General features: G+C 40.2%; 99 protein-coding genes, 1 tRNA gene, 1 other RNA gene and 1 pseudogene (1 of these 102 running past the window's edge). 79 read left to right on the forward strand and 23 right to left on the reverse strand.

The features are described 5' to 3' along the window. Positions 1-138 precede the first annotated feature (138 nt). Positions 139-1,479 carry a hemolysin family protein gene (locus tag G8782_RS15590; RefSeq protein ID WP_246231712.1) on the reverse strand — a complete coding sequence of 447 codons (1,341 nt, stop codon included), beginning with the start codon at positions 1,477-1,479 and terminating at the stop codon, positions 139-141. Between the two features lie 518 nt (positions 1,480-1,997). Here G8782_RS15590 and G8782_RS15595 point away from each other — a divergent pair. The 7 genes and pseudogenes from G8782_RS15595 (at position 1,998) to G8782_RS15625 (ending at position 11,726) form a co-directional block, all read left to right on the forward strand. Beyond that, positions 1,998-3,737 (forward strand): ABC transporter ATP-binding protein, encoded by a 1,740-nt coding sequence (locus tag G8782_RS15595; RefSeq protein ID WP_172372903.1) that lies wholly within the window; start codon positions 1,998-2,000, stop codon positions 3,735-3,737. A gap of 1 nt (position 3,738) precedes the next feature. After that, the gene (locus tag G8782_RS15600; protein WP_172372905.1) at positions 3,739-5,496 is read left to right on the forward strand and encodes an ABC transporter ATP-binding protein; all 1,758 of its coding nucleotides are present in this window, start codon (positions 3,739-3,741) and stop codon (positions 5,494-5,496) included. Between the two features lie 287 nt (positions 5,497-5,783). After that, the gene (locus tag G8782_RS15605) at positions 5,784-7,139 is read left to right on the forward strand and encodes a sigma-54 interaction domain-containing protein (RefSeq protein WP_172372907.1); all 1,356 of its coding nucleotides are present in this window, start codon (positions 5,784-5,786) and stop codon (positions 7,137-7,139) included. A gap of 255 nt (positions 7,140-7,394) precedes the next feature. After that, a pseudogene (locus tag G8782_RS15610) lies at positions 7,395-7,794 on the forward strand (CoA transferase subunit A); the annotation flags it as partial. A 225-nt stretch (positions 7,795-8,019) separates the two neighbouring features. Then, positions 8,020-9,342, forward strand: a complete 1,323-nt coding sequence (locus G8782_RS15615) for a GntP family permease (RefSeq protein WP_246231713.1) — start codon at positions 8,020-8,022, stop codon at positions 9,340-9,342. Between the two features lie 58 nt (positions 9,343-9,400). Beyond that, a complete protein-coding gene (locus G8782_RS15620) occupies positions 9,401-10,168 on the forward strand; it encodes a 3-hydroxybutyrate dehydrogenase (RefSeq protein WP_172372909.1) in 768 nt (255 codons plus the stop codon). A 298-nt stretch (positions 10,169-10,466) separates the two neighbouring features. Continuing rightward, positions 10,467-11,726 carry an MFS transporter gene (locus G8782_RS15625; protein WP_172372911.1) on the forward strand — a complete coding sequence of 420 codons (1,260 nt, stop codon included), beginning with the start codon at positions 10,467-10,469 and terminating at the stop codon, positions 11,724-11,726. Positions 11,727-11,877: 151 nt separating this feature from the next. Here the strand turns inward: G8782_RS15625 and G8782_RS15630 are convergent, their stop codons facing one another. Then, entirely contained in the window at positions 11,878-12,081 is a 204-nt protein-coding gene (locus G8782_RS15630; RefSeq protein ID WP_172372913.1) for a YheE family protein, read from the reverse strand. Between the two features lie 70 nt (positions 12,082-12,151). Between G8782_RS15630 and G8782_RS15635 the strand changes: the two genes are divergently transcribed. The 5 genes from G8782_RS15635 (at position 12,152) to G8782_RS15655 (ending at position 16,630) form a co-directional block, all read left to right on the forward strand. Continuing rightward, positions 12,152-12,541 carry a ferritin-like domain-containing protein gene (locus G8782_RS15635; RefSeq protein ID WP_172372915.1) on the forward strand — a complete coding sequence of 130 codons (390 nt, stop codon included), beginning with the start codon at positions 12,152-12,154 and terminating at the stop codon, positions 12,539-12,541. A 66-nt stretch (positions 12,542-12,607) separates the two neighbouring features. Then, positions 12,608-13,765: a DUF445 domain-containing protein gene (locus G8782_RS15640; RefSeq protein ID WP_343035080.1), complete on the forward strand. Its 1,158-nt coding sequence runs from the start codon at positions 12,608-12,610 to the stop codon at positions 13,763-13,765. A 12-nt stretch (positions 13,766-13,777) separates the two neighbouring features. Beyond that, the gene (locus tag G8782_RS15645; protein ID WP_172372919.1) at positions 13,778-14,125 is read left to right on the forward strand and encodes a YlbF/YmcA family competence regulator; all 348 of its coding nucleotides are present in this window, start codon (positions 13,778-13,780) and stop codon (positions 14,123-14,125) included. A 142-nt stretch (positions 14,126-14,267) separates the two neighbouring features. Further along, on the forward strand, positions 14,268-15,776 hold the full coding sequence (locus tag G8782_RS15650) for a coproporphyrinogen III oxidase (protein WP_172372921.1): 1,509 nt from the start codon (positions 14,268-14,270) through the stop codon (positions 15,774-15,776). A 71-nt stretch (positions 15,777-15,847) separates the two neighbouring features. Then, positions 15,848-16,630, forward strand: a complete 783-nt coding sequence (locus G8782_RS15655) for an enoyl-CoA hydratase (protein ID WP_172373167.1) — start codon at positions 15,848-15,850, stop codon at positions 16,628-16,630. An 86-nt stretch (positions 16,631-16,716) separates the two neighbouring features. Here the strand turns inward: G8782_RS15655 and mgsA are convergent, their stop codons facing one another. Both mgsA and G8782_RS15665 read right to left on the reverse strand, forming a co-directional pair. After that, positions 16,717-17,121 carry a methylglyoxal synthase gene (gene mgsA / locus G8782_RS15660; RefSeq protein WP_172372923.1) on the reverse strand — a complete coding sequence of 135 codons (405 nt, stop codon included), beginning with the start codon at positions 17,119-17,121 and terminating at the stop codon, positions 16,717-16,719. 15 nt (positions 17,122-17,136) lie between these two features. Further along, a complete protein-coding gene (locus tag G8782_RS15665; protein WP_172372925.1) occupies positions 17,137-17,322 on the reverse strand; it encodes a YhzD family protein in 186 nt (61 codons plus the stop codon). 152 nt (positions 17,323-17,474) lie between these two features. On the opposite strand from G8782_RS15665, the gene G8782_RS15670 reads away from it, so the two are divergent. From G8782_RS15670 to yhaM, 6 genes are all read left to right on the forward strand, one after another. Next, positions 17,475-17,672 carry a helix-turn-helix transcriptional regulator gene (locus tag G8782_RS15670; RefSeq protein ID WP_172373168.1) on the forward strand — a complete coding sequence of 66 codons (198 nt, stop codon included), beginning with the start codon at positions 17,475-17,477 and terminating at the stop codon, positions 17,670-17,672. 87 nt (positions 17,673-17,759) lie between these two features. Further along, positions 17,760-18,659, forward strand: a complete 900-nt coding sequence (locus tag G8782_RS15675) for an ABC transporter ATP-binding protein (RefSeq protein WP_172372927.1) — start codon at positions 17,760-17,762, stop codon at positions 18,657-18,659. Continuing rightward, entirely contained in the window at positions 18,652-19,908 is a 1,257-nt protein-coding gene (locus G8782_RS15680) for an ABC transporter permease (protein ID WP_172372929.1), read from the forward strand. Before G8782_RS15675 ends, G8782_RS15680 begins: the two co-directional genes overlap by 8 nt. A 96-nt stretch (positions 19,909-20,004) precedes the next feature. Further along, positions 20,005-21,210, forward strand: coding sequence for a metallophosphoesterase family protein (locus G8782_RS15685; RefSeq protein ID WP_343035085.1), 1,206 nt, complete (start codon positions 20,005-20,007; stop codon positions 21,208-21,210). Next, positions 21,207-24,092 (forward strand): ATP-binding protein, encoded by a 2,886-nt coding sequence (locus G8782_RS15690; protein ID WP_172372933.1) that lies wholly within the window; start codon positions 21,207-21,209, stop codon positions 24,090-24,092. The genes G8782_RS15685 and G8782_RS15690 overlap by 4 nt, the downstream gene beginning before the upstream one ends. Next, on the forward strand, positions 24,092-25,030 hold the full coding sequence (yhaM, locus tag G8782_RS15695; protein ID WP_172372935.1) for a 3'-5' exoribonuclease YhaM: 939 nt from the start codon (positions 24,092-24,094) through the stop codon (positions 25,028-25,030). The genes G8782_RS15690 and yhaM overlap by 1 nt, the downstream gene beginning before the upstream one ends. Positions 25,031-25,092: 62 nt before the next feature. Here yhaM and G8782_RS15700 read toward each other — a convergent pair whose 3' ends face one another. Next, a complete protein-coding gene (locus G8782_RS15700) occupies positions 25,093-25,956 on the reverse strand; it encodes a peptidylprolyl isomerase (RefSeq protein WP_172372937.1) in 864 nt (287 codons plus the stop codon). A gap of 140 nt (positions 25,957-26,096) precedes the next feature. Here G8782_RS15700 and G8782_RS15705 point away from each other — a divergent pair, with 140 nt between their 5' ends. Continuing rightward, positions 26,097-26,189: a YjcZ family sporulation protein gene (locus G8782_RS15705; protein ID WP_172372939.1), complete on the forward strand. Its 93-nt coding sequence runs from the start codon at positions 26,097-26,099 to the stop codon at positions 26,187-26,189. Positions 26,190-26,279: 90 nt separating this feature from the next. Here G8782_RS15705 and G8782_RS18560 read toward each other — a convergent pair whose 3' ends face one another. The 5 genes from G8782_RS18560 to G8782_RS15725 form a co-directional block, all read right to left on the reverse strand. After that, positions 26,280-26,489, reverse strand: a complete 210-nt coding sequence (locus tag G8782_RS18560) for a hypothetical protein (RefSeq protein ID WP_425505499.1) — start codon at positions 26,487-26,489, stop codon at positions 26,280-26,282. Between the two features lie 61 nt (positions 26,490-26,550). Further along, complete coding sequence (locus G8782_RS15710) at positions 26,551-27,111, reverse strand: HTH-type transcriptional regulator Hpr (protein WP_281357945.1); 561 nt, start codon at positions 27,109-27,111, stop codon at positions 26,551-26,553. A gap of 140 nt (positions 27,112-27,251) precedes the next feature. Beyond that, entirely contained in the window at positions 27,252-27,614 is a 363-nt protein-coding gene (locus G8782_RS15715) for a YtxH domain-containing protein (RefSeq protein ID WP_172372941.1), read from the reverse strand. A 130-nt stretch (positions 27,615-27,744) separates the two neighbouring features. Continuing rightward, entirely contained in the window at positions 27,745-28,269 is a 525-nt protein-coding gene (locus G8782_RS15720) for a tryptophan transporter (protein ID WP_172372943.1), read from the reverse strand. A 98-nt stretch (positions 28,270-28,367) separates the two neighbouring features. Then, positions 28,368-28,793 carry an HIT family protein gene (locus G8782_RS15725; protein WP_172372945.1) on the reverse strand — a complete coding sequence of 142 codons (426 nt, stop codon included), beginning with the start codon at positions 28,791-28,793 and terminating at the stop codon, positions 28,368-28,370. Between the two features lie 125 nt (positions 28,794-28,918). Between G8782_RS15725 and G8782_RS15730 the strand changes: the two genes are divergently transcribed. From G8782_RS15730 to G8782_RS15810, 17 genes are all read left to right on the forward strand, one after another. Continuing rightward, entirely contained in the window at positions 28,919-29,668 is a 750-nt protein-coding gene (locus tag G8782_RS15730; RefSeq protein WP_172372947.1) for an ABC transporter ATP-binding protein, read from the forward strand. Then, positions 29,652-30,845, forward strand: coding sequence for an ABC transporter permease (locus G8782_RS15735; protein ID WP_172372949.1), 1,194 nt, complete (start codon positions 29,652-29,654; stop codon positions 30,843-30,845). The genes G8782_RS15730 and G8782_RS15735 overlap by 17 nt, the downstream gene beginning before the upstream one ends. A gap of 152 nt (positions 30,846-30,997) precedes the next feature. After that, entirely contained in the window at positions 30,998-31,234 is a 237-nt protein-coding gene (locus G8782_RS15740) for an IDEAL domain-containing protein (protein WP_172372951.1), read from the forward strand. A 135-nt stretch (positions 31,235-31,369) separates the two neighbouring features. After that, a complete protein-coding gene (gene uvrB, locus G8782_RS15745; RefSeq protein ID WP_172372953.1) occupies positions 31,370-33,352 on the forward strand; it encodes an excinuclease ABC subunit UvrB in 1,983 nt (660 codons plus the stop codon). A gap of 5 nt (positions 33,353-33,357) precedes the next feature. After that, a complete protein-coding gene (gene uvrA / locus G8782_RS15750) occupies positions 33,358-36,231 on the forward strand; it encodes an excinuclease ABC subunit UvrA (RefSeq protein ID WP_172372954.1) in 2,874 nt (957 codons plus the stop codon). 67 nt (positions 36,232-36,298) lie between these two features. Next, complete coding sequence (locus G8782_RS15755) at positions 36,299-37,540, forward strand: DUF4097 family beta strand repeat-containing protein (RefSeq protein ID WP_172372955.1); 1,242 nt, start codon at positions 36,299-36,301, stop codon at positions 37,538-37,540. 127 nt (positions 37,541-37,667) lie between these two features. Beyond that, positions 37,668-38,618, forward strand: coding sequence for an HPr(Ser) kinase/phosphatase (gene hprK / locus G8782_RS15760; RefSeq protein WP_172372956.1), 951 nt, complete (start codon positions 37,668-37,670; stop codon positions 38,616-38,618). A 3-nt stretch (positions 38,619-38,621) separates the two neighbouring features. Continuing rightward, positions 38,622-39,431 carry a prolipoprotein diacylglyceryl transferase gene (gene lgt, locus G8782_RS15765; RefSeq protein WP_172372957.1) on the forward strand — a complete coding sequence of 270 codons (810 nt, stop codon included), beginning with the start codon at positions 38,622-38,624 and terminating at the stop codon, positions 39,429-39,431. 19 nt (positions 39,432-39,450) lie between these two features. After that, positions 39,451-40,116, forward strand: coding sequence for a pyrophosphatase PpaX (gene ppaX / locus G8782_RS15770; protein ID WP_172372958.1), 666 nt, complete (start codon positions 39,451-39,453; stop codon positions 40,114-40,116). After that, positions 40,103-40,645 (forward strand): acyltransferase, encoded by a 543-nt coding sequence (locus G8782_RS15775; protein ID WP_172372959.1) that lies wholly within the window; start codon positions 40,103-40,105, stop codon positions 40,643-40,645. The genes ppaX and G8782_RS15775 overlap by 14 nt, the downstream gene beginning before the upstream one ends. 87 nt (positions 40,646-40,732) lie before the next feature. Continuing rightward, positions 40,733-42,256: a tetratricopeptide repeat protein gene (locus G8782_RS15780; RefSeq protein ID WP_172372960.1), complete on the forward strand. Its 1,524-nt coding sequence runs from the start codon at positions 40,733-40,735 to the stop codon at positions 42,254-42,256. 73 nt (positions 42,257-42,329) lie between these two features. Beyond that, positions 42,330-43,280: a thioredoxin-disulfide reductase gene (trxB, locus tag G8782_RS15785; RefSeq protein ID WP_172372962.1), complete on the forward strand. Its 951-nt coding sequence runs from the start codon at positions 42,330-42,332 to the stop codon at positions 43,278-43,280. A gap of 264 nt (positions 43,281-43,544) precedes the next feature. Then, positions 43,545-44,039: an 8-oxo-dGTP diphosphatase gene (locus tag G8782_RS15790; RefSeq protein ID WP_172373170.1), complete on the forward strand. Its 495-nt coding sequence runs from the start codon at positions 43,545-43,547 to the stop codon at positions 44,037-44,039. After that, positions 44,026-44,922 (forward strand): RNase adapter RapZ, encoded by an 897-nt coding sequence (gene rapZ, locus G8782_RS15795; RefSeq protein ID WP_172372964.1) that lies wholly within the window; start codon positions 44,026-44,028, stop codon positions 44,920-44,922. Before G8782_RS15790 ends, rapZ begins: the two co-directional genes overlap by 14 nt. Before the next feature lie 4 nt (positions 44,923-44,926). Beyond that, positions 44,927-45,919 (forward strand): gluconeogenesis factor YvcK family protein, encoded by a 993-nt coding sequence (locus G8782_RS15800; RefSeq protein ID WP_172372966.1) that lies wholly within the window; start codon positions 44,927-44,929, stop codon positions 45,917-45,919. Between the two features lie 16 nt (positions 45,920-45,935). Beyond that, positions 45,936-46,883 carry a DNA-binding protein WhiA gene (whiA, locus tag G8782_RS15805; RefSeq protein WP_172372968.1) on the forward strand — a complete coding sequence of 316 codons (948 nt, stop codon included), beginning with the start codon at positions 45,936-45,938 and terminating at the stop codon, positions 46,881-46,883. Between the two features lie 29 nt (positions 46,884-46,912). Beyond that, entirely contained in the window at positions 46,913-47,170 is a 258-nt protein-coding gene (locus tag G8782_RS15810; RefSeq protein ID WP_172372970.1) for an HPr family phosphocarrier protein, read from the forward strand. 355 nt (positions 47,171-47,525) lie between these two features. Here G8782_RS15810 and clpP read toward each other — a convergent pair whose 3' ends face one another. Then, on the reverse strand, positions 47,526-48,125 hold the full coding sequence (clpP, locus tag G8782_RS15815) for an ATP-dependent Clp endopeptidase proteolytic subunit ClpP (protein ID WP_343035086.1): 600 nt from the start codon (positions 48,123-48,125) through the stop codon (positions 47,526-47,528). A gap of 147 nt (positions 48,126-48,272) precedes the next feature. Between clpP and G8782_RS15820 the strand changes: the two genes are divergently transcribed. Continuing rightward, a tRNA-Arg gene (locus G8782_RS15820) sits at positions 48,273-48,344 on the forward strand. Positions 48,345-48,614: 270 nt separating this feature from the next. Here the strand turns inward: G8782_RS15820 and G8782_RS15825 are convergent. Beyond that, positions 48,615-48,758: a hypothetical protein gene (locus G8782_RS15825; RefSeq protein ID WP_172372974.1), complete on the reverse strand. Its 144-nt coding sequence runs from the start codon at positions 48,756-48,758 to the stop codon at positions 48,615-48,617. A 227-nt stretch (positions 48,759-48,985) separates the two neighbouring features. Here G8782_RS15825 and G8782_RS15830 point away from each other — a divergent pair, with 227 nt between their 5' ends. The 30 genes from G8782_RS15830 to G8782_RS15975 all read left to right on the forward strand — a co-directional run bounded on the left by G8782_RS15830 (position 48,986) and on the right by G8782_RS15975 (position 80,821). Then, the gene (locus G8782_RS15830) at positions 48,986-50,020 is read left to right on the forward strand and encodes an ABC transporter substrate-binding protein (protein ID WP_172372976.1); all 1,035 of its coding nucleotides are present in this window, start codon (positions 48,986-48,988) and stop codon (positions 50,018-50,020) included. A gap of 105 nt (positions 50,021-50,125) precedes the next feature. Further along, entirely contained in the window at positions 50,126-51,139 is a 1,014-nt protein-coding gene (locus G8782_RS15835; RefSeq protein ID WP_172372978.1) for a FecCD family ABC transporter permease, read from the forward strand. Further along, positions 51,136-52,176: a FecCD family ABC transporter permease gene (locus G8782_RS15840; RefSeq protein WP_172372980.1), complete on the forward strand. Its 1,041-nt coding sequence runs from the start codon at positions 51,136-51,138 to the stop codon at positions 52,174-52,176. The genes G8782_RS15835 and G8782_RS15840 overlap by 4 nt, the downstream gene beginning before the upstream one ends. Before the next feature lie 156 nt (positions 52,177-52,332). After that, positions 52,333-53,073 (forward strand): (2Fe-2S)-binding protein, encoded by a 741-nt coding sequence (locus G8782_RS15845; RefSeq protein ID WP_172373171.1) that lies wholly within the window; start codon positions 52,333-52,335, stop codon positions 53,071-53,073. A gap of 464 nt (positions 53,074-53,537) precedes the next feature. Continuing rightward, positions 53,538-54,362, forward strand: coding sequence for a M55 family metallopeptidase (locus G8782_RS15850; protein ID WP_172372982.1), 825 nt, complete (start codon positions 53,538-53,540; stop codon positions 54,360-54,362). 14 nt (positions 54,363-54,376) lie between these two features. Beyond that, positions 54,377-55,312: an ABC transporter permease gene (locus tag G8782_RS15855; RefSeq protein WP_172372984.1), complete on the forward strand. Its 936-nt coding sequence runs from the start codon at positions 54,377-54,379 to the stop codon at positions 55,310-55,312. Then, positions 55,312-56,250, forward strand: coding sequence for an ABC transporter permease (locus G8782_RS15860; RefSeq protein ID WP_172373172.1), 939 nt, complete (start codon positions 55,312-55,314; stop codon positions 56,248-56,250). The genes G8782_RS15855 and G8782_RS15860 overlap by 1 nt, the downstream gene beginning before the upstream one ends. Then, the gene (locus G8782_RS15865; protein WP_172372986.1) at positions 56,251-57,285 is read left to right on the forward strand and encodes an ABC transporter ATP-binding protein; all 1,035 of its coding nucleotides are present in this window, start codon (positions 56,251-56,253) and stop codon (positions 57,283-57,285) included. A 59-nt stretch (positions 57,286-57,344) separates the two neighbouring features. Then, a complete protein-coding gene (locus G8782_RS15870; RefSeq protein WP_172372988.1) occupies positions 57,345-59,012 on the forward strand; it encodes a peptide ABC transporter substrate-binding protein in 1,668 nt (555 codons plus the stop codon). Between the two features lie 79 nt (positions 59,013-59,091). Next, complete coding sequence (locus G8782_RS15875) at positions 59,092-60,195, forward strand: mandelate racemase/muconate lactonizing enzyme family protein (protein ID WP_172372990.1); 1,104 nt, start codon at positions 59,092-59,094, stop codon at positions 60,193-60,195. Further along, positions 60,196-61,119 (forward strand): C40 family peptidase, encoded by a 924-nt coding sequence (locus G8782_RS15880; protein ID WP_172372992.1) that lies wholly within the window; start codon positions 60,196-60,198, stop codon positions 61,117-61,119. Then, positions 61,116-62,129, forward strand: a complete 1,014-nt coding sequence (locus G8782_RS15885) for an oligopeptide/dipeptide ABC transporter ATP-binding protein (RefSeq protein ID WP_172372994.1) — start codon at positions 61,116-61,118, stop codon at positions 62,127-62,129. The genes G8782_RS15880 and G8782_RS15885 overlap by 4 nt, the downstream gene beginning before the upstream one ends. A gap of 132 nt (positions 62,130-62,261) precedes the next feature. Further along, positions 62,262-62,840, forward strand: a complete 579-nt coding sequence (locus tag G8782_RS15890) for a LemA family protein (RefSeq protein ID WP_172372996.1) — start codon at positions 62,262-62,264, stop codon at positions 62,838-62,840. Beyond that, positions 62,837-63,616 carry a TPM domain-containing protein gene (locus G8782_RS15895; protein WP_343035081.1) on the forward strand — a complete coding sequence of 260 codons (780 nt, stop codon included), beginning with the start codon at positions 62,837-62,839 and terminating at the stop codon, positions 63,614-63,616. The genes G8782_RS15890 and G8782_RS15895 overlap by 4 nt, the downstream gene beginning before the upstream one ends. A gap of 85 nt (positions 63,617-63,701) precedes the next feature. Beyond that, complete coding sequence (locus G8782_RS15900) at positions 63,702-63,929, forward strand: glutaredoxin family protein (RefSeq protein ID WP_172372998.1); 228 nt, start codon at positions 63,702-63,704, stop codon at positions 63,927-63,929. Between the two features lie 153 nt (positions 63,930-64,082). Then, positions 64,083-65,114, forward strand: coding sequence for a sugar-binding transcriptional regulator (locus tag G8782_RS15905; protein ID WP_172373000.1), 1,032 nt, complete (start codon positions 64,083-64,085; stop codon positions 65,112-65,114). A 42-nt stretch (positions 65,115-65,156) separates the two neighbouring features. Continuing rightward, positions 65,157-66,164: a type I glyceraldehyde-3-phosphate dehydrogenase gene (gene gap, locus G8782_RS15910; protein ID WP_172373002.1), complete on the forward strand. Its 1,008-nt coding sequence runs from the start codon at positions 65,157-65,159 to the stop codon at positions 66,162-66,164. A gap of 101 nt (positions 66,165-66,265) precedes the next feature. Further along, on the forward strand, positions 66,266-67,450 hold the full coding sequence (locus G8782_RS15915) for a phosphoglycerate kinase (RefSeq protein WP_172373004.1): 1,185 nt from the start codon (positions 66,266-66,268) through the stop codon (positions 67,448-67,450). A gap of 14 nt (positions 67,451-67,464) precedes the next feature. Beyond that, a complete protein-coding gene (tpiA, locus tag G8782_RS15920; RefSeq protein ID WP_172373006.1) occupies positions 67,465-68,226 on the forward strand; it encodes a triose-phosphate isomerase in 762 nt (253 codons plus the stop codon). After that, the gene (gene gpmI / locus G8782_RS15925; protein WP_172373008.1) at positions 68,219-69,742 is read left to right on the forward strand and encodes a 2,3-bisphosphoglycerate-independent phosphoglycerate mutase; all 1,524 of its coding nucleotides are present in this window, start codon (positions 68,219-68,221) and stop codon (positions 69,740-69,742) included. The genes tpiA and gpmI overlap by 8 nt, the downstream gene beginning before the upstream one ends. 13 nt (positions 69,743-69,755) lie before the next feature. Further along, a complete protein-coding gene (eno, locus tag G8782_RS15930) occupies positions 69,756-71,051 on the forward strand; it encodes a phosphopyruvate hydratase (RefSeq protein ID WP_172373010.1) in 1,296 nt (431 codons plus the stop codon). Between the two features lie 131 nt (positions 71,052-71,182). Continuing rightward, on the forward strand, positions 71,183-71,410 hold the full coding sequence (secG, locus tag G8782_RS15935; RefSeq protein ID WP_172373012.1) for a preprotein translocase subunit SecG: 228 nt from the start codon (positions 71,183-71,185) through the stop codon (positions 71,408-71,410). A gap of 84 nt (positions 71,411-71,494) precedes the next feature. Beyond that, positions 71,495-72,241 (forward strand): alpha/beta hydrolase, encoded by a 747-nt coding sequence (locus G8782_RS15940; RefSeq protein WP_172373014.1) that lies wholly within the window; start codon positions 71,495-71,497, stop codon positions 72,239-72,241. 45 nt (positions 72,242-72,286) lie between these two features. Further along, on the forward strand, positions 72,287-74,608 hold the full coding sequence (gene rnr, locus G8782_RS15945; protein ID WP_172373016.1) for a ribonuclease R: 2,322 nt from the start codon (positions 72,287-72,289) through the stop codon (positions 74,606-74,608). 49 nt (positions 74,609-74,657) lie between these two features. Then, entirely contained in the window at positions 74,658-75,125 is a 468-nt protein-coding gene (gene smpB, locus G8782_RS15950; RefSeq protein ID WP_172373018.1) for an SsrA-binding protein SmpB, read from the forward strand. Between the two features lie 78 nt (positions 75,126-75,203). Continuing rightward, positions 75,204-75,562: a transfer-messenger RNA gene (gene ssrA, locus G8782_RS15955) on the forward strand. 509 nt (positions 75,563-76,071) lie between these two features. Beyond that, positions 76,072-76,812: an SDR family NAD(P)-dependent oxidoreductase gene (locus G8782_RS15960; protein WP_172373020.1), complete on the forward strand. Its 741-nt coding sequence runs from the start codon at positions 76,072-76,074 to the stop codon at positions 76,810-76,812. A 268-nt stretch (positions 76,813-77,080) separates the two neighbouring features. Continuing rightward, positions 77,081-77,941, forward strand: coding sequence for a DMT family transporter (locus G8782_RS15965; RefSeq protein WP_216667908.1), 861 nt, complete (start codon positions 77,081-77,083; stop codon positions 77,939-77,941). Between the two features lie 263 nt (positions 77,942-78,204). After that, positions 78,205-79,386 (forward strand): AAA family ATPase, encoded by a 1,182-nt coding sequence (locus tag G8782_RS15970; RefSeq protein WP_172373024.1) that lies wholly within the window; start codon positions 78,205-78,207, stop codon positions 79,384-79,386. Positions 79,387-79,399: 13 nt separating this feature from the next. Beyond that, the gene (locus G8782_RS15975; RefSeq protein ID WP_343035082.1) at positions 79,400-80,821 is read left to right on the forward strand and encodes a VWA domain-containing protein; all 1,422 of its coding nucleotides are present in this window, start codon (positions 79,400-79,402) and stop codon (positions 80,819-80,821) included. 30 nt (positions 80,822-80,851) lie between these two features. Here G8782_RS15975 and G8782_RS15980 read toward each other — a convergent pair whose 3' ends face one another. The 3 genes from G8782_RS15980 to G8782_RS15990 form a co-directional block, all read right to left on the reverse strand. After that, a complete protein-coding gene (locus tag G8782_RS15980; protein ID WP_246231717.1) occupies positions 80,852-81,799 on the reverse strand; it encodes an AEC family transporter in 948 nt (315 codons plus the stop codon). A 118-nt stretch (positions 81,800-81,917) separates the two neighbouring features. Further along, the gene (locus G8782_RS15985) at positions 81,918-83,105 is read right to left on the reverse strand and encodes a DHH family phosphoesterase (RefSeq protein WP_172373028.1); all 1,188 of its coding nucleotides are present in this window, start codon (positions 83,103-83,105) and stop codon (positions 81,918-81,920) included. A 279-nt stretch (positions 83,106-83,384) separates the two neighbouring features. Next, on the reverse strand, positions 83,385-83,708 hold the full coding sequence (locus tag G8782_RS15990) for a winged helix-turn-helix domain-containing protein (protein ID WP_172373030.1): 324 nt from the start codon (positions 83,706-83,708) through the stop codon (positions 83,385-83,387). A 187-nt stretch (positions 83,709-83,895) separates the two neighbouring features. On the opposite strand from G8782_RS15990, the gene G8782_RS15995 reads away from it, so the two are divergent. After that, the gene (locus G8782_RS15995; protein ID WP_172373032.1) at positions 83,896-85,248 is read left to right on the forward strand and encodes an amino acid permease; all 1,353 of its coding nucleotides are present in this window, start codon (positions 83,896-83,898) and stop codon (positions 85,246-85,248) included. Here G8782_RS15995 and G8782_RS16000 read toward each other — a convergent pair. After that, the gene (locus tag G8782_RS16000) at positions 85,233-85,859 is read right to left on the reverse strand and encodes a LysE family transporter (protein ID WP_172373034.1); all 627 of its coding nucleotides are present in this window, start codon (positions 85,857-85,859) and stop codon (positions 85,233-85,235) included. The genes G8782_RS15995 and G8782_RS16000 overlap by 16 nt on opposite strands. A gap of 607 nt (positions 85,860-86,466) precedes the next feature. On the opposite strand from G8782_RS16000, the gene asnB reads away from it, so the two are divergent. After that, the gene (gene asnB / locus G8782_RS16005) at positions 86,467-88,335 is read left to right on the forward strand and encodes an asparagine synthase (glutamine-hydrolyzing) (RefSeq protein ID WP_172373036.1); all 1,869 of its coding nucleotides are present in this window, start codon (positions 86,467-86,469) and stop codon (positions 88,333-88,335) included. Positions 88,336-88,459: 124 nt separating this feature from the next. Here the strand turns inward: asnB and G8782_RS16010 are convergent, their stop codons facing one another. Then, a complete protein-coding gene (locus G8782_RS16010) occupies positions 88,460-89,464 on the reverse strand; it encodes a nucleoid-associated protein (protein ID WP_172373037.1) in 1,005 nt (334 codons plus the stop codon). Positions 89,465-89,725: 261 nt separating this feature from the next. On the opposite strand from G8782_RS16010, the gene G8782_RS16015 reads away from it, so the two are divergent. Further along, positions 89,726-91,759, forward strand: coding sequence for a bifunctional metallophosphatase/5'-nucleotidase (locus G8782_RS16015; RefSeq protein WP_246231719.1), 2,034 nt, complete (start codon positions 89,726-89,728; stop codon positions 91,757-91,759). Positions 91,760-91,836: 77 nt separating this feature from the next. Further along, positions 91,837-96,327: an endonuclease gene (locus G8782_RS16020; RefSeq protein WP_172373038.1), complete on the forward strand. Its 4,491-nt coding sequence runs from the start codon at positions 91,837-91,839 to the stop codon at positions 96,325-96,327. A gap of 144 nt (positions 96,328-96,471) precedes the next feature. On the opposite strand, the gene G8782_RS16025 is transcribed toward G8782_RS16020, so the two are convergent. From G8782_RS16025 to G8782_RS16050, 6 genes are all read right to left on the reverse strand, one after another. Further along, positions 96,472-97,674, reverse strand: a complete 1,203-nt coding sequence (locus G8782_RS16025) for an MFS transporter (RefSeq protein ID WP_172373039.1) — start codon at positions 97,672-97,674, stop codon at positions 96,472-96,474. Positions 97,675-97,914: 240 nt separating this feature from the next. After that, entirely contained in the window at positions 97,915-98,676 is a 762-nt protein-coding gene (locus G8782_RS16030) for an SDR family NAD(P)-dependent oxidoreductase (RefSeq protein ID WP_172373040.1), read from the reverse strand. Positions 98,677-98,697: 21 nt separating this feature from the next. Next, the gene (locus G8782_RS16035) at positions 98,698-99,321 is read right to left on the reverse strand and encodes a YesL family protein (protein ID WP_172373041.1); all 624 of its coding nucleotides are present in this window, start codon (positions 99,319-99,321) and stop codon (positions 98,698-98,700) included. Positions 99,322-99,333: 12 nt separating this feature from the next. After that, the gene (locus G8782_RS16040; RefSeq protein ID WP_172373042.1) at positions 99,334-99,645 is read right to left on the reverse strand and encodes a cupin domain-containing protein; all 312 of its coding nucleotides are present in this window, start codon (positions 99,643-99,645) and stop codon (positions 99,334-99,336) included. A 172-nt stretch (positions 99,646-99,817) separates the two neighbouring features. Beyond that, on the reverse strand, positions 99,818-101,623 hold the full coding sequence (locus G8782_RS16045; RefSeq protein WP_172373043.1) for a cache domain-containing sensor histidine kinase: 1,806 nt from the start codon (positions 101,621-101,623) through the stop codon (positions 99,818-99,820). A gap of 4 nt (positions 101,624-101,627) precedes the next feature. Then, positions 101,628-102,668 (reverse strand): response regulator transcription factor, encoded by a 1,041-nt coding sequence (locus G8782_RS16050; protein WP_172373045.1) that lies wholly within the window; start codon positions 102,666-102,668, stop codon positions 101,628-101,630. 221 nt (positions 102,669-102,889) lie between these two features. Here G8782_RS16050 and G8782_RS16055 point away from each other — a divergent pair, with 221 nt between their 5' ends. The 8 genes from G8782_RS16055 to G8782_RS16090 all read left to right on the forward strand — a co-directional run. Beyond that, positions 102,890-103,795, forward strand: a complete 906-nt coding sequence (locus tag G8782_RS16055) for an ABC transporter permease (RefSeq protein WP_343035083.1) — start codon at positions 102,890-102,892, stop codon at positions 103,793-103,795. 14 nt (positions 103,796-103,809) lie between these two features. Then, positions 103,810-104,691 (forward strand): carbohydrate ABC transporter permease, encoded by an 882-nt coding sequence (locus G8782_RS16060; RefSeq protein WP_172373047.1) that lies wholly within the window; start codon positions 103,810-103,812, stop codon positions 104,689-104,691. A 147-nt stretch (positions 104,692-104,838) separates the two neighbouring features. Beyond that, positions 104,839-106,410 carry an extracellular solute-binding protein gene (locus G8782_RS16065; RefSeq protein ID WP_172373049.1) on the forward strand — a complete coding sequence of 524 codons (1,572 nt, stop codon included), beginning with the start codon at positions 104,839-104,841 and terminating at the stop codon, positions 106,408-106,410. A 127-nt stretch (positions 106,411-106,537) separates the two neighbouring features. Then, complete coding sequence (locus G8782_RS16070) at positions 106,538-108,850, forward strand: DUF4962 domain-containing protein (protein WP_172373051.1); 2,313 nt, start codon at positions 106,538-106,540, stop codon at positions 108,848-108,850. A gap of 106 nt (positions 108,851-108,956) precedes the next feature. Further along, entirely contained in the window at positions 108,957-111,437 is a 2,481-nt protein-coding gene (locus G8782_RS16075; RefSeq protein WP_172373053.1) for a DNRLRE domain-containing protein, read from the forward strand. A 632-nt stretch (positions 111,438-112,069) separates the two neighbouring features. Continuing rightward, positions 112,070-112,297, forward strand: a complete 228-nt coding sequence (locus G8782_RS16080) for a hypothetical protein (RefSeq protein ID WP_172372901.1) — start codon at positions 112,070-112,072, stop codon at positions 112,295-112,297. A gap of 905 nt (positions 112,298-113,202) precedes the next feature. Then, positions 113,203-114,105, forward strand: a complete 903-nt coding sequence (locus G8782_RS16085) for a cation diffusion facilitator family transporter (RefSeq protein ID WP_172373055.1) — start codon at positions 113,203-113,205, stop codon at positions 114,103-114,105. Positions 114,106-114,345: 240 nt separating this feature from the next. Next, positions 114,346-115,343: the start of a winged helix-turn-helix domain-containing protein gene (locus G8782_RS16090; RefSeq protein ID WP_172373057.1), read on the forward strand. It continues 1,600 nt past the right edge of the window; 998 of the gene's 2,598 nt are visible here — the first part of the coding sequence; its start codon is at positions 114,346-114,348; the stop codon falls past the right edge of the window.

The raw sequence follows: 115,343 nt of genomic DNA on the forward strand, positions 1-115,343 counted from the left end.
ATCAAGAAGACAATGGAATCTTAAAAAGATGACTCCGATTGAATATCGAAGTCATCTCATAGCTGCCTAATTAGCAGCGGGTATTTTATTAAACTGTCCGAAATTTAGGGCGCAGTTCAACGGAGAGCCGCTCTTTTATTAGGATTCCGCCGAAATTTCAATGCTATCTTGGGCTTCTTCCTCTTCATGTTTCAAAACTTCTAAATACAGTATGTGATGTCCATCCATATCTTTAATCATAAATTCGAAGCCTTGTTCAATAATCTTTTCACCTTTCATTGCTTCGAACCGTTCAGTCATAAACCAACCGCCAATAGTATCGATATCTTCTTCGTCAATTGAAATTCCAAGAATTCCATTAACCTCTTCAATGAGTAATTTGGCATCGAATATATAATGATTTTCTCCGACTTTTTGAACTTCAGGAACTTCATCTGTATCGAACTCATCGCGAATATCCCCAACAATTTCTTCTAAGATATCTTCAATCGTGACCAGCCCGGATGTTCCGCCGTATTCATCCATAAGCACTGCCATATGGATTCTTTCACGTTGAATCTTCAGCAGCAAATCGCCGATAGGAATCGTTTCAATGACGCTAATTATTGGTTGCATATGATGGACTACAGATTGATTGCCTGCTGTAGGATCTTTAATAAACTCGGTTAATAAATTTTTCATATTTATAAGGCCGATAATATGGTCTTTATCGCCATCTGTCACAGGATAGCGCGTGAATTGTTCGACACCGGACATGTCAAATACTTGACTCAATGTCATATCTTTTTCGATGGTCATCATTTCTGTTCGAGGAACCATGATTTCTTTGGCTACACGATCATCGAATTCAAATATTTTATTTACATATTTATATTCGGCTTGGTTAATTTCGCCGCCTTTTAAACTATCGGATAAAATCAATCGCAATTCGTCTTCGGTATGCGCTACGTCTGAATCTGAAATCGATTTGAATCCTAATAACTTTAGAATAAAACGGGCAGAGCCGTTCATTCCTTTAATAACTGGATACATTATATGAAAAAACAATATGAGCGGTTTAGCGAATGATAGCGCTATTTCCTCCGCTTTTTGAATCGCTATCGTTTTGGGGGCCAATTCGCCAATAACAACATGCAAGAATGTGACGAATGTAAAGGCGATGATGAAAGAAAGGATGCTTGCTGCACTTGGCGACGTATCAAAATAAATGAAGATTGGCTTTAACATCAGCTTTACGGTCGGTTCCCCGAGCATACCTAGACCGAGAGCGGTAATTGTTATCCCTAATTGACATGCTGATAAATATTCATCTAAATTGCTTATTACTCTTTTAGCATTCATTGCTTTTGGGTGACCTTCAGCAACGAGCTGGTTGATTCGCGTAGTCCTTATCTTCACAATTGCAAATTCACTCGCCACGAAAAATGCGGTGAGGGCGATCAAGACAGCAAACGCTGTCAATCGTATGGCAATTTCCAAATAGTTACTTCGTTCCTAACCCGAATGAGGGGTAGAACAAAGTGTACACCTCCTGTAGTGGTAAAATAGTTAGTTAAGTCTATGGTAAATTATTTATAGGAAAAACACAATTAGATATGCTTATTTGGCTGTGAAAATAGGAAGATATTATTTTCTCATTTAATTCTTATATGCAGCATAGATTAAAATTAAAGAAAAAGTTGACTTTAATTTCAAAAAGTATTGACATATTAGAATTGACAGTGTTAATCTGAAATTAATCGAAAACTTTCGAAAACCGAAATAGAAAGGGAGGTGCGGACAATGATTAACATAAAAAATGTGAAAAGAATAAATTTAATAGTAATACCGTGCCTAGCCGATTTCTGTTAATTTCCACCTGATTAATCGAGCGGAATGGCATATCTGCCGTTCCTTTATGATGAGCACACGCTTACTCTAGGAGGCGTGCGCTCTTTTTTATTTATCAGAAATCGGAAAAATCAATTAGAGAACTCAGGAAGTGGGTCGATTCATTTATGTTTTCAGTTCTATTTAAATTAAAATGGTTTTTTAAAGAAAATCGGAAGCGGTACACGATTGCACTCATATTGTTGATGATTACGAATGTACTTGTCATTCTTCCGCCTTGGCTAATCGGGGAAGCAATCGATTCAATTTATCAGCAAACATTGACAGCGAAACTGTTGGCCGGATTTATCGGAGCCATGCTTTTGATCATGACAGTAAATTATGTATGCAACTTCGTATGGCAATTTCAGTTATTCGGCGGGGCATATGTGATTGAAAGACAACTCCGAGGGAATTTGATGGGTCATTTCTTAAAAATGACGCCGACGTTTTATGAGAAGAACAAGACAGGCGATTTAATGGCGAGATCGACGAATGATCTCCGAGCAATTTCTCAAACGGCAGGCTTCGGGATTATGACGCTTGTCGATTCAACCGCGTATCTATTCACATTGGTCTTAACGATGGGCTTTCTTGTCTCGTGGAAGTTGACGCTTGCCGCTATTCTTCCGCTTCCGATATTGGCATTTATCATGCAGTATTTGGGAAAGAAAATTCATGAAAGATATATGGTCGCGCAAAAGTCATTTGGTGATTTAAACGATAATGTGCTTGAGGCGGTAGCGGGCGTGCGTGTCGTTCGAGCTTTTGTCCAAGAGCGTTCAAGCGAAAAGAAATTCGCAGACATGACGGAAGATGTATATAAAAAGAACATGCATGTAGAAAAAATAGATGCGATGTTCATGCCGATTTCCAAAATATTAACAGGCCTTACCTATATGATCGGGCTCGGTTACGGTGCATACCTTGTTTCGGAAGGGGTTATGACACTCGGGAAGCTTGTTACGTTTAACGTTTATCTTTCAATGATTGTCTGGCCGATGTTCGCGATCGGGGAATTAATAAACGTCATGCAACGCGGGAATGCGTCGCTTGACCGAGTGACTGAGACGCTTAATTATGAGGAAGATGTCAAAGATCCCGTTGCACCGGCCGCTATTTCGAATCCGGAAAGCATCGGATTCCGTGATGTTGTCTTTACTTATCCAACGTCGCAAACTGTTAACTTGGACAATATTCAGCTTCAATTAGACAGGGGAAATACACTCGGGATTGTAGGAAAGACCGGCAGCGGGAAGACGACGTTTGTTAAACAGCTGCTGAGAGAATATCCCGCTGGATCCGGTGAAATTGCTTTTTCTGGAGTAGGCTTACAAGCACTGACTAAAAATCAAGTAAGAGATTGGATTGGGTATGTCCCGCAAGATCACGTACTATTTTCTCGGTCAGTTCGAGATAACATCTTGTTTGGACGACCGGATGCTACGGAAGGGGATATTGCTGAGACAATTCGGCTTTCCTACTTTGAAAAAGATTTGGAAATGCTTCCTGACGGATTGGATACGCTTGTCGGGGAAAAAGGAATCGCTTTATCTGGAGGACAGAAACAACGGATTTCAATCGCGCGTGCACTTGTGAAGAATCCAGAAATACTAATATTGGATGATTCGCTTTCAGCGGTGGATGCAAAAACAGAAGCGAAAATCATTGAAAATATTCAAGCGGAACGAAAAGGGAAGACGACAATCATTACAACGCATCGTTTGTCCGCAATCCAACATGCAAACTGGATTATTGTGCTTGATGATGGGCGTATTGTCGAAGAAGGAACGCATGAAGAGTTACTAGAACTAGACGGCTGGTACAAAGAACAATTCGACCGCCAACAAATCAGGGAGGTTGATTAATATGGGTACCGGGAAAAGATTACTCCATTACGCACTGGAATATAAAAAGTTGCTAATCGCAGGAATTGTCCTCCTTGGATTTGCAGTAACTGCGGATCTGATGGGGCCGATGATTGCGAAGAAAATTATTGATGAACATATCGCAGGTGCTGTAGACGGAGGCATTGATTTTGCCCCGATTGCAAAATTATTGGCAGTCTTTTTTGGTCTTGCAGTCCTGACGGCGATATTAAGGTATTTCCAATATTTATTATTACAAAAAGCTGCGAATCGAGTCATTCAAAAAATGCGAAATGACTTATATGAGCATATTCAAACTTTGCCCATTCGATATTTTGATAACTTGCCTGCCGGAAAAGTTGTCGCGCGAATCACGAATGATACAGAAGCCATTCGAAATTTGTATGTAACGGTGCTCTCGCAATTTGCAATTAGCGGTATGTATATTACAGGAATCTTTGTGGCTTTATTTTATTTAGACCCGAAGATGGGCGCGATTACATTGTTCGTGTTGCCGATTCTATATATATGGATGAAGACTTACCGGAAGTTTGCATCGAAAGTGAACCATATCATTCGAAGCAAAGTGAGTGATATGAACGCGATGATTAATGAATCAATTAACGGGATGACTATTATTCAAGCATTTCGTCGCGAGAAACAAATGGAAGAGGAATTTAAAGAACTCAATGATGAACATTTCCGATACCAAAATAAATTATTGAAAGTGGAAGCCGCGACATCATACAACTTAGTTGACGTTATCCGCTCCCTGACATTTGTTATTTTCATTTGGTATTTCGGTGGCGCATCATTATCGGCGGAAAGTGTCATTACAGTCGGGATGCTTTATGCATTTGTAGACTATATTACACGACTGTTCAATCCGGTTACGGGTATCGTCAACCAATTTGCGCAGCTTGAACATTCGCTCGTTGCCGCTGAACGTGTATTTCGATTACTTGACCGGGAAGGAGAGCCGGTTAGTGATAAGAAGGTTGCTAGATATCGTGGAAATGTCCGTTTTGAAAAAGTTTGGTTTGCTTATAATGAAGAAGAATATGTGTTAAAAGATATTTCTTTTGAAGCAAAGCAAGGGGAGACCGTCGCGTTAGTAGGTCATACTGGATCGGGAAAAAGCTCCATTATGAACTTGCTGTTTCGGTTTTACGATATTTCAAAAGGAACCATTACAATTGATGGGATGAACATCAACGACATGCCACGGCAAACAGTTCGTGATTATATGGGGATTGTTTTACAAGACCCTTATTTATTCAGCGGTACCGTGGAATCGAATATATCACTTGGAGATTCTCGAATCACGCGTGAAAAAGTACAGCAATCTCTGGACGCGGTGGGCGGGGATCGAATCTTAAAGCATCTGCCAAATGGGATTGACGAAGAAGTAGTTGAGAAAGGAAGCACGCTTTCTTCAGGACAACGTCAATTGATTTCATTTGCACGAGCACTTGCATTCGATCCAGCGATTTTAATTCTAGATGAAGCAACATCCAACATCGATACAGAAACAGAAGAAATTATCCAACATGCGATGGACGTATTGAAAAAAGGGCGAACAACATTTATCATCGCCCATCGACTCTCAACAATTAAAAACGCAGATCGGATATTAGTATTAGACCGCGGCGAGATTGTTGAAAAAGGCACACACGATGAATTGGTCACTATGGGTGGACAATACGCTCAAATGTATAAGCTGCAAGCCGGAAACTCCTCTCAAGCAGAATTTAGCTGAGAGGAGTTGTTCCTCTTTATTTTTCTGTTGTAAAAAAGGTATCTAAATAGAAAAACAGACTCCTCATTCAATAGAAACCTCAGATTCTTTCTGAAACGGCTTTATTTCCATGGTCCAATCACAAGTCTAAAGTGGGTACCGCTATAGAATGCTGATGGTTTCGCTTCAGGTATTCGAAGCATACTTTATGTAAGATTGTACATTGCTCGTTCAAAATACTAGAGAAGGGAAGTGTATGTCTGCTTTTCTTATGACTGCAGTCACGAGTTTCAGCAGGCCAAAACGTAATGAAATCATTGACATCTTATTTGCCAGAATCTGTTTTAGTACAAATATTGGAAACTGCATTTCAGTGGTTCGTTGTCGTTGACAAAGAATCTAGAATAATCTACATAAATGAAGGGTATTGCAAGTTTTTAGAAGTGAGTCGGCAGGAAGCGATTGGCAAACCTGTAAATGATGTAATTGAAAATACCCGAATGCACGAAGTAATTGAAACTGGCATTGAGCATATTGCTTCTCCGCACTTTATTAAAGGAACCTATATGTTAGCAAACAGAGTTCCGTTGGTTGTGGGAAATGAAATTGTTGGAGCTTTTGGAAGTGTTGTTTTTCGGGACCTCAATGATTGGCATAATCTTAGTACACATGTTAAAAAAACAATGGAAAAAATACACTTTGGTTCTGTCGCATCCGATAATCTATCTTATCGGTTAGAAGATATAAGAGGTTCTTCTAAAGCCATTAGATCTATAAAAGAAACGATTCGAATGATTGCACCGAGTGATCTTCCTGTACTTATTGAAGGCGAAAGTGGCACGGGGAAGGAGTTGTTCGCGCAAAGTATTCACTATTTATCAAATCGGTCGGATAAGCCTTTTATAAAGGTGAACTGTGCGGCTATTCCACCCGAATTACTAGAAGCCGAATTATTTGGTTCGACTAGTGTAAGCGAAAGGTACACTGATCAAGAAGAACAAAAAGGAAGGATTTATTTAGCGGATGGTGGAACTTTGTTTTTGGATGACATTGGTGATATGCCGTTGCCTGTGCAAATCAAATTATTGCGTTTTTTAAACGAGGGAGAAAATGAATCGACTGATAAAGGGCAATCAAAAGCAATTAATGTACGACTCATTGTAGCTTCGAATCAACCGTTAACGAAACTTGTCGAGTTGGGAAAGTTACGAGAGGATCTTTACTACAGAATTCAAACGATTACGCTGCAAGTGCCTCCTCTTCGTGAAAGAATGGAAGACCTTCCAGACATTACGAATTATATTTTCCATGACGCTTTAATGAGAGTAGGTAAAAGAAATCTTGAATTCGCTCCGCAAACAATGAACTACTTGCAAACTTACCATTGGCCGGGGAATGTTCGTGAATTGCAAAATGTTATTCAAGCAGCGGTTTATTTATCGACTGGTGAAACAATTGAACCGAATGCATTGCCGCAACAACTAAAAGAAAAACAAGAAATCGACACAACGAATCCTAGGCCATTAGCGGAAATAATGGAGGAAGTTGAGAGAAGAATACTGTATGAAACATTGCTTCATCATCCAAAAAAACTAGAAGCGGCGACAATTCTAGGACTAAGTAGAAGTACTCTTTATGAAAAAATTAAAAAATATGACTTATGACCTGGATTCCGAAATATCGGACGAGCTGTCCGTATTTTCGGACAAATAATGAGCGATGCATACAGTTTAAATTAAATATTCAGAAAACCAGTCCGATATTTCGGACTGATTTTTTATTAATCCAATAAAGTCCGTCAAATAGCGATTTGCAACATCTTTTAAAGTCTGTTTTAATACATTAAAGAGCTATTATTTTAAAGATTCTAATTTATCCATTAGGGGGGATTGCATATTTTTCCGCAGTAGAGGCAGCGTACGTTAATGGTAGGCGGTTTTGGTCTCGTAGGTATTCCAGAGCAGTTGATTCTTGCACTAGTTTCAAAAGGTGTTAAAGATTTGACCGTCATTTAAATAATTGCGGGGTTCCAGCGTTTTTCACACTTGCAGGAGTAGGGACAACAGTTGCGGACGGTAAGAAAATTCGCCAGTTCGGTGGGAAAGAATATGTTTTGAGGAAGCTTTACCTGCTGAGTGGCAGTAATTCGTACTGCGAAAGCCTGATTCACTTGGAAACCTAATCTATAATAAGACGGCCTAAAACTTCAATCCGATGATGGCGACAGCTGGAAAAATTACGATTGCAGGAGTGGAGGAAATTGTTAATAACAGAGAATTAAATCCTGAAACCATTCATACAACTAGTATATATGTGTAAGGGTTGTTTAAAGCACCTCAAGAAAAACGGATTGAACGGCTATCGATTCATTCTTAATAAATGAAAGGGGACTGATTAGAATCATGTAGCGAATTATTAGGGAGAGAGCTTAATAGAAGTAACGCCAAACGGATAGACGTCATTAATTCGACGGATGCAAATCTCATTGTAAAAGATTTAAACGAATACTTATAAAAAAATAATTAATATGGGGGGAAGGATTTTATGGGAGTATTAGGTATGGTTGGTCTCATTGGAGGTTTGGTATTGCTCATCTATTTGACAATGAGAGGGGTTAATATCTTAATAGTTGGACCTGTTTCAGCATTATTTGTTGCGATATTTAGTGGAATGCCGTTATTCGGACAACTTGCAGCAGAAGGAGAGGCTAACTTTATTACGAGTTATATGACTGGATTTACCGGGTTTATTATGTCGTGGTATATGATGTTCTTACTTGGCGCTGTATTCGGTAAAGTAATGGAAGATAGCGGGGCAGCAGATGCAGTAGCCAAATGGACTGTAGATAAATTAGGCATGAAATTTGCTGTTTTAGCAATCGTTGCCGCATGTGCAATCTTAACATATGGCGGTGTAAGCTTGTTCGTCGTCGCCTTTTCAGTCTATCCTATGGCAATTTCATTGTTCAAACAAGCTAATTTACCGAGAAGATTTATCCCGGCTACACTCGCACTTGGGTCTGTTACATTCACGATGACATCAGCGGGATCTCCGGAAATACAAAACTGGATTCCAATCGAGTTTTTGGGGACGAGCCCTTGGGCTGGCTGGCAAGTTAGTTTAATAGTCGCTGTATTCATGGCTGTGTTTGGATATTGGTGGCTAAAACGAATGATTACGAAAGCGACAAATAAAGGGGAACGTTTTATTGATAGAGAAACGGATCCGGCATTCGATACGTCTCGCGAATTACCGAATCCATTCTTATCTATGATTCCACTCGTAGTTGTATTAGGTATTTCATTTACGTTACACAAATCTCTTGCACAATCTGCATTGATTGTTGCACTCCTTGGCGGAATTATAGCGGCATATGTTGTAGGACGCAAATACTCAGATGATTTCGGAAAGGCTGTATCGGCTGGTACGTTAGGTGCAATTATCGCCATTGGAAATACTGCTGCTGTTGTAGGATTTGGAGGAGTGGCAAAGAATGTTAATGCATTCCAAATGGCCGTAGACGCGATGACAAGCATTCCCGGCTCTCCATTAATTGGTGCTGCAATCGCGGTCTCAGTCATCGCTGGGATGACAGGATCAGCTTCAGGCGGACAAGCGATTGCATTGCCGTTACTAGCCCCACACTATGTAGACATGGGTGTAGATCCAGAAGCATTGCACCGTGTTGCGGCCATTTCATCCGGGGCACTCGATTCGCTCCCGCATAACGGTTATGTTGTCACTACAATCCAATCGATTGCGGGTGAAACTCATAAAGCAGCGTATGGGGCAGTCGGTGCTGTTACCGTAATAGTGCCTGCAATCGGCGTTGTTATCGCTATTGTTCTGTTCACACTTGGTATGTAACTTTGATAGATTAAAATCTGCCTTTTGGTGGCTTTGTTAGTAAATAGGAGGAGACGTCATGGTCAAGGAAAGAGTACTTTTTATTACCGGCGCTGCGCAAGGAATCGGGTTTGAAATCGCCAAAGACTTTTCAAAGGCCGGTGCGAAAGTTGTTCTCACAGATATGAATGAAGAAAAAGTGAAAGCGGCAGCTGAAACCCTTGGGAAGGATGCAGTCGGACTAAAATGTGATGTAACGTCAGAACTTGAATTGCAACAAGCAATAGATGACGCCATCGATAGGTTTGGCCAGATTGATATTTTGATTAACAATGCAGGGATGCAATATGTCGCCTTACTTGAAAATTTCCCGACTGAAACATTTGAACGATTGATAAAAGTCATGCTGACTGCTCCTTTTATTGCAACGAAGCTCGTCCTTCCGCATATGAGGAAAAATAACTTTGGCCGTATTATCAATATGGCGTCGATCAATGGATTAGTTGGATTTGCAGGGAAAGCTGCATACAATTCAGCGAAACATGGCGTGATCGGTTTAACGAAAGTAGCCGCATTAGAAACAGCAGAAGCTGGAATTACAGTTAATGCCATTTGTCCGGGATATGCAGATACGCCACTTGTGCGCAATCAATTGCAAGATTTAGCAAAAACGAGAAAGGTTCCGATCGAGTCTGTACTTGAAGACGTAATCTATCCATTAGTTCCACAAAAACGTCTACTCGATGTGAAAGAAATTTCAAATCTTGCATTGTATTTAGCAAGCGAAAAGGCGAAAGGGATGACGGGTCAAGCCGTTGTACTAGATGGTGGGTATACAGTACAGTAAGTAGGTATGAGAAGATAGTTTAGCCGAAAATTAATAATCGAAGAGGAAATAATAACCCCTTGTCTTTTTTTGGAAGACAAGGGATTTATTATTTTCACAACTTTTAATTTTCAGCTGGAAATATTGTTGGTTGCTTCTTTATTCGAACTTCCCGAGTTGCAAGAAAACAGTTGGTTAGTACAGCCAAATATTTATTACTTAGTTTATTGAAAAAACATCCTATCGACCCCATTGTAAAACAATTAGGTAAGACGTATATTTAGAGTAACGAAGTACTTTGGGGGAAAGTGGGTGTATTATGGGGAAATGGTTTGCGGATTGGAAGAAGAAAGTTTCTGCGTTTAATAGAAACGTTAAATTGTTCATGCTTGCAAACGTGCTCATTTCAATTGGAATGGGTGTTTTTATGGTTATGTATAATCTGTATATAAAAGAGCTCGGCATGCCGGAAACAATAAACGGTAAAGTTATCTCGATGACGGCGCTGGCTTCTGCGATCATGCTTATTCCTGCTGGATTCTTGAGTGATAGATTCGGCCGGAAATGGATGATTATCGGCGGGGCGGTATGTGGCGCGATGACGTTGTTCTATCGAAGTATAACGGTTTTAGAAACGCCGATTATTTATGCAGCCTTTTTAACCGGTATTTTTATGGCGTTCGTCCAAGTTTCTGGTGTTCCGTTTCTTGCGGAAAACACAAAACCTAAAGAACGTGTTCATATGTTTAGTTTGCATTTCGCTTTAATGACGGTTGCGAATGTCATTGGAAGTTTATTTGGCGGTGTTTTATCAGATGTTCTTCAAGTCGCCTTATCGCTCGGCGCAGTAGAATCAATCCGTTGGGCTTTACTAATCGGTGCGATCACTTTCACGATTGGGCTTATCCCGCTGTTCAAACTGCAGAATAAGAATCCAGTGCCTATTGTCGTAAAAGAAGTCGTTGACAAACAAAAACCTAAGATTGACGATAGTTTAAAAAGAAACCTCATTCTAATTTTTCATTTCTCGTTTGCAAGTCTGCTCATCGGACTCGGATCGGGATTAGTTATTCCGTACTTGAATTTGTATTTCGCAAATCGTTTCGATACATCAAATTCATTCATCGGTCTGATTTTGTCGTTAGGCTCAGGAATGACGGCAGTTGCCATGCTCATCGGACCTTTGTTAGTGAAGAAAGTCGGGAAAGTGAAAGCTTTAATATTATTCCAAATCGTATCCATACCATTTTTGATATTAACAGCTTACACGACATCTCTACTACTTGCTTCTATCGGGTTTTTGGTGCGACAAGCATTGATGAATGCAGGGAATCCGATTCAAAGCGCAGTCGCAATGGAAATCGTATCAGACAAATATAAAGGCCTTGCAAATTCTATCAATCAAACAGTCTTTCAGCTTGGATGGGCTACCATGGGACCGATTGCAGCGGGACTTGTCATTTCATTTGGTTCTTATTGGGGTTATGCATATGCATTCAGCATAACTGGTGTCTTATATGTGATTTCATCAACGTATTATTATTTTATTTTTGGAAGAAGAAAATTATCAGAGGAATAAACCAATTCTGGTAGACATTTAAACCTGGTATCTAGGTATTGATCACCTTTAGTAAGCAGCAACTTTGTATTTTACAGAAAAATAAAAAAGACCCGAAAGGATCTTTTTTATTCAACATATATTTTGATAACCAACCATGATAGTACATGAATTATTCATATACATGAAAAGTCATTAATTCATGAATCATCTTCTTAATATTTTCCTCATCAGGCGGTGTTTCACCGAGCCATTTAATATTGCCATCCGGTAAATATTCGCCAGTATACCTGACGCTCTTAAAGAAAAAGGCGAATGTCCAGCCAGGCAGTTGCGTGTTTTCGAACATTGGTTTATAGCTAAAATGTTGTAGCATATTAGCACCCCTCTCATAAGGCGCAACCGTATCGCATAAAATTGGGAAAGACATGCGAAAGGATGCTGACTTGTTTATTGATAAATTGAAGCAGTCCATTGAGGACGAATTCAAAGATTACCACTTTTATAGATCGATGTATCAATTGACAGATGATCCACTGTGGCGGGATTTCATCAAACATGCGTATGAAGATGAAAAAAGTCATTATGAAATGTTTCAACAACTCTATTATATGCTTACGGGCAGGTTTGTACAAAACCCGAAGAAAAGATTGCCTTGTTATAATTTAAAAGATTGTGCCAAACAAGCACTTCTAGGCGAATTAGAAGGAGTGGAAACCTATAAGTTGATGTTATTGTCGATTCCGATCCAACAAGCGTATAATCCGTTATTCATCGCCATGCATGATGAAATGGAGCATGCGATTCGATTTTCAACGATGTATAATGCTTTATAAAGATGCGACAAATTTTTCCGTTTGCTTTACATCTGTTATAATCAGGGCGTAACGAAACGGAAAAAGGTGAAGCGATTGGATTTTATATGGACACTATTATTTATGGCATTTATCGGAGCGCTTATAGGTGGCTTTACAAACCATTTAGCCATTAAAATGCTTTTTAGGCCGCACGCGGCTAAGTATATCGGCTCTTGGCGAGTACCGTTTACGCCTGGGCTTATTCCGAAGCGACGAGACGAACTGGCGAGGCAATTTGGAAAAACGGTAACGGACTATCTCTTGACACCAGAAACGTTTAAAAAGAAATTATTAACGCCGGACATGGAAGAGAAGGCAGAGAAATTTCTTCAACAAAAAATAGAGGAACATGTTTTACATTCTGACAAAACTTTGAATGAATGGTTGGAAGTTGCAGGCGCGACTGCTGTTTCGGAAAAAATCGAACGAAAAGTTATCGAGTTGGTCGATGATCGTCTTCTGTTAGTTCGTACCAAACTCACAACAGGTACAGTTGGAGATTTACTTCCGGAAAAATGGCGGTTGGAAGCAGAAGAGCGAATTCCGCAAATAACGACCTATATTTTGAAACAATCGGAGCAGTATTTCGAGTCTGATGAAGGAAAAGCAATGTTTCGCAAGTTGATCGATGATTTTCTTGCGTCAAAAGGAACACTAGGAAGCATGGTGAATATGTTTTTCGGGGAATCAGAATCACTTGTGGGGAAAGTACAACGTGAGGCCTTAAAATTCATTGCTGCTCCTGGCACTTATAATCTTGTCAATACGATTATTTTAAATGAATGGGAAAAACTGCAAAAACGTCCGGTTAACGAACTGCTTGCGGGTTTTGATTGGGACGGACTGTTTGGGTCGATTAAGGGGTATGTGAAAAAAGAATTGGCGATTGAATCCCGTCTTGATAAGACATTACATGATTATTGGCCTGAAGGTTCAAATTGGACAGCTAGTCATATCACACCGACTATAATTCAATTCGCTTTCGGGCAAGTTGATAAACAATTAGAAAAATCGCTACGCAAATTAAAAATAGATGATATGGTTAGAGAGCAGGTCGATTCATTTCCAGTGGAAGTGTTGGAAGATCTTGTACTAGGCATTTCGAGACGTGAATTCAAAATGATCACAGTTTTAGGTGCGGTGTTAGGCGGCGCGATTGGAATTGTACAAGGTTTAATCGTATTTGCGACGAATCTTACTTAGGAGGAATTACACATGACTGTAAACATTTACGATGATTTAAACAGATTGGAAGCGACTTTCAGAAAAACGACTGAGTTTTCAGAGGTTCAACAAGCGGTTCAGGTAGTTAAGGCGGACGAAGAGGCATTAGCGTTGTTCAAAAACTTCCGTAAAATCCAAATGGATCTGCAAGAAAAACAAATGTCCGGAGAAGAAGTAGAAGCCGATGAGCTCGAGTACGCGCAGAAAACAGCACAACTCGCTCAGTCAAACGAAAAAATCATGGCAATGCTTGAAGCTGAAATGAAGTTAAGCGGGTTAATCGAAGAAGTTAACCGTGTGCTGATGAAACCAGTTCAAGAAATATACGAATCGATCTAAAGTAAAACCGGCAGGTCGGTTTTTCTTTTTAAAACCGGCTTAGGTCGGTTTTTATTTTTGTCTTTTTTCATGAAGAAAACGTGCATTCCTCCATTTAGGGCGATACAATTAGGGACTAGAAAATAGAAAGTTGGGAAATGCCATGCAAAAAATTAAAGTTGAAAATACATTTGCGCAGGATTGGATTCGTATGTTTGCGCATCTTGCGAATCTCTTCTTTGAACAATGCGAAATTATTACCGAAGATGCAGAAAATGCAAGCAAGGTGGAATTCGTATTTAAGGAACTTGAAGGAAATAAACTTCATGCTAAAGCAGTTTTGACTTTTGAAGGGAAAGACTACGAGGCAACGTTTTCGGAAGTTGAAGCAGATGGTGATGCAAAAGTAAAATCTCGTCAATTAAAGAGAATTTATTCGCATGTGTTTTTGGAAGTTCTTGAACAGGCAACTGGAATGAAACAGTCTTGGGGAATTTTAACGGGAATCAGACCGATGAAGTTATACCATAAGTATCGTCGGGAAGGACTGAGTTCCGAAGAGGCAATTGAAGAGATCATGGAAAATTATCGGGTCTCTCGTGAAAAAGGAGAACTGTTAGCAAAAATTGCAGCGATCCAACTTCGCTCAGTTCCAGATCTATATGATCTGGGAGATGAAGTGAGCATTTATATCGGGATTCCTTTCTGTCCAACAAAATGTGCTTATTGCACGTTTCCGGCTTATGCGATTCGCCGAAAAAGCGGCCGCGTAGAGTCGTTTTTGGATGGCTTGCACGAAGAGATTCGTGAAATGGGAAAATGGCTTACAGAAAAAGATATGAAAATAACGACGATTTATTTCGGCGGCGGAACGCCAACTTCTATCGAAGCTGAAGAGATGGATGAACTGTACAAAACGATGTACGAGTCTTTTCCGAATATGGACACTGTTAGAGAGATTACCGTAGAAGCGGGGCGTCCCGATACCATTACACCGGAGAAAATAGATGTGTTGAAAAAATGGGGCATTGATCGAATAAGCGTTAATCCGCAGTCCTATACGGATGAAACGCTGAAGGCGATTGGTCGCCACCACACAGTCCAAGAAACGGTGGATAAGTTTTGGTTGTCGCGAAATATGGGCATGAAAAATATCAATATGGACCTGATTATTGGCTTGCCAAATGAGGGTATGGAGGAATTTGAACATTCGCTTGCGGAAACGGAAAAAATGCAACCTGAATCTTTAACCATCCATACATTATCTTTCAAACGAGCATCTGAAATGTCGCAAAATCGGAATAAGTATAAAGTGGCGGACCGGAAAACGGTGGAACAAATGATGAAGCTCGGGGAAGAATGGAACGAGAAAAATGGTTATGACCCGTATTATTTATATCGCCAAAAAAACATTTTAGGTAACCTAGAAAACGTAGGCTATGCGAAACCTGGTGAGGAAAGCATTTATAATATCGTCATTATGGAAGAGGTACAAACAATTATAGGTGTTGGATGCGGAGCCTCTAGCAAGTTTATCGACCGCGACACGGGACGCATTAAACAGTTTTATAACCCGAAAGATCCGGCGGCTTATATATTGACGTATGAAGAGTCGATCAATAAGAAATTGGCGTTTCTTGACGGAGTTTTTCCTGAAGCTGTCAAAAAATAAAGGACTTTCAATGAAAGAGTCGAATATGAATAAGTGAATAGTTATTCATTTCTTTGAAAGAGGTGGCAGTTATTTTGTATAAAACAGTGGAATTAAAAACGGAGGGGCGTCTTGCCCGTCTGACATTGAACAGACCGGCATCCATGAACGCAATGGATGGAATCATGATGAAAGAACTGGCAGATGTGTTTGAGTCGTTGAAAAAGAACGATACTGTGCAAGTTTTGTTAATTAACGGTGCTGGCCGTGCATTTTCTGCAGGCGGAGACATCAAAGCGATGCTCGATCCGGACAATCCTATGGAAATCGGCGATATCATGGGGGATGTTTCACGACTAGCTTACGCTCTTTACACATTGCCTCAAATCACGGTTGCAGTCGTCCACGGCGCGGCGGCGGGGCTAGGGTTAAGTGTCGTCCTTGGCTGTGATTACATAATCGCAGAAGAAGACGCTAAAATTGCGATGAATTTTATCGGCATCGGATTAGTGCCAGATGGAGCGGGTCATTTCTTCTTGAAAGAGCGTGTTGGCGTACCAAGAGCGAAGAATCTTATTTGGTCGGGGCAAGTGTTGAATGGAGAAATAGCACATAGTCAAGGACTAGTTGATGAGGTAGTTGCTGAAGGGAAGGCAGCCGAGCACGGGGAAGCATGGGCCAATAAGTTGCTTGCTTCACCAATTGCCGCAATGATTGCGACTAAGAAAATCTTGCATGAACAGAAAACAAAAGAACTTGAACGCGTTTTGGAAATGGAAAGCGAAGCCCAACAAGCGATGCGGAGTACGGAAGATCACTTGGAAGGTATTCAGGCATTCGTGGAAAAACGGAAGCCGGTGTTTAAGGGGAAGTAATGAATCAACGGATTTCTATTATAATAGAGCGAAAAAAAATGCCAAGCACTTACTTAATATCTCATTAAGTAGGTGCTTGGCATTTTCTATTTATACTTTTCAGCTGTTTCACGCCATGAAAAATAACCTTTTTCTATGGCACGGATTAATAATTCAGCAGTAGCAATATTTGTTGCTAGCGGGATGCCGTATACATCGCAAAGTCTGAGCAAGGCGCTTACATCTGGCTCGTGGGGCTGTGCAGTTAGCGGGTCCCGAAAGAAAATGATTAAATCTAACTCTCCCGTCGCAATCATCGCGCCGATTTGTTGGTCGCCTCCCAAAGGCCCGGACATTAATCTATTGATTGAAAGATTCGTTTCAGCCATTATTCTTTTTCCAGTTGTACCTGTTGCGTATAATTCAAATTCGGAAAAAATCGGTTCATAAGCAATTGTAAAGTTTACCATTTCATCTTTCTTTTCATCATGTGCGATTAACGCGATTTTCATTTGAGCACCTCTTTTTTATGAATGGAATAAAAGTAATTTTCCTGATGGTGAAGCTAAACGGTGTGTTGTTTCAAGTAGTTTTTTCCCTTCAAGGATTATCTGACCTTTTTCTATCGCATCTTCATCGGTTGCCGCTTCTAACGACTCGTCTATAATGATTTTTCCTTTTGGTTCATATGCTGTCAATTTATATGTTTTCATCTAAATCCCCTCCATATGTATATTGTTTAGTATACTACGAAAGTTCGAAAAAAGAAATTTGTAAAGCGTGCTTGACATATAATGTTAAAGTAAAGTAACCTTTACGTAAAGGTTACTTTACTGAAGGTTGATTAGAAAGGGGGAGTATCGAACTGAAAAACTTGATTAAGGAAAAGCGGACAGCACGTGGATTGACTCAAGATGAGCTTGCTGAAAAATTGGAAGTTTCACGGCAAACGATTATCTCCCTTGAAAGAGGAAGATATAATCCATCTCTTCTCCTCGCGTTTAAAATTGCGAAGTTATTCGATTGTCTAATTGAAGATGTATTCACACCTGAGGAGGAATAAGTATGTACGAAAGGTTTGATAATAAATGAAACTTCAGGGGGATAGATTCGTATAGTTAAAAAGGGGACAGAGGAAAGGGGTAATAAAATGGCTTTACATCTTGAACATGTAACGAAAAAATTCGGTGATTTCACCGCTGTCGATGATTTATCATTATCGGTCGGAGATGGAACGATGTACGGATTTCTCGGCGCGAACGGTGCAGGCAAAACGACAACATTCCGGATGATTCTAGGGTTGTTGAACGCTACTGACGGTCGGATCACTTGGAATACTGACCCAATTAACTACAAAACAAGTCCTGAAATTGGCTATTTGCCCGAAGAACGCGGGTTATATCCCAAAATGAAAGTGGATGAGCAACTCATTTTTCTAGGGCAATTGCGCGGAATGAATAAATCAGATGCAAAAGCGGCCTTGCAAAAATGGCTCGATCGCATGGAAATTCCTCATTATGCAAATAAAAAGGTTGAGGAACTCTCCAAAGGAAATCAACAAAAAATCCAGGTTATCGCATCCCTTCTTCATAATCCGAAATTATTAATCTTAGACGAACCGTTCTCGGGACTAGATCCAGTGAACGTTGAATTATTGAAAGAAGCGATTCTCGAGTTTCGAAACAACGGTGCGACGATTGTTTTCTCGAGTCACCGGATGGATCATGTCGAGGAACTATGTGAGGAGTTAAGTATTATTCATCATGGCAGGCAAATTGTCAGCGGGACGCTTCGTGAGGTAAAGCAATCATTCGGAAAGCAGAATGTCCGCATCAATTCGGATAATGATCTATCGAAGCTAGATTCGATTTCAGGCGTGACTTCGGTGAGCAGATCGATTGAAGGTGCCGTTTATCAAGTCGAATCAGAGCATATCGCCAACACCCTTCTAATTGCAGCACTAGAATCGGGTCCGATTCGCCACTTCGCAATTGAAGAACCATCGCTTCAAGACATCTTTATCGAAAAGGTGGGAAAAGCTCATGCGTGAATTTATGATTATTTTTAAGCAAGCCTTTGTGACGAAAGGAAAGACTAAATCATTTATTCTAACGACAGCAATAATGATCGCAGCTGTATTTTTATTTGCAAATATGATTTCGATCATTGATTCCGTTAAGGAAATGACTGGTGGAATCGAAGATGAACTCTATGTTGTTGATGAAAGCGGTGAACTGAGTGATTCGTTGAAAGAGAAGTTGGATGCTACGAATAGCGGCATCGTTGTTAAAACAACGAATGAATCAGAAAAAGCCTTAACAGAAAAAGTTTCGAGTGAAGAAATAAACTCATTCCTCATAATTGGATTGGATACAGAGAACACGATCCAAGCAAACTACACCTCGTTGAGTGCACTTGATTTCGGCCGTTCCGCGATGATTATGGAAGCTTTGCAGTCAATCCAATCGGAACTGAAAGCAGAGCAGCTATCGCTTTCGGCAGAACAACTGCAAACATTATTTTCTCCTATTCATTTTGAGCAACATTCAGTTTCGACCACGACGAAGTCTGAGGAAGAGTTGAGTGAGGCGCGAGGACTCGTTTATATACTTGTATTCCTGATTTACTTTACCGTTATTTTTTATTCAAACATGATTGCTACTGAAGTCGCAACGGAGAAATCATCTCGTGTAATGGAAATTCTTATATCAAGCATTTCTCCGGTTAAGCATATGTTTGCCAAGGTTTTAGGAATCGGATCGCTCGGTCTCGTCCAAATGATGCTTTTAGGGATTGCTGGATTCATAGCAGTGAAAACATCTGCTTCGAATATGGTAGAAGGGGTTACCTCTTTTTTCGGATTTTCAAATTTAAGCATTTCTACCATCGTTTTCGCGGTCATCTTCTTTTTGCTGGGCTATTTCTTATATGCAACGGTCGCCGCGCTTTTGGGATCACTCGTTAGCCGAACAGAAGACGTGCAACAGGCGATAATGCCGATCATGATTCTAGTGATTTTGGCGTTCATGATTGCGATGCCTGGACTTACAAATCCGGAACTTGTTTTTCTTAAATATGCATCCTATGTACCGTTTTTTGCGCCGCTCGTCATGTTTTTGCGCGTCGGCATGTTGGATTTACCACTATGGGAACCGTTACTGTCCATTGCGATTATGCTCGTGACAATTTCCATTTTAGGCGTTTTCGGTGCTCGTGTTTACAGGGGCGGCGTACTCATGTATGGTCCTTCGCGTTCATTGAAAGATATCAAAAAAGCGATTCAGCTAGGAAAAGAATAAAATGTAAAATAAGACTTCCAAAACTTCGCGAAGTCTTATTTTTTGTGGTAAAATAGGAACAAGTATTCGTTTTTAGAAGGAGGGGTTAATTTGTCGATGATTCGTTTTCTTCATGCTGCTGATTTACATTTAGATAGTCCGTTTAAAGGGATGACGGGGATGCAGGCAGATCAGTTGGCAAGTTTGCGCAATAGTACTTTTAAAGCGTTTGAACGACTGATTGAGCACGCACTTTATTCAAAACCGGATTTCGTTCTTATTGTCGGGGATATCTATGACGGAGAAGATCGAAGTTTGCGAGCGCAGTTGAAATTCCAAGAGGGCATGGAAAAACTTAACGAGGCGCATATTCCTGTAGTAATGTCATATGGGAATCATGATCATTTAGGCGGAAGATGGACAAGATTCGAATTGCCGCAGAATGTCCACGTACTTTCGGGAAACGTTGAACAAATCGAGCTCAATATTCGCGGTGAACAAGTGAGTGTTTACGGTTTTAGTTATAATGAGCGCCATGTCAGGGAATCGATGATTAGGAATTACCCTGTTGCGGAAAACGGAACGGGATTTCATATCGGCATGCTGCATGGGAGTTTGGCTGGGGATGAAACGCATGCGGTTTATGCCCCGTTTACAAAAGAGGAATTACTGCAAAAGCATTATGACTATTGGGCGCTCGGTCATATTCATTTACGCCAGCAACTGCACTCGGAGCCACCAATCGTATATCCAGGAAATATTCAAGGGCGACATCGGAATGAGCGCGGTGTAAAAGGGTTCTATGAAGTGAGCCTTTCGAAAACCGAATCGGCACTTAACTTCATCCAGACGTCTGAAATAGTCTTCGAGCGGATCGATATATCGTGTACAGGAATTCGCCATGCAAATGAATGGATAGAAATCTGCAAGGAATCGATAGACTCTTTTGAAGAAGAACATGGCTCAGGAATAATTGAACTAACGATGACTGATGTAGACCAGGAAACAGCTGCTATGTTCAATCAAACACCCGTTGAAGAGTGGCTCGATGTACTTCGTGAAGTGACCCGAGAACGAGAATCATTTGTCTGGGTACAATCCCTATCATTCGAAAAAAAATACGCGGTGACAGCCGCAGGGGCATTAGAACAGTCTGTATTTAGTATGATAGACGGTTGGAATGATGAGGAATGGAAAGAGATTTTAAATGATGTCTACCAACACACGCGCGGCGTGAAGTATTTACCTATTTTAAGTGAAAATGACATAGAGGAAGTAAAAGAGAAAGCTAAGGCGATCATGGCAAATGAGGTGGCTTTATGAAGATTGAAAAGTTGCTTATTTATGGGTTCGGCAAACATGAAAATGTCTCGATCAATTTTAGTTCCGACTTGAATATTGTGTATGGCTTGAATGAAGCCGGAAAAACGACCATCCAACAGTTCATTCTTCATGTTTTATTTGGTTTTCCGCAAAGAAATAGCGGTTCATTACGCTATGAGCCTAAATCAGGCGGGAAGTACGGTGGCCAAATTCAGTTAGTAGATCAGCTTTATGGACGCTGCACGATTGAACGCATCCGAGGGAAATCTTCAGGGGATGTCAAGGTTCATTTTGAAGATGGGACAACAGGCGGGGAAGAGGAATTAAAAGTTCTTTTAAGACATTATAATCGCGCTTCATTTGAATCGATTTTTTCATTTTCCTTGCTTCAATTGCAAAGTTTCGAAAAAATGGATGAAGATGAGCTAAGCCGAACCTTATTGGCCTCGGGGACGACAGGTGTTGATAGCCTGATTCAACTTGAAAAACGAATGGAAACGGAAATGGGCGAGTTGTTTAAAAAGTCGGGAAGGGTTCCAAAAATGAACCTTAAAATGAAAGAGCTCCGCGAACTTGAAGTTTCCCTAAAAGAAGAACAAGAAAAAGTGGAAGAATATGCGCCGTCCATTTCCAGAATCCACGAAATTGAAGAACAACTAGCTTCACTGCGAAATCAGGACAGCAATCATCGCAAACAACTGGAACAGCTTGCACTTCACCGACAACGATTGCCATTACAACTGAAAATGGAAGCCCTCCAACAACAATTAGAGCGGCTTGGAAGAACAAGTTTCCCTGCAGACGGTATACGCCGTCTGGAGTCGACAACTGGTAAATTAATTGAAGCGAAAGCGGCTAAACATAGAATTGAACAAGAGATTGCAGAGTTGAGTACGCGCTTGCCGAAAAACAATCACGATGACCAACTATCTAAGATCGACGGCTTATTAGCGAAAGAGTCAGAGTGGCACGGATGGCGTTCTACCAAAACTTCCTTAAGCGATGAGATACGCCGTTTAGAAAGTTTGAAACAACGATTGCTTGATCGGCTCGGGATTAAAAGTGATGATGGTTATCAAATCATAATCGAAGCAGATGTTTCTCTTCGTAAAGAAGAAGAAATGCACGAACTTCTAAATGAATTAACGAGGTTGAACAACCAAATCGACTTTGCTGAAAAACAGTATGCGATGGTAGAAAACGAGGCGGAACAAGTGCATGCGCAACTTGAGTCATTGCCGACACCATCCGTTGAAGAACTCAAACAAGCCGAAGAATGGCCAAAAATTCAGCAACAATTAGCTGAGGCCAAGGCATATATATCGTTTAATAAACACGCTGAAAAAGAGAGTAAATCAAAGTTACTTCCGGTAGGATTGTTATTGATTGCTATCGCGTTTGTCGGCTACGGGATAATCCAGCAGCAATGGTATTCTGTTATTTTAGGTGCGATTATTGGTGGAATCGGTACATTCATGTATTCTAAAAAGGGCGATTCCGATGATTCAAAGCTCGCCGAAATGGAAAGCTTTGTTTCTGCTCACGCCCATAAAGAACTGGAAATGAAACAACTATCGGACCGAATTGAATTTCATGCACGTGAAAAGAATCGAATTGAAGAAGCTATTCATGCACTTAGGTTAAAAGCTGAAACAATTAAATCAGAGCTCGATCGTTTGTCTAGCCAAAGGCGTCAAACTGAGGTGCGTTTTGATGAATTCATTGGCGCATATGGTTTTGACGGACTTCCATCTCCAGGAATTATTCCGGAGTTATTTCGCATGATCCGAGAAGTGCAAGAAATTGGTCGAGAAATGAAAGACGCCATTCAACTGCAGAGTTCTATTAAAGCAAAGCTAGATCACCGACATGAAGACATTCAACATGTTTTGCAATCAGCCGTTTCGGCGGATAGTTTATATGAGGTGTTGCGCAATACTTTTATTCAGTTGAAAGAAAAAGTCGAAACAAAAAAATCGCTAAAGATAAGAATTGAACGAATTAAGCCTTCTTTAGTCGAAACAAATGAACTGATTGATTCACTCGAAGCAAACTTGCAAGCGCTGTTGAAAGAAGCTGGTGCCGAAACGGAAGAGGACTTTTACAGGGCTTATGATCTTCACCAAGAAGCAATCCGGTTAAAAGAACAGGTAGCGGCGTTAGAATCGCAAATTACAGCAAGCGGTCCGGGATATTTTGAAGAACGGATAACAGAAAATGAAATTGTAACTAAAATGACCTATCATGAGACTGAGTTGTCGATAATCGCGGATGAAGTCCATTCGTTAATTAATGAAAAAGCGGCACTTGTGAATAAAACAGAAAAACTGCTAACAGACGAAACATATGGTCAGTTACTTCAACTCTTTGAAATTAAGAAAGCAGAACTTGCGGAGCTTGCAAAAGAATGGTCTGCGAGAAAAGCAATTAGCGAAGCCATCAATCGAACGATGATGGAATTAAAAGAAAAGAAATTACCAGAAGTTCTTCAGCATGCAGAGCAGCTGTTTAAAGAGCTGACGGATGGTAAGTATACTGCGCTTATTATAACGGAAAAAGGGACATTCGAAGTTCTATCAGGAAATGGCATGCGGTATCCAATTATTGAACTTAGCCAGGCGACGAAAGAACAAGCATATATATCATTGCGACTAGCACTGGCGGCATCGATTTTAGAAACAGCTCCATTCCCGATTATCATGGATGATCCATTTGTTCACTTTGACGAAGAGCGACTATCGCGTATGATGAAATTAGTAGAATCTGCACGGGCTCATCAATTTATTTATTTTACATGTCATAAAAAAATGAAAGATCATTGGGTGGATGCTACAATAATTAACGTTTCAGAAATTGGAAGCGAACAGGGGGCGGTTGTTTAATGAAGAAGTTACTCGACTACAAAGTAGGCGAAACAATAGATCTTTATCTATTGATCAAGCAGTCTACTAAAGGTGTTACAACCCAAGGAAGTCCATTTATGACCCTTATTTTGCAAGATAAAAGCGGGGACTTGGAAGCGAAGTTATGGGATACGACGGATGAGCATATGAAACTATACCCTGCGTCAACAATCGTTAAAGTAGGCGCAGATATTCATGAATATCGCGGGAAAAATCAATTGCGTATTAAAAGTATACGCCCAATTAAAGAAACAGAAAATGTGACGATTTCTGATCTTGTACCTTCAGCCGCAAAAAGTAAAGAAGTATTGCATGAAGAGCTGATGGCGTTTTTCTTTGAAATGGAAAACCCGAAAATACAACGGATTACGCGTCATTTATTGAAAAAACATGAAGCGGCGTTTTTGACATACCCGGCTGCAACTAGAAATCACCACGACTACGTTTCTGGATTAATCGACCATGTTGTTTCAATGTTGAAATTGGGAAAATCGTTGGCCGAATTATACCCGTCCTTGAATAAGGATTTATTGTATGCTGGAATTATTCTGCATGATATTGGTAAAGTGATTGAACTATCCGGACCTGTCGGGACGCAATATACGCTTGAAGGAAATCTGATCGGACATATTTCAATTATGGTCAATGAAATTTCAAAAGCGGCAGATGAACTTGAAGTTACGGGAGAAGAAGTCATGCTCTTGCAACATATGGTCTTATCCCATCACGGAAAAGAAGAATGGGGCAGCCCGAAACGTCCGATGTTAAAAGAAGCGGAAATCCTTCACTACATCGATAATATCGATGCGAAAATGAATATGTTGGACCGCGCACTTGGCAAGACGAAACCCGGGGAGTTTTCTGAACGAATTTTCCCGCTTGATAATCGTTCGTTTTATAAGCCGACATTTGAGTGAAAAAATGCATAATAAGATAATAAAAAGGCTATCCACATTGGATAGCCTTTTTGAATGAAGTCTTATTTTTCGGTTCCTTGCCAGTTTTCAAGTACTGATTTAAACGTTTCGTCTTTCAAGTCAACATCGACTTTTTTTACAAGGTTAGAAAGTTTCTCTTCAAACAATTGTTTCTGAAGCCCGTTTTCAATACCTGGTTTCAACTCTTCATATGTTTCCTTAAGTTCCACTTCACGTGTTTCAGTAACTTCGATAACATGGTAGCCGAAGCTTGTTTTAACAGGTTCACTCAGTTCATTTTCTGGAAGGTCAAATGCCGCATCTTCAAACTCTGGAACCATTTTTCCAGGACCGAACCATCCCAAGTCTCCACCGGTTTCTTTCGCGACAGGTTCAGTCGAATATTCTTTGGCAAGTTCAGTGAAATCTCCGCCATCTTTTAATTTTGCAATGACTTCATTAGCAGTTTTCTCGTCATCTACTAGAATATGACGAGCATGTATTTCTTTTTTCATTTTCTCGTATTCTTCTTTAATTTGTTCCTCTGGCACTTCATCTAAAGATTCAATTAATTTTTCATTAAGTACTTTCATTTCGACCTGTTGTTCAAAAAACTCTTCTGTCCAGTTTTGTTGTTTAAGAAATGCTTCGAAGTTCTCGCCATAGTTTTCTTTTTGCTCATCAATTGCATCTTTTAATTCTTTATCGGAAACATTGTATTCGTTAGAAATTGCTTTTTTAAGTAATAAATTTTCAAAGGCTTGAGCACCTACAGACCCCTTCATCTCATTGTATAAATCAGCTTTAGTTACATTTCCAGCTTTTGTTGAAGCAATGATTTCATTGTCTGTAGCATTTTTATCGCTACATGCGGAAAGTGCAACAATAGAAGCGGTTAATGTTAGTGCAAGCATTGTTTTTCTCATATGTAATCTCCCCTAAATTTAATGTGCAACAGTTGATACTATACCATAAATTCAGACTTAAAACAAAAAGTGCTGTCGGTTATTTGCCTACGAACCCTTACAGGGTGTGCATACGATAAAGAGAGAGAGGGGGTGCTCCCGTGAGCGGATATAACCATGGTACTTCAGGTTTTGCGTTAATTGTAGTGTTGTTTATTCTATTGATTATTGTCGGTGCAGCTTTCGTGTATTAAGTAAAAATGAAAAAGTCCAGCTTCCCGAATGGGGTGCTGGACTTTTTCAATATCTGTTTCAGAAAGGACAATAAATCCATTCCATATTTTTTATACTGCCAAAAGGACTTCAACAAAAAATGAGAGCATTAATATTGTAATAAGAATATTAACAGTCGTAAAAATTTTCGTTTGTTTTTCTTCGGGGATTTCCCTTGTTGTGCAAAGTATAAATGTCATTCTATTTATTTGATATAAGTAAAATAATGAGAATAGAACTGTTACTACAAGGATCAAATGTATTTCCTCCCCTTCAATCATCTACTCGTAATAATAGCATAAAGTGCTTAAGATTGAAACAGAAGCAATCCGGTTTGCCTTATTATCCCAACTTCCGTGTAGATGCTAGCGCGCCACTTTCTGTATCAAATGTATTGTCGATATTGGTAATGCCGCGTTCAAAAATCTCCATAAAATCATCGCCATAAATATTTCGCACAATCGCCATGACTTCTAAAAACTCGGGAAACTTCCCGTATAATTGCTTCATTGGCAAAGAGCCGTCTAGTATTCTGTGTTCAGTATCGTGATACCGTTGATTCATTTCAAGAATCAGTTTTTCGCCTTCGCTCGTTACAGAAACGTAAGTGTTACGACGATCATCTTCTTGTTTATAAAAACTTAAGTACCCGCGTTCTTCTAACTTTTTGGAAAAATTGAAAGCGGTTGACACGTGCATGACGCCGAATTTCGATATATCCGATATCGTTGCTTCCTTTAGGTGGTAAGATAACCATAAAATGTGGTGTTCATTAATATTCAGGTCATAAGGTTTAATCCACTCTTGCCAATCTTTTTCTACTGCTTTCCATAAAGCTTTAGACAGTTGAGCAATGCGCTGGCTAAAGATCATAGCTTCTTTGGGTGAAAATTTTTCCTCCAATAGTAAGACCCCCCAATTTCATAAATCCTCATCTTTTATTATAGCAGGAAAGCAAACGATAAAGAAGTGAGAATTGCGAAAACTTCTGAATGTAATGAAAAAGGTTATCCAAACTGTTATGGATAACCAATTTCTATTACTTATTTTTGATGCGCTGCTATCGTTTGTTCTAAGTTCTCTAGTGCATCTTGGATTGCAGTTAGTTCTTGTTCAAGGCGCAACCTATTTGGTTCCGTTGATTGCTGCCAATTCTCAAATGATTGTTTGATTCCTTCAACAGCACCTGGGACAGTTTCTTTAGCTTCTTTTGTCAGGCTGGAAATCGACTGTTTTAAATTATTTACTTTTTGTTTAATATCGCCAAATGTTTCTTTAAAGTCAGTTGAGGCGCTTTTTACAGAGGTGCGCATTTCGCTACCTGATTTTGGAGTTGAATAGAGTACTGTAATCGCCGCTGCAACCGTGCCTGTTGCTAGGCCAAGGAAAAAAGTAGATGCTTTCATGAGTAATGAACTCCTTTCTGTAGGAATAGTAATAGTATTCCTTTCACTAGTTTAATTAAACCACGCAATCAATAGATGAGCAAACAAAAAAAGCTTTTCGCTAGGTAGCGAAAAGCTTTATGAATAAATTTTAGTTCGCAACAGTTTTATGGAAAGAGGATCTCTCCAGTATTTTTGTTACGATTGGTTTGATCAAGAAAAATGAGATTCCATTTAAAACAACAGTAGGTAGTACAACTGTTGTGAATAAAAAGAGGAATGGAAGATCCACGCCTAAAATGAAAATCGCGACTGATAAAAAGATGAATCCTGATAGCAATGTACCAAGACCGACAAGCACAGTCGATGCAATCATATTAGATGAAATACTTTTGAAGGATTTGATGACCGCATAGAAAGCGAATCCAGTAATCAGTTTATCAATAATATTCGGGAAGAATGCTAACGGGAATGTCGAAAGCAAACCAGAAAGAACACCAGTCGCGAGCGTTAGAATAAAAACGCTCTTCACATCGCGAAATAGCAAAACCCCGATAAACATCATCGTCAACATGAAATCGATTTTCATGCCGCCAGTAATTCCCGGAATGATTAAATACAGTGCGGCACCGACAGCAACCAACATGGCCATTAAAACTAGATTTTTCGTATTCAATTCTCATCTCTCCTCAGCTAAGCTCATTTTGTTTTCCTATCGTATCCTCATGATCGACAGCGAAAAACTTATAATTTACTATATACTAAAATTAGCGATCAAGCAAGCACACTTCTAATCTTATCTGCTAGTTCTTGAATTTTCTCAGGTGTATAGGTCGTATGTTTCGTTTCCCATGTCGACAACTGGAAACCGTCCGTTTCGTCGTATCGCGGGATGAAGTGCATATGATAATGGAATACGCTTTGGCCAGCAGGTGCACCATTATTTTGTAATAAATTCAACCCTGCCGGACGAAACTCAGCTTTTAGCGCATTTGCGATTTTAGGTGCGGCCTTGAAGAAATTGGCTGCATCCTCTTCAGAAAAATCATAAATGTTTTCAATATGTTTTTTTGGAATGAGCAGAACATGTCCTTCTGTAGTTGGCATAATATCCATGAATGCGTAAACATGTTCGTCTTCATAGATCTTCGCGCTCGGGACTGCTCTTTCAATGATTTGACAAAAAATACAACTTGTCATTTTCAACACTCCTTTCATTATTTAGACAATTGTAGCATATTTTCTACTGATGGATATTAATATGCAAAGGACAAGGTATTTTACTTTCAAATTTGTTAAACTAAAGAAAAGAATGGGGGATGACCATGTCCATAGTTGAACTAAAAGATGTAACAGGCGGATATTCTAGAAAACCTGTATTGCATGATTTATCATTTGAAATTGGAAAAGGCGAACTTGTTGGCTTGATTGGCTTGAATGGAGCTGGAAAAAGTACAACAATCAAACATATTATTGGACTGATGAATGCCCATAGCGGTGAAATTCGATTGAACGGTGTCACGTTCAATGAAGACCCTGAAACCTATCGAAAATCATTTACGTATATACCAGAAACCCCGGTGCTCTATGAAGAGTTGACATTGCGCGAGCATTTGGAATTGACGGCAATGGCGTACGGACTTGATAAAGATGTATTCGAAGCGCGGTCGGCAGCGTTATTGAGAGAGTTTATGATGGAAAAAAGGCTGCGTTGGTTTCCAGCGCACTTTTCAAAAGGAATGCGGCAAAAGGTGATGATTATGTGTGCTTTTCTCGTAAATCCGTCGCTTTATATTATTGACGAGCCGTTCGTCGGTCTCGACCCAATCGGGATAAAATCATTGCTCGAACAAATGACAGAGCGGAAAAATGATGGCGCATCCGTCCTGATGTCTACGCATATCTTGTCGACAGCTGAAAAATACTGCGATAGAATCATCCTGCTGCACGAAGGCAGGTTGCGGGCGCAAGGAACGATGGATGACCTCAGAAAAGCTTTCGGACGACCTGGGGCGTCGCTTGATGACTTATACATCGCAATGACAGAGGACAATGATCATGAAAAATTTGCGTGAGTTATGGGGAGCCAGGTTCATTCATTATATGACTGAGTTTCAAAAATACATGAAGTATGTTTTTACCGGGCATCTAGCGCTAGTACTTGTTTTTGCAATTGGCGCGGGGGGATATACGTATAGTGAATGGTTAAAAGAAGTGTCTCCTGATTTTCCATCAGCGCTTCTTGCTGCGATTATTATCGGAGCCGCATTGACATATTCTTCTCCGGTTACATTATTAAAGCCTGCTGATTCTGTCTATTTTTTGCCATTAGAAACGAAACTTCATTTGTACTTTAAACAGTCTTTGCGTTGGTCGATATTTTCGCAACTTCCATTACCATTTATTTTGTATATTGTTGCTTTGCCGCTTTTATCAGCAACAGAAACCGGCACGAAAGCTGAATTTATTTGGTTAGCTTTATTCATCGTTGCACTGAAATGGATCTATGTTGAAACAGAATTTTACTTCAGGCACGCTAAACGCGGAGATTGGATATGGGGAGATCGGGTAATCAGATTCATTTTCGCAATGTCCTTTATTTATATTTGGCTAGGCCCGTATCCATATTTAATCATTTTGTTCGCTGTTCTTATTGGCCTGTATTCAACCTATTGGCGAAAACAGAAACAAAATAGTCCTTTTCCTTATGAACATTTCATCACGATTGAGCAAAACAGAATGATGCGATTCTATCGGTTCGCAAACTATTTTACTGATGTCCCGCATTTAAAAGGTTCTGTCAGTCGTCGACAGTGGCTAGGATTTTTCCTGGCGCCCTCCCAACTTGAAGGCGCCGATCCGCAAAAATATCTCGTTAAGCGGACTTTTATACGAACGGATGATATTTTTTGGTTATGGGTGAGGTTAACCGTAATTACCTTGCTTGGTGCTGTATTTATCCCATTCCCGCTAGTCGTCTATATTTTTACGGGTGCACTTTCATTTGCGTCAGCGATTCAAATTATATATGCATTGCGTGCGGGTGAAGAGTTTCGAATGGATATGTTATTCCCGTTAAACAAACGTCCAGAGGCAATTCGAAGCACGGTTCGGCAAGTTCAATGGCTTCAAGCTTTATTTGTAATGATTACTGCGTTGTTTGCTTTCGGGTTCGGCGGAACTCCTTTTTTACTTGGGCTGATCATCATTGCCGTATCCGAGATAACGCTTCAAACAACTAAAGAAAAGTAGATAAATCGTTCCTCCGGGTATGTATCGCGGAGGTGCGATTTTTTGATGATTCAATAATAAAAACAAAAAAGATAAATAGAAAATTCCGAAAAACCTTGCAACTTCACCCTGAAATTATATATAATAATAAAAAGGCAACAGGGGTGAGCGTTTTGGAAAAAAAGTACTCATACACTGAATTTATGAAATCTATTGGCAGAGATACCTCTTCGGCTCAAGCGGAAAAACTGTTAAATGAAATTTACATGGATTTATTTCTCAAACGACTTCATCGTGAACAAATTAGGGAACGACTCAATGACCTTGTCGATCAATCATTAGATAAGCGAGATAAAAGCAAATTTTTAAAGTACTCGAAAGAACTATTGAAATTTGAAGAATGTAATTGAATTAAGAAAACGCTACGAGTGGATGTAGCGTTTTTTTACGTGGAAAACAGTTAAAACATACGTTCTCTTTTTACTCGTATAAATTAAGGGTATATGGTAAAATAACAATATTCTAGTACGGGAGGGATTTCCCAATTGGTTCAAACATTTAACTTACAAGCACCGTACACCCCAGAAGGCGATCAACCGAATGCGATTAAACAACTTGTCGCAGGGTTAGAAGAAGGTAAACGACACCAAACACTTTTAGGGGCGACCGGCACAGGAAAAACATTCACAGTTTCAAATGTACTGACAGAAGTAAATAAACCTACCCTGGTCATGGCGCATAATAAAACATTAGCAGGACAACTGTACAGCGAATTCAAAGAGTTTTTTCCCGATAACGCTGTTGAATATTTTGTTAGTTATTACGACTATTTCCAACCTGAGGCTTATGTTGCCCATACAGATACTTATATTGAAAAAGATGCAAGCATAAACGATGAAATCGATAAACTGCGTCACTCAGCAACATCTTCTTTATTTGAGCGAAATGACGTAATTATTGTTTCATCCGTTTCGTGCATATATGGGCTCGGTTCGCCTAAAGAATATCGCGATATGGTCGTTTCTGTTCGCGTCGGGATGGAAATTGGCCGCGATGAATTGCTGAGAAAGTTTGTGGCCATTCAATATATCCGGAATGATATTAGTTTCACGCGCGGAACGTTCCGAGTCCGAGGTGATGTTGTGGAATTGTTTCCCGCATCGCGGGATGAGCGTTGCATTCGAATTGAATTTTTTGGCGATGAAATCGATCGCATTCGAGAAGTTGATGCACTGACGGGCGAAATTATTGGAAACCGTGATCATGTAGCCGTTTTTCCAGCCTCTCACTTCGTAACGAGCGAAGAGAAAATGGCGAAAGCAATTGAAAACATAGAGGTTGAATTAGAAGAACGTTTACAGGTTTTAAAAAGTGAAGATAAATTGCTGGAAGCACAGCGGCTTGAACAAAGAACTCGCTATGATTTAGAAATGATGCGTGAGATGGGGTTCTGCTCGGGTATCGAAAACTATTCTCGACACCTGACATTAAGGCCTCCTGGCGCGTCTCCTTATACACTAATTGATTACTTCCCGGATGACTTTCTATTAATTGTCGATGAAAGCCACGTAACATTGCCGCAAGTTCGAGGAATGTTCAATGGTGACCAGGCAAGGAAGCAAGTTTTAGTAGATCACGGTTTTCGTCTTCCATCGGCACTTGACAACCGCCCGCTTACTTTTGAAGAATTTGAAGGCCGGATTCGAAACGCAATCTACGTTTCTGCAACACCGGGTCCATATGAAATCGAACATACGCCTGAAATGGTAGAACAAATTATCCGTCCGACAGGGTTGTTGGATCCGACGATTGATGTTCGACCGATTGAAGGGCAAATAGATGATTTGATTTATGAAATTAATGAACGAGTTAAAAAGAACGAACGCGTTCTAATTACGACGTTAACAAAGAAAATGTCCGAAGACTTAACTGACTATTTAAAAGAAATCGGGATAAAAGTGCAATATCTCCATTCGGAAATAAAAACGCTTGAGAGAATTGAAATTATTCGCGAATTAAGGATGGGCACCTATGATGTGCTCGTGGGGATTAACTTGCTAAGAGAAGGTATAGACTTACCTGAAGTATCTCTTGTGACAATTCTCGATGCGGATAAAGAAGGTTTTCTCCGTTCCGAACGTGCATTGATTCAAACGATTGGTCGGGCAGCGCGAAATTCAAACGGGCATGTCATTATGTATGCAGACCGAATGACTGACTCTATGACAAAAGCGATTGGCGAAACAGAACGGCGCCGTGAAATTCAAAAAGCTTATAATGAAAAGCATGGAATTACGCCGACTACTATCAAAAAAGATATTCACGCCATCATTCGGGCAACCGATGTGGCAGAAGAAACTGAAACGTATATTGAAAAGATTACTAAAGGTAAGAAACTGACAAAAGCAGAGAAAGAATCCATTCTGACAACGCTTGAAAAAGAGATGAAGGATGCCGCGAAAGATCTCCAATTCGAGCTTGCAGCAGAGTTAAGGGATGCAATTTTAGAGCTAAAAGCAGAGAGGTAGATATTATGAGAAACAAAGAAATCGTCATACAAGGCGCGAGAGCTCATAATCTTAAAGATATCAGTGTGAATATTCCACGCGACCAGCTTGTCGTAATTACAGGTTTGTCTGGATCCGGGAAATCGTCGCTTGCTTTCGATACGATTTATGCAGAAGGGCAACGGCGCTATGTAGAATCGCTTTCGGCATACGCTCGGCAATTTTTAGGACAAATGGATAAGCCCGATGTTGATGTTATTGAAGGGTTATCCCCAGCGATTTCGATAGACCAAAAAACGACAAGCCGAAATCCTCGTTCAACAGTCGGAACTGTAACGGAAATTTATGATTATCTACGCCTGCTATATGCGCGTGTAGGGAAGCCGATATGTCCGATTCATGGAACGGAAATCTCATCTCAAACCATACAACAAATGGTGGACCGGATCATGCAACTTCCGGAAAGAACTCGGATACAAGTTTTGGCGCCAATTGTCTCGGGAAGAAGAGGAACACATGCGAAACTGATTGAAGAAATCAGGCAAGAAGGCTATGTCCGAATCCGTGTAAATGGAGAAATTATCGATTTAGACGATAATATCGAGTTGAATAAAAATCAACGTCATTCCATTGAGGTTGTAATCGATCGTATTGTGATGAAAGAAGATATTGTTTCAAGATTAGGCGATTCCTTGGAATCTGCGCTCCGACTTGCGAAAGGGACAGTCCTGATCGATATTATAGACGGCGAAGAGTTGTTGTTCAGCGAACACCATGCATGCCCGCTATGCGGATTTTCTATTGGCGAGCTTGAACCGCGAATGTTTTCATTCAATAGTCCTTTTGGGGCTTGCGGAGAATGCGATGGGCTCGGAACAAAACTTGAGGTGGATTCAAAACTTGTCATACCCGATTATTCATTGTCATTAAAAGAACATGCAATCGCGCCATGGGAGCCGACAAGCTCACAGTATTATCCAGAACTATTGAAAACCGTTGCCAAACATTATGGGATTTCAATGACTGTGCCGGTAAGCGAGTTGCCGGAAGATCAATTGGAGAAAATTTTATACGGTTCGAAAGATGAAAAAATCCGTTTCTGCTATACAAATGAATTTGGCGGGACGCGTGATAGCGATATTTATTTTGAAGGGGTATTATCGAACGTCGCTCGCAGATACAGGGATACTTCCTCGGATTACGTGCGCGACCAAATGGAAAAATATATGGCGCAACGCCCGTGTCCGACGTGTAATGGGTATCGTTTGAAAGAAGAAACGCTCGCGGTAAAAGTGAATGGCGTCCATATCGGGAAAGTGACAAACTTATCGATAGAAGAGGCGGATCGTTTCTTTAAGGAATTAGAGTTGTCTGAAAAAGACCAGCAAATCGCGGAATTGATATTACGTGAAATTGAAGAGCGATTAGGTTTTCTTATAAACGTAGGATTAGATTATTTAACATTATCAAGAGCAGCCGGAACGCTTTCCGGCGGGGAGGCCCAGCGTATCCGTCTTGCTACACAGATTGGCTCTCGACTAACCGGCGTGCTCTATATTTTAGATGAGCCATCGATCGGACTGCATCAACGTGACAATGATCGTCTCATCGAAACGTTGAAAAATATGCGAGATATCGGGAATACATTGATTGTAGTAGAGCATGATGAAGACACAATGTTGGCTGCTGATCATTTGATCGACATGGGGCCTGGTGCCGGAGCTGCAGGGGGTGAGGTTGTCTCCGCTGGTACACCGATTGAAGTGATGAATGATCCTAAATCACTTACTGGAGATTATTTGAGCGGGAAGAAGTTCATACCATTGCCGCTGGAGCGTCGTCAATCGGACGGCCGTAAAATATCCATCAAAGGTGCCGCTGAAAACAATTTAAAAAATGTAAATGTAGATATTCCTTTGGGCCAATTCATTGCCGTTACTGGTGTATCAGGTTCGGGGAAAAGCACACTTGTCAATGAAGTATTGTATAAAGTGTTAGCGCAAAAACTAAACCGTTCAAAACAACAACCCGGCCAATATGAATCGTTAGAAGGTATAGAAGAGCTAGAAAAGGTAATTGAAATAGACCAGTCTCCAATCGGTCGAACGCCTAGATCGAACCCGGCTACTTATACAAGCATGTTTGACGATGTCAGGGATGTCTATGCATCTACGAATGAAGCAAAAGTTCGAGGATACAAAAAAGGCAGATTTAGTTTTAACGTAAAAGGCGGCCGTTGCGAAGCATGCCGGGGCGATGGGATTATCAAAATTGAAATGCACTTTTTGCCGGATGTTTACGTTCCATGCGAAGTATGTCATGGAAAACGCTACAATCGCGAAACGTTAGAAGTGCGCTACAAAGGTAAAAATATTGCAGATGTTCTTGAAATGACTGTTGAAGACGCACTTGTCTTCTTTGAAAATATACCGAAAATTAATCGTAAACTCCAAACGATTGTTGATGTCGGTCTTGGCTATATAAAACTTGGGCAACCGGCGACTACGTTATCTGGCGGAGAGGCGCAACGTGTTAAACTTGCTTCTGAGTTGCACAAACGTTCGAACGGAAAATCATTTTATATTCTTGACGAACCGACAACAGGGCTTCATGCGCATGACATTGAAAAATTGCTTGTTGTTCTGCAGCGACTCGTCGAAACCGGGAATACAGTACTTGTCATTGAACACAATTTAGATGTCATTAAAACAGTCGATCATATTATTGACCTAGGACCTGAAGGCGGCGACAGGGGCGGAGAAATCATCGCGACTGGCACGCCAGAAGAGGTGTCTAAAGTGAAAAAGTCATATACAGGTCACTATTTAAAACCGATTTTAGAGCGAGATAAAAACCGGATGAAAAATATAATTAAAGAAGCGGAATCAGTCGTCAAATGAAACTTTTCAACAAAGCAACCGTATATATACTAATTACAAATAGAAATGCAAATTAGGAGGCGGAAGTATGCAAAGTGAAAGAAAACGGATTTTGACAATGTTGGAAAATGGCACGATTAGCACTGACGAAGCGTTAACGCTTTTGGAAAACTTGAACGGAGAACAAACATCGGGGCAAGGAACGACGGAAACGAGTCAAACTGGCTCAGAAGGAACAACACAAGGCCAAACCTCTTCTGAAACGTCAAAGAAAGAGGATAAAAGTTCTGAACAAGGCAATGAAAAATCTAGTTCGACTCAGAAAAACGAGCAATCCGGTCAGTCTGGTCACTCCAGTCAATCTAATCAATCAATAGACGACTTCCTAGAAGATTTGCGCAAAGATTTTACGAATGTCAGTGATCGTTTCATGCAATTTATGCAAACTGCCGTACAAAAAGTGAAGCAATTCGATATTGAGGCTCCGTTTGGCGAATCTGTATTATTTTCACACACCGTCACCAAACCGATGGATAAAATTGATGAGTTGCTTTTGGATATTGATAATGGAAAAATTACAATCCATTATACTGACGAAAAAGAAGCGCGAGCCGAGTTCTCCGTGAAAGCTTTCAATAGCGAATCGGAAACAAAAGCCAAAGAAGACTTTCTTGAAAAAGTGCTCTTCGTAACAGATGAAAACAAATTAAGAGTTTCGAGCAAGATGAAAATGACTAAAGTTAATCTAGATTTATATATACCTCAAAAAGAGTATGCAGAACTTAATGTACGGCTGATGAATGGTTCATTTCAAATGACAGATGCAAAGGTTAAAAAAGCATATGTGAAAACAGCAAATGGTAAAATTGAAATTTCTGGTTTGACTTTTAAAACGTCAGATTTCGAAACCGCGAATGGTGAAATTAGGCTTACTGGACTAAGTGGTGATAAGTTGTCTGCGGAAACATTAAATGGCCGTGTTTATATTGACGGGGATTTAAAAGAAGTTGAAGCACAATCACTTAGTGGACACGTCGTGGTCACGACAACAAATGAGGAAGCTGCAAAAATCGAAGCTAAAACAATGAGCGGTTCAGTTGAATTGTATATACCGAATCATCTTGCATTATCAGGTGAAATCGCGTCGAATATGGGACGACTGGATTTGCAACTAGATGATGTGAACCGCACGGCTGAGCAGGATTTACTATTGCAAAGATCAATTCGCTTTAAAAAGGACGTAGAAAATCAGGAAAATCCTCTTTACATTTTTGGAGAAGCAAAAACAGGTTCAGTACTTGTTTGTTATAATGCACAGTTAGGCAGATGAAAAGAACATTACCGCAACTAGAGATATTTTGTTGCGGTAATGTTCTTTTTTCTATTTCACATAAAGCGACATCTCGCTAAATTATGTTAAAGTAAGAAATATAGATAATGTGGAAGGTGTGGTATTTATGGCTTATGTTACTGTTCGTGATGTTCAAGAACGATTAGATTTGGATATTTGTGCTGGAGATGAAGGTCTTCATCGGAAAATTTATAAAAGTGATATCTCAAGACCGGGTCTTGAAATGGCCGGATTTTTTAATTTTTATCCCGCGGACCGTGTTCAACTTCTTGGGAAAACTGAATTAGCATTTTTTTCGAAGTTGAATCCAGAGGAAAGAGTAGATCGAATGGAAAAACTTTGTACCTCGATAACTCCGGCAATTGTCGTCGCACATGGAGTAGAAGTGCCTGAAGAATTACTTGTAGCAGCTAATAATGCGCAAATTCCTGTTTTTAATACGTCTACCGCGACGACTCGTTTTTCAGGTATGCTTACAAACTATCTCGAAGGAAAACTTGCACCGATGACTACAATGCATGGCGTGCTGGTTGATGTCTATGGAATCGGGGTATTGATAACCGGGAAAAGCGGTGTAGGCAAAAGTGAAACGGCGTTAGAACTCGTTAAACGAGGACATCGCCTCGTCGCAGATGATTTAGTTGAAATTAGAGAAGTTTCACAAAATGTGTTAATCGGGAATTCCCCGCCACTGATCGAGCATATGCTTGAAATTCGCGGAGTGGGCATTATCGATATTATGACCTTATTTGGTGCAAGCGCTGTGAAAAGTGACAAACGAATATTAATCGTTATTAATCTGGAATTATGGGAAACAGGCAAAATGTACGAACGACTCGGCCTCGATGAAGAAAAAATGAAAATCATGAATACTGAATTGACTAAACTAACGGTTCCGGTACGACCTGGGCGGAATTTATCTGTAATTATTGAAGTCGCTGCAATGGATTACCGCATGAAATTACTTGGTGTTAACGCAGCGCAAAACTTTTCGGATAAATTAACAAATGCAATTAGCCAAAATCCGGGATTAAACGATGAAGAGGGGAAAGAATGATAAATGGGCCACTTACTCACTATTAACCCAGTCGCGTTTCATATTGGCTCTATACCAGTTCGTTGGTATGGTATTTTAATTGCGCTCGGCATCGTACTCGCTTTTATCGTTGTACAACGTGAAATGGTGAAAAGGGGAATGCATCCCGACTTTTTGACGGATTTACTCGTTTGGGCGGTTCCGATATCAATTATTAGTGCACGCATTTATTACGTCATTTTTTCTTGGGATTATTATAAGGACAATCCCGGGCAAATCATTCAAATTTGGGAAGGCGGCATCGCCATCCATGGCGCGTTAATCGGGGCGTTTATAACGACCTATTTTTTCACGAAACGTCGCGGTATTTCATTTTGGAAAACTGTTGATATAGCTGCGCCAGGACTTTTGATTGGACAAATTATCGGTAGATGGGGAAACTTTATGAACCAGGAAGCCCACGGTGGACCTGTTTCTGAACATTTCCTGAATACGACAATCATCCCGGACTGGATTATGGATCAAATGACGATAAACGGGGTTACTTACCACCCGACATTTTTGTATGAATCCATGTGGAATCTAGTTGGACTTATCATCTTATTGCTTCTTCGCAGGGTTTCATTAAAACGTGGCGAAATGTTTCTATTTTACTTAACATGGTACTCATTTGGCCGTTATTTTATAGAAGGCATGCGTACTGATAGTTTGATGGGAGGCACTTTGCGTACAGCGCAAGTCGTCTCGGTCGTGACAATCATCATTGCAGTAACATTTTTCATTATCAGGCGATATGTGAGGAAAGTTGACGAAACATACCAAGACACTAATTGAGTGAGGGATATAAACATATATGACAAAACAACTAACAACACTATTATTTGATTTTGATGGGACATTGCTCGATACGAACGAGTTAATCTTCCAAACATTTGAGCATGTGCTTGGCAAGCATTATCCCGGAAAGTATGGAAGGGAAGAAATACTTCATTTTAACGGGCCGAAATTAGCTGAGACATTCGGTTTAATCGATCCTGAAAAGGTGGATTTACTCATTCAAGAGTACAGGGAATGGAATATTGCCAATCATGATCGGCTTGCGGTTGAGTTTGATGGTGTCTCTGAAACGATGCGGAAATTGAAAGATGCCGGCTATAAAATGGGCATCGTATCAACGAAAAGAAACGATATGATTCACAAAGGGTTGAAGCTCCTAGACGTTGATGGTGTTTTCGATGTCGTAATCGGTCTGGATGATGTCGAAAAGACGAAGCCGGATCCAGAACCTATTCTGCTTGCGCTTGAACGATTAGATGCTGACCGGGAGAAAGCCTTAATGGTCGGCGATAACTATCATGATATTGTTGGCGGCCAAAATGCCGGAGTCTATACAGCCGCCGTTGCGTGGTCGGCAAAAGGAGAAGAGTTCTTACAAAAGTATAATCCGGATTATATGCTTCACCATATTTCAGATTTATTAACCATTGTTGATGTGGAGACGAAAATTGAGACGCACTGAGCGGTACCCTACAAAAGGAGACGCTAATTCGCTTTGGCATATTTATAAAACGGTCTCTTTTTTTAAGGTGGCAAAGAATTTTATCATCATTCAACTGTCTAGATATACGCCTTTTATTTCATTCAAAAACTTTTTGTTCCGGACGTTTTTAAAAATGAAGGTCGGAGAAAAAACATCATTTGCGCTTATGGTCATGCCTGATGTCATGTTTCCCGAAAGGATTCAAGTCGGCGACAACTCGATTATCGGGTATAATACGACGATTCTAGCTCATGAATATTTAATAGATGAATACCGTATCGGGGATGTTGTCATTGGAAAGGACGTATTGATCGGCGCGAATTCGACCATTCTTCCAGGAGTTGAAATTGGCGATGGCGCAATTGTGTCTGCGGCAACTCTTGTCAATCGAGATATTCCACCCGGCGTTTTTGCTGGCGGCAATCCTGTAAAAATAATATTTACAAAAGAGCAGATGGAACAGCGGAAATCGATGTTTCGGGACGAGTCATTAAAGGAATATGGATAGAACTCGTTACCTTTATGTTATAATAGGGTTAATAAGGAGAAGGGGCGTCTTGCACGTTCCTTCTCAATTGTTTTCGGGGGAATTTGATTGGATAAAAAACAAACCACAAATGACAAAAAAATAATATCGTTTATTCCAGATGGTAAATTTTATTATGAAAAAGCGGTTCGCTCTTTGAACAGGGATCGTTTTGACGAAGCGCATAAATATTTGAAAAGGGCTACAGAATTGAGTCCGGATGATCCGAAAATTCTTATGCAATACGGCGTTTTGGTTATGGAGGAAGGCCGTTTTGACGAGGCGCTTGAGATTCTCATGACATCTTATTCACTAAATCCGGAAGAGGCCGAGATTGTTTTCTATTTAGCAGAAATTCATGCGCATCTCGGTTTATTAAGAGATGCCAAAATGTATGCTGAAAAATATTTATTAACAGATCTAGGGGGACCATTTAGCGATGAAGCCAGAGAGATAATTGATTTCGTCGGTCAAAAAGAAAAGTACATGGATGAAGAGGATGAAGTGGATAACGAAGTCTACTTTCTTCAGGAAAAAGCACGTCGGCTTATGGAGTCAGGGAACTTTAAAGAAGCGATTGAATTGCTTGAATCGATCATTACGGATTACCCTGAATTTTGGGCGGCTTATAATAATCTAGCATTGGCTTACTTTTATGTTGGAAGAAAGAAAAAAGCGAGTGCGCTTCTTCATGATGTATTAAAAAAAAATCACGGGAATCTTCATGCATTATGCAACCTCGCTGTATTTTATTATTATGAGAAAAAAGAAGATAAATTATCTTCTTTGCTTGAATTGCTTCTGAAAATCAAGCCATACTTAATCGAACATCGGTATAAACTTGGCGCGACTTTCGCGCTGGTCGGCAAACATGCCGAGGCTTTTCGTTTGCTCAGAGGGATTCAAAAGAATGGTTTTGCAGGAGATGCCGGTTTTTATTTCTGGTTGGCGCATGCGGCTTATTTCACCGGGCACGACCAAATTGCCAAAAAGTCCTATGCCAGTCTGATTGAAATAGATCCTTCTAAAGAAGGCTTTGAGCCGTGGAAAGACATTACTGAAGAATTTGAACCTGATTCTGTCGAGCAGGATCGAAACTTCTTGCTTGGTAAAATTCAAAATGAATATAGAAGTGAGCGCATGTTAGGTTTTTATCTTCTTGGGAAATCTGCGCACAAGCAAGAAATAATATCGCATCCGTCCTATATTGTGGTTGAAGAGTTAAGTAAGGTTGAACGCCTCTTTCTTGCGAGTGGGCTCAATTATGAATTTATGCCGGAAACGTCTTTCGATCGATCTTTCCTGCGTGCGTTGGAAACGACGGAGTTATTATATGCAAACTACCAACCGTTAAATCATGAAGCGACTCATCTTTTTCAAATGTGGTTTACGCTTTGTGAATGTGCGCTCATGAAGTCATATAAATTCCCGAATCCGAAAGGGCTTGCTTCGGCTGCGGATTATATGTTTCAATCGGCACGTTATACAGGTGTGACGAAAAAAGCGATGGCAGAAAAGTATGGGATATCAACACCGACGTTGACGAAGTACGTCAATGAATTAATGGAGTTTTTGCCGCATTTAAACTCTTAAGCAGGAGAGTTGAAGGCGCTGTTAATATCCTATAGCATTTGAGGTGTTATCAGTCGTATAGGAGGAAAATAATATGTCTACTGAAAAAATATATGACGTGATTGTTGTTGGAGCTGGTCCAGCCGGATTAACTGCAGCAGTATATACGTCGCGTGGTAATTTATCTACGCTCATGCTTGAAAGAGGAGCACCGGGCGGACAAATGGCTACTACTGAAGATATTGAAAACTACCCTGGCTTCGATCATATATTAGGTCCTGATTTATCAGCAAAGATGTTTGACCATGCGCGTAAGTTCGGTGCGGATTACGCATACGGCGATGTTACTGACATTGTTGACGGAGAAGAGTATAAAACTATTTTCGTCGGTCAGAAAGAGTACAAAGCACGTACAATTATTATTTCGACTGGTGCTGAATATAAAAAGATGGGCATTCCTGGTGAAGAGGAGCTGACAGGCCGCGGTGTAAGTTATTGTGCGGTTTGTGATGGCGCATTCTTCCGTGGAAAAGAAATTATCGTCGTTGGCGGCGGCGACTCAGCAGTTGAGGAAGGCGCTTATTTAACAAGATTCGCCGACAAAGTGACCGTTATTCACCGACGCGATAAACTACGTGCGCAAAAGATTTTACAAGATCGCGCTTTTGCAAATGAAAAAATGGAATTCATTTGGAATACTACCGTAAAAGAAGTAAATGAAAAAGACGGGAAAATCGGTTCAGTCACTTTGCTTTCAACAGAAGACGGTTCAGAAAGAGAATTTGAAACGGATGGCATGTTCGTCTATATCGGCATGAATCCATTAACGGCTCCTTTCGAAAAACTTGGCATTCTCGATGCGAATGGCTACATCGAAACAAACGACATCATGGAAACAAAAATACCTGGAATTTACGCTGCAGGGGATGTTCGTGAAAAACTTTTACGTCAAATTGTTACGGCGACTGGTGATGGAAGTGTCGCTGCACAAGCGGCTCAACAATACATCGAAGAACTTAAAGATAAATCTGGCGCAAAAGCTTAATCGATTTAATCTATCTTTAATGTGATTGTAACAGAAATGCAACATCTAAGGGGTATGCTAGTAGTGTAATATCAATTGACCCCCCTTTTGATATAGTAAGTACTTTTGGCCGCCTACCGGTTAGTCCCGGTAGGCGGCCTTTTTTTGGTGGGATTTGGAAGTGACATTTGTTGCCTTTTCTAACAAATATGCATTTCTAATGCAGTTTCGATGCGTAAAGATGTATAATGAGTATAAACGCACAAGTAGAGTAGGGATGTAATGATGCAAAGAATTGCAAATTTATTGGTTATAAAAGACAATCATGTATTATTATTGAAAAAACCGCGCCGTGGTTGGTACGTGGCACCAGGCGGAAAAATGGATCCCGGCGAATCAATTTATGATGCCGCAGTAAGGGAGTTTACTGAGGAGACGGGGACAACACCGATTGATCCTCATCTAAAAGGCGTCTATACAATGATGATTAAAGACCAAGCAGATGAAGTTGTCATTGATGAATGGATGCTTTATACATTTGTGGCTCGTGACTTGGAAGGTGTACCATTTAAAACGACTAGAGAAGGGGAACTTGGTTGGCACCCCATTGAAAATTTGCATACACTTCCAATGGCTGAAGGAGATCGTACGAATTTATTGTTTGCAGTTTCTGAAACTGGACTGCAATACGGAACGTTTTATTATACAGAACAATTCAAGCTGCTAAAGGAAAAGATTCAAAAGTCTGTGGAGGGGGTAAATAGAAATGACGGAAAATGAAAATAGTATTCACAATAATGATGTTGAACTCGTAATTATTACAGGCATGTCTGGTGCGGGGAAAACAGTTGCTATGCAAAGTTTTGAGGATCTCGGGTTTTATTGTATTGACAACCTGCCTCCGGAATTGCTCTTGACCTTTCTCGATTTGATGATGAAATCGGACAATCCGATGAGAAGAATAGCAGCCGTTATGGATACGCGCGGCGGCGATCTCTTTGATTCGCTTATTGGTGCGCTGGATGACTTACTGCAGGCGGAGGGCGTCTCCTCTAGAATCTTGTTTTTGGATGCGAACGATGAATCACTCGTCAAGCGTTACAAAGAAAGCAGACGTTCACACCCGTTATCAGAAGGCGGTTTATTGCTCGAGGGCATTCGTAAAGAAAGACTTTTACTATCCGAATTAAAAGGACGCTCTCGTTCAATTTACGATACGTCCAATTTACTTCCGCGCGAGTTAAGAGAAAAAATTATTGCAGAGTTTTCCTCTAGGAAAGACTCCGTATTCACATTGAACTTTATATCATTCGGATTTAAACATGGAATGCCAATTGATGCAGATGTCGTTTTTGATGTGCGTTTTCTGCCAAATCCCTTTTATATTAAAGAGTTAAAACCTCAAACAGGACTTGACAGTGAAGTGTCAGAGTACGTTCTCAAGTGGGGCGAAACTCAGATTCTGCTTCAAAAACTGACGGACTTATTTAAATTTCTAATTCCTCAATATAAAAATGAGGGAAAATCACAAGTTATTATCGCATTTGGCTGTACTGGCGGACAACATCGCTCAGTAACGCTTGCTGAATATTTCGGGAAACATTTCAACGAGGAATACCGGACATTCATAACACACCGGGATATCGAAAAAAGAAAGGGCTGACAGAATGCCGCACTCGGGGAATCTAAAGAGAGTTGTAATATTCGGTGGAGGAACGGGCCTCGCGACACTTGTTCGCGGGTTGAAACAATATCCAGTCGAAATTACAGCAGTTGTTACGGTTGCAGATGACGGCGGCAGTTCTGGCAGGCTGCTCGACGAATATGATATACCGCCTCCGGGGGATGTTCGAAATGTCATGGCGGCGTTATCGGATGTGGAGCCGCTAATCGAAAAGATGTTTCAATACAGATTCGCAAGTTCAAAAGATTTAAAAGGTCATTCTCTTGGTAATTTAATGCTTGCGGCGATGACGAATATTACTGGAGATTTTGCACGTGCAGTTGAACAAATGAGCAGTATTTTAAACATTCAAGGGAAAGTGCTGCCAGCTGCTAATCAGCGCATTACATTGCATGCGGAGCTCGATGACGGATCAATTATAACTGGCGAATCAAAAATTCCAGTGTATGGGCGTCGTATTCGACAGGTCTACTTGTCACCGCAAGAAGTAAAACCGTTACCTGAAACCATCCAGGCAATTATGAAAGCTGATTTGGTCGTCTTCGGCCCGGGAAGTTTATATACGAGCATATTACCGACAATTCTTGTGCAGGCAATTCGCGATGAGGTAATGGCATGTTCTGCTAAAAAGGTGTATATTTGCAACTTGACGACGCAAGCTGGAGAAACTTTTGAATACTCGGCTTCAGAACATGTTAAAGCGCTATATGATCATGCGGGCGCTGCATTTATTGATACCGTATTGCTAAACACCACGGACTTTACTACATTATTTGAAGTAGGCGAATATAAAGGACCGCCGGCGCCTGTTGAGCATGATATGGAAGCATTGGAAAAATTAGTGCCGAATGTCGTGAAAAGAGAAATTGCTACTTTAGTTGATGGTCAAATTCGACACGAATCAAAAAAAGTAGCAGCATGGCTAATTCAGTATATGGAAAGTACGGCTGGCAAGAAAAAAGATGTGATTAACTGAGAAAGGAGTTGGAATCATGTCTTTCGCATCAAGAACTAAAAAAGAACTTACGCAAATGGAAGGGAAAGACTGTTGTACACGTTCCGAGATTGCGGCATTCATCCGTATGAACGGTTCGGTATCCTTTTCAAATAAGTCCTTAAGTTTAGACGTCCAAACTGAAAACGCTGCGATTGCGCGGCGTCTCTATTCTAATTTAAGACGTCTTTATCCATATAAAATCGAACTGCTTGTACGAAAAAAAATGCAACTGAAGAAAAACAATGTGTATATTTGTCGTATTCGGGAAGGTGCTAAACCACTTCTCAAAGATTTACTCATACTGACAGGCACTTTTGAATTTAAGAATGAGATTTCACAGGCGTTAGTTAAGAATAAATGTTGCAAACGCGCATATCTCCGAGGCGCATTTCTAGCAGGAGGCTCGGTAAATAATCCGAAGACCTCATCTTATCACTTAGAGATATTTTCTATCTACAAAGAACATAGTGAAGCCCTGGTTGACTTGATGAATGAATTTCACCTGAATGCGAAATCAATCGAACGAAAAAATGGATACATCGCTTACTTAAAAGAAGCTGAGAAAATATCGGATTTCTTAAGAATCGTCGGGGCGCACTCAGCTTTGATGAAATTTGAGGATATACGAATTCTGCGCGATATGCGTAATAGTGTAAATCGACTGGTGAACTGCGAGACAGCGAATATGAATAAAACAATTAGCGCAGCGCAAAGACAGGTCGGGAATATCGAATACATTCAAAAAACGATAGGCTTAGATCAATTACCAGACAGGCTTCAGGAAATCGCGCGTCTACGAGTAGAAAATCAAGACATTACTTTGAAAGAGCTCGGTGAACTTGTTTCTGGTGCTACGGTAAGTAAATCCGGTGTGAATCACCGGTTAAGAAAAATAGAAGAAATTGCGGACAAACTTCGTAATGGGGAAATTGGCATTACGTAAAGTCACGAAATGAAGGAGTATGACAAATTATGATGGAAAAAGAAGTGGAAGTTAAAATGAAGCCTGGGCTTCAAGCAAGGCAAGCGGCATTGTTCGTGCAAGAAGCAAACCGATTTTCGGCGGATATCTTCTTGAAAAAAGATGATCGTCAAGTCAACGCGAAAAGCATAATGGGCATTATGAGTTTGGCAATCGCAAGAGGTACAAAAGTTACCCTTATCGCAAAGGGTAGTGATGAAGAGAAAGCGCTTTCGTCATTGGCAGAACTTGTTGAAAGTGAGAAATAAACAAAAAATAACCGTTCATCGTTCAAATAACGAGAAACGGTTTTTGTTTTGAGTAAAAGTAGAGCTGTCCAATATATAAAATTCGTTGAAAGGGACCGTTGATTTCCATTCCAGGCGGACGCGTTCCTGCGGGCGGCCGGTGATTCCGCTGGAGTCGCCGCCTTCCATTCCAATCAACTAATTTCACTGTATTAGCGCAAGGAAACCACCTTCAACTGGAAGCAAAACCCATCGGAGTGCAAGAAAATCGCTTATTAGTGCAACTAAAAATACTGGACACAACATTAATCGCCAAATAAAAAAATATAGAAGAAGCACGACTAATGCTCCCTCTATATTTAGGCTTACTTAACTCTTATTTATTTTCTTTCATATCGCTGCGCGTGATGATGTGATCGATTAGACCGTATTCTTTTGCGCGTTCAGCTGTCATGAAATTGTCGCGCTCTGTATCAGCCGCGATGACCTCAATCGGTTGTCCTGTGCGTTCTGCAAGGATTGTATTGAGTTTTTCGCGAAGGAATAGAATTCGTTTCGCAGCAATTTCAATCTCAGTTGCTTGACCTTGCGCCCCGCCAAGCGGTTGGTGAATCATGACTTCAGCATTCGGTAACGCATATCGTTTGCCTTTCGTACCTGCTGCCAGAAGGAATGCACCCATCGATGCAGACATACCGATACAAATCGTTTGAATATCTGGTTTAATGAATTGCATCGTATCAAAAATTGCCATACCGGCTGTGATGCTTCCACCTGGGCTATTAATGTAGATTGAAATGTCTTTGTCAGGATCTTCTGCCTCAAGGAATAGAAGCTGAGCAACAAGCGAGTTTGCAACATTATCATCGATTGCGCTTCCAAGCATGATAATCCGGTCTTTCAACAAACGGGAGTAAATATCATAAGCACGCTCCCCGCGGCTCGTTTGTTCAATTACTGTAGGTATTAACATAATAATTCCTCCTTAAATTCAACTGTACTTGTATCATAACATAGCATGGTCAATAAAGGTCAAATTTAAAGCTTCATAAAAAAGTCTTGCTTTTCTATGTAATCATTAGTACAATCTATAATGTTGCTGTGAAAATCGCAATACCAATTTGTCCTCGTGGTGCAATGGATAGCACGTAAGCCTCCGAAGCTTAAAATGTGGGTTCGACTCCCGCCGAGGGCGTAATTTCAGGGAAAAGCGCTTGTAAACTTCGTTATAACGAAGTTTACAGGTGCTTTTTTATATTTGGGGATCCGATTGTATACCGTGGTAATGAAAATTTTATACACAAACCTTACCCTAATCCTTCCTCTACTGTATTTATAGTATGTGCGTAATGCTTCATTTGTTGTATCGATTGTTCGATGACCTAATCTTTCTGAAACAAAATAAAGTGAAATCCATTTGTGCAACAGAAGGCAAGCATGCGTCTATCTTAATCAATGATTTGTATTACATTTTATCTAGATTTAATCCTTTATGTAAATCTGATCCTATTTGTGCGGCAGCTACCTGTGCTTCTTTTTGTTCGAAAGCTTCCGGGTTGCTAATAGGTTTTGCTTCTCCATTGACCATACGGCTACTTGGTATTGCCACGTTATATCTCTATGAAATGAAGTTACTTTAATTCTATCCTTTCTATAAAGAAATTATAATTTAGCCAAAAAAACAAACCATCATGTCTTCGGTCGCCTGTATCTTTGGGAGTGTCTTTAAAATAATATGTTGTATTTCAAAATAGGATAGTATATAATTTATCTCTAAATGATAATGATTATCAGTATCGATTATTGTCATTACAAATAAAAAAGGAGTGACATAACATGTCTGCAATTACATACGCATTTGAAAAAAAGTATACAGTTTCTTTATTTGTAGTCATTTTGTCTTTTGTATTATTTTTAGCAGGTTGTGGAGATCAGACAGGAAAAGAACAAACTGATAATCAAAAAGAAAAAGAGCAAACCGAGCAAACAACAGATTCGGAAAATGTTCGTGAAATCACCCATGCGATGGGGACAACATCGATTGAAGGGACACCGAAAAGAATCGTCACATTATATCAAGGAGCTACCGATGTAGCGGTTGCTTTAGGCGTAAAACCAGTAGGAGCAGTTGAATCCTGGGTTGAGCAGCCTATGTATAATTATTTGAAAGACGATTTAGAAGGGACTTCAATTGTAGGAGAAGAAACTCAACCGAATTTGGAGGAAATTGCAAAGCTTAAACCCGATTTAATTATTGCTTCAAAATTACGCCATGAAAAAATTTATGATCAGCTTTCCCAAATTGCACCAACGGTTACGCATGACACAGTTTTTAAATTTAAAGAAACCGTTGAATTAATGGGAGAAGCAATGAATGAGGAAGACAAAGCAGATAAACTACTAGCTGATTGGGATCATCGTGTGGCTGATTTTAATACGAAAATCTCATCTAAGTTGGGTAAGGAGTGGCCTATTGAGGCATCTGTACTAAACTTCAGAGCGGATCATTCTCGTATTTATGTATCGGGTTACGCTGGCGATATTCTAGATGAACTTGGTTTTGTGCGATCTGCTTATCAACAAGAAGAAATGGAAAAAGGAACAGTCGTGCTTAAGTTGACAGATAAAGAAAGTATTCCGAGCATGAATGCTGATGTTCTCTTCTACTTCTTATCAGATCCAGGTCAAGAAAATGCTGTTCAAAATACTTATGAAGATTGGACGAATCATCCTTTATGGAAAAATCTTGATGCAGTAAAAAACGACCAAGTCTATCAGATTGATGAAGTTGCCTGGAACATGGCGGGTGGTATACGTTCTGCCAATAACATGTTAGATCAGCTTTATGAACACTTTGATTTAGAAAAATAATCAGATGTAGCATTGGAGCAACAGAAATAGTGGCACAGAATTCTCATTACACAGTCCACTATTTTTGTTGCTCTATTTAAAATACATTAGCGGAAGAGGGAGAAAATGACCTATTTATTTTCTCGTACATCATCTAGATGGTTAGGTTTAATTATCGGGATATTACTTTTAATAGCTTCCTTTACTTCAAGTATTGTTTTCGGCCAAACGCCCATTACATTTAATACGGTCATGGAAACCTTTTGGAGTTTTGATGAAAATTCGACCGAACATATTATTATTACAACGACTAGAATTTCACGTGCAGTGATTGCTACAGTAATTGGTTCGAGCCTAGCTGTTGCGGGGGCTCTTATGCAAGCGTTGACGAGGAATCCGTTAGCCTCTCCAAGTATTTTCGGCATCAATGCAGGTGCTGTTTTCTTTGTCGTTTTAGCGGTCACCTTCTTTTCATTCTCATCATTAACTCAATATATGTGGATTGCATTCCTTGGTGCCGGGGTTGCAGCTATTATGGTTTACTTATTAGGTTCTTTTGGAAGAGACGGCTTGTCACCTATCAAAATCGTATTAGCTGGGGCAGCGATCACCGCCCTATTTGTGTCTTTAACGCAAGGGTTGCTGGTCATTAATGGACAAAACCTGGAAGGGGTATTGTTCTGGTTAGCTGGTTCCGTTGCGGGTAGAACACTGGATATGCTGGTACCCATTTTACCTTTCATGATAGGAGGATGGCTAGTTGCTCTATTTTTAGGGCATTCGGTCAATATCCTTACCTTAGGAGAAGATGTTGCAAAGGGATTGGGGCAACGGACGATTTTAGTGAAGACGTTAATGGCAATAGTGATTATCATCCTTGCAGGAGGTTCTGTTGCAGTCGGAGGTTCAATCGGTTTTATTGGTTTAATTACACCGCATATTGTTCGTGGACTTGTAGGAAGTGATTATCGTTGGATCCTTCCCTATTGCGCGTTATATGGGGCAAGTTTATTGCTGTTGGCGGATATTGCTGCAAGGTTTATTATGATGCCGCAAGAGGTGCCGATTGGCGTCATGACCGCTTTAATTGGAACTCCATTTTTCATTTATTTAGCACGTAGGGGGTTCAGTAAGGAATGAGCAAATATATTTCATTTCGAAACCGGTCTGGAAAATTATTCTTTCAATTCGACAAGAGAGCAGTCGGAGTCTTCCTAGGATTAGGATGCCTGTTTATCTTATTGTTTTTAGCTGGACTTTCTCTAGGGAGTACATTCCTACATCCTATCGTTGTAGTCAAACAATTACTAGGCTTTGGAACAGGAGAGCATAGCTTTGTAATTCAAACGTTGCGACTTCCGCGGATGCTTCTTTCGCTCCTTGTTGGCGCTGCATTAGGTGTTGCAGGATTAATTCTGCAAGGAATTGTCAGAAACCCGCTAGGCTCTCCCGATATAATTGGAATTACCGGAGGTGCTTCTTTTGCAGCGGTTGTTTTTATAGCGTACTTTGCGGAGACGGTAGGGATGAATTGGTTGCCATTTGTGTCCATTTTGGGAGCAGGCGTTGTCTCTATTCTTATTTATTTTTTAGCTTGGAAAAAAGGAATTTCCTCTTATCGATTAATTCTCGTTGGGATTGGGATGTCATCAATTATGGGTGCGTTAACGACGATGATGCTTGTTTTTGGCAATGCATACACGACTCAACAAGCGTATGTCTGGTTGACGGGCAGTGTTTACGGTGCAAGCTGGGAAAGCGTCTTTGCGATGTTGCCTTGGGTTTTACTGTTAATTCCCTTGACTTTATTGTTTGCGAAAACGGCTAATGCTCTAGCATTGGGGGATTCTGTTGCGGCCGGATTGGGTGTGAACGTTCAATTGAATCGTTTTTGCCTTCTTTTCATCAGTGTCGCCTTAGCGGGTTCCGCTGTTGCATATGCTGGAGGAATCGGATTTGTCGGTTTAATGGCTCCCCATATTTCAAGAATGCTCGTTGGCCAATCGTTTGGCAGCTTAGTGCCAATTTCAGCTATAACTGGCGGACTTATTGTCATGTTGGCTGATATTGTTGCTCGAACAGCCTTTTTGCCTCTTGATCTTCCAGCAGGGGTATTCGTTTCCGGAATCGGAGCACCATTTTTCATTTATTTATTATATAGAAATCGTAATGTATAGCGGGTTGGATGTCACTCAAGAAAGAATTTAGATGATAGATGCATTAGAGGCAAGCACACGCACAGCCTGGGGAAACAGAAAAAGTTTTAAGAAAACTTGAGTAGCAGTATATATGTTTATGACCAAGAATTGAAATTCATATTGAGGTTGATAAAAATGAACAATGCTGTTAAAAAAGAATTGGAAACGTTTGATATTCATTTAGCGCATGAGCATGTCGAGGAAATCCCGATAACAAATTTGTTAAATGAAGAGAAATGTTTACTGTTTTTAGAAAAACAAATGACCGAGATGAAAGCGCCAAATTTACCAGTCGTAGCTTCAATGATTTCGAAAAGATATGCTTATCTCGTTGTGTCATCCACTTTATATAGCATGATTGAATTTAACTGTGCTTTGAATTTACCAGTAAAAGCATGCGCATTAAGCAAAGAACGTAAATTGTGTATACAAGCGCATTTATGCAAATGGCAGGAAATAGAAACCCTAGGGAGGGCGGAATGGCGGGAAAGTGTGTTGTGTGAACTTTTCACGTTTCATATTACGCCCGTTTTAGAAGTACTGAAAAAAACATCGCGCCTTCCCTCAGCGATCATGTGGGAAAATGTAGCCATCCGCATTAACTCAATTTACCGGAAAATACTCACGAAAAAGTTGGATGCCGTTAAAACGGAGAGAGTCTACAGTGATTTTAATTTCTTGAAAAACGCGAAAGGAGATTTGTTTGGGTTAAAAGAAAATCCGATTCAACAATATTTGAAAATAGGAGAAGCACTCGAGTTAAATCCGTATCGGAAAACGTGCTGCATGTACTATAAATTAGAAGAAGATATTGAAGGAATCGGTTATTGCGGCAATTGCCCAATCAAAAAGAAGCTGACAAAATGCGAAAGGTAAAAGCTGAAAACTAGGTGCCCTCATTGGTAGCAATTGCAATAGCTTGCAATCTTTGTGTATGCCCGCCAAGGGCGTTTGTGAAAACGATATTTAGTACCTGTAAACGTTTCATTTCAACGTTTGCAGGTACTTTTTATTTTGCATAGAATTTGATATTTACTCAGTATCCTACCTTAAATGTTGGTTGATTCTAGTTTCAAACGTTCGATGACTTAAACGAAAATTCATCCTTTAGTGTTAACCTCCTTCTCGAATTCAATGCTATAGAAAATATTAATCTTTGTAACTAATCCGAATCATCGAGATTCTGCACTAACCCAAGTCCTTTAAAGTAACCACTTGTTAATTCCTAACTTTTCAAAATATGAATTGTACTATCCTAATTAATTTGATAGTCTTATATAAACTACCGATTTTAGTCTATTTAATCAATTCCGAAAAAGCAATTAACTGGGGGCAGTTTTGTGAATATTTATTTGTCAGTTGATATGGAAGGAATTACAGGATTGCCTGATCACACATTCGTCGATTCGGCTAAACATAATTATGAACGATCACGGCGGATTATGACGGAAGAAGCAAATGCCATTATCCGTTCGGCGTTTGAAAATGGGGCAGACAAAGTACTCGTCAATGACAGTCATTCTAAAATGAATAATCTTCTCGTAGAAGTCCTTCATCCAGACGCGGATTTAATAACGGGAGATTTGAAACCGCTTTCGATGGTTCAATCAATAGATGCTACTTTTGATGGGGCGATTTTTGCTGGCTATCACTCGCGTGCGGGACAACCCGGCGTCATGAGCCATTCGATGATTTTCGGGGTTCGGAATATGTATATCGATGATGTCGTAATCGGGGAGCTTGGTTTCAACGCTTATGTTGCAGGTCATTTCGGCGTTCCTGTCATCATGGTTGCTGGAGATGACGGTGCGTGTCGAGAGGCTGAAGAATTGATTCCGGGAATTGTTACAGCATCTGTAAAACAATCCATATCTCGGTCTGCGGTTAAAACGCTGCATCCGACTAAAGCGCATGCACTATTAGAAAAGAAAACTTCAGAGGCGATTTCGAAACGCAACACGATGCAACCACTCGTACCACCCGAAAATCCAGTACTACGAATTGAATTTAACAATTACGGGCAAGCGGAATGGGCCGCTTTGATGCCGGGCTGTGAAATTGAACCCGGAACAACGATTGTGAAGTTTGAAGCAAAAGACATCTTAGAAGCATATAGAGCGATGCTCGTCATGATTGAGCTAGCATTGCAGACGAAGTTTTGTTAAGGGGGGAATGATGCATGGCGAAATATATTGTTAAAAGATTCCTTATGATGATTGCTACAATATTTATCATTTCAACATTAACATTTTTCTTGATGCATTCATTACCCGGGTCGCCGTTTGATGAAGAACGGACATCGAATCCTACAATTCAAGCGAATCTCGAAAAGTTTTATAAACTCGATCAACCGATAGGCGTCCAATATGTTTATTATCTGAAATCAATTGTGACATTCGACTTTGGGCCTTCGATAAAAAAACCGAATGATACGGTGAATAACCTTCTTGCAAGGGGGTTCCCGATTTCATTTGAACTTGGAATCATAACGATGCTTGTCGCAGTTGTATCGGGCATCATCTTAGGGACTTTTGCGGCGCTGAGGCATAACGGGATTATCGATTATTTTGCAATGGCTTTCGCCGTCGTCGGAATATCTGTTCCAAACTTCGTTCTCGCGACGTTATTAATTCAACAAGTGGCGGTTAACTGGGAGTTGTTGCCGACAGCGACATGGAGCAGCCCGCTCCATATGATTTTGCCGACACTAGCACTTGCAACTGGTCCGACTGCCATCATTGCGAGGCTCACCCGGGCAAGCATGTTGGAAGTACTGACGCAGGATTATATTAAGATGGCGCGAGCAAAGGGGCTATCGCCGGTTCGAATTGTAGTGAGGCATGCACTTAGAAACGCCCTCATGCCTGTCGTTACGATCATGGGGACGATGCTTGCAGGAATTTTAACAGGCACTTTTGTTATTGAACAAATTTTTGCGATACCGGGCATGGGAAAATACTTTGTTGAAAGTATAAATAACCGAGATTATCCAGTGATTATGGGATCGACAGTCTTTTATAGCGCGTTTCTTGTCTTCATGTTGTTCCTTGTCGACATGGTCTACGGCTTCCTTGATCCTCGCATTAAATTGCATAAAAAGGAAGGTGAAGTTTGATGGTGAGCAAGGACCATCGAATAACGATTCCAGATGAATGGTTCAAACCGAAAAAGAAAGCTGAAAAGGTGGCTGAAGCGGTTGTTAGACCATCCCTTTCCTATTGGAAAGATGCTTGGCGGCGAATCCGGAAAAACAAATTGGCTATGGGCGGACTTGTTTTTCTAATCCTGCTTACATTGTGTGCAATTTTCGGACCGATACTATCCCCGCATTCAGTAACAGGACTTGATTTACCGAACCAAAACAAAGCTCCATCAAGCACGCATTGGTTCGGCACGGATGAAATGGGAAGGGACGTATTTACGCGCACCTGGTACGGAGCAAGAATTTCTCTCTTCGTCGGTGTCATGGCTGCACTCATTGATTTTTTTATCGGCATAATTTACGGCGGCATTAGCGGTTATAAGGGTGGGCGTACAGATACAGTCATGATGCGTATCATTGAAATCCTATACGGCTTACCGCATTTACTTGTTGTTATTCTCCTTATGGTTGTGATGGGACCAAGTTTAACGACAATCATTATCGCACTTACGATTACCGGCTGGGTCGGGATGGCTCGAATTGTTAGAGGACAAGTCCTCCAAATTAAAAACTATGAATTTGTCACCGCATCGAAATCATTCGGGGCGAAGACGTCGCGTATTATTAGAACGAATTTATTACCGAATACGATGGGCCCGATTATCGTCCAGATGACGCTAACCGTTCCGAGCGCGATATTCGCAGAGGCTTTTCTGAGCTTTCTCGGGCTCGGTATACAGGCGCCGTTTGCAAGTTGGGGTGTCATGGCGAGTGATGCACTTCCGGTAATCACGTCAGGTTATTGGTGGCGATTATTCTTCCCAGCGTTTTTCATTTCAATGACGATGTTTGCGTTTAACGTCCTTGGCGACGGAATGCAAGACGCGCTCGATCCGAAACTGAGGGGGTGAATGATTTTGACGAAACAACAAGTACTGAATACGAATAAAGCTATTGTAACTGAAAAAGTTCTGACTGTTGAAGATTTGCATGTATCATTCACGACATTCGGCGGTGAAGTCCAAGCGCTCCGGGGAGTCACTTTCGATTTGTATAAAGGCGAGACGCTCGCAATCGTAGGGGAATCGGGTTGTGGAAAAAGCGTAACAGCCAATACCATTATGGGGTTGATACCCCAACCGCCTGGAAAAATTAAAAATGGAAAGGTTCTATTTAAAGAAAAAAATCTTGTGAAAATGAGTAAATCGCGTCTGAGGAAAGTTCAAGGAGTCGATATCTCGATGATTTTCCAAGATCCAATGACAGCCTTGAATCCTACGTTACAGATAGGTGAACAATTGACAGAAGGTCTGCGGACACATCAAAAGCTGAGTAAGGCGGCCGCTTACACGAAAGCAATTGAAATGTTGAATATGGTAGGCATTCCAAATCCAAAGGAACGGATGAAGCAGTACCCGCACCAGTTTTCAGGCGGAATGCGTCAACGAATTGTCATTGCCATCGCTTTGATATGCGAGCCGGAATTATTGATTGCTGATGAACCGACGACTGCGCTCGACGTCACGATTCAAGCGCAAATTCTTGAATTGTTCATAGAGATTCAAAAGAAAATGGGTGTATCAATTATTCTAATTACACATGATCTCGGTGTCGTTGCAAAAATTGCTGATCGCATCGCGGTAATGTATGCCGGAAAAATCATCGAGACTGGTGATAAACGCGAGATTTTTTATACACCTCAACATCCGTATACGAAAGGTTTATTAAATTCAGTACCTAGGCTCGACTTGCTCGAGGAAGAGCTTCAACCGATTGAAGGTACGCCACCGGATTTATTCTCGCCGCCGAAAGGTTGCCCTTTTACCGATAGATGCCCTTTTGCGATGGAAGTTTGCGGTGAAGTATATCCAGAGTCGACAGAACGCTCCAAAACCCATGTAGTCGACTGTTGGCTGCAAGATGAACGATCGAAATTGTTTTCTTAAATCGGATTTACGCACGTAAGTGCTTTTATATTTTTCACAAATACAAAGGGGGTATTAGTATGAAGAAGTTTTTGATGTTTCTGCTCGTAGCAATGCTTGCACTCGTATTGGTTGCGTGTACAACGACAAAGGATGATGGCGCGGAAAAGGATAAGAAGAAAGAAACAGAAAAAGATGATGGCAAGACAGAAGAAGTCGCAGAGGATGATGAAAAAGCCGACGAGAAAATTCTTTACATGAACAATGGTGAAGAACCGACATCCTTCGATCCATCTGTTGGATTCAACGCGGTATCATGGAGTTCTTTGAACAACTTGATGGAAGGTTTGACGCGTCTATCAGAAGATCATTTAGCTGTTGAAGCAACAGCAGAAAAAATCGACATTTCAGAAGATGGTTTAACGTATACATTCACAATTCGCGAGGGCGCCAAATGGTCGAATGGGGATCCAGTTGTCGCGGGAGACTTCGTTTTTGCATGGCGACACATGCTTGATCCTGAAACAGCTTCGCCAGCTGCATTCCTAGCGTATTTCATCGAGGGAGCGGAGGCGTATAACAATGGTGAAGGCAAAGTAGAAGATGTAGCAATCGAAGCGCCGAACGAAAAAACTTTTGTCGTTAAATTAACGTCGCCAAATGAGGCGTTTCTGAACATCATTACGAATCCAAGTTTCTTCCCGATTAACGAAAAAGTAGCGACTGCTGATCCAAAATGGTTTACAGAAGCCGAGACATTCGTAGGAAATGGTCCGTTTAAACTTGCTTCATGGGACCATGATGTGAATTTAGTATTTGAAAAGAATGAAAATTATTGGGATGCGGATAAAGTAAAACTTGATAAAGTTCATTGGGCAATGGTCGCTGATACAACGACAGCCTATCAAATGTATCAAGCGAATGAGTTGGATGTTTCTGGAATTCCGCCAGAACTTGCTGAACAGTTGAAAGATGATGACGAAGCACGATTTGACGATGAAGCCGGACTTTACTTTTATCGTTTCAACACATCAATGGAACCTTTCACGAACACCAAAATCCGTAGAGCTTTCGGTCTTGCAGTGAATCAAGAAGAAATCGTTGAATTCATAACGAAAAATGGCGAGAAACCTGCACATGGTTTCGTTACTTACGGTTTCATCGGCCCGGACGGCAAAGAGTTCCGCGATTCTGTTGGTGACCTAGTTAAATTTAATCCCGATGAAGCAAAGAAGCTTCTTGAAGAAGGGATGAAAGAAGAAGGCTATACGGAATTGCCGAAAATAACGTTGACTTATTCTACAAGCGAGTCTCATCAGAATATCGCAGAAGCGCTTCAAGGTGCATTCAAAAAAGTGCTTGATGTCGATGTGGAGTTGCAAAACGTTGAAGGCGGCGTGTTCTTGGCTGAGCAGAAAGAGTTTAAATACCAGATGTCCCGTTCATCTTTCTTGCATGACTATGCGGATCCTGTAAACGCGCTTGAAAGCTTCATTACAGATTCACCGATGAACCGTACGACTTGGTCGAATGCTGAATACGATAAACTGATTGCAGATATCAAAAACGAAACAGACGAGGAAAAACGTTGGGAATTACTCAAAAAAGCGGATGAGCTTCTGATGGCAGAAATGCCTGTCTTCCCAATTTACTTCTACAACCAATCAACACTTGAAAAACCTGGCGTATCGGGAATCTTGCGTCACCCAGTCGGCTACATTGATTTGAAATATGCAGATAAGAATTAAGTGAAAGTCGCGGCGTCCTCCGGGGCGCTGCGTTTTTACTTTGTGATGTGAACGTAATTAAAATGAAGGGAGAACAAAGATGCTGATCCATTCAATCGAAACAAGGTCCGTCGCTGTACCGCTGACGAAACCATTTAAAACATCACTTCGGACTGTTCATACTGCCCATGCCGTTTACGTGAAAATAACGAGTGACAACGGATTCGTCGGATGGGGTGAAGCACCGCCGACACATGTTATTACTGGAGATTCACTTGGCAGTCTTACATATGCGATTGAAAAAGTAATTGCCCCGCAGTTAATCGGAAAAGATATTAGACAACGTGAAGTGATATTTAGTGAATTAAAACGATCGATGGTTCGAAATACGAGTGCCAAGGCGGCCGTTGACATGGCGATTCATGATTTGTACGGTCAACATGCAGGAATGCCGCTTTATCAGTTGCTTGGCGGTTACCGTCATGAAATCGAAACGGATTTCACCGTCAGCATTAATGATGCCGCTGAAATGGCAGATGATGCAGAACGCTATCTTGAAAAAGGTTTTAATGTGTTGAAAGTGAAAGTCGGTATCGGGGAAATAAGTGAAGATATTGCTCGCATAAAAGCAATTCGAAAGCGTATCGGGAGCAACCCGAAAATTCGTCTTGATGCCAACCAAGGATGGAATCCAAAAGCCGCGGTTCGCGCAATTCGGTCGATGGAAGATGCGGGACTCGATATTGAATTGATTGAACAACCGGTTCATGCGGATGACATCGAAGGATTAAAATATGTCACTGAAAATACATTGACGCCGATTATGGCGGATGAAAGCATTTTTTCAACGAGAGACGCGATACGTGTACTCGAGGTCCGCGCAGCCGATTTGATTAATATCAAGTTGATGAAGTCGGGCGGTATTCACGAAGCTATAAAAATCAACGCGCTTGCACAGTCTTACGGCATGGAATGCATGGTCGGGAGCATGATTGAAACGAAACTCGGGATTACGGCAGCCGCTCATTTTGCAGCAAGTCAACCGAATATCACGCGTTTTGATTTCGACGCTCCGCTTATGCTTGCGGAAGATATCGTCGGCGGCGGAATTGAATATGGAGGAAGAGTAATTCGTTTACCTAAAGCGCCGGGACTCGGACTAAATCGCGAACAGATGGAACGAATCGGAAAAGGAGTGGAATAGATGAATTCTTGGTATTGTGCGGTTTCAGTGGCTACAGTTTGGACATCGCCGGACTCCGCAAGGGAAATTGATACACCTGGGATAACAAATCCCGTTCATATGACAAAATGGCTTGAGAAACTTCCTTACGAACAACGTTTAGACTTATGCGATGGAAATCGTGTGCAAACGCAGTTGTTGTACGGGGAACCGGTGATAGTCGAGGAAATTAAAGGGGATTGGGCGAAAATCATCGCTGTTTGGCAACCGTCGAGAAAAGATGAGCGAGGTTATCCTGGGTGGGTGCCGCTTGCTCAGTTGAAAGAAGCGGAACCGATTCATGCAGAGGGTTTTGCGAGAGTAAAAGTTGGAAAAACACAAATTTGGACAACAGATGGCGTTCCGTCTATAGTCGTGCCTTTCAATACGATGTTGCCGTACGTAGGCGTTGAAGGAGAATATTTGCGCGTTTGTACACCGAGCGGCTATGCATTAATCTTGAAGCGCGCTGTCGACTGTTCGGCGTCCATTCATCATTTCCCGAAGTTAGCTCCATCTGCCGCTGTCGAGAAAGGACTAGAATTTCTAGATCTACCGTATTTTTGGGGAGGCATGTCCACGTATGGCTTTGATTGTTCTGGATTTACATACAATATGCTAAAAGCATGCGGGCATACCATTCCTCGAGATGCTAGCGATCAAGCAAAAAGCGGTATTGAAATTCCGGTTGATCAAATAGAGAAATGGGGAAAGGGCGATTTACTCTTCTTCGCGAATGACAATGGAAAAGGGAATGTCCGTCATGTTGGATTTTATTTTGGAGACGGGTTGCTTCTGCATTCACATTCGACAGGTAAATCCGTTGAATTCATGAAACTTGAAGGTTCTAGCTTGGAAAGTGAACTGTGCGCTGTCCGCAGATATGGTGAGGAGGTAACGACGTGACAGAAGAAGTTTTATTGTCAGTTAAAGGATTGAAACGCTATTTTGACGTGGGGCGCGGCGAAAAACTAAAAGCGGTGGACGGCATCAATTTTGATATCAAAAGAGGGGAAACATTCGGTCTGGTCGGCGAGTCGGGATGCGGGAAATCGACGGCGGGCAGAACCATACTCGGTCTATATAATAAAACAGATGGTGAAGTGTTGTACGATGGGCAAAGCGTTCATGAAATGACGGGCAAAGAGCGGCACGCCTTTCTCAAGAAAATGCAAATGATATTCCAAGATCCATACGCATCGTTGAATCCGCGTTCTACTGTGTTTGATATTATTGCAGAGCCGATGCAAATCCATGGCATGTATGAAACAAAAGAGGAAATGCGAACCCATGTGAATGAATTACTCGAAGACGTCGGTCTCAACCGAGATCACGCGAACCGCTATCCGCACGAGTTTTCGGGCGGGCAGCGCCAGCGGATCGGCATCGCGCGTTCACTTGCATTGGATCCTGAATTTATTATTGCGGATGAGCCGATATCTGCACTTGATGTGTCAGTTCAAGCACAAGTCGTTAAACTTCTACAACGATTGCAACGCGAAAAAGGGTTGACGTATTTATTCATCGCGCATGATTTGTCTATGGTGAAATACATTTCTGATCGAATCGGCGTCATGTATTTGGGGCATATGGTGGAACTTACGACGAGTGCGCAATTATATGACAAACCACTACATCCTTATACGCAAGCGCTGTTATCAGCAATACCGATTCCAGACCCGGATATCGAAGAATCGCGTGAACGGATTTTATTGGAAGGTGAACTTCCGAGTCCGATAAATCCGCCTTCCGGTTGCGTTTTCCGAACCCGTTGTCCTTATGCCATGGGTGTCTGCGCGGAGTTGAAGCCCGCATGGTTGGAAAAGGATGACGGGCATTTTGTTGCGTGCCATCTCAATGATGTACAAGTAATGTCAAGAAGTGATGCAATTCCAGTTCATGCCAAGTCGTCCTAAATCCTAGGACGACTTTTTGTTCGTGTGAAAATGAAACATTTTTACATGTGAATCGTATAGTGTATTAGCCGATAGTTTAATAATTGGTTCCATATGGGTAAAGTACATATAAAATGAATGGAGAGTGGTAGCTTGAGAAAAGTACTCGGACCGATTGCAGTAATCGTGGTTATACTTGTACTTCTCGGCGTGATGCTTGTTCCTAGCTATAACAAGTTTGTGACGTTGGAAGAAAATGTAGACCAATCATATGCGCAAGTCGAGAATCAATTGCAAAGAAGAGTGGACTTGATCCCGAACTTGGTGAATACCGTAAAAGGATTTGCCGAGCATGAGAGAGAAGTTATCGGGGACATTTCAGATGCCCGTGCAAGATTAGCGGGTGCCCAAGGTCCAGAAGAGCAAGCGGCGGCGAATGATGCATTATCCGGCGCACTCGGCAGGCTACTGGTCGTTGTGGAAAATTACCCTGATTTAAAAGCGAATGAAAACTTTCGTCAATTAATGGATGAACTCGCTGGAACTGAAAACCGAATTGGCGTGGCACGCCAAGACTATAATACTGAGGTTGCTACATTCAACAAACGAGTCAAACGTTTTCCGGGGAATCTGACGGCATCTATATTTGGATTCGATGAAAAAGAATACTTTAAAGCGGATGAAGCTGCGAAGGAAGTTCCAAAGGTTGATTTTGGGGATGACAAAAAGTGATTGGCAAAATGATTCGACCTTTGATCGCACTTTGCCTATTATTTACTTATTCATCAACCGCTTATGCAGCTGATATTCCCAAACCTGTAGGTCATATTTACGTGCAAGATTTCGCGAATCTTTTAAATGCGGAGCAGAAAGAAGAACTCGTCAATTACGGGATGCAGCTTGATGATGCCACAGGGGCTCAACTCGTCGTGATGACGGTCAATTCCCTTGAAGGGGAAACGATTGAAGAGTATTCGGTAAAAGTATTCCGAGAGTATGGAATCGGGCAAAAGGGCAAAAACAATGGCGTCCTTTTCCTAGTCGCCCCGAATGAAGGGGAATTGTGGATCACAACAGGGTACGGTTTAGAAGGCGCCTTGCCAGACGGGAAAATCGGAAGAATACGCGATCAATATGCATTTCCATATATGAGAGAAGGAAAATTCGATTTAGGAATCATGAACACGTATAAAGCGCTTTTTAATGAAATTGCAAAAGAATATAATTGGGACGGAGAATTTGCGCCTGTCCAAGCAAGTGAAAACTATGAAAATGAGTCCGATACAGGTATCCCATTTCCGATGATTATCTTTATTACCATTATTATATTAATGATGATGAGAAGACGAGGCGGCGGTGGTGGCGGACCCGGAGGACGTAGTGGCGGTCCGATTTTCTTCCCCGGCTCATTCGGCGGTGGCAGTTCTGGTGGCGGCTTCGGGGGCGGCGGCTTCCGTGGCGGCGGAGGAGGTTCGACTGGCGGCGGCGGAGCAGGCGGACGATGGTGATTAATAAATTCTACAAGCGGCATGCAGTTTCTTATGCATGCCGCGCTTTTTACTTTATAATGGGCTAAAAAGAGTGGTGATAAAAATGCATGTCACATTCTATACGAAGCCGAATTGCGGATTATGCGATGAGGCCAAGTTAATGATGCAGCTTGTACAAGAAGACTTCCCGTTCACATGGACGGAAATCGATATTCAATCGGATGATGAAATTCATGAAAAGTATATGCTGATGGTGCCTGTCATTGAGAAAGACGGAAACGTATTGTTATATGGAAACATCGGCTTTGTCGACATCGTCGAATTGTTTTGAAATAATAATTATCGACTTTTAATTTGAAGTGTCAGAGAAAAAGAACTATACTTAAGACACGAATAAAAATCAATCCTATTTTTTTGCTGTAGGTGGGACATTTTTAATTCGTGTGGGACGTTATTCGTCCTGGTGGTTGGAGGTGGTATTGCTTTGGAGTTTTCGATGGAAGCCCAAAGTAAGCTCGTACCTGAAATGATGGAAGTCATGCAGGAAAGATACCGGATGCTGAAGTTTGTGAAGGTGGCAGGACCGATTGGTAGACGTTTACTCGGTGAGATGTCCGGGTTGTCGGAACGTGAAACGCGTACGATGATGGACTTTTTACGAGAACAGCATTTAATCAGTGTTGCCAAAAACGGAACTACTATAACAGCTGAAGGCAATAAAGTACTCGAAGCACTCGAATTGCCAATGGAAAAGTGGTCTGGACGTATTGCTTTAGCGAACCGGTTGACAGAACTTCTCGGTGTTCGATCCGTCAAAGTCGTGGCTGGTGACAGCGATGCGAACGACGGAGCGAAGAACTTGCTTGGGATGGCAGCAGCCAAAGAGTTTGTTTCCGGGCTAGGAGATGGAACAATAGTCGCTGTGACAGGCGGAAGTACAGTTGCATCGATTCCGAACTACATAAACAAAATGAGTGATTCAAGGGGATTGTTGTTTATAGCGGCAAGAGGCGGAGTCGGGGACGATATCGGATTGCAGGCAAATGTTATAGCTGCTTCCTTTGCCGAAGCGTGCGGAGGAACTTACAATACATTCTATTATCCGGAATCGCTCAGCGAAGAAGCGCATGAAGCGTTTCGCAAAGAACCATCCGTTTTAAAAATGATTCAACTCTACGAAAAAGTAGACTGTGTATTGCACGGTATTGGTGATGCACAAACAATGGCAAACCTTCGCGGTTCAAATGCGGAAGAAAGGCACATGCTTGATGAGGAAGGTGCCAAAGGAGAAGCTTTCGGTTATTATTTTGATCGAACGGGTAAAGTAGTACACCGTATTCGTACAGTCGGCATAAGGCCCGAACAGCTGAACAGAGTTCCGCTTCTTATTTCAATTGCAGGCGGGAAGAGTAAAGCCGGGGCGATATTATCGTACATGGCTACTGCACCGAAGCAAACGATTCTTGTCACAGATGAAGGCGCCGCGAATGAAATGATCAATCTGTTGACACAATAACAATGGTTACAAATGATAAAAACAATATTTGGAGGAATAAACATGACTTTAAAATTAGCAATTAACGGATTTGGAAGAATTGGACGCGTTGTATTTCGTGAAGCACTAAAATCTGAGGAAATCGAAATTGTAGCGATTAACGACTTAACAGATGCTAAAATGCTTGCGCATCTTTTAAAGTATGACTCCGTTCACGGAACATTCGACGCAGAAGTAAGCGCAGACGGCGATGACTTAGTTGTAAACGGCAAGAAAATTCGCGTATATGAAGAAAGAGACCCTGCAGCACTTCCTTGGGGAGAGATAGGCGTTGACGTTGTAGTTGAATCAACAGGAAGATTCACTGACCAAGAATCGCTTTCAAAACACCTTGAAGCAGGCGCGAAGAAAGTAATCTGTTCTGCACCAGCGAAAGGCGATGTCACGACAATTGTAATGGGCGTTAACCATGAAGAATACGACCCGGCAAATGATAATATTGTATCAAATGCTTCATGTACGACAAACTGTCTTGCACCAGTTGTAAAAGTATTGAATGACAAATTCGGCGTTAAACGCGGTTTAATGACAACAGTTCATGCTTATACAAACGACCAACACCTGCTTGACTTACCGCATTCGGATTACAGACGCGCACGTGCAGCTGCTGAATCAATGATCCCGACTAGTACAGGTGCTGCTTCAGCAGTAACGAAAGTAATTCCTGCGTTAGAAGGTAAGCTAGACGGAATGGCAGTTCGAGTTCCAACTCCAAACGTATCAATGGTTGACTTTGTAGCAGAACTGAACGAAAACGTAACAACTGAAGATGTGAACAATGCATTTAAAGACGCATCTGAAAACGAACTGAAAAATATCCTTGTTTATTCAGACGAGCCACTTGTTTCAATCGATTACAATGGCAACCCATCTTCATCAACAGTAGACGGACTATCAACAATGGTCCTCGGTGACAATATGGTGAAAGTTATTGCATGGTATGACAATGAAACAGCTTATTCAGCACGTTGTATCGACTTAGCGCTTCATATGCACAGCAAAGGTCTATAATCATAGCCAAAACGATTACAACCCCTTATCATGGTAATGGGTAAGAGGAGCGGGGTACCCCGTTCCTTCTTTTTAATTAAACTTGGAGGTGGCTATTTTTCATGAAGTCAAAAAAGACGATGAAAGACATTGAACTTGAAGGACAACGCGTTTTTTGCCGAGTAGATTTTAACGTGCCAATGGAAGATGGGAATGTCACGGATGACACGAGAATACGTGCAGCCATTCCGACAATAAAATACTTAACAGATCAGGGTGCCAAAGTGATCCTGGCAAGCCATCTTGGGCGACCAAAAGGTGAAGTTAATGAAGAAATGCGTCTCACCGAAGCTGGAAAAAAACTTGCCGAGCTTATTAATCAACCAGTAAAAAAGCTAGACGAGTCAATTGGTGCAGATGTAGAAAATGCCATTTCAAAAATGGGAAATGGAGACATAATTCTTTTAGAAAATGTACGCTTCCATGCAGGAGAAGAAAAAAACGACCCTGAATTAGCTAAAGAATTTGCGAAACTAGCAGACGTGTTTGTCAATGATGCTTTTGGAGCCGCACACCGTGCACATGCTTCGACTGCGGGCATCGCTGAGCATCTTCCTGCCGTATCGGGATTACTGCTCGATAAAGAGTTAGATGTTCTCGGGAAAGCCCTTTCAAACCCGGAACGTCCATTCACTGCGATAATTGGCGGAGCGAAAGTTAAAGATAAAATTGGTGTTATTGATCATCTACTAGACATTGTAGATAACTTGATTATTGGCGGCGGTCTTTCATACACGTTTTTGAAGGCGCAAGGCTATGAAATTGGAAAGTCTCTTCTAGAAGAAGACAAGATGGATCTTGCTCTTTCATTCATGAAAAAGGCCGAAGATAATGGCGTTAAGCTATATCTGCCAATCGATGTAGTGGTTGCGGACGATTTTTCCGTGGATGCGAATACAAAGGTTGTGGAATTGAACGCGATTCCAGAGGATTGGGAAGGTCTTGATATCGGACCGAAAACTGCGGATCTTTACGCGGATGTCATTGCCAACTCAAAGCTGATTATCTGGAATGGTCCGATGGGCGTATTTGAACTGAAGCCGTTTGAAAATGGAACAAAACGCGTGGCCGAAGCGATGGCTGACACTAACGGGTATACAGTGATCGGCGGCGGCGATTCAGCTGCAGCTGTTGAAAAGTTTAACGTCGGAGAAAAGATGGACCATATTTCAACTGGCGGAGGCGCTTCCCTTGAATTCATGGAGGGAAAAGAATTACCAGGGGTTACAGCACTAGACGACAACTAATCGGAGGGAATATTTTGCGAAAACGAATTATTGCAGGAAACTGGAAAATGTACAAAACAGCTGAAGAAGCAGAGAAATTTGCAGAAGTAGTAAAGGGTAAATTGCCTGTATCAGACCGCGTAGAAGCAATTGTATGCGCTCCAGCACTTTATCTGACAAAACTTGTTGAACTTACCGAGGGCACTGCTCTGAACATCGGTGCACAAACGATGCATTCTGATAAAGAAGGTGCATTTACGGGCGAAGTAAGCCCGGCGATGTTGAAAAGTGTCGGTGTTAACCATGTGATTCTTGGTCACTCGGAACGTCGCGAATATTATAATGAAACTGATCAAACGGTGAACGATAAAGTTCATGCCGCGTTTGAATATGATCTAACTCCGATTGTATGTGTCGGGGAAACGCTTGAAGAACGTGAAAGCAACACAACTGTCGAAAAGGTTTCTCATCAAGTGAAGGAAGCTTTCAAAGCTGTTGAAGGGAATAACGCTAAAAAAGCGGTAATTGCTTATGAACCGATTTGGGCGATCGGCACTGGAAAAACGGCAACTGCTGATGACGCGAACGAAGTGTGTGAAGCGATTCGCAGAACTGTTGGAGAACTATACGGCGAAGAAGTTGCCGATGCAGTTCGAATCCAATATGGCGGCAGCGTTAAACCAGAAAATATTGAAGAACTTCTATCCAAAGAACATATTGACGGAGCACTTGTTGGCGGTGCAAGCTTAGAACCTGAATCGTTCATCAAATTGATCGAGGCGGGCGCTAATGAGTAAAAGTCCGGTTGCACTAATTATTTTAGACGGATTCGGGCTTCGTGAAGAAAGTTACGGAAACGCCGTGTCACAAGCTCGTAAACCGAATTTCGATAAACTTTGGAATGAATACCCGCATACGACATTAACGGCTTCAGGTGAAGCGGTAGGGTTGCCTGAAGGCCAAATGGGAAACTCGGAAGTGGGCCATTTGAATATCGGTGCCGGCCGCATCGTTTATCAGAATTTAACGCGCATCAATAAATCGATTCGCGAAGGCGACTTTTTCCATGCGCCAGCATTATTGCGCGCGATTGAACATGTAAAAGCGAATAACTCCAAGCTTCATATCATGGGTTTATTATCTGACGGCGGCGTACATAGCCACTATGAACATTTATTTGCCTTGCTTCAACTAGCACAGTTGAATGGGTTGACTGATGTTTATGTGCATGGTTTTCTAGATGGCCGCGATGTAAACCCTCAATCGGCTCTTGATTATATAGAACAAACCGAAGTGAAAATGAAGGAAATCGGTGTCGGCAAATTTGCATCGATTACTGGGCGTTATTATGCGATGGACCGAGACAAGCGTTGGGACCGTGTTGAAAAAACGTATCGCGCACTTGTTGACGGAGTTGCTAGAACAGCAGCAACGCCATCTGCAGGCGTGCTTGCTTCTTATGAAAACGATATTCATGATGAATTTGTCGAGCCGTTTATTATCGAAGAACTTGGGAAACCTGTTGCTAGAATTGAAGACGGAGATGCAGTTATTTCGTTCAATTTCAGACCGGACCGCGCGATTCAATTAGTTCGTGCATTCACAGATCCCAACTTTGATGAGTTTGTAACAGGAAAGACGTTCACGAATGTGAAATTTGTTTCGTTTACGCATTATAGCGATGAAGTTGTTGCGGACGTCGTGTTTGAAAATGACAATCTAGTGGATACACTAGGCGAAGTGATTTCAAATAATGGATTAACTCAATTGCGAATCGCAGAAACTGAAAAATATCCGCACGTCACATTTTTCATGAGCGGCGGTAAAGAAGATCAGTTTGTTGGTGAGGAACGTATGTTAATCGCATCACCAAAGGTTGCCACCTATGATTTACAGCCAGAAATGAGTGCGTATGAAGTCACGGATTCATTAATCGCCGCAATCGAAGCGGATCGATTCGATGCAATCATTCTAAACTTTGCTAACCCGGATATGGTTGGACATAGCGGGATGCTTGAGCCTACAATAAAGGCAATCGAAACTGTCGATGAATGTTTGGGAAGAATTATTGACGCGCTACAAGCAAAAGGCGGTCATGCAATCGTTACGGCCGATCACGGAAATGCGGATGAAGTGTTTACCGAAGAGGGGACGCCGATGACTGCGCACACAACGAATCCTGTGCCTGTTATTGTCACGAAGCAAGGAATCGAATTGCGTGAAGGCGGCATACTTGCTGACCTCGCGCCAACAATGCTTAAATTACTTGATTTGAAACAACCGGAAAAAATGACCGGAAAACCATTATTTTAAAGGGGAGATTCTAATGCCATTAATCACACACATTCAAGCAAGAGAAGTTCTTGATTCAAGAGGAAATCCTACAGTCGAAGTTGAAGTACTTACAGCAAGCGGCGCTTTTGGACGCGCTATCGTTCCTTCAGGAGCATCAACGGGTGAATATGAAGCTGTTGAACTACGTGATGGCGATACTAGCCGTTACCTCGGCAAAGGTGTTTTAAAAGCAGTCGAGCATGTGAATGAAGAAATCGCTGATGAACTAGAAGAAACTTATTCTGTTCTCGATCAAGCGACAATCGACAAGGCGTTAATCGAACTTGACGGAACGCCGAATAAAGGACGTCTAGGCGCAAATGCTATTCTAGGGGTTTCAATGGCAGTAGCACATGCAGCAGCAGATTACCTCGATATGCCGTTATATCAGTATCTTGGCGGCGTAAATGCGAAACAACTTCCAGTTCCAATGATGAATATCTTAAACGGCGGAGAGCACGCAGATAATAACGTTGATATCCAAGAATTCATGATCATGCCGGTTGGCGCAAAAACATTCCGTGAAGCAGTTCGTGTCGGCGCTGAAATTTTCCATAGCCTGCGTTCTGTTCTACAAGAAAAAGGACTTAACACAGCTGTTGGTGACGAAGGTGGATTCGCTCCGAACTTGGGGTCAAGTGAAGAAGCTATCGATACGATTATTGCAGCGATTGAAAAAGCAGGCTATAAAGCAGGAGAAGAAGTTCTACTTGCAATGGATGTTGCAGCTTCTGAATTTTATAACAAAGAAGACGGCACATACGTCCTCAAAGGCGAAGGCGTCGTAAGAACATCTGCTGAAATGGTTGATTGGTACGAAGAGCTTGTTGGTAAATATCCAATTGTCTCAATCGAAGACGGATTTGACGAAGACGACTGGGATGGTTTCAAACTTCTAACTGAACGTATCGGCGACCGCGTACAACTTGTCGGAGACGATTTATTTGTTACAAACACAGAGAAGTTAGCGCGTGGAATCAAAGAAGGAAACAGTAACTCGATTCTGATTAAAGTGAACCAAATCGGTACTTTAACAGAAACATTCGACGCAATCGAAATGGCTAAACGCGCGGGCTATACTGCAGTTATCTCTCACCGTTCAGGTGAAACAGAAGATACGACAATTGCAGACTTGGCAGTAGCTACAAATGCGGGTCAAATTAAGACAGGTGCTCCGTCACGTACCGACCGCGTTGCGAAATACAACCAATTGCTTCGCATCGAAGACCAACTCGACGAAACAGCAGAATATTATGGAATCAAAACGTTCTATAACTTGAAAAAATAATAGAAAAAACTCACTTCGGTGAGTTTTTTTAGCTATATTGTATGACTAGTCAAAAATAAAGGTTGTCACAATTGTTTCTATTTGGTAAAATAGTACTTGTTGTGAAGTTCTATTCAGGAGGTGGAAACAAAATGCATGCTTTGCTGATGACACTGCTTTTAATCGTAGCATTAGCTTTAATTGTAGTCGTATTATTACAATCCGGATCAAGTGCAGGTCTTTCAGGAGCCATCTCAGGTGGGGCTGAACAACTATTCGGAAAACAAAAAGCTCGTGGACTCGACTTAGTCCTACAACGTGTAACCATAGTGCTAGCAGTTTTGTTTTTCGTACTGGCTATTTTAGTGGTTAAGTTTTAACTTAAAAATCAAGTTATTTAAATAAACATTATCGCCTGACATTCCACTTCAGAATGGTCAGGCATTTTTTTTGGAGGTAGAACAATGAGGATCGCACAACCAAAACCATTCTTTTTTGAACAAGGGAAACGAGCAGTTTTGTTGCTTCATGGTTTTACGGGAACTTCAGCTGATGTTCGGATGCTTGGAAGATTTCTCGAGAAAAAAGGATATACATCACTAGCACCGCATTATCGAGGGCACGGAGTTCCGCCTGAAGAATTAATAAAAACAGGTCCGGAGCAGTGGTGGGAAGATGCACTTGCAGGTTATAATAAACTGGTAGAGGCTGGATATAATGAAATCGCTGTCGCAGGTTTGTCACTTGGAGGCGTATTTTCACTAAAATTAGGGTATAACAAACCATTAAAGGGTATTGTAACTATGTGCGCACCTATGACCATGCGCACGACGGATATTATGTTCCAAGGCGTCCTTGAATATGCCGAAGAATATAAGAAATATGAAGGCAAAGATCAAGATGTGATTGACCGTGAAGTTGCACGGTTGCGCGAACAAACAATGCCATCATTACCCGACTTGCGTGAACTCATTTATAATGTAAGCGAAAATGTCGAGCAAATTTATTCGCCAATATTTGTCACGCAAGGTACGCTTGATACGGTTATTAACCCTGACTCTGCCACTTATATTTATGAACAGACACAATCGGTTGAAAAACAGATTAAGTGGTATGAAAAATCAGGACATGTAATTACACTCGGTCCAGAAAAAGAACAACTTCATGAAGACGTCTTTGAATTCCTTGAATCTCTGGATTGGAACGTGTGAAAATGAGTAGAAATGGTCATGCTTTATTGAAAAGGAGGGATGCAAATGGATAATTATGAACAAGAACTGAGGCAAAGAATATTGTCTCTGATGAAAGAAGAATCATACAAACCGCTTACTGTACAAGAAATACAGGAATTACTGGGGTTTGAACAAGCAGCCGAATTTAAAGAATTGGTGAAAATGCTAGTCCAGCTTGAACAAAGCGGACATTTAATTCGCTCGAGAACGAATCGATACGGCGTCCCTGAGAGAATGAATCATGTACGAGGAAAATTTATCGGCCATGCAAAGGGTTTCGGTTTTGTTGCGCCCGACACTGAAGGAATGGATGATATTTTCATACCGCCACATGAAGTCAATGGGGCGATGAACGGAGACATCGTACTTGTACGCGTTTCAGGAGGCAGTTCTGGAGATCGCCGCGAAGGAACGATAACACGAATTGCAGAAAGAAAAACAACGAAAATTGTTGGAACCTATCAAGATAATAAAGGCTTTGGATTTGTTGTTCCGGATGATAAAAAGCTGCCAATGGACGTATTCATCCCCAAAGGGAGTTCACTTGATGCGGTTGAGGGCCATAAAGTAATCGCTGAAATAACTGAGTGGCCAGACGATACGAAGTCCGCAACAGGAATGATCACGCAAATACTAGGCCACCGAAACGATCCGGGTGTCGATATTTTATCGATCATTTATAAACATGGAATCACAATTGAATTTCCAGAAGACGTATTAAACCAAGCCAATAAAATCTCCGATACAGTCGAAGAAGAAGACTTGTTCAAACGTCGCGATTTGCGCGAAGACATGGCGATTACAATTGACGGGGCAGATGCAAAAGATTTGGATGATGCGATCGCAGTCGCTAAAAACGAAGATGGAACGTACACATTATCTGTCCATATCTCTGATGTCAGTTATTATGTAACGGAAAATTCACCAATGGATGATGAAGCTTATGAACGCGGGACAAGCGTCTATTTAACAGACCGTGTCATCCCGATGTTGCCGCATAAACTTTCCAATGGGATTTGTTCGTTAAATCCAGGGGTCGATCGACTGACGCTTTCATGTGTCATGAAAATCGATCAGAACGGTAAAGTGATTGACCATGAGATATTTGAAAGTGTCATTAATTCGAAAGAACGAATGACGTACTCGGATGTTTATAAAATAATCGAAGAAAAAGATGAAGAATTGATCGCGAAGTATGCACATATCGTGCCTATGCTGAACGACATGGCGGATCTTGCGAAAATCTTGAAAACGAAACGAATCGACCGCGGAGCCATCGATTTTGACTTCAAGGAATCAAAAATCCTTGTGGATGAAGAAGGTTGGCCGACAGACGTTGTCATTGTCGAGCGTACGGTTTCGGAAAAGTTAATCGAAGAGTTCATGCTTGCGGCGAACGAAACAGTTGCTGAGCATTTCCATTGGCTTCAAGTACCGTTTATTTACCGGATTCATGAAAATCCTAAAGCTGAGAAATTGCAAAAGTTCTTTGAGTTCTTGACGAATTTCGGCGTGGTGGTCAAAGGAACGGGCAATGATGTCCATCCGCGCGCGCTGCAGGAAATTGTCGAATCCATTCAAGGCATGCCGGAAGAAACAGTTATTTCCACAATGCTCTTGCGCTCCATGCAACAAGCGAAATATTTCGAGGAAAGTTTAGGACATTTCGGGTTATCAACTGAGTTCTATACGCATTTTACAGCGCCGATTCGTCGATACCCGGACTTGATCGTTCATCGTTTAATCCGTACGTATCTAATCGAAAAAGATGTTTCTTCACAGACAATCGAACATTGGAATGCAGTGTTATCAGAAATAGCAGAACATACGTCTGAACGCGAGCGTCGTGCTGTCGATGCTGAACGAGACACTGAGTCCCTGAAACAAGCTCAATTTATGCTTGATAAAATTGGCGAAGAGTTTGAAGGGGTCGTTTCTTCTGTTACGAATTTCGGATTGTTTGTTGAGCTGGAGAATACAATCGAAGGGCTTGTCCACGTCTCGTACATGACTGATGATTATTATCGATTTGACGATAGACAAATGATGATGATCGGCGAGCATACAGGGAAGCAATTCAGAATCGGTGCTGAAGTGACGGTCAGGGTTGTTGCTGTGAAACCAGAAGAATCGGCAATCGATTTTGAACTTGTAGGAATGAAGCAATCATTCCACCGCACGCGGAGAGAGTCGCCTAAAGTAATCCACGCGAAGAAACAAAATGGTTCAGGCAAACAATCAGATAAACAGAAAGGTAAAAGAAAGTCCCAAGCTACGAATAATAAGAAGAAATTTTATGAAGGCGTCGCCAAAAAAACAAAGAAAAAACCTAGAAAAAGAAAATGATGCCGGAGTGACGATTGCTGTCCCCGGCACATAATAGGGGGAAGAATCGATGGCAAAAGGGAAAGGTAATATTCTAGCCAGAAATAGAAGGGCGAATTTCGATTATGCAATTGAAGATACGCTAGAAGCGGGCATCGTCTTGCAAGGAACAGAAATCAAATCGATTCGCGCCGGAAAAGTCCAATTAAGAGAAGCGTTCGTTCAAATTCGCAATAATGAAGCGTGGATCGTGAACATGCATATTAGTCCTTACGATCAAGGAAATCGGTTTAATCATGATCCGGTACGAACTCGAAAGCTTCTCCTTCATAGGAGACAAATTAATCAGTTGATGGGAAAAACGCAACAACAAGGTTATACGATCGTGCCTATACAGATTCATTTGAAAAATGGGTTTGCAAAGGTCTTGGTAGGCGTTGGAAAAGGTAAGAAACATTACGATAGACGAGAAGACCTAAAGCAAAAAGAAGCGAAGCGAGACGTGGCTCGTGCGCTGAAAGAAAGTCAGCAGTATTGATTTTTGCTAGAAAATAAGGTATACTATGTATTGTATTAGTAGTTTAGAAACCTTAACCGGTTATCCTGACATCCTTTCGGGGACGTTACGGATTCGACAGGGGTGGTCTGAGCTTGAGTTGCGCGTCGGAGGGCTCGGCTCCGTCAGAAACGACACTTATAATAACAGGCAAAACAAACAACAACCTAGCATTCGCAGCGTAAGCTGACTGAATCTGCCTTATAGCTTCATCGCCCATGTGCGGTTATAAGGCTCAACTTAAGTGGGATACGACGTCTACTCTCTCCTGAGGTAGCCGGAAGAGATTCGCAGGATAGCGCACAGGCCGCCTAGTTTGCCGGCAAAATGATGCGCGAAACCTAATTGGCAAACTACACGCGTAGATGCTCGAGTATATGAGCCTCTGGACGCGGGTTCGACTCCCGCCGTCTCCATACTGAGAAATGTATGGTTATAAACACTGTCAAGACCCTTGAATATCAAGGGTTTTTTCTTTTGCGTTGTTTCCTTGAATATCAAACAAGTAACATGGCTTCATTCTCAGGAAACTCTAATCTTCTTCACCTACTTTTTCATGAAAAATATAATAGTGATTACACCATTGTTTGAAGGTCAAGTAAACGAACGTTTTCAATTTACATTAAACATTGAAGGGCAAGATTATCGAGGTATCTTTCATGATCAGAAAGTTCAAGGGTTTCAGCCACAACCAAATGAAAAATTAGAAAAAGAACATTTTAACTTCGCCGTATCTAATGTGCGTCATTTCCCCTGAGTCAAACAGAAGAGATTCCCCAAAAAGCGCACAAGATGTCCTGATACTGCCGGCATAATAAATTCTAATAAGATACAAGCTTTTTAACCCCTCATAAAGCAACAAAGTATATCTTTTTGGGATGTAGTTATACAATAAATAGAATCTAGAATGATGAGGGAGCGAATCAGAATGGGAAAATTAGATAATAAAGTTGCCTTAATTGTCGGCGGTACTTCAGGTCTTGGAGAAGCGACAGCTAAAATGTTTTCAAAAGAAGGCGCGAAGGTGGTCGTTGTTGGTACAAATGAAGATAAAGGTCAACGTATTGTTAGCGGGATTGAACAGAATAATGGAGAAGCCATATTTGTGAAAGTTGACATAACGAATTCGGCATCAATCGAAAATGGTGTTAATCAAGCAGTAGAAGAATACGGCACGATTGATATCTTATATAACGGAGCTGGTATTCATGATGCCTATGCAAATGTCCTTGAAACAGCCGAAGATCAATTTGATAAATTAATGGCTATAAATGTTAAGGGGCCATACCTTACGACGAAAGCTGTTATGCCAATATTTTTAGAAAAAGGCAAAGGAACTATTATTAATATCGGGTCACAATCTACATTTGTTGCCGGTGCAGGTGGTAACACTTACGTAACGAGCAAGCATGCGATCAATGGGTTTACGAAACAATTGGCTTATGATTTTGGTAATAAGGGAGTCAAAACGAATTTAATCGCGCCAGGATTTATTGAGACACCTATGACTGAAGGAATCCAAGATGAGAGATTAAAGGATATTCCAGCAGGTAGAGCAGGAAAGCCAGAGGAAATTGCATCAGTAGCAGTTTTCTTAGCTTCCGATGAATCAGATTATATGCAGGGCGCAGAAATTAAAGTCGACGGTGGTTGGACTGTCGGACGTTAAGATAGAATAAAGCAAATTTTGGTACCCTGTTCAAGATAATATTCAGACAATAAATCACAATTGCATATAGAAAATTAATTGGCCAATCAAATTTATGTTTGATTGGCTAATTTATATATTGTTACGCTACTATTTGAATGATCATAATTGGACTTACAAAGGCCATCCATCACTCGAGCCTGTACACTTGAACTCTCTTTTGAAGTTGTAGATACTTGAGTAATGTGAGGAGTTTCAGAAGTAAATGAGAAGTTTGGAGTGGTACATATTGAATAACATAGTAAAAGGAATTATATTAATGCTGATTTCATCTATCGGATTTGCGATTATGACGTTATTTGTAAAGTTGTCAGGTGATCTTCCTTCGGTTCAAAAGACGTTTTTTCGAAATTTGGTATCAGCAGTCATTGCATTTGTACTTGTAATTTATCATAAGGAAAGTTTGTTTGGTAAACGGGAAAACCAACTTATTTTGCTAAGTCGTTCAATTTTTGGGACGTTGGGCATAATATTTCTCTATTATGCAATCGATCATCTTGTTTTGTCGGATGCCGATATGTTAAACAAAATGAGTCCATTTCTAGTCATAATTTTTTCAGCATTATTTTTAAAGGAAAGAGTGTTGCCATTCCAAATGGTAACGATTGTCATGGCGTTTATCGGAATGCTATTTATCGTGAAGCCTTCTTTTTCAGCTGACTTCGTTCCCTATTTCATCGGCGTTTTGTCGGCTATATTCGCTGCAGCTGCCTATACGTTCTTAAGAGTGCTAGGAAATCGAGAGAAATTTTATACAGTTGTCTTTTATTTTTCCTTCTTTTCAACTGTCGTGCTATTACCGTTTTTAATTTGGCTTTATGAACCGATGACAGGTAAACAGTTAACGTATTTATTACTCGCTGGTTTATTTGCGACGGTTGGTCAATTTGGGATTACGTTAGCGTACAAGTATGCTGCGGCTCGTGATATATCGATTTTTACGTATTCCACGGTCATCTTTACGACGGTATTAAGTTTCACATTTTTTGGAGAAGGACCGGATCGGTATAGTTTAATTGGATACGTCATTATTTTAAGTGCGATGATATTCATGTTCTTCAGAGGGAGAAAGTCAGCACCGCCAGTATGAGGGTAAGGGAAATAACCTTCAACATTTGTTAAATCTCCTGATGGCGATGAACGTGCTTTGAATCATCTATAAAGAATATCTCTAGATTATCAAAGGGCACTGTTATTCATTACAGTGCTTTTTTGTTTTGCAAAAAAGTGCCTTATAAGCTGAGGCCATACAAAGGGGGGCGAAACAAAAGCTGTTTACTTTTGGAATAGAAAGTAATGCAGATGGAAAAGCTTGTTCTAAAACACATAGGTTAGTGACGGGAGTAGTGCTGAATGGAGAATAATCTATCAAAACTAGACGAAATTAAAAGGGCTTTAAACGCTAAGTTCTATGAGCGCGAAGATGAAGTGGAAGCACTCCTGATCGCAATATTATCACGACAACATATTCTTATGATTGGTCCTTCGGGAACTGCAAAATCTGCATTAGCCGTGGAGCTGGCCGAAATGATCCAAGGTGCTAAATATTTTCAGTGGCTGCTGACGAGGTTTAGTACACCTGAGGAATTATTTGGCCCTTTATCGCTGAAGGACTTGGAAAAAGGCGTATACAAACGCAATACTGCATCAAAAATGCCGGAAGTGAATTTAGTGTTTTTAGATGAAATATTTAAGGCAAACAGCGCAATACTAAACAGTTTACTAACGATTATTAATGAAAGGATTTTTTACAACAATGGTTTACCGGTACAAGTTCCTTTGATGTCTGTAGTTGGCGCGTCGAATGAATACCCAGAAGAAGGAGAGGGACTGGAAGCGCTATTTGATCGTTTTTTGCTGAGATTTGAGGTTGATTATATAGTAGAGGGTACGAATTTTATATCTATGATGAAGGATCCAGGCCAACATAAGAAAATGCCAACCATGACAATAGAGGATTTAATACACTTTCAAAAGTTGACAGATAGGGTAGTTATCGAAGACGAAGTATACAACGCTATTTTAAAGATTCGCAACGAGTTATGGGATGAGGGGATTCGACCGTCCGACCGACGGTTCAAGCAGTCATTAAGCGTGCTGCAGGCAAGGGCATTGATTCGCAGAAGGAATGTCGTGTTGGTAGAAGACATTGTAATCCTTGAAAATGCCCTTTGGGAAACAATTAATCAAAAAGACATTGTTTCAGTCATCGTCCATAGACATGCACAAGATGCTGTTATTCGGGCACTCCATTCTATTCAAAGTGAAGCGAACGAAGTGTTCGATTCAATAATGCGGGATAAATCGGTAGAGGCAGGAATGGAAGCAACACAAAAAATGGAAGCTTTAGTCGCTGATATGATTGAGATGAAAGGGCGCTATAAAGGACGGGAAATGGAAATCGATGCATTACTAATTAAAGTGAAGTCGATGCAACAAGAAATATTGAATGCTATTTTAGAGCCGATGTATTTTTATGAGTTAAATGTTAAAAAGGAGATGGGGACGACTGCTGGAATTTTTTATAATATGTAAAGGGAGTGGGTTAGTGAAAAGGTTTAAAATAGACGAAATGAACTGTTCAGTGTTGAATACAGATACGTTCGATAGAAGACGTTTCAAAGAAATTTTTGCGATGTCAAAGGGTCTCCAAAAACTTGCACATGAAGCAACATTGCCTACGTTTGAACCTTTACTAAGTGATATTTGGGCTTCCTTCTATAAGATGAAACCAGCAATATCTGTAAAAGAAGTCGATGACTTTCTTTCGGTAAATAAATTACTTATGGAAGTCATCATGGCGAATGAATACTTTGCCTACCACCGAAATTTCACCAGATTAAATGATTTTACATCCGTCATTAGTGCATTGCAGTTTGGAGAAAAGATAAACAAATGGTTGGCTCAGCAACTAGAGGAAGATGAAGACTTTCAGGAACAGTTGATGAAAATCCAATTTCGCCTTGGACAAATGCGCAAGCAACAATTTCAAGAAGCCGCTGAAAATAGCCTAGCAGATGAAATGAATGAGTTGAATGAAAAATTACAGCAGACGATTCTAGGGAATTACGAAAGTTTCTTGCAAGCAATGGCCGATGCTCGACAAGAATCTAAGCAAGTGGAAAGTGACTTGAAATCATTGCTGGGTGGCTTAGGTGCAGGAAATGCAGATGCAGAATTAAAAAAAGTACCCTTACGCGATAAAATATTATTGGCCGAGAAAATTGCATCTACTAAAAAGATGAAAGAAATCGCAGAATGGGCGGGTCGATTTAAACAGACTGCCCGAAAAAAACAAAAGTCTAAACAAAGCGAATCTCTAACTAGAAGGAGCGTTACGATTGGGAATAGCATTGAAAATTTGCTGCCAATCGAGCTTTGCTTATATACACATCCGATTACGAAAATGGATTTTCTTCGTCGCTTTGCGGAATGCGAAACAATGCAATTTGAACAAAAAGGGTGTGTGGATTTGAAAAAAGGTCCAATTGTACTTTGTCTGGATCAATCAGACAGTATGCGCAGCCTTGAAACCCAATCGAAAGGATTTACATTAGCGCTAATGTCTATCGCAAAGAAGCAGCGAAGAGATTTATGCTTGGTACTATTCTCTTCACGAATCAAAATTTATAGGTATGAAAAAGGAAAAATTGCTGCTTCTGAAATGACTAGACTCGCACGAACCTTTTTAGGTGGCGGAACAAATTTTACGCTTGCACTTGAACAAGCGCTGCACCAAATCAATGAAAGTCGTTTTAAACAAGCAGATATTGTTTTTGTTACAGATGGCGAAGACCGAGTGACGGATTCGTTCCTGGAGGCGTTCAATAAAAAGAAACGAGAGAAGGCATTCAATGTGCTATCCCTCGTAATCGGTTGTAACAGAAGTACGGTGGAGCAGTTCACCGATAGGCTGATTGAAGTGACTGATTTTGATAACGAAGGAAGTTTTACAGCATTTGAAGTGTAACAAAAACCTATAAACAAAGGATTATCGTTATTAGTTTATATATGATTGTACCCATTGTAGAAAGTTGTAAACGATAGGGATGGTAATAATACAGAGGATCGTAGTCAGCATAACACCAAACGATGCAAAGGAAGCATCCGCACCATATTTTTGTGCATAAACAGAGGTAGTTGTAGCACTTGGCATTGCAGCTGTCAGCATAGCAACGATTATTAGCGATCGTGGAACAGGCAGGAATATAAAAACAAGCAAGCTTAAAGGAAGAATAATTAATTTAAGCATGGAAGCGATCCAAATATAAACATTTTTACCGTACTGTATAATATCTCTCATCTGAATGTCAGCAAGTAAACTACCAATTAGGATCATTGATAAAGGAATGGTCATTTTACCGACATCTTCAAATGTCGTCAAAATTATGTCTGGCCAACTAAACGGAAGGAAAAGCATACATACTCCAACTAGTGTTGCCAATATCCCCGGATTGAAAAATAACACACGCCAATTTACGACTTGGTTATGCTTTGTAAACAGATAAATGCCATACGTCCAGATTAATATATAGTAGCAGATATTAAATACGGTTAAGTAGATAATCCCTTGCTCGGCCATCAAAATATAAATGACAGCAAATCCAATAAATCCCTGGTTGCCAAAGATAATTAAGCTCTCAAATACGCTTTTTTGCTCGGCAGGAAGTGCAGCTCTTTTTCGCAGAATTGCCCCGATAAACACGGATACAGATAGTACGAAAATAGACATGATGACAAGCCAAATAAATTCAATTAGCAAATCAATGGAAAAAGTCGTTTGAAGCGAGAACAAGATCAACGCAGGTAACGTTATATAGAGCATTAGCTGTGTTATGACCTGATTAGCATGTTCACTGAATACGCGTAGTTTGCGAGCAGTGAAGCCAATAATAGCCATTATATAAAGCGGAATCATTGCAATTATAAAAGCGCTAATAGATGGCAAAAACTATATCTCCTTTTGATTTTGTATTGTAATCTATGAATAAAGAAGAGATTAGTTGAAAACAGCAATTCTTCGACATAATCGGCAGGTACATCATCGTATCTGCCGATTTTCATATCTATCCTTTTTTCCTCTTTTTCACTTCTTCCATTAAAAAATGCACAAATGCTTCATCTCGTACAAGCCATGCCTCATAGTTTCTTTTTAAGAACCTCTCGCCCTCCCCAAAACTTTCAAAACGCTCTTCCCGCTGAAAATAGTTTTGTTCGATGGCCCATGTGTCTTCGTCAATCGGATATAAAAGAAAAACATCGTCCATTCGGCTTTTATACAAAGTGCCAAATGGGGAGTGTTTGACATTATACCGATTTCGATGTGCATCTTCTCGCAATGGCTCCAAATGGAATGTATTAACAATGAACAGTTGATAGGCTTCAGGCGTTAAAGAACAGCCAGCCGCTTTTGCATGTCCGCCTCCTCCATATTTTCCCGCAACTTGTGAGACATCAACATGATCATGGATTGTTCGAAACCCCATCCTCCTTCCGCCTATATTCAATATGGCAATATAGTCAAGGTGAGGATATTCTTTTCCAAGTTCATTTCCCAGCTCCGAATGATAAGACTCGGCGTAGACGACACCCGCAAAATACTCTTCCGCTTGAAGTTGAACAAGTTCCCGCCTTTTCCTCCGTATATACCGCCCAATCTTATCCTCTTCCATATCGAGCAACTTCTTTTCGAATTCATCAAATTGAAAATGGTCGCTTGACTGAAGCCGCATGATCATTTTTTCTTCAAATTCTCCTATGGAAATTAAGAAAAAGAGCGCATTCAGTCTTTGTGCCCGGTCATTGTTGTTTTTCTCCCATTCCCAGGTGTCATACTGTCTAACAAGTTCAACAAATTCTGTGATGGCTTCGGTTGGCTCAAGCAAATGATGGGAAGTTAAGTATTCGTATAATAACGAAGTGGCAGATGTGAGTTTTCCATCCTCCTCTTCTACCGTCACTTTAGCCCAATTGTACTCGTTAAAATGCAATGCTGTTTTATGATGATCCAATAACTGCACCTTTCCACCATCTTGATAAAACTGCTCCAGCCTTACTTCATTTTCTGCATTGACGGATAAATCTGTGATAAACAAAAAAGTATTCTGGTCATCATTTTCTAAAAACCACTCCACTTCACGATCGAGACCAGAAACTGAATTGTAACGTACCTTTACATCCTTGCCAAAAGCAAGCTTCGCCAAAATTCCGCAACCTACACCATCCAAATCATTATGCGACAATAATTTATACATCGTTTTCACCTCTGTGAAGAGTTTACCCCAAATTCACGAATATTAATGTACGATTATTGCATGAAAAAAGTGACATATTCCTTTGTTAGAATTTGTAAATTCAATTTTACTATTTTACGCCTCATCCATTTTCAACACAGCCATGAACAACCAACAATACGTATTATATTGCTCAAGTAATCACGATTGTAGTAGATTTGCGAGCAAGTATTTTCGCTTCTTAAATAGGTGTTTGTATTGCGGCTGCAGGATTGTGCTTAGCTGTAATTTCGATAAATATTAGCAAGGTCTGATCGCGTAAATATTCGCACCGAGTCCATTCATAACTGGCCGGATGTAATGAACGCGATCGATGATGCCGAGCTTCACCAGTTTCCGAATTGCTCGGCGAACTGTACCGTTAGATTTTCCAATTGCCGCAGCAATCGTATCATGTTTTAAATGAGCTGCTCCAAACTCCATGGAATAGTGATAAATAAGGTTAAGTACATCGCGGTCCGTATTGTTCATCGCTCGCCAATGGTCTTGCTTATGCTCGGAAAGTGCCTTGTCTAAGTCAAATTCATTTGTGAAATACGCATATTCTGCTAAGTAGTTTGTCATCAAAATTCCCCCTTTACACCATATGTAGGGCGGATTTGATGAAAAGGGGACAGTGTGGTGAATTTTTCAAGGCAAGAAAGATAATTTAGAGATTAGAAACTTTTACAGATTGTTGCTCAGGCACTTTTCATTAGCACATAAATCCTCATTTTTGTGGGAAGCTATCTTTTATGCGGGAGGTGTGGAAATGGGAGAAAAAAAGTCAGGTTCAAAGGACGAAACAGTAAATCTTGCTTGGTGGCAATTATCGCTTATTGGAGTAGGTTGCATTATAGGTACAGGATTTTTCTTGGCGTCAAGTATCGCGATTAAAATGACAGGTCCATCCGTCATCCTGGCCTTTATAATAGCTGCAAGTGCAACGTACATCGTGTTTGAAGCATTAGCTAAAATGTCTGCCAAGGATCCGCAAAAAGGATCTTTTCGTACCTATGCGAAAAAAGCATATGGACGTTGGGCTGGTTTTAGCAGTGGATGGGTCTATTGGTGTTCAGAGATATTAATCATAGGCAGTCAGCTTACCGCAATTTCACTCTTATCTAAGTTTTGGTTCCCTGACGTTAAATTGTGGATATTTGCTTCAATTTATGCGGTTTGCGGTCTCATAGTCCTCTTTATAGGAGCAAAAGCGTTTGGGAAATTGGAAAGTGTCTACGCTGTAATGAAAATTGCGGCTATTTTTATGTTTATTGTTATTGCCATTTTAGCGCTGACGGGGACACTTGAGGGAGGTCAAAAGGCAGGAATTCCTCAAACTGTTAATGAATTCTTTCCTAAAGGTGTATTCGGGTTTTGGAGCGCTCTAATATTTGCCTTTTACGCTCATGGTGGGATCGAAGTAATGGGCGTAATGGCCATCCATCTTAAAAATAAGGAGGATGCTCCCAAATCGGGCAAAGTCATGTTAGGGTTGCTCGGAGTAATTTATGTTACCGCACTTTCTTTGGCGCTATTACTGTTGCCATTTGACAAGTTCAGGGAGAATAAAAGCCCCTTTGTCGAGGCTTTATCAGGTTTTAGTAATATCGAATTTTTCCCGCATGTGTTTACTGCGGCGATTATTATTGCCGGGTTTTCGACGATGTCTGCATCCCTGTTTTCGGTTACCACGATACTTCTGACAATATCTGAAGATGGAGATGCTCCTAAGATATTCAGCAAACAAACGAAAAAGAAATTCAAAATGCCGTTACCTGCTATTGCTTTAACTTCAACTGGTCTTGTTCTTTCTATAGTCACTTCTTTATTATTGCCTGAAAAAGTGTACGAATATATAACCACTGCTGCGGCACTAATGCTGCTTTATAATTGGTTTTTCATTTTAAGCATGTACCACAGATTAATTGAACCGACTGCTGCAGATAAAGTAAAAAGAGTGATCGGAATGATCCTGATAGTTGCGGCGGTAAGCGGAACTCTCTTCCATCAAACAAGTCGGCCAGGCTTTTTTATCAGTTTAGTATTTCTCACGGTAATCGGGATTGTAGTCTTGTCATTGCGAAAAAGATGGCAGAAAGAAGAGGCTCAAAACAGTGCGTGATAAGCCTGAATTCCAAAGTGAATTCCGAATCCAATCATGGCTAGGGATGAAAGAATGGAGATAATCTTCAATAGCTTTGTGGATAATAATCGGCGGGCACCACTAGAAATAGTGGCCATGATCGTATCCCATAAAATAACACCAACTATGATGGCTAGGCTATTAATGATTAGTTGATTATCCGTACTTTCTTTGGCTGCTTCCGCAAGAACTGAACCATAAATTCCTAACCAAAAAAGAATAGTAAGCGGATTCAAAAGCGACATGAAAAAACCTGATAATAAGGAACGTCTAAGACGAGTTTTTTTCCTGAATCTTAAAGCTAAGTCAATTTTATGTTGCGAAAATAAACTCTCTATCCCCGTATATGTAAGAACAAAACAACCAAACGACCAAAGAAAGATTTTAACAGGATTAAACTCAATAATTTGGCCAATCCCGAAATAAACCATGATCATATACAGGACATCGGCTGTTAAAGCGCCAATACCAAAAATCCAGGCATGAAAAAATCCGTTTTTAATCCCCGTATCTAGCTGCGCGGCGTTAACAGGGCCGATTGGTGCAGCTAAAGATACGCCTAAAAAGATATAGGCAGCTATTGAATTCAAGAAATAGCCCTCCCTTAAATTGATGTCTATGCATCTTATTCGAGGGGAGTGACCTGTACAACTATTAATAAGGAGAATTTCTTCTTTTATTATGTGTTTAATTTTGGTGTGAATTAGAGGATGAGGTAAAAACATTTACTGAAAAGGGTACAGGAAATGACGCGCCAATAACTATGAAGCTTGCCGACTAATGTGGCTAAACAGATATGTGTACACAATCAATGGAGCTGTTTCAAGGAATGAGGAACAGCTTCTTTTTGTTTTTTATTTATATTAATTTTCCAGACGGCTGTCTGAAATGCTAAGTCTTCCTCTTTATTTTATTATAGTGTTAAAGATTTGCTTTTTAATATCATGAACAACATTACTCCTAACTTTACTTATCGACAAATTTGGTTGGTAGTAGTATTGTTGTGTTTAGTGCATGCAAGTAGAAGGCATTAAACTACATTAATATATGCAACATTTGATTCCGTAAGAAAGATTTATTTCTGAAAACTTTTTGCACATGTCAAGGGTATATAAAGTTAGAGCAAGTCTTTTAGTTGTTCAAGGCACTATTTGACTTGACAATTTATCCATATAAAAGAGATTGGAGCTGTAAAAAGTGAATGGATTTACGGGGTTTATTGGTGAAACTAAAAATGCCACACTTGTTTTAGCTGAAATGATGGATAAGATTCGTCATCGCGGACCGAATTCGTCGGGGATTTTTATAGAAAACGAAGCAGCACTAGGCTTTCTATCATTAAGAAATATTAACGAAGAAGAGCGTCAATTGCATTTTAAAGCACATGATTCATTTGTCGTGGCTTACGATGGACAAATTTATAATAGTAATGAGTTAAGAGGAAAACTTATTTCTAAAGGTTATGTATTTGAAACAGACACCATTAGTGAACTGCTCATCCACGGTTATATAGAGTATGCTGAAAAGTTGCCTGAAAAACTGCGCGGTGTATTCGCATTCGTTATATGGGATCGAAAAAACAAGAAAACGTTTGGTGCCCGCGATAGGTTTGGCGTTAAACCCTTTTATTATGCACATATGAATGACACTTTTTTCTTTGGTTCCGAGATTAAAAGCTTTCTGCCGCATCCAGATTTCGTTAAAGAACTTAACCAAAAAGCATTAAAACCTTATTTAACATTTCAGTTTCCGGTATTAAACGAAACATTTTTTAAAGGTGTTTTTAAATTACAAGCAGCGCATTATTTTACAAGTGATAACGGACAGATTTCTACCGAACGCTACTGGTCTCCAAATTTTAATCCAACAGATCAACCGTTGGAAGAAATTGTAGGAGAAATTGATGACGTGCTAAGAGAGTCTATCAGCGTACATCAAATGAGTGATGTAAAAGTGGGGTCGTTTTTATCGAGTGGTGTGGATTCCAGTTATGTAACCACCATTTTAAAGCCAAAAAAAACATTTACAGTCGGTTTTAGTAAGGAAAACTTTTCAGAAATAGATAATGCAAAAAAATTGTCAGATGAATTGGGCATTGAAAATGTTAGTAAAATATTAGATCCTACCCAATGCTTTGATCAATTAGATGAAATTTTATATATGATGGATGAACCACACTCAAACCCCTCTATCATACCAATGTATTTTTTAGCGGAACTTGCAAGTCGCGAAGTGTCAGTTGTGCTCACTGGCGAAGGCGCCGATGAATTATTTGGTGGATATGATGAGTACGATATGACAAAAATAATGAAAAGGTATAAAAAAATTCCGGGTTCAGTTCGTAAGTCGTTGGGTATTTTTGCGAAAAGTTTACCTGAAGTTAGAGGAAAGCACTTTTTAATAAAAGGTGGTCTTTTGTTGGAAGAGTGGTTTATTGGCCGTGCAAAAGTGTTTGAAGAAAAAGAGGTCAATAATCTGTTAACGGAAACATATAAAAATGCGCCTACTGTACAAGAAATTGTGAAACCTATCTATAAGAAAGTAGAAAATGAAGACGACATAACAAAAATGCAGTACTTGGACATGCACTTATGGTTAGTAGATGATATTTTATTGAAAGCGGATAAAATGAATATGGCACATTCACTTGAGATACGTTCACCGTTTTTAGACGGCGAAGTCATGAGAATTGCTGAAAAAGTGCCTTCGAAATATCGCGTAAATGATATTGACACGAAATATGCTTTACGCTTAGCTGCAAAAAGGGCGCTTCCGGAAGATTATGCAAATCGTAAAAAGATCGGCTTCCCAGTTCCGATCCACCATTGGATCAGGGAGGAAACATACTATTCAAAAATCAAGGCCAGTTTTGAAAGTGTAGAGGCAGCACAGTTCTTTGACAATAAGTCAATCATGAATTTGTTATCTAATCATTATCAAGGTAAAGTAAAAAACGGACGAAAAATATGGGCGATTTATATGTTTTTAATATGGTATAAGAAGTATTTTATGGAGGAAAATTCTGTGAGGGATGACAGTAGACTTGCAGTTTCATCGTCAATTTGACATTTTAAGGTCTCTCGCAGTCTCAGAGAAACAAAACGATCTCATCATAGGATGGGATCGTTTTTTATCACTGATGAACTAGCTATTATAGTTTCTTTGCCGAATGCCTAATATAGATCGCTAATTACTTTTCCTCATCAAAATAAATCTTATAAAACTTCCGATTGGTCGCTTCGTCAAAGCCAACTTTAATCAGGTCATCGATTTGCTTGATATCTCGAACATTCACTTGAATTTCAATATTGTCATCCAGTTTTATTTTACGTCTGTAACTTTTTTCTGCCTTTTCGATTGCACTCTCGGAAATGACTGTCTCATATGGTTTTACCGAATTGATGATTATCTCTTTTTGTTCGGGTTCAGCTCCTATGTAGACCGTTTCAATATAATCATCTACCTGAAATTCTTCTTCATTTTTAAAATAATCGAGTGTTTTGTTTAATAGATTTAATTTCTCGGTATTTGTAAAGTTCTCTTCTTTACTAATGATTTTTCTAACTTCTGTTAAGGCTAAATTGGTATTATGATAGTGTTCATCGGCAACCTTAATCTTTAAAAAACGCTCTTGCCAATAAACAACATCCTCTTTTCTCCTCGTTCTCATAAAGACAGCAGGCATAGCGTCAGGTCCCATATCCACAATGACTGCAACATTATTGATTTTCTTCACATTAATGCCATCGACACCATCAACAGTCATTTTATTTTGCTCATTTTTCACATCTAAAAACATTTCTTTTTCATCTATTTTAACAATGGCGATCGCCTTTTTCACTTCTGATTGCCATAAACAATTATCGAATAATCCAATGAACAATTCGCCGCTTTTAATATTAGGATGATTAGACACGCTTTGTAAGTGTGTCGCGATATTCTTCGATTGTTCAAGGAAACTACTTTCCGTGTCAAAAATTGAATTCACGTATGTAAAAACTTCATTCAATCCAATATCCGATTCATGGAAAAATTCGTATTGCTGTTCAAAATCTATTTTGCTAAACGCTAATTGCGTGAAAGCCGCTTCTAGCATGACTTCTGGTTGAGAGAATGCCTCATCTCCCAAAACAGGCGTATCACTAACGTGATGTATGACATACTGCATTAATTTACTCTCAGATACTTCTAACATGGTATTCCCCTTCTACTCATAAGTTGTCGATGTTCCACCATATCATACTCTGCATATTAATTTCATGGATGTTACAATAATAAACCTTTCCGATAATTACAAAAAGTTATAATTGACAAGTAATTAGTCGGTATTTATACTTAACTTGATTGGACAAGAACTAGAATATTAGATTAAACCTAATTCAATGGGAGGGGAGCTTACCACAACTTGTTAATTTGGAATCAATCGTTCTAGCAAAAAAAGGGGAGTGCTCACTGAATGCGTACAAGTAAATGGAGAAAAAGTTCAAATCTATTATTGTCGGCAAGTTTAGGGATTAGTTTATTATTAACTGGAATGTCGCCAACAGTCGGAGCTACGACGACTTCATCTAAAGTAATGAGTGGACAAGCATCAGCAGAAACGGAATTCGAAAAAGTATATGATCTAAAGAACTATAAAACTGGAAAATTGATGATACATGACTCAAGTGCTTCTATTACACTCGATTCAACGTCAACAATAAAGAATGGTATTGTATTTACCGGTAGTTATGCAACGTTTTATGGTGATGGATTCAAAGATACTTCCGTTACAATTAAACCTAAAAAAGCAGGTGCGGTTGTTGATTTTAATGGGATTGAAATGTCTAAAGTGATTATTGAAGGGGATAAAGTTTCTGAAATCAGAGGGGCCGGAAACGTTCAACAAATTGAGTATGTCAAGGGCGCGGACCCAGATGCGATTAAGTTTCCGTTTGATCTATCTATTATGCATACCAATGATACACATGGAAATTTAAATAATATAGCAAAACGTGTAACAGCTGTGAAGGAAGTGCGGGAAGAAAAACCAAATGCACTTCTTCTTGATGCCGGGGATGTCATGTCGGGATCATTGTATTTCAACGAATTTCAAGGAATGGCAGACTTACAATTCATGAACTTAATGGGTTATGATGCGATGACATTTGGTAATCATGAATTTGATTTAGGTTCAACACAAGCGGGACATCAAGCACTAGCGGACTTTATTAAAGCAGCCCAATTCCCATTTGTCAGTTCTAATGCCGATTTTTCAAAAGATGATAAATTTCAGGGCTTATTCAGTGATTTAATTTCAAGTGAGCCAGAAAAAGGGAAAATCTATAATGGAATCATTAAGGAAATTAATGGAGAAAAAGTTGGTATCTTTGGACTGACAACCCCTGAAACAGTCGATCTTTCAAGTCCTGGTGCAATAACTTTTGGCGACTACATTGACGAAGCTGAAAAAGCAGTAGCCGCATTTGAAAAACAAGGCGTCGACAAAATTATTGCTTTGACACATCTTGGTTACGATGATAACCCGGCAGTTGATAATGATTTGATTTTAGCTGCAACAGTTGATGGAATTGATGTTATTGTTGGCGGACATAGCCATACACAATTAAATGAACCTGTTATCGTTGACCAAGATCAAACTGGCGCAACGAAAGATCCAACGCTCATTGTCCAAGCCTATCAATACAATGAATTTTTAGGAGCCGTAGATATTGAGTTTGATAAAGAGGGTGTCATCGTTGACTTTAAGGGGGAGTTAATCCCAGTTAGTGAAAAAGTTGCAGATCCAGAAGCTGCTGAAATGTTAAAACCATACTCGGATAGAGTAGAAGAAGTTTCACAAACAGAAATTGGAGCAACAGCGGAAAGTAAATTAGAAAATCCACGAACGAGTGGTGATAATACATTGCCAAGTGTACGTAAAAATGAAACAGCATTAGGTAACTTGATAACAGACGGTATGCTAACAAAAGCGAAAACGTATAATCCAGAGGTAATCATGGCATTGCAAAATGGCGGCGGGATTCGGGCTGCAATTGATGCTGGTCCAATTACAGTTGGAGAGGTAATTACAGTCCTTCCATTTGGCAATACGTTAGCAACGATGGACCTAACTGGAGCTGAATTAAAAGAGGCGTTTGAAATTAGTTTCCGAGAGTACCCGCGCGAAAATGGCGGTTTCTTGCACGTATCAGGCGCAAAAGTAACATTCGATTCAGGAAAACCCGCTGGTGAGCGTGTTGTTTCCGTAGCTTATAAAAATGTAGATGGCTCCTACACAGAAATTAGTGATAATGAGACTTATGCCATAGCGACAAATGCGTTTACCGCTAAAGGCGGAGACGGCTACACAGTTTTTGCAAGAGCATATGAAGCGGGTCGAGTAACAGATTTAGGTCTTAGTGATTGGGAAAACTTTGCCGAACATCTAAGTAGTTTAGGAAATGTTATTCCAAAAGTTGAAGGTCGAATTATCGACGTGGCAGAATAAGGCGGATAATAGGACAGGCATAAGCCTGTCCTATTATATTATCCAGAAACGAAACCTAAAAAAGGAGAGTTATCTTCATGCATAATAATAACTGGAAAAAAAGGATGAGTTTGATACTCGTCATTGCGCTAGTAGTGAATTTACTACTACCAGCATTACCGGCGGTCGTGAGCGCTGAGATGACAAAACCGAGCGATTTGATTATTTCTGAATATATCGAAGGAAGCAGCTTTAATAAGGCAATCGAGCTTTACAATGGCACGGGTCAGGCAATCGATTTAAGCAACTATGCATTAGAACTTTACGCAAATGGCGCAACTTCTGTTACCGCGAAATTAGCACTAGAAAGCTCACTTGAGGATGGTGCGACTTATGTCATCCATCATAATCAAGCAAATGATGAAATAAAAAGCAAAGGGAATCTAGCAAACTCGAGCGTCATCAATTTTAATGGCGATGACGCGCTAGTTCTTAAGAAATCCAACCAAGTGATTGATTCAATTGGACAAGTTGGCGCTAGGGTTGAAAATTTAAAGGATGTCACCTTAGTAAGAAACAGCAATATCACAACAGGAGATAAGATTATTAATGATGCATTTGATCCAGCAGTGGAATGGACTGCATTCCCGATTAACGATGCTTCCAATCTAGGAACACACAAGATGGATGGCGTCACACCTGAAGATCCTGAGGAGGATATTATCACAATTGCAGAGGCACGTGCACAGGCAACTGGCGTGGTGAAAGTAAAAGGAATTGTCACAGCTAAATTAAAAAACACAATTCATTTTCAGGATGAAACAGCAGCGCTAGCAATCTATCCAAGCTCGCTTAACGTGCAGCAAGGCGATGAAATTACTGTAACAGGAACGTTAGCAGCACACAACGGCCTTTTACAATTAATAGATGTGACGCTCGAGGGGGATAGGAACCCGGTAGGCATGCCAGAAGCTACCATTTTAACAGGGGCACAGCTTAATGAAGAAAATGAATCAAAGTTAGCAACCGTAAGCGGGGTAACGCTTATAGCGGTTCAAGAGGGTAATGGCTGGGCGAATTATACAGCTACGGACGGAACTGAATTTCTAGTGCGAGATGAAACAGCTACACTCGACCTTTCTTCCGGCACAACCTATGATTCTATCACAGGTATTGTTCAGGAATTTAACAATGCATATCAAATAATTCCAAGAAACCAAGCGGATATCATTGCTGATGCATCAGCTGTCCAGGCTGTAACTGCAACACCGGCGTCAGGTACGATTCCAGCGGGAACAGAAGTAACACTTTCTACATTAACTAGCGGTGCAACGATTTATTTTACGCAGAATGGTGATGAACCATCGACATGTAGCCAGGAATACAGCGAACCAATTGTCGTTGATTCAGATATGGTAATCAAAGCAATTGCAGTAAAAGATGGTCTAAAGGCTAGTAATATTACCGAATTTACCTATACTGTTTTCGACCAAGAAGCAGGTATGCAAATTCATCATATTCAAGGTGAAACGCATGAATCTCCACTAACAGGCACCTTTGTTAACGACATCCAAGGTGTTGTGACATACATGTACAAAATCGGTACCGGAAACTATTTCCATTTCCAAACACCGGATCATCTAGCAGATAACAATGAGAACACTTCTGAAGGGCTGGTCGTTTATACAGGAAACCAGAAAGCAAATGTAAATATAGGTGATTTAGTCAGCGTATCTGGTACTGTTAACGAGTTTCATATCGACGGCTACAACGATACAAAACAAGATACCGATTTATCTGTTACACAAATTAATGCAAGAAATGATCGTGGTGGAATCGTTGAAACGGTGAAAAGCAATGTCGCACTCCCAGCACCGATCTTGATTGATAAGGATAACCTTCCATCTGACGTGATTGACAATGATAGCTTTGAACAATTTGATCCAGAAGAAGATGCAATTGATTTTTGGGAAAGCCTAGAGGGTATGCTTGTCGAAGTTGGCACAGTAAAGGCTGTTGCCCCACAAGAACATGGCGATTTAATTACCGTGCTTGAATCTAGGGAAACCAATACGCTTCACGGCGGTGTTAAATTAACAGAGGAAACGGCAAACCCTGACCGCATCCAGTTCAAATTATATGATAATAACCAAGCAAGAGATTTCGAAGTAGCAACAGGGGACACTTTTGAAGGCCCAATCACGGGCGTTGTGAATTATGGCTTCCAAAACTATAAAATTTATGCTGATTTAGCAGATATGCAAGCTAAATTCGTCAAAGGCGAGGCAACACCAGAAACAACGACAATTGTCAAAGAAGAAGATAAGTTAACGATTGCTTCTTATAACTTGGAGAATTTTTCGAATAACACCAAGTCAACGTCTGACGATAAAGCAAGAAAATTAGCACGCGCATTCGCGGTGGATATGCAAAATCCTGATATCATTGGCGTGACTGAAGTTCAAGATAATAATGGACAAGATGCTGGAGATTCTCGGGCAAATGAAAGCTATGAACGATTGATTCAAGCCATTGTCGATGCTGGCGGCGTAAGGTATAAATACGCCAATATTGATCCGGTAAATAATGCGGATGGCGGAGCGCCGAATGCGAATATCCGTGTTGGTTTCTTATACAATCCAGACCGTGTCAGCTTGACGGAAGGTATACCCGCGGGTGATGCAACAACAGCAGTTGGCTATGAAAACGGGAAATTAACGCATAACCCAGGCCGAATTGATCCGAATCATGCAGCGTTTAATAACAGCCGTAAACCATTAGCAGCACAATTTGATTTCCAAGGTGAAAGTGTGATCGTCATCGCTAACCACTGGAATTCGAAATCTGGCGATACACCATTATTTGGTTCTACACAACCTCCTGTTTATGGTAGTGAAGTACAACGCAAGCAAATTGCAACGGTTGTGTCTGATTTTATAGCAGATATTAAAACGGAAAATCCGAATAGCAATATTGTTTCTGTTGGTGATTTCAATGATTTTCAGTTCACCGAAGCATTGAAAATCCATGAAGGCGACCATATGACAAACATGATTAACAAAGTCGATGATCAAGATCGTTACACATACCTCTTCCAAGGAAATTCGCAAGTGCTCGATCATATTTTAGTGTCGAACAATTTAGTGGGAGAAACGGAAATTGATATTCTTCATATAAATGCAGATTTTACCGATATGGCTGGACGTGCTAGTGATCATGACCCAGTGATGGTGAAAGTGGGCTTAAATGGCGAGGGAGCAGAGAATCCGGAAGAACCGACGCCAATTAACCCGGAAAAAATATACGATTTCACAAACATCGAAGCACATGAACTGATTCTTCACGATCGGAGCGTCTCCATTAAGCTTGATGCAAATTCGAAAATTAAAAAAGGAATTACCGTTACCGGCGAATATGCCGAATTCCATGGAAATGGGTTCAAGAAAACCGACGTAACAATCAATCCTGAAAAAGCCGGGGCGATATTTGATTTCAAAGGGACAGAAATATCGAAAGTAACAATCGAAGGTAAAAATGTCGCTGAGCTAAGGGGTATAGAAAATATAAAAGACATTAAATATAAGAAAGGCGCCGATCCAGACAAAATTAAATTTCCAGATACACCGGAAAATCAAGCGCCAGTAGCGACGAAGTCTTTTGCAAATCAAAATGTGATTGAAGGGGAAAATATTGAATTAACGCTAACAGATTACTTTACCGATCCAGATGGAGATGTGCTGACATTTTCATCAACAAAAGGAACAGTTAATCAGGAGACTGCAAAACTCACCCTTCAACTTGAGTTAGGCAGCCACATTGTCGCGGTTACAGCAACTGATGGAAAAGCGAGTATAACTGAGACATTCGGTGTAACGGTTAAGGAAGCCGAAGTTCCAGAAGATGATTATTATGCAGATGCAATCGGTAAAAAGGGCGATGTATTAAAAGCAGCCTTGCATGAGATTATTGATGATCATCATCAGCTATCCTACAGTGAAGTATGGGATGCCTTGAAAATAACGGATGAGGACCCAACCAATCCGGAAAACGTCATTCTCCTTTATTCAGGAGACTCACGTTCGAAAAATCTTAATGGTGGCGCGATTGGCGACTGGAATCGTGAACATACTTGGGCAAAATCGCATGGTGATTTTGGGACAAGTAAAGGGCCGGGTACCGATATTCACCACCTCCGTCCGAGCGATGTCCAAGTCAATAGCGCAAGAGGAAACCTTGATTTTGACAATGGAGGAACTGCCAACGTAAAAAATTGCGCAGAATGTAAACGTGACGGCGATTCTTGGGAGCCGCCCAATGATGTTAAAGGTGACGTTGCAAGAATGCTGTTTTACATGGCTGTCCGCTATGAAGCGGGCGACAAGGTTGACTTAGAGCTGAATGAGCAAGTCAACAATGGCAGCAATCCATATCACGGAAAGCTATCCATTTTACTCGAATGGCATGAACAGGACCCTGTCAGTGAATGGGAAATGAATCGTAACGAAAAAATCGAGGAAATCCAAGGCAATCGCAATCCATTTATCGATTATCCAGAATGGGCAAATGATATTTGGGACGAGGGAGCTTAAGGTAATAAACTCTGAGGAAAAGCGCAGTTTTATGTAATGGAGACTGCGCTTTTTTCAATAACACTACCTTGGCGTAATACAGCAAATGTTGTTTTAGGGGGAAATTGTTTATTTGACAATCGTGAATGGAACGAACTCTTAATCTCATTCCATATTATTAACAACTTTACTCCTTTGCTCTTTCGCTAGAATTACAATAACCGTTATTATTCCAACTAGTATAAACACAGCCCATGGAATCATTTTATTAACTGTGCCTCCGAGATCATAGAGCACTCCACCCAATAAACTTCCTGCTAGTCCACCTATTGCTAGTGCCAAGCCGTTAAAACCAAAATATGATGCGGTAAGTGATATTGAAGCTACTTCGGAAATTTCTTTGCTAATCATAGGCTGGAGAAACATTTGACCGAAAGCAAATATGATAACACCAAGGTAAATACCAATAACATTTGGTGTTATTCCAATAAAGAATAACCCTAGTGTAAGAAGGAAACAACCTAAGGCAATTAGAAATAGAGATGAGAAGCGATTGGTTAAAAAGCTGATTAGTGGAACCTGTAAGAATACAATGACTAACGCACCTGAACTATAAATATAGCCAATATTATTATCTATTCCAAGCCAGTCCATTTTTATTGGAACTGCAATGTACAATTGTGAAAAAAGGAACCAAACAAAAATCATTAAGATTGTAAACGTCATAAATCTTTGATTTGTTACGATTTCTTGTAAATCTTCCAAAACTGTTGGATGAGTACTATCTGGCTTAGGCTTTGAGGAGGGTAATCCAATGATACTTACAATGAGGACAAGAATAAACATAATGCCAGAAACCAAGCAAACGATTTGAAAGTCTATTTTTAACAAAAATGCACCAACTACTGGACCAACAATAAAACCTACATTACTTAGCATATCCCTAGTGGAATAAATAATAGAGCGATTTTTTGGCGTTGAAAGTACTGTATAGAGCCCATAGCTAGATGGATGAAAGAATGCGCCACCAAGTCCGGAAAGGATAGCAGCAAGTAAAAGACCTGGGAAGCTGTCGACTAGACCAAACATGATAAAGCCAATAGAACGGATGAAAACACCAATACAAATTAATAGTTTATAGCCAACCCGATCGGAAATCATGCCGCCCCACAGTTGAAATGCTTGCTGAAAAAAGCTGCGAACCCCAATGATAAGTCCTACCATTGTTGCAGAAAGGACAAGGTTCTCCAATAAGTAAACAGCCAGGAGTGGAATAATCATGTAAAACCCAAGTGCCATCATTAGCGTATTTATAAGTAATATCCATAACGCGGCTGGAAAATCTTTATAATTTTGTAGCAATTTCATATTTTGCCCTCGCATTTACAATATTTATTCCGCATTAACAGGCTTTTGATCCTAAACGAGAAGACTTCGAAGGAAACTAACCGAAGAATTGTAGGTGGGGGATCAATTGAAATTCAAGTTCCGTTAAGAATTAAAGCTAAGGTCGCCAAGTCCTGTGGCAACGGATTTGTAACCCAAATACTGTTGGCTCTAACTAACCGTCAGGCGGGGAATTATCCCCGCTGATGGAAGTTTCCTCTATTACCTCATGAACATACCGCCATTTATTTCAATCGTTTCACCTGTAATAAAGTTGCCTAAATCAGAAACTAGGTATAGCACTGCCCCAGCCACATCCGCAGATTCTCCTCCACGACCGATTGGAATTGATTTCACTGAGTTTTCTCTTGCTTCTGGAGTTGAGAATGTTAGATGGAAAGGCGTATTATCAATAAAGCCCGGTGATACGGCGTTTACATTGATTGCGTATCCAGCTAACTCCTTTGCTAAAGCCTTAGAAAATGTCATTACCGCTCCCTTTGAAGCTGCATAAGCAGACGCACCAGGTCCACCGCCATTATGAGCAGCTAAGGATGACATGTTTACGATCCTTCCACCCGCTTCTTTCATTAAAGGAAGTGCATACTTTGTAACTAAGAAAGTACTAGTCACATTGACGTCCATTACTTTATGCCATAGCTCCGAACTCATTTCCTCTATCGTAGCCCGCTGTACTAAATGCCCCGCGTTATTTACTAAAATATCTATTTTATCATCAAAAAAGCTTGCTGCCTCAGCCAGTAATCCTTTTACTTGTTCTTCTTCTAGTACGTCTGCTTGGATGGCAATCGCATTTCTTCCCAAATCCTTTATTTGCTCAACAACCTCGTCTGCTCCATTTTTGTTTTGACCATAATGAACGATTACATCGGCTCCTGCTTCTGCTAACGCTAACGCAATCCCTCTACCGATTCCAGTTCCTCCACCAGTGACAAGTGCCTTTTTTGAATTTAAATTTATCATTCTATCCATCCTCCCATTATTTTATAAGTTTCTTATATATCCAGTTGCTTCCACCTTTAGAAATGCGTTTTGGGAACACTTCATATATAGAAATGCTGCTAAGCTTATCCCGCAAAGTAAAAATAAAATTGGGATATATGTAGCAATGAAATAAACTAAAATCGTACTTAATGTTAGCCCGATTGAAATGTGTGGCATTGTAATGGCAATCATTACTGATAAGCGCACTCGATTCGAACTAGTCATCTCATAATGAACATTCAGCGGCATAAGAATCATGGTTGCTAATAAATAGATTAATAGAACACTTATCAAAATAACCCCAATAATAAAGCTGAATGTATTTTGATAGCTAAACAAGATACGAATGTCATAGTAGAGAAATAGCCCAAGTAATATCCAAAACAAGCCTGTCAATTGGCTTTTAAAAAACATGGTTCTATAGGTATTCCAAAAAGTCTTGAAGATGTTAACATCTTCACCCTGTAAGCGCTTTCTAAATACAGCAAACATAGCTAAGGTTGAAGGGATGATACCAAATAGACCTAAGCCAATCACAGTACCAACGAGCCAGAACATTTGTATAACGAAAAGTAGGTAGACCCATTCACTAATGACTGAAAAACGTCCCATTATCTGCTCCAATTAATCCACTCCCTACAAACCTAGGAGATCCTTGCGAAGGGGTGTGAATGTATCAATTAGGATTCCTTTTTCTAAAGCTATTACTCCATGCTTCTTGTTACTTGGGATAACTAATGTCTCACCAGCAGTTAAAATCTGATCCTCTCCATCAATCGTGAAGTGAAATTTACCTTGTAGACAGTACGTTAATTGTTCGTTTGAATGACTATGCTCGAACCCTTCAGCCCCTTTCTCAAAGTGAACTTCCATCATCATTACACTTTTTCCAGGTGGAAATATCTTTCTTACTACCCCTGGTTCTGCGTTCTCCCATTTACCAATCATATTCGTTCTCCTTTCAGGATTGAAGATGATGTTCAAGTCAATCTTAGCAAAGAATGTATCATAATTGCTTCGTTTATTTTTGTATTGTTATCGTTTTTTTTTAGTAGGTTAAAAAATATAATCACCAAAAACAGACTTTGGATTCGAACTAGGGCTTTGTTAATCCATATTCTTAAACACTTATCGCCCTTAAAGAATCATATTCTATTATTGGGATTTCCATCTCGACAATAGTTCCACCCCCTGGTTGAGATGTTAGCTTTAATCCATACTCTTCACCGAAAATAAGCTGAATTCTCCTACTTACATTACTTAGACCTATTCCCATATTTCCACGGACTTCATTTTTATCTAGCATAGCTTGAATTTCAATCAGTCGTTCAGCGGAGATGCCGCTTCCATTATCAATAACTTGAATAACTAGAAGACCATTTCTCTTTACAGCCCGAATTGTAATGCTTCCTTCATAACGAAGCTTTCGTAAACCGTGCTGTATTGCATTCTCAACAATTGGTTGTAAGGATAGCTTTACCACTTCTGCATCGAGCGCGTCAGGAGCAATATCATAGATGACATGTAATTTTTTTTGAAAGCGATGCTCCATGACAATCATGAAATTTTTCACATGATCAATTTCGCTATGTACTGTCACAACTTCTAAATTACGCAAGGAATAACGAAACATTTTCGACAATGCTGAAGCCATATCGGATATTTCTTCCGCATCGTTTATTACTGCATAAGAACTTATTGTTTCCAAAGTATTATGTAAAAAATGCGGGTTAATCTGTAATTGCAATGCTTGAAGCTCAACATTCTTTTTCTCCAGTAGAACAGCTTTATTTTTTAGCTCAGATTCATATAAATTATCAATGAGATTTGATAACTCGTTCACCATTTTGTTATAGCTCGAGACGACACTACTTATCTCATCCGTCCCTTTTAAAGGTTTAATCTTTTCCCATTCTCCTACCTCGAGTTTTTTCATTCCCTGCTGTACCTTTCGTAATGGAGAAACAATATTTTTTGCAAATACTATGGAGATTAGAAGCGCAATGAACAGTGAAGTCATAAAGGAAATAATTGCTGTATTTCGAATGCCTGAGATAGGCTCATAAATTACCTCTGTCGGTTGCATTGCTACTAAGGTCCATTCTGTTTCAGGGGACTGGTTAAAATAAAATCCCATCTCTTCTCCCTCCCATTCATCCCTAATAGAATTCGCTGTTGCATCTTTAAATTTTGAATGGAAGTCTTCTCCTATATATTTGCCTAACCAATCCTCATCTGGATGATAGACAATCCTTCCGTCTTTATCGAAAATCCATAATGAGGTGCCATTTTTAAATTGAGCGATATTCCAAAGCTTCTCTAGTGAGGTGGCATCAATCTCAATTCCTAAAATCCCTTTAGGTACAAAAGATAGATTACCTCTAACTCTACGCGCTATACTTATAACATTTTCATTATTGTAAGTGCTTTCAATAGAAAGCACGCTTATTTTTCCTTTATCTGGTGTGTTTCGAATTATTTCATTGTAAAATTTTTTTGAGGCGAGTGGATCTTCTCCTCTAATGTAATTATCACTTGATAAAACGTATTGTCCCGTTTCTGCTAATAAATAGATAAGATTAATATGTTGGTTTTTTAGCATTATTTGATGCATTTCTTTTTTTATTTCCTTTGAATAGTAGTACTTATCAAATCTATTATCTCCTGATAAATCGAGAAATACTTTAACCTCTTTGTTCATGAGTAAAGGTAGTGTAGCAAGCTCCATACTCTGAATGAAAACGTCTGTCTGATAACTGGCATTTTCTACAATGTACTCTAAATTTACTCTGGATTGTTCTTTAATTTCATTTGCAGTATGGTTATAAATGACCCAAGTAATCAATGTAATTGCTACCAGAATAACGATAGAGAAATAGAGTAAGAGTCTCTGTTGAATATTCAATCGATAGATCAATCGATACATAAAACTAGTTCACTCCCATTTTTTTTCGAAACTCTGATGGGGTTTCTCCTGTATACTTTTTAAATGTTTTTGTAAAGTGTGGGTGGTCATTTAGGCCAATAAAGTAAGGAATATCAATAACTCTAATATCTTTTCGCAATAATAATTCTTTTGCCTTTTCCATTCGTAGTCGAATTCGATATTTCACAAACGTTTCCCCAGTTTCTTTCCTAAATAACTGACTAAAATAAGAAGCATTTAGCCCTAGCTTAGCTGCTACCTCCTTCAAACCAATGTCTGTTTCAATATTTTCAGCAATAAAATCTTTTGCGGTTTGAATCGGGTCGATTTCATTTCCTCGTCGCTTTTGCTCTAGCATTTTGATTATCTCTCTACATTTGGCTAGAAAAATTTGATTTGCTACATTCTTACTCGGACAATTTATTTCCCACTGAAATGCTTGTAATAATTGACTTCCCTTATTTTTAATCCTTTGGAATAAAACTTCCATAATGTGGGAAAGAATATTACAGTAGTATTTAACTGAAATAGACTTTGCTTCAAAGCTAGCTTGCCATTGGCCAAATAGATAGATCACTTCTTGCTCGTCCAAAGTCCATATAGACTTCTCAAGCTGTTGCAGGATCTTTTCAATTTCATTTGCACCAATATAATCGGATTCATTTTCCTTTAAGCCTGCGATACAGCTCGCAATTGTGTCCCTCAGCGTTTGTCTTGTAATCGGTTTCAATAAATACTCTTTAACACCATAGGATATTGCTTCTTGGGCAAATTCAAAACGATCATAGCCTGATATGATTATCCATTGTGCATGTGCTTGCTGTCCACGCCATCCCTCTATTAAGGAAAGTCCACTTAATTCCCCACATTCTATATCCGTAAAAATAATATCAAATTGTGTTTTTTTGAGATAGGGAATGGCATCCTCCGCATACTCTACCTCTATAATCGACTGTGGTTTAAAGCTTTCGACTTGAATGGTTTTCAGCATTTTTCTAATCTTCAGACGTGTCATCGGCTCATCTTCAATAATTAAAAGCTTCATTCCTACACCCCTTCCTTAATCAATGAAAACGTTGTTATTTAATTATATAACAATTTATTCAGTTTGTCTAAATCCTGAAAATATTCTAAATACAATCTCGGGTTTGGATTTTTATATCAACTGGCTAAAAAAAACACATGTCTTCCAAAATCTATCCCATAGATGAAAGCCCTTTCATTCCCTAAACTAAGATTAAAGATATTAGAAAGGGAGGAACCGATGTGAGAAAAACACGAGAAGCAATTTTGAAACATAAAGCACTTTACTTTATTGCGCTTCCAGGGATATTATTCTTTATTGTTTTTAAATATATTCCAATTATAGGATCCGTTATTGCATTTCAAGAATACAACATTTTTAAAGGATTTTGGGGCAGCCCATGGGTTGGTTGGTCTCAATTTGAAAAGATGTTTCAATACTCCGACTTCCTGCGAATTCTAAAGAATACGATGCTGATCAATTTTTACGATTTGATTTTTGGCTTTACAGCACCAATTCTTTTAGCGCTCATGTTAAATGAGGTACGAAAAGTACTTGCTCAAAGAATTATTCAAACCGTTGTTTATATGCCACATTTTCTTTCATGGGTTATTATTAGTGGGGTTTTTATTGGCTTATTATCTCCTTCTACTGGATTAATCAATACATTATTAAATGCAATTGGAGTAGACTCTGTATATTTCTTGGCTGATGAAAGCTATATTCGGTCCATTATAGTCGGCTCAGGTATGTGGCGAGACACTGGTTGGGGAACGATTATTTATCTTGCTGCCCTTGCTGGGATAAATCCGCAATTATATGAAGCTGCTGAAATTGATGGGGCAAATCGTTGGCAGCAAACATGGAGGATTACTTTACCGACACTCCTTCCGACAATTATGATGCTACTTTTACTACAAATCGGAAACTTCCTAGATTTCGGATTTGAAAGAGTAGATGTTTTTCTAAATCCATTTAATAGAGAAAATGGGGAGATTTTTGATACGTATATTTACAAGGCAGGTTTATTAAATAATCAATATAGCTATACTACCGCGATTGGTATTTTCAAATCTGTAGTAGGGTTAATATTGATCGTTGGAGCAAACTTTGTAAGTCGGAGAACAACCGGTAGTAGTTTATATTAGAAAGGAATGATACGATGGCTATCAAAATAAGTAAAGCACGGAAGGTCTTTCTATTTTCAAATATGACCATTCTAATTATTATCTCAATCGTAATGCTTCTACCTTTTATTCATGTTTTTGCACAGTCATTCAGTAGTGCTAATGCAATTGATCAGGGGCGAGTTAGTTTTCTCCCAGTTGAGTTTACCTTGGATAACTATAGTTTTGTATTCCAAGACGCTAGTATTTGGCGATCCTTCGGGGTTACAATATTTATTACGGTTGTCGGTACAATTATTAACTTAATCGCTACCGCGTCATTAGCATATCCATTATCAAGAAGAGAACTTAAAGGGCGGAAATTCATATTATTAATGGTTCTGTTTACGATGATTTTTTCAGCACCATTAATCCCTACATTTCTAGTTGTACAGTCTCTAGGTTTGCTAGATACAGTTTGGGCATTAATTTTTCCGACAGCAATCAGTGCATTCAATTTATTCGTGATGCGATCTTTCTTTGTGCAAATCCCAGAAGAGCTAATAGAGGCTAGTCGAATTGATGGTATGGGTGAGCTACGAATCTTATTCCAAGTAGTTCTGCCACTATCCAAGCCAGCACTCGCAACACTTGGAATTTTCTATGCTGTTTTTCATTGGAATACCTACTTTAATGCGTTAATGTATATCGAAAACAGAAAGTTGTACCCATTACAAATTAAATTAAGAGAAATGATTGTAGATGAATCCTTTATAACTGATCCTACATCTAACTTCTATACAACGATTATGTCCTCTTCACCTGAGGGAATTAAAATGGCGACAATTATTATTGCAACTGTACCGATTCTATTAATCTACCCATTTCTACAGCGGCATTTTGTAAAAGGATTTATGCTTGGTAGCTTAAAGGATTAAGTATTGAAATATGTCTTTAAGTTTTTCAAAGTTCTAAAAAAAGTACAATGACACCTAAAAACAGACTACATCACTTCGTTTTTTATTGTGCTAATCTAATTATTGTAAGCGCTTACGATATAAAAAAAGGTTAAGGGAGGATCAATTATGAAGAATAGAAAATGGCTAATTATCCTATTTCTAGTAATGCTAACAGCTATCATTGCAGGTTGCACAGACGAAAAGGGCTCCGAGGAAACAAAGGGCGAGAAAGAGAACGAATCTACTACGGATAATTCTTTTTCAATTGCTATGAGGACATTAGGTACACCATATGTTGAGAGTCATCCGGAGATAAATGATGATAAATTTGTAAAAGAGATGGAAAGATTATCAAACACCGATATTCAAATTCGTCTCGTCCCACATAATGAGTATGTTGAAAGAATGACCTTAATGCTCGCGTCCAATGATGTTCCAGATGTACTTCAAGCTAGTGGTGGTGTGCTTGGACCAGAACTTGCTGGTGGTGTGGAGGCTGAAGCTTTCTTACCACTTGATGATTTAATAGCAGAACATGGTCCAAATCTACTTAAAAAAATCCCACAAGAAGCTTGGGATTCTGTAACGTATGACGGAAAAATTTATGCTATTCCAGATTTTCTATCGAATCCTTCGCGCCGAGGTACAGCGATTCGTATGGATTTACTTAAACAAACTGGATTGGATGTGCCGCAAACAGTAGATGAGCATTTAGAAGTGCTTCGAGCATTTAAAGAACTAGGGGTTGAACATCCTTATCAAGGTCGAGAGAAGTTTAAGTATTCCGATACATTCTTCGGTGCATTTGATGCATTTCCATATCAATATGAACTGTATGAGGGCCAGGTAGTCCCTAAGTTCATGGCAGGGGATAAGATAAAAGATGCCCTTACGTTTTACAATACATTGTATAAAGAGGGACTTCTATCACAGGAGTTTTTAACAACCCAACAGCCTGAATATCGAAGCAACATTATAGCTGGTAAGGTTGGCATTTGGTCCATGAACGCCGAAGAGGTTAATTCATGGGAACAGGAAATTAAGAATAATGTACCGGAGGCAGAGATTGCAATTATCCCTTCCCCGACAGGTCCAGATGGAAAGGGCGGACATTATTGGTATGGAAGTACTACGCGCTCATTCGTCATTAATGCTGAAACAAAAGTCGATCCTGCAGTTATCATTAAATTCTTTGACTGGCAATTAACAGAAGAAGCGGAAAGATTCTTTACGTACGGCATTGAGGATGACACTTATACCCTAAACGAAGATGGAACAGTAAATTACGAAGTACCAGAAGATACAAATCTCCTAAATGCACAGCATTATTTAAACAGATGGTTATGGATGGTTAAAGATTCTACGTATACGCAGGGAATCTTGGAATTAACTGAAGAGGGCCAGGAGTTGCTTCGCGTCTTTGATGAAGTTTTAATAAATGAAGGCCGTGATAGTATTCAGTTTACACCACCTCTAGAAGTATATAGTAGTCATCCAGAAATAAGCCCAGGAAGTGATACACCGTCGGATATTTGGATGACTGGAGCCGCAAAAATCATCCTAGGTCAAGAACCAATTGACCATCATGATAAAGTCATTGAAGAATGGTTAAATAAAGGCGGTACTCAAGCTATTGAAGAAGCTACGGAACGCTATAATAACGAGGATGGGGTCCAGTTACCAAGAACAAATTGGTGATGTAGTTTCAGGAATAGTCAGTTATCCCCACTTAGAGATTTTACGCACTTCTAATCTTATAGGTGGGGATGATACTGTAAAATCATGGATTTAAAGTAGAAGTAACTAAAGGAGGATTTTTTATTCAATGAATAAAACATTAATTAAGTTATATCAACCAAAGAATGGTGTTCTGAATGTACCTTATCAACCAGATGAAAAAACTGCTATTATTGAAAATCCACCACGATTCACTTGGATGCCAGCCAAACTAGAAGATGATGTTTATATAGTAGAAATCTCAACACACCCTGAATTTAAACATGAAAACACATTATCTTATAAACCTGTTTACAACAACTTATTTACACCTAACGAGGTGTTAGAGCCAGGAAAATATTACTGGCGTTACGCGTTGCTTGATAGTCAAAATCATGACACAATCATCAGCAGCTGGAGTGAGATTCGTCCATTTACTATTTCAGTGGGCTTACCAGAAACACCATTACTCGATCGAAAGACACGCTATGAAAATGTTAGCTTAGCCAGACCACGTCTTTGGTTAACAGAAAAGGAATTACCTTCATTTCGTGATCGACTAAAAAATGATGCCTCATACTGTCATTGGGATGCCTTTTATGAAAATTCGGTGGAAAAATATTTATCCCTTCCCTTAATGGAAGAACCTGCACCCTACCCTCGTCATATTCGAGTTGCTAAGTTATGGCGACAAATGTATTTGGATTGCCAGGAAGTACTTTATGCAATCCGTCATTTAAGTGTTGCTGGGGTTATTTTGAATGATAAGAAAATTATTGAGAAAGCAAAGGAATGGCTTCTCCATGTAAGTACATGGGATCCTAATGGGACAACCTCACGAGACTATAACGATGAGGCTGCATTTCGTATTGCAGGAGCACTTGCATGGGGGTATGACTGGCTTTACTCCTATCTATCTGACGAGGAAAAGGGGCTTGTGAAAGAACAACTTTTCATTCGTACCAAGCAAGTTGCAGTACATGTCATGGAACATTCAAAAATTCATCAGGTTCCATATGATAGTCATGCTGTCCGCTCATTATCATCTGTACTTATTCCATGTAGTATTGCATTATTTGAGGATAGCCCAGAAGCAAAAGAATGGCTTGATTATACATTGGAATACTATAGTGGCCTATATACTCCTTGGGGTGGAGCGGATGGTGGCTGGGCAGAGGGACCACATTATTGGTTAACAGGAATGTCCTATATTATTGATGCGATTAACTTAGTTCGTAAATTTAATGGCTATAATTTATACGACCGTCCATTTTTCCACAGGACTGGAGATTTCCCTTTATATGTGTATCCACCAAATACAAGCAGAGCAAGCTTTGGTGACCATGCAAATTTAGGAGAATTACCAGGCCTCAAGGTTGGCTATAATATTCGCCAATTTGCCGGTGTTACGGGAAATGGCTATTACCAGTGGTATTATGAACAAACAAAAAAATACGATACAAATCCATATGATAAATTTTACAATAAGGGTTGGTGGGATTTTTATTTTGATGACATGATGTATGTTCATGATTTTCCTACCGTTGAAGCAATTGAACCAAAAGATATCCCGACTGTTAAATGGTTTAAAGATGTTGGTTGGGTAGCTATGCATGCAAATTTGGATAATCCGGATGACCACATCATGTATTTAACGAAAAGTAGTCGCTACGGTTCAATCAGTCATAGTCATGGCGATCAAAATGCCTTCTTACTTCATGCGTTTGGAGATCCACTTGCAATCCATAGCGGCTATTATATTGCGTTTAATAGTACGATGCATAATAACTGGCGAAGACAAACGATTTCTAAGAATGCGATTTTGATCGACGGAATGGGTCAATATGCGGAAAAGGATAAGTTTCATGCGATAGCGGCAAGTGGCCAGATTAAGAAGGTAGAAGAACATGATAGTCATGCATATGTTTGTGCCGATGCAACTAAAGCGTATCAGCATTATGTTCCATACTTAACTAGTTATATACGAGAAACTTACTTTGTTGATCAATCCTATTTCGTTATCATTGATTCTATTAGTCTAGAGCAAGAAGCTGAAATTGACTGGCTTATCCATAGCTTAAATGAAATGGAACTTAAGCGGCAATCGTTCGTAATTAATGGGGAAAATGCCTCATTAGATGGACGCTTCATTTTCTCGTCAAGTGGTGAGCTAAACCTGACCCAATATAACGATTTTCCAGGAGTAGATTTAGCCGAATTAGAAGGGGATTCTGTTCATTGGCGTTTACAAGCAAAAACGCAAGCAGCAAAGCATCATCAAATTGTAACGCTATTACATCCAATGAAGAAACAAGAGCCAAAATATGTCTCTTATTCGATGGACGATCAAGGGTATTCCAGGCAGTTTTACTTTACAGAGGATGGTAAAACATTCCGAATTGAGAAGGAGAAGGTATTTTAGAAACTTGCGCTATTAAACATTTAACAATACTCATAGCTAATATAAATAGAGGTGGAATATGAAAATAAAAACTATATTTTCCATTGCCCTTAGTATGTTAATTGTCTTGAGTAGTGCCTTTCCATTTCAAAATGAGTTTATCCATGCAGAAGAAACACCATTTAACTATCCAATTATCAATGTAGAAGCGAGTTCACATGATGGTAATCTGCCAGAAAATACAATTGATAATAACTTATCAACTAGATGGTCTGCACAGGGTGTAGGTGAATGGATTCTGTATGATTTAGGCACTATTCAGGAAGTAGGGTATCTAGGAATAGCTTTTCATAATGGCGATATTCGGACAACAACAGTTGATTTAGAGTTGTCTGTCGATGGCGAGACATGGACTAAAGTTACTGACCAACAGGAAAGCAGCGGTAGCTCTTTAAATTTAGAAGCATATGATTTTGAAAATCAGAATGCTCGTTATATACGGATAGTTGGCTACGGAAATTCAAGTAATGATTGGAATAGTATAACTGAAGTTCATATCTATGCACCATTTGCAGGAGGTCCAATTGTTGAAGAAATAGAAATAGTACCCCCTGGACCAAAGCCTGATGCTGATCCATTCACTATACCAGGGCTTTATTATCCAGATGGAATAAAGTATGTTCCGCACGAACCGAACCAAGTTACAGGTAGAACGCTAGATGTTACCGATTTTGGTGCGGATGTTCGTAATAATGAACAGGATGATACTCCTGCAATTATTGCCGCAATCGAGGAAGCAGAATTTGGTGATGAGGTTTATTTTCCAGATGGTATTTATAATTTAATAAGTACGATGCCAGAGGACTTTACAGCACATTTTTATCTGAAAAGTGGTGTCAATCTTCGTGGTAACAGTGAAAAGGATGTAGTGCTCGTATCTTACTTTGACTCAAAGGAAGTTCCGAGTAGTAGAGTGATTGCTTCCTATGGAAAACATGAAGTGGTCATATCAAATATGACAATCACTTCAACATTTGATGGCGCCTATTCAGAAAACCCAGGAGAAAATAATCCTGAACATGGTGGACCTGGATATGGAATATTTATCGCCGATTCCATTGGACAGCCGTCCTATCACATTACGATAAATCATGTAACAGTTGAAAAGTTCAAACGAATGGGTATCCGAATTGAGAAAAGTAACAGAAATATTATCGAAAATACGACATTTAGAAATGCCACAGATGTTGGTGGTGGCGGCGCTGGATATGGAGTATCCATCCAGGGTGTGCCAGGTATTGATAGACTTGGTCATCCAAATGATACCTACTTTAATATTGTTCGAAATAGTCAATTTGTTGGTCCGTATATTAGACATGGCACATTAATTCAGTACTTTGCTCATAATAATTTACTTGATGGTAATAAATATACGGATATTATCCATGATGCAATTGATTTACACGGTCAAGGCGAATACTTAAATGAAATTAGCAATAACAAAATTGATGGCGTCATACGCGGTGGTATTGGTGTTGGAAATACTGGTGGAACTCCGCCAAACTCTCATTCTTCATCTGGACCGGGGAATTATATTCACCATAACACATTGTCGGATACACGCGATGGAATCACTGTTATTATGGGATCCCCTGATACCATTATTGAGAGTAATACAATTATCAACACAAGAGGACCTGAAAATGCTAAAGGGATTTATTTAAAGAATGCTCCACGCACGATTGTAAAGGAAAACAAGATTATCAATAATAAGGCACCTGGATTTTGGGGAATTGTTGTTGCCGAGGATTTCGGTGATACAAGAAATGGGAATAAAGGTGCCGGAATTCCTCAAGACATCGTTATCGAAAATAATAAGATTGTTAATAATACAAATGGGATGAAGTTAGAAGCAGGAAATGGGTTAATTATCCAAAATAATTTGGTTAATAATAATCAGCAAGAAGACTTTATCGACCTTATTTCTAAGGAAGAGAACGATGAAGATGAGGTTGATTATACAATTTATTCCCTCAATCCAACGGATGACGCATTAATTGATATTGAACGACCTGACAGCAATTACGGAGTTATTAATCAAGAGCTAATTGATGCAGGAACAGCAGATCGAAACTACTATAAGTATTTTAATATTAAAAGCAATGCAGACAAGTCAAAAGGTAGAATCGCCTACTATCAATTCGATATTGCTGACTACGAGGATATCGGCCAAGCAACATTCCAGCTAACCGGAAAAATAGGGAGCAACACGACGTCTGTAGCACTTGCAGTCTATGGACTTACTAACAATGATTGGAATGAAGAAACACTAACTTGGCGTAATGCACCAAATGTTGCTTCAGATACCGTAGAGGTAACCGGAATAAATGAAACTGCATTTTATCTAGGAACCATAACAGTAGACCAAGCTGAAAATAGTATTTATAGTATCGATGTTAGTTCCTTTATTGAAGAAGGAAATAATGAGAATGTTAGTTTAATGGTAGTTGATATCGAAGGACAAAATGGAAACGTTAATTTATATTCTCGAGATGAAACGAATAATACAAATTGGCCAGAACTGGTTATTGGCGTAGTAGAGGATTGAGTTAAATACCGCTAACCTACTAGGTTGGCGGTATTTTCTGATTCTGTGTATTCTAATTAGGAGCTAGAATGGGGGACGCGATGAGAAAGATGATTTGGTATTTTACAGATATGTCGAGTCAGCTTAGGGAGGTCACGATAAATCTACCATTATTTGATTGTAAACGTCACTTCAATTCCACTTATGTCTCCTTTAAAACACGCATCAGAAATTTTACAGTTTCTTCCTAATATCAGTCCGGACATCAGCTATGACACCACAATCTATTAAATTCTACTAGCGCAGCCTCCCTGCATAATTGATGTTCCATAAAAGAGAACCCTCTTATCCGACAAATGATGAGTCGGGGCATCGATGACCACATCAGGCTCCATGCCAATCTGCAATCCTCTATCCCCTGAAATCCGATACTCGGTGCTATGGAAGTGAATTTTAAAAAAAGGAAACCAGCAGTGGTTTCTAATCGAGATTATGGAGACCAGGAATCAAACAGGAAGACATTCAATCTATTTGGGAAGACTTTAAAGCAGATAGAGCCCGAACTAAACAATATTCATCATTCGGTCATAGAACATTGTTATACTGATTATGCATTATAAAACCAATTCATGAACTCGAGGGAGGAACTCTAAATGAAAAAGTTATTATCACGACGCGCAACAGAGGAAGACACGGAGAATTACGACAATGAATCGGCCACCAATACACCACGCTGGGTGAAGGTGTCTGTTATTACCGCATTCGTCCTAGTCCTACTGGTTGTCATCGTAATGTTTGCTAGCGGCGGTAAACACGGTCCTGGCCGCCATTTCCCGTCATCCAGCGACATAGAAAAAGTAGCGAAACAGCCGTGGTCATGAAACCCGGCCTACGCAAGTTCGCGCTTACTGCACATATCACTTCCTCGGTCGGTTGGCTTGGCTCGGTCGTTGGTTTCCTAGCTCTTGTCGTCGCCGCTCTCGCTAGCCAGGATGCCAAGACGGTGAATGCTGCTTGGATTGCGATGGAGTTGATTGGCTGGTACGCCATCGTTCCGTTGGCCCTCGTTTCTCTACTAACCGGACTTGTTATGTCTTTGGGTACCAAATGGGGCTTGTTAAGGCACTATTGGGTCATTTTCAAACTCGTGCTAACCATTCTATCTACCGCCGTCTTGCTACTGAACATGCAGACAGTGAGCATTCTAGCAGATGTAGCAAAAGAGACGGGAAGTGTCGATCTCGGTGGCTTGTGGAGCGAACTCCTACATGCTGGTGTTGGTCTACTAATTTTGCTCGTAATCACAATACTATCGGTATACAAGCCGCGGGGCACGACCCATTACGGGCGGCGTAAGCAACACAGTTGATAGAAAATCAATATCAGTTTCTTTTTTACATCAGCCAGTTGTATTAGTTCATGTAGGCTTTATAAATTCACTTGAATAGTTAAATTAAGAGAAGTAAGAATCTATTAGGGAGTCTCCTTTTTTAAATTTTAAAACGCCTCCTAAGGGAAAAATACCACTGATTTCCAGAATAACTGGAGATGAGTCCATGAATAGAAAATACGAAGAAAGTAGCGAAGGTGGTTTAATATCATAAATTCTTGCAGCCTTGATAAATCAATGCTATGCTTTGTTAACGCCTAAACAAAGTGAGCGATGAATATGATTCACCCTATTATTTCCACGAAACTTTATAATTTAAAATCCCAAACCCTAGACTGAAACCAGTCTAGGGTTTTTGTTGCCTAGGGGAAAGATTTCTATTGGAGGTGTAAATTCATGAGTCAAAAACCGATTGCAAACGCTCCGCTTATCGCTGTGTGGATCAGTCTGATAAGCAATATCGTATTAACCATTCTGAAGATTGTCGTAGGTACAATTTTTCATAGTCCGGTTCTTCTCGCGGACGGTTATCATAATGCGGGGGACGTTGTAGCAAGCGCTGCAGCTTTAACTTCCATGCGTATTTCTAAGCGACCGGCAGATGAGGATCATCCTTATGGACATGGTAAAGCAGAAGTAATAAGTTCTGCCATTGTGGCAATCATTCTAGGATTGGCCGCAATTTATATAGCTTATGAATCTATTTCAGCTTTTTTTAATGAACCAGAAAAAGCGAGCATGATCGCCTTTGTAACTGCTGTAGTTTCTCTTGTCTGGAAGCAAGTTTTATACTTGTACACGATTCGAATTGGAAAAAAAGCCAATAGCAAAGGATTAATCGCAACAGCGTATGACCATCTTGCGGATGTGTATGCATCACTTGCGGCCGTATTGGGGATTGGACTAGCACTCATTGGAGACTTTTATCATTTTAAAATCCTAGCGTACGGAGATCCTATTGCAGGTATAATTGTCACAGTTCTAGTTTTCAAGCTTGCTTATGAAATTGGAAAAGAAGCGTTAGACACGCTTATGGAGAAAAGCGTGAGTCCGGAAAGATTGAATGATTTCACTGCCTTAATCAACTCGATTCCTGAAGTGAAACGGATAGACCGCCTGCGGGCCAGGGAGCATGGCCATTATGTCTTAGTGGATCTGCGCGTAGGTGTTCATGGCGAATTGACTGTACAAGAAGGCCATGACATCATCCGAAAAATAAAGAGAGTAATAAAAGAAAATAATCATGATGTGGATGAGGTTCTAATTCACTTAAATCCTTGGTATGATGATGAGAAATGATATTCTAATGCAGGCATTCTATAATAATAATTACAAAAACGATTTCATCTTAGGGTGGAGTCGTTTTTACTATCCTCATTTTTCTTCATTTTACAAATAAAAACATGATACTTTAGTGAGGGTTGACTATTCAAAAAAATACTATAATAATTAGTAGAGGGACTATTGTGTCTATTCAGAAATCTAATATACTAAAACATTCCTATGAAAATAGTTTTAGCTACAAGAGGAGGGAGTATTATGCCGCAATCAGTTCTAAAGAATCCAAAACTGCTTGTTTCTGAAGCTGCTTCCGGATTACTGCGCAGGGACCGTCTTATGACATTACTAGAGTCGGGTGTCGACAAACATTTATCTATTGTCCGTGCTCCTGCCGGATATGGAAAGACGACACTTCTTAGTCAATGGTCAGTGCGATTTATTGGCCAAACCGCATGGATTTCCTTGAATCACTCTGACAATGATCCAATTCGATTTTGGGAAAACATAGCGAAAGCGATCGGCCAGTCATTGCAAACTGATTTATATGAACGACTTCTCCCATTGTTAACCACACAACCAAGACTCCCAGTTAAACTATTTGTCGACCTAATTAGCACTGAAATTAACAAAAGCAACACAAGGGTTCAACTTATCCTCGATGATTATCAAGTCATTACGCAATCGATCATTCATCGCTCGATTGCACGATTAATAGAACATCGTCAGAAGAACTTCCGACTGATTATCGGGAGTCAAAGTCATTTGCCGCTCCCGATAATCAGATGGAAAGCAGATTCAATTGTTCAAGAAATCACGATTGATCAACTAAAGTTTACGTATAAGGAAACGGTACAATTTTTAAAAGAAAGTTCCATGCCAATTTTGGATTTAAATACCGTCCATGAAATTTTCAAGAAAACAGAAGGATGTCCAATGAGCATCAAATTAGTTACGAAAGTAACTGAAAATAAACAGTTAGAAGAAGTGATGAGTGAAGGCAGCAGTGGCAATAATTCGTATGTATCCGATTATTTATTTCATGAATTAATTACTGGTTTATCGTTGCAAGAAAAGAGTTTTTTATTGAAAACGTCTATATTAAAGGTACTTGCACCCGAAGTCTGCAAAGCGTTAACTGACGAAATAGATGTAGATACTATTCTTTCATCTTTGGAAAAAAGAGGGTACTTTATTTATGTAATGGATGAGGAGAGAAAGGATTTTCAGTATCACAACATGTTTCGCGATTTCTTAAA

The organism is Sporosarcina jiandibaonis, from assembly GCF_013184495.1.
GTDB classification, from domain to species: domain Bacteria; phylum Bacillota; class Bacilli; order Bacillales_A; family Planococcaceae; genus Sporosarcina; species Sporosarcina jiandibaonis.

What these genes read in the sequence shown, in the direction of transcription:
- G8782_RS15595 (WP_172372903.1), top strand. Translation starts at nt 1,998, where the DNA reads ATGTTTTCAGTTCTATTTAAATTAAAATGGTTTTTTAAAGAAAATCGG.
- G8782_RS15600 (WP_172372905.1), top strand. Translation starts at nt 3,739, where the DNA reads ATGGGTACCGGGAAAAGATTACTCCATTACGCACTGGAATATAAAAAG.
- G8782_RS15605 (WP_172372907.1), top strand. Translation starts at nt 5,784, where the DNA reads ATGAAATCATTGACATCTTATTTGCCAGAATCTGTTTTAGTACAAATA.
- G8782_RS15615 (WP_246231713.1), top strand. Translation starts at nt 8,020, where the DNA reads ATGGGAGTATTAGGTATGGTTGGTCTCATTGGAGGTTTGGTATTGCTC.
- G8782_RS15620 (WP_172372909.1), top strand. Translation starts at nt 9,401, where the DNA reads ATGGTCAAGGAAAGAGTACTTTTTATTACCGGCGCTGCGCAAGGAATC.
- G8782_RS15625 (WP_172372911.1), top strand. Translation starts at nt 10,467, where the DNA reads ATGGGGAAATGGTTTGCGGATTGGAAGAAGAAAGTTTCTGCGTTTAAT.
- G8782_RS15630 (WP_172372913.1), bottom strand. Translation starts at nt 12,081, where the DNA reads ATGCTACAACATTTTAGCTATAAACCAATGTTCGAAAACACGCAACTG.
- G8782_RS15645 (WP_172372919.1), top strand. Translation starts at nt 13,778, where the DNA reads ATGACTGTAAACATTTACGATGATTTAAACAGATTGGAAGCGACTTTC.
- G8782_RS15650 (WP_172372921.1), top strand. Translation starts at nt 14,268, where the DNA reads ATGCAAAAAATTAAAGTTGAAAATACATTTGCGCAGGATTGGATTCGT.
- mgsA (WP_172372923.1), bottom strand. Translation starts at nt 17,121, where the DNA reads ATGAAAATCGCGTTAATCGCACATGATGAAAAGAAAGATGAAATGGTA.
- G8782_RS15665 (WP_172372925.1), bottom strand. Translation starts at nt 17,322, where the DNA reads ATGAAAACATATAAATTGACAGCATATGAACCAAAAGGAAAAATCATT.
- G8782_RS15675 (WP_172372927.1), top strand. Translation starts at nt 17,760, where the DNA reads ATGGCTTTACATCTTGAACATGTAACGAAAAAATTCGGTGATTTCACC.
- G8782_RS15680 (WP_172372929.1), top strand. Translation starts at nt 18,652, where the DNA reads ATGCGTGAATTTATGATTATTTTTAAGCAAGCCTTTGTGACGAAAGGA.
- G8782_RS15685 (WP_343035085.1), top strand. Translation starts at nt 20,005, where the DNA reads ATGATTCGTTTTCTTCATGCTGCTGATTTACATTTAGATAGTCCGTTT.
- G8782_RS15690 (WP_172372933.1), top strand. Translation starts at nt 21,207, where the DNA reads ATGAAGATTGAAAAGTTGCTTATTTATGGGTTCGGCAAACATGAAAAT.
- yhaM (WP_172372935.1), top strand. Translation starts at nt 24,092, where the DNA reads ATGAAGAAGTTACTCGACTACAAAGTAGGCGAAACAATAGATCTTTAT.
- G8782_RS15700 (WP_172372937.1), bottom strand. Translation starts at nt 25,956, where the DNA reads ATGAGAAAAACAATGCTTGCACTAACATTAACCGCTTCTATTGTTGCA.
- G8782_RS18560 (WP_425505499.1), bottom strand. Translation starts at nt 26,489, where the DNA reads ATGATTGAAGGGGAGGAAATACATTTGATCCTTGTAGTAACAGTTCTA.
- G8782_RS15715 (WP_172372941.1), bottom strand. Translation starts at nt 27,614, where the DNA reads ATGAAAGCATCTACTTTTTTCCTTGGCCTAGCAACAGGCACGGTTGCA.
- G8782_RS15725 (WP_172372945.1), bottom strand. Translation starts at nt 28,793, where the DNA reads ATGACAAGTTGTATTTTTTGTCAAATCATTGAAAGAGCAGTCCCGAGC.
- G8782_RS15730 (WP_172372947.1), top strand. Translation starts at nt 28,919, where the DNA reads ATGTCCATAGTTGAACTAAAAGATGTAACAGGCGGATATTCTAGAAAA.
- G8782_RS15735 (WP_172372949.1), top strand. Translation starts at nt 29,652, where the DNA reads ATGAAAAATTTGCGTGAGTTATGGGGAGCCAGGTTCATTCATTATATG.
- uvrA (WP_172372954.1), top strand. Translation starts at nt 33,358, where the DNA reads ATGAGAAACAAAGAAATCGTCATACAAGGCGCGAGAGCTCATAATCTT.
- G8782_RS15755 (WP_172372955.1), top strand. Translation starts at nt 36,299, where the DNA reads ATGCAAAGTGAAAGAAAACGGATTTTGACAATGTTGGAAAATGGCACG.
- hprK (WP_172372956.1), top strand. Translation starts at nt 37,668, where the DNA reads ATGGCTTATGTTACTGTTCGTGATGTTCAAGAACGATTAGATTTGGAT.
- lgt (WP_172372957.1), top strand. Translation starts at nt 38,622, where the DNA reads ATGGGCCACTTACTCACTATTAACCCAGTCGCGTTTCATATTGGCTCT.
- ppaX (WP_172372958.1), top strand. Translation starts at nt 39,451, where the DNA reads ATGACAAAACAACTAACAACACTATTATTTGATTTTGATGGGACATTG.
- trxB (WP_172372962.1), top strand. Translation starts at nt 42,330, where the DNA reads ATGTCTACTGAAAAAATATATGACGTGATTGTTGTTGGAGCTGGTCCA.
- G8782_RS15790 (WP_172373170.1), top strand. Translation starts at nt 43,545, where the DNA reads ATGCAAAGAATTGCAAATTTATTGGTTATAAAAGACAATCATGTATTA.
- rapZ (WP_172372964.1), top strand. Translation starts at nt 44,026, where the DNA reads ATGACGGAAAATGAAAATAGTATTCACAATAATGATGTTGAACTCGTA.
- G8782_RS15800 (WP_172372966.1), top strand. Translation starts at nt 44,927, where the DNA reads ATGCCGCACTCGGGGAATCTAAAGAGAGTTGTAATATTCGGTGGAGGA.
- whiA (WP_172372968.1), top strand. Translation starts at nt 45,936, where the DNA reads ATGTCTTTCGCATCAAGAACTAAAAAAGAACTTACGCAAATGGAAGGG.
- G8782_RS15810 (WP_172372970.1), top strand. Translation starts at nt 46,913, where the DNA reads ATGATGGAAAAAGAAGTGGAAGTTAAAATGAAGCCTGGGCTTCAAGCA.
- G8782_RS15830 (WP_172372976.1), top strand. Translation starts at nt 48,986, where the DNA reads ATGTCTGCAATTACATACGCATTTGAAAAAAAGTATACAGTTTCTTTA.
- G8782_RS15835 (WP_172372978.1), top strand. Translation starts at nt 50,126, where the DNA reads ATGACCTATTTATTTTCTCGTACATCATCTAGATGGTTAGGTTTAATT.
- G8782_RS15840 (WP_172372980.1), top strand. Translation starts at nt 51,136, where the DNA reads ATGAGCAAATATATTTCATTTCGAAACCGGTCTGGAAAATTATTCTTT.
- G8782_RS15845 (WP_172373171.1), top strand. Translation starts at nt 52,333, where the DNA reads ATGAACAATGCTGTTAAAAAAGAATTGGAAACGTTTGATATTCATTTA.
- G8782_RS15855 (WP_172372984.1), top strand. Translation starts at nt 54,377, where the DNA reads ATGGCGAAATATATTGTTAAAAGATTCCTTATGATGATTGCTACAATA.
- G8782_RS15860 (WP_172373172.1), top strand. Translation starts at nt 55,312, where the DNA reads ATGGTGAGCAAGGACCATCGAATAACGATTCCAGATGAATGGTTCAAA.
- G8782_RS15865 (WP_172372986.1), top strand. Translation starts at nt 56,251, where the DNA reads ATGATTTTGACGAAACAACAAGTACTGAATACGAATAAAGCTATTGTA.
- G8782_RS15870 (WP_172372988.1), top strand. Translation starts at nt 57,345, where the DNA reads ATGAAGAAGTTTTTGATGTTTCTGCTCGTAGCAATGCTTGCACTCGTA.
- G8782_RS15875 (WP_172372990.1), top strand. Translation starts at nt 59,092, where the DNA reads ATGCTGATCCATTCAATCGAAACAAGGTCCGTCGCTGTACCGCTGACG.
- G8782_RS15880 (WP_172372992.1), top strand. Translation starts at nt 60,196, where the DNA reads ATGAATTCTTGGTATTGTGCGGTTTCAGTGGCTACAGTTTGGACATCG.
- G8782_RS15900 (WP_172372998.1), top strand. Translation starts at nt 63,702, where the DNA reads ATGCATGTCACATTCTATACGAAGCCGAATTGCGGATTATGCGATGAG.
- gap (WP_172373002.1), top strand. Translation starts at nt 65,157, where the DNA reads ATGACTTTAAAATTAGCAATTAACGGATTTGGAAGAATTGGACGCGTT.
- G8782_RS15915 (WP_172373004.1), top strand. Translation starts at nt 66,266, where the DNA reads ATGAAGTCAAAAAAGACGATGAAAGACATTGAACTTGAAGGACAACGC.
- gpmI (WP_172373008.1), top strand. Translation starts at nt 68,219, where the DNA reads ATGAGTAAAAGTCCGGTTGCACTAATTATTTTAGACGGATTCGGGCTT.
- eno (WP_172373010.1), top strand. Translation starts at nt 69,756, where the DNA reads ATGCCATTAATCACACACATTCAAGCAAGAGAAGTTCTTGATTCAAGA.
- secG (WP_172373012.1), top strand. Translation starts at nt 71,183, where the DNA reads ATGCATGCTTTGCTGATGACACTGCTTTTAATCGTAGCATTAGCTTTA.
- G8782_RS15940 (WP_172373014.1), top strand. Translation starts at nt 71,495, where the DNA reads ATGAGGATCGCACAACCAAAACCATTCTTTTTTGAACAAGGGAAACGA.
- rnr (WP_172373016.1), top strand. Translation starts at nt 72,287, where the DNA reads ATGGATAATTATGAACAAGAACTGAGGCAAAGAATATTGTCTCTGATG.
- smpB (WP_172373018.1), top strand. Translation starts at nt 74,658, where the DNA reads ATGGCAAAAGGGAAAGGTAATATTCTAGCCAGAAATAGAAGGGCGAAT.
- G8782_RS15960 (WP_172373020.1), top strand. Translation starts at nt 76,072, where the DNA reads ATGGGAAAATTAGATAATAAAGTTGCCTTAATTGTCGGCGGTACTTCA.
- G8782_RS15970 (WP_172373024.1), top strand. Translation starts at nt 78,205, where the DNA reads ATGGAGAATAATCTATCAAAACTAGACGAAATTAAAAGGGCTTTAAAC.
- G8782_RS15985 (WP_172373028.1), bottom strand. Translation starts at nt 83,105, where the DNA reads ATGTATAAATTATTGTCGCATAATGATTTGGATGGTGTAGGTTGCGGA.
- G8782_RS15990 (WP_172373030.1), bottom strand. Translation starts at nt 83,708, where the DNA reads ATGACAAACTACTTAGCAGAATATGCGTATTTCACAAATGAATTTGAC.
- G8782_RS15995 (WP_172373032.1), top strand. Translation starts at nt 83,896, where the DNA reads ATGGGAGAAAAAAAGTCAGGTTCAAAGGACGAAACAGTAAATCTTGCT.
- G8782_RS16010 (WP_172373037.1), bottom strand. Translation starts at nt 89,464, where the DNA reads ATGTTAGAAGTATCTGAGAGTAAATTAATGCAGTATGTCATACATCAC.
- G8782_RS16015 (WP_246231719.1), top strand. Translation starts at nt 89,726, where the DNA reads ATGCGTACAAGTAAATGGAGAAAAAGTTCAAATCTATTATTGTCGGCA.
- G8782_RS16020 (WP_172373038.1), top strand. Translation starts at nt 91,837, where the DNA reads ATGCATAATAATAACTGGAAAAAAAGGATGAGTTTGATACTCGTCATT.
- G8782_RS16025 (WP_172373039.1), bottom strand. Translation starts at nt 97,674, where the DNA reads ATGAAATTGCTACAAAATTATAAAGATTTTCCAGCCGCGTTATGGATA.
- G8782_RS16030 (WP_172373040.1), bottom strand. Translation starts at nt 98,676, where the DNA reads ATGATAAATTTAAATTCAAAAAAGGCACTTGTCACTGGTGGAGGAACT.
- G8782_RS16040 (WP_172373042.1), bottom strand. Translation starts at nt 99,645, where the DNA reads ATGATTGGTAAATGGGAGAACGCAGAACCAGGGGTAGTAAGAAAGATA.
- G8782_RS16045 (WP_172373043.1), bottom strand. Translation starts at nt 101,623, where the DNA reads ATGTATCGATTGATCTATCGATTGAATATTCAACAGAGACTCTTACTC.
- G8782_RS16050 (WP_172373045.1), bottom strand. Translation starts at nt 102,668, where the DNA reads ATGAAGCTTTTAATTATTGAAGATGAGCCGATGACACGTCTGAAGATT.
- G8782_RS16060 (WP_172373047.1), top strand. Translation starts at nt 103,810, where the DNA reads ATGGCTATCAAAATAAGTAAAGCACGGAAGGTCTTTCTATTTTCAAAT.
- G8782_RS16065 (WP_172373049.1), top strand. Translation starts at nt 104,839, where the DNA reads ATGAAGAATAGAAAATGGCTAATTATCCTATTTCTAGTAATGCTAACA.
- G8782_RS16070 (WP_172373051.1), top strand. Translation starts at nt 106,538, where the DNA reads ATGAATAAAACATTAATTAAGTTATATCAACCAAAGAATGGTGTTCTG.
- G8782_RS16080 (WP_172372901.1), top strand. Translation starts at nt 112,070, where the DNA reads ATGAAAAAGTTATTATCACGACGCGCAACAGAGGAAGACACGGAGAAT.
- G8782_RS16085 (WP_172373055.1), top strand. Translation starts at nt 113,203, where the DNA reads ATGAGTCAAAAACCGATTGCAAACGCTCCGCTTATCGCTGTGTGGATC.